Source organism: Nocardia rosealba (genome assembly GCF_020216065.1).
In the GTDB taxonomy this organism is placed as follows: domain Bacteria; phylum Actinomycetota; class Actinomycetes; order Mycobacteriales; family Mycobacteriaceae; genus Nocardia; species Nocardia rosealba.
The window spans coordinates 170,495-285,234 of sequence record NZ_JAIWNA010000002.1 but is presented as its reverse complement, the minus strand read 5'-3'; the positions used below and the strand labels follow the sequence as shown (position 1 = coordinate 285,234).

Genomic DNA, 114,740 nt, shown 5'->3' with positions numbered 1-114,740 from the left:
CCTCGGATCTGCTGGCACTCACCAGACCATCATCCCCCACGCACAGTCGCGCGGTGGCGTCAGCGCGCTGCCGGTACCGCGGCCGCGAGCTGGTTGCCGACGTCCAAAGCCAGGCCGAAGATATCGGCCGGAAGTGTGCGGCCCTGACACATGGCGATGGTGCAGCCGGCGTAGGCGCCGGTGCCGAGCAGGATCGCCGACAGGTTCTGCGCGTCGAGCAGCAGCGCGCGTTCCTCCGGTGTCGCGCCGGTCCGATGGATCGGGTCGGGCGCGATGTTCGGGTCGTCGAGGGGTTCCGGCTGGTTCTCGATGGCGGCGACGATCCGGTGGAACAGCATTCGGTTGTCGGGATTGCTTGTGCCGGTGAGGAATCCGGTGAGATTGTTCGGGTCGATGGTCGCGGGCACGCCGAGCCGGACGATCACCAGGTCACGACTGGGAATCACCACGGCCAACTGGCCGAGGGCACCGGAGAAGGCGATCGCGTCGTGCGGGAGACCGGGAAACAGGCGATGGTTGTAGTGGGCGGGCACCGGCACGTTCACCCCGCGGAAGGTCTCCCCCGCGTTCAGCCACAGCAGGAAGCCGTACCCGCCGTTGGCCTCGGTCGGCGTGGCGGCCTGGCGCAGGTAGTCGGCGTCGATCAGCCGGTTGCCCGCCCATTCACCCTGTTGCAGAACGAGCCGGGCGATTCGGGCCAGGTCGGCGGGGCGCATGGCCAGACCACCGGCGACAGCGGTCGTGGCGTCGCGATCACGCAGCCACACCCAGTGATCGCGGGGAATGCTCAACGGGCCCATCAGTTCTCGCTGCACGAAGTCCTGATAGTCCAGGCCGGTGGTGATCTCGATGATGCGTGGGAGCAGGCCGAGCACCGCCTGCGCGTACTGGAAGGTGGTGCCCGGTTCGTAGTCGATCGGGGCGGCCAGGATTCGGTCGACGGTGCTGGTGGCGATCGACGCGACGTCGGCGGGCCAGGAGAAGTGCAGGCCGGTGGTCTGGGTGAGGACCTGGCGCACCGTGATCCGCGCGTGCGCGGGGTCGGCCATGGGGAAGAACCTGCCGATGGGGTCGTCGAGCCCGAAGTGACCGAGGGTCACCGCCCGGCCGACCGCGACGGCGGTGACCCCTTTGCTCGCACTGAACAGCGGCATCGGCAGGTCACCGGTCGGCGCGTGGTCGGCCACCAGGCAGCCGTGCCGGTAGACCTGGATGGCGTGGGCCTTCGCACCGATGCCGAAATCGATCGCGGCGGCCAGCGCGGCCTCGTCCATGCCGACCTCGGCGGCCGCGCGCCGTTCGGGTGCGGCACCGGGCGCGGCCTCGACGCACCGGGTCTGCGCGTGCGCGGCCGGTGGCTGGATCACCGCGGGACTCAGCGCGAGCGCGGTGGTGAGCACGACCGTGCCCAATCGGGACGACATGAACAAGACCTCCAGGGGTGGCGCGGGCCTGCGGGCCTGCCGTCGATCGATGGGTCAGACCCGGGCGGCGACGAAGGCCGCGGCCTCGCCGGCGTACCGCTTGTACTGCAGGTGGACGTTCCAGTCCGTGCCCTGTGGGTCGCACACCGGGTCGTTGTCGTTGCACACGTCGTAGGTGCGGTCGGCGTACACGCCGGTGACCGCACGGCCCACCCCGCGAATAGGGTTGCCGAACAACAGGATCGCCGCGATCCTCGGCGCCAGTTCGGCGGGCAGCGTGGCCACGATCGGCCCGCCGACCCGGGCGCCCTCGCTGCTGATCCCGATCGAGTTGTCCACCACGTTGGCGCCCTGGGAGTAGCCGACGAGCACGAACTTCTGATCCGGGCAGGCCGCCGCCCGTTCGACCACATGATCGACCAGGTCGCGGTTGCCCGCCTGCACGGACGCGGGCTGTTCGTGGCTCGCCGGGTACTGCACCCGATAGGCGTTCGTCGATCGCGCCAGGGCGTCGTCGATGGCCGCGTACACGGGGTTGCCGACCACGGTGCCCAGTTTGTACCGGCTCCACACCCCACCGGGTTCGTTGGTTCCGCGGGCTGCGACGACGTGGACGTCGACACAGCCCGCCGCCTGGGCGGCGGCGGGCGCGGCCACGCCGGTGACGGTGCCCGCCAGTACGGCGGCGGAAAGTGCCAGGCCCAGGCGGGCGCGGATTTCGATCACGGTTCGTCCTTCGCATCGGTCGTCGATGGCCGAGAGCGTATGCGGGCGGACCGGCGCCGATCGGCGCACGGCACGCGCTTTTGGCACGGTTCACACCGAACGCGACGATAGAGCCGCCGTTCGCCCACCGATTCCCAGGGCCGCCGGTTCAGCTGCAGCAGTTGGGGTCGAGCACCGTGCACAGCGCCGACAGCGCCTCGCGGCGCGCCCGATGGAAGGTGTTCATCCCGCGCCGCTCGGATTCGACGAGGCCGGCCTTGCGCAACTGCCCGAGGTGATGCGAGACGGTCGACTCACTGAGCTCGACGGCAGCGGCCAGGTCACCACCATTGCTCTCCCCTGCCGGAGTGGTGAGCAGCAATGACAGCAGTTTCACCCGGACCGGGTCGGCGATGGCTTTGAGCCGCAACGCCACCTCCAGCGCGGCGGCATCGTCGACCGGTGCCGCCGCCACGGGTGCGCAGCAGACGGGAGCGGACATATCGATCACGGGTAGCGCCTTGGGCATGTCGACGACTCTACGCTCGGTATTGACATATGTCGAAAAGGTGAGCACACTCGAGCTCGCAAGTTCTTCGACATATGTCTCACAAGTGGAGGTTCGATCATGTCCCGAATTCAGCTGGCCCTCAATGTCGACGATCTCGACCAGGCCGTGCGTTTCTACTCGACCCTGTTCGCCACCGAGCCGGCCAAGCGCAAGCCCGGCTACGCCAATTTCGCCGTCACCGACCCGCCGCTCAAGCTGGTGCTGATCGAGAACGCAGGCAAGGGCGGCAGCCTCAACCACCTCGGCGTGGAGGTCGAGTCGTCCGAGCAGGTTCACGGCGAGATCGCGCGCCTGTCGCAGGCGGGGTTGTTCACCGAGGAGCAGATCGCGACGACCTGTTGCTTCGCCACCCAGGACAAGGTGTGGGTGAGCGCGCCCGACGCCGAGCGGTGGGAGGTCTACACCGTGCTGGCCGACAGCGAAACCTTCGGCAGCGCACCGCAACTCGTCGAAGTGGAGCAGGGCGACGCATGCTGCGGCACCGCAGCGGAGGCCGAGACGGAAGGCGCCTGCTGCGGCACCGAGGCCAAGCAGAAGGCGGTGGCGTCGGGCGCGAGTTGCTGCAGCTGACAAGTCGGCCCGGCGCGGGAATCGCTGCGCCGGGCCAGAACTCGACATTTCTCCGAGTTGACGCTCCCGAAAGAGTGAGTGTACAGTCACTCACATGAGCAAGAGCGGAGCAACACTCTCCCGATCCGACATCCGCCGCGATGCCGTGGTCGATGCCGCGATCGTCGAGTTCGCCCGCACCGGCTACCACGGCACCCCGATCAGCACGGTCGCGGCGACGGCACAGATCTCACCGGCCTACGTATTCAAGCTGTTCCCCGGCAAGGTCGCCCTGTTCGTCGCCGCGCTCGAGCGATGCTTCGACCGGATCGCTGCGGCCATGTCGACCGGTGCGGCACAGTCCGCCGGCGACAGCCCCGAGCAGATCCTCTACGACATGGGCGGCGCGTATGCGCAGCTGATCAGCGACCGGAGCCTGCTCATGCTGCAGGTCCACGCCCAATCGGTGGCCGATGTGCCCGAGATCGGCGCGGCGATGCGCGCCGGGCTCGCCCGGATCACCGAACTCGCCAAACACCGCTCCGGCGCCGCGGACGAACACGTCCAGCGATTCATCGCCTTCGGCCAACTCTGCCACCTCATCACCACTCTCGGCCTCGACGGCGACGACAGCCCGTGGGCGAGGATCGTCACCGCGGGCATCCGGCACCCGGACGCCGGCTGACCAACCGATGCCCCCTTGCGGGGCATTTTTTCGACCCATCGAGTGATTGACCAGTCACACACTAGGAGAATCATGTCTGTCATCGCCACCGAAATCGTCCTGCCCGACCGGGTGGAGCCCGAAGGACTGCTCGTGACCCGGCGTCCGTTGCCCGCCCCCGGTCCCGGCCAGGCCGTGGTCGCCGTCGCGGCGAGCGGTGTCTCGTTCGCCGAGCAGCAGATGCGGCGCGGCAAGTACTACGACCAGCCGTCCTTCCCCTTCGTTCCCGGCTACGACCTGGTCGGTACCGTCCTCGCGGTCGGTGCCGGCGTCGACGCGGACATGGTCGGCAAGCGGGTGGCCGCGCTGACCAAGATCGGCGGGTGGAGCAGTCACGCCCTGCTCGACGCCGCAGATCTCGTCGCGGTGCCCGACGGGCTCGCTGCCGAGGCTGCGGAAACCTTTGTCGTCAACGGCATCACGGCCTGGCAGATGTTGTTCCGCATCACGAAAGCGCACACCGGACAGACTGTGCTGGTGCACGGCGCCAACGGGGGCGTCGGCTCGACGCTGGTGCAGCTGGCCCGCGCCGAGGGCATTCAGGTCATCGGCACGTCTTCGGCGCGTCATGCCGAGGCGTTGCGTGCGCTCGGCGCCACCTGGGTGGACTATCGCGGCGATGTGGGTCAGCAGGTCCGGGCGCTGGCACCCGGCGGCGTGGACGCGGTGTTCGACCACATCGGCGGCCCGGGGATCGCGGATTCGTTCGCGCTGCTCGCGCCCGGTGGCACCCTGGTGTCCTATGGCACCGCGTCGACCAAGGACGACGCGGGCAATTCGCGGCTTCCGGTTCTGCGGTTGCTGGTCCGGTTGCTGGTGTGGAACGCGTTACCCAACAAGCGCAATGCGCATTTCTTCAATCTGTGGGCGGGTAAGCGCGATCTGCCGCGTTTCCGTGCCCGCATCGCCGAGGATCTGACGGCCGTTTTCGATCTCGCCGCGCGCGGTGTGCTGCGCGCACAGGTCGGTGCGCGCGTGCCGCTGTCGGAGGCGGGGCGAGCGATGCGGCTCGCCGAATCTCGCACCGTCGTCGGCAAAGTCGTGCTGGTCGCCGACACCGAGTCCTGAATCCCCCAACTGATCCTGGAGAAATCGCGATGTCCGCTCTGCGTGTTCTGCTCGACAACCGTCCGTCCTACCTCAGTTTCGGTGCCGCGTGGCTGCTCGGGCACGGCGCTTACGCCGTGTCCCACGGTGATTCGCCGCTTGTTCGACTGCCCGCCGTTGTGCCGGGCGCACTGCTGGTCGGTGGCCTGCTGATCGCGATGGTGGTGACCAGTGTAGTCACGATGCGCGCCAAGCGGGGTGCCACCGGGGCCGAGGCGGTGGTCGGCAATCTGCTGGCCGCGTCGTGGCTGGTGGGTTTCGGAGCACTGTTCTTCGTCATCACGGCACTGAGTTCGGCTCTGGCCGACGAGAACTTGCGAATGCTGTTGTGGCCCACGGGGTCTGGTCTGGTGGTCGGCCTGCTGTACCTCGCCGGTGGTGCCGCTTACCGTGACGTGCTGCAGTACGCCCTCGGTGCGTGGCTGGCGTTGACGTCCTCGGCGGCGCTGTTCCTGACGGGTGCGAGCCCGTACTGGGTGCTGGCGCTGGCCGGTGGTGGCAGTTATCTGGTCGCGGCCGCGCTCGAACCTCGTCGCCGCGCAGTCGCCGCCTGAATCAGCGTCCGCCGTCGTCGAGCCCGGCTCGGCGGCGGTTCGCTGTGTTTCCCTTCCCCTTCTCACTGTATACACAATCGCGGCCGTTCATGAGACATCGGAAAGTAGTCCATAATCGCTCGCGTACTGCTGAAATCGCAGGTGAGGAGCGGGTTTATGGGTGTTGTTCTCGAGTTCGGGCAGATCGACCGGTCACAGGTGGGAATCGTCGGGGGCAAGGGTGCGAACCTGGGTGAGCTGGCGCGCATCGAGGGGGTGCGGGTGCCCGACGGGTTCTGTGTGACGACCGAGGCATTCGATCGGGCGCTCGCAGGCGCGTCGGCAGTCCGGGAACGGATCGGCGAACTGGCGGCCCTTTCCCCGGACGACCGGGCGGGGATCGCCGCGGCAAGTGCGGCGATCCGCGGGGATATCGAGGAATTGCCGGTGCCCGAGGACGTGGCGGCCGAGATCGTCGCCGCGCATGCCCGGCTCGGCACCGACGCCGCGTACGCGGTGCGTTCCAGCGCCACGGCCGAGGATCTGCCGACCGCGTCGTTCGCCGGCCAGCAGGACACATACCTGAATGTGATCGGCGCGGCGGAGGTGCTCGATCATGTCCGCCGGTGCTGGGCGTCGCTGTTCACCGACCGGGCGGTGACCTACCGCCTGCGAAACGGGTTCGACAGCAGCATGATCCGGATGGCTGTCGTGGTGCAGCGGATGGTCTTTCCGCGTGCGTCGGGCATTCTGATGACGGCCGACCCGGTGACGTCGGATCGGACCGTTGTCTCCATCGACGCCGGTTTCGGTCTCGGTGAAGCACTGGTATCCGGTCTGGTGAACGCCGACGTGTACAAGGTGCGCGACGGGGAGATCAGCAAGACCATCGCCACCAAGAAGATCGCCGTCGAACCGGTGGGCTCGGGCGGCACCGAGGTGCGCGACATCGACGAGGATCGCCGCAACGAACCCGTCCTCTCGGATTCCGAGGTGCTGCGACTGGCCGAATTGGGTCGGCGCATCGAGGCGCATTTCGGCTCGCCGCAGGACATCGAGTGGTGTCTCGACGACGAGATCCGGCTCGTGCAGAGCAGGCCGATCACCACCCTGTTCCCGATTCCCGAGGCGGCCGACGACGCCCACCGCGTGTATGTGTCGGTGGGTCATCAGCAGATGATGACCGACGCCATGAAACCACTCGGGATTTCACTGTGGCAGCTCACCAGTCACGCGGCGATGCGGGACGCGGGCGGGCGATTGTTCGTCGATGTCACCGAGCGATTGGCCTCGCCGACGGGCGGTCCCGCGCTGGCCGAGGCGCTCGGGAAGTCCGATCCGCTGATGGGCGACGCACTGCGCACTGTCCTCGAGCGCGGCTTCGTTCCGGTTGTGCCGCAGACTGATTCGGTGGCGATGCCACCCGCACCCGCCCCGATCGACACCGACTCGGCGATGGTCGACGAACTGGTCGCCGACTGCGAGGCCTCGCTCGCCGTGCTGAAACGCGAGATCGCTCCCCTGTCCGGGTCGGCCCTGCTCGATTTCATCCACGCCGACATCGCGGAATTGCGGCGAGTGTTGTTCTCCCCGCGTGGGTTGCAGATCATCACGGCCGCCATGGAGGCGACCGAATGGCTCAACGACCGCCTGGGCGAATGGCTCGGCGAGAAGAACGCCGCCGATGCGCTCACCCAGTCGGTGCCGGGCAATGTGACCTCGGAAATGGGGTTGGCGTTGCTCGATGTCGCCGATGCCATCCGCCCGCATCCGCAGGTGATCGAGTATCTGCGGGCGGTCGAGGAGAACGGCACGAACGATTTCCTCGGTGAACTCGAGCAGCGTTCGGGCGGGCCTGCGGCGCGGGTCGCGATCACCGAATTCCTCGACAGATACGGCATGCGGTGCGTCGGCGAAATCGACATCACCCGGACACGGTGGAGCGAGGACCCGACCACTCTCGTGCCGACCATCCTCGGCAATGTCCGCAACTTCGGAACCGGCGCGGGCACAGAGCGTTTCGAGGACGGGTTGCGTGACGCCGAAGCGCAGCGGGCACGGATCCTGCGGGAGTTGCGTGCGCTGCCGGACGGGGAGAGCAAGGCCGCCGAAACCGAGCGGATGATCGACCGGGTCCGCACCTTCGCCGGTTACCGGGAGTACCCGAAGTACGGCATGGTCAGCCGCTATTTCGTCTACAAGCAGGCTCTGCTGCGTGAGGCCGAGCGACTCGTGGCGGCCGGTGTACTCCAGGAACCCGACGACATCTACTTCCTGCGATTCGACGAATTGCGTGAGGTGGTGCGCGTCCAGCATGCGGACCAGGACCTCGTCGCCCAGCGCAGAGACGCGTTCGATACCTTCCGGACACTCAGTGCGCCAAGGGTTCTCACGTCCGACGGTGAGGCGGTGACCGGCGCCTATCGACGCGAAGACCTGCCCGAGGGCGCCCTGCCGGGCATGGCGGTCTCGGCGGGAACGATCGAAGGTCGGGCCCGGGTGGTCCTCGACATCGGTCAGGCCGATCTGGAAGCGGGCGACATTCTCGTCACCGCCTACACCGACCCCAGCTGGACACCGCTGTTCGTCGGCATCGCCGGTCTGGTCACCGAAGTGGGCGGCCTGATGACCCACGGCGCGGTCATCGCCCGCGAGTACGGGCTGCCCGCCGTCGTCGGTGTGGAACACGCGACCGACCTGATCCGCGACGGGCAGCGCATCCGGGTGAACGGCGCCGACGGCTATGTCGAGATCCTGACCTAGCCGTCGGCGAGACGCACATTCTCGGCCGCCGCGGTGACGTGCAGACCGTCGGCGGCCGGGGTGATCGCGGTGATGCGTGCCCCGAGCGGCAGGCTGTGCAAGGGAACGACGAAGGTCAGGCTCCGCTGGATCAGCCCGAGGGAAATCGTCGGACCCCCTGCCGCGTGGCGCACGGACACGGGCGTCACCTCGATGCCGTCGGTGGTCGGTGCGACGGTGACGATGACCGTGGCGGGCACCATGATCCCGGCCACCGGGAACCGGCCCGCCGCGCTCAAACCGTCCGATCCGAATTCGATGGAGTCCACATCGTCGGGAGCGAACCCTCGCACGACGTCGTAGGGAACGACAGCCGTCGCCGTCGCCGTGGACGCCACCAGGTTCGAGGTCCGGTTGCCGAGCACATCACCCAGCGGTGCGGACACATCGCGCAGGGAGACATCGAGATCGCGCACGGTGATGTCGTTGCCCGTCCAGTCGCCTACCCCGATGTCGATGATCGGGTACCGGCCGTCGAGCGCCTGGGTGAGGAACGGGAAACCGGGGATGTCGACATCGGGCTGTCGCGTGAGCTGGTATTCGGCGGCGATCTGGCGTCCGATCGCGTTCTGTGCCAACGCGAGCGCGACCCGGTCGCCGACGACCAGCGCGATGGCCGCCACGATCAGCAAGGTCAGCATCGTGCGCACGCTCAATCCCTTCGCCGCACCCGTGTGGGCAGTGGTCGCCCATGCTACGGCGCGGGCGCCGGTTCGTCCGGCCCGATTGGACCGCGACACAGTGGGTATTGCCGTCCACACGCAGTCCATCGGAGGGAAGGATCGACCATGGCGTACCCCGCCCACCAACGTTCCCCCATGTCGCGCCGCACCGGGCGCGAATTCCCCGACCACGCCCGAACCACCCGCAGCCACGCCGGTGAAGGCCTGGAGGACGGGTACAACTTCCCCGGCATCATCCTGTGCGCGATGGCCGTTATCGCTCTCGGCCTGTGCCTGACGGCCGCCGGCTACGGCTTCGCGGGCTGGGGTGCCATCGCCGCCGTGGCCGCCGCGACGCTGGCCGTCGCCGGTGTCGCCTGGTTGCTGCTGGAACACCGACGCGTGAAGTCCAAGGAAGGCCTGAATCTCACCGATCAACGCGGTCACTAGCCGAGCCGCGCTCGACGCCTCCGGCCTGGGTCAGGTCGGGGGCGTTTTCCTGTGCGGCCCGCGCGACGCTCGGGGGTAGCGTCGGCGTCATGGCCGACGACCACCAGATGGGCAGCGGTTCGGACACGATCCACGACGAGCACCACGACATGTCTTCGGGGCATCATCACGGCGACCACGTGGCCATGTTCCGGCGGTTGTTCTGGGTGATGCTGGCCTTGGCCGTGCCGGTGGTCGCCGCCGACATGATGTTCGCCGAACTCGTCGGTTACACCGTGCCGAGGGGGTTGCGGTGGGTGTCGCCGGTGCTCGGCACCGTCATGTATTTCTGGGGCGGTCGGCCGTTCCTCACCGGCGCCGTCGACGAGATCCGGGCGCGCAAACCCGCCATGATGCTGCTGATCTCGCTGGCCATCACCGTGGCCTTCCTCGCGTCCTGGGGCTCGACGCTCGGCGTGCTGCACCACGAGCTCGACTACTGGTGGGAACTGGCGCTGCTGATCGTGATCATGCTGCTCGGTCACTGGATCGAGATGCGCTCGCTCGGTCAGGCCTCGAGCGCGCTGGAATCGCTGGCGGCACTGCTGCCCGACGAGGCCGAACGCGTCGCCGACGACGGGTCGACCGACACCGTCCGGGTCGATGAACTGCGCACCGGTGACCGCGTCGTCGTGCGACCGGGCAGTCGGGTGCCCGCCGACGGGCTCGTCGAGTCGGGCAGCGCCGATGTCGACGAGTCCATGATCACCGGCGAATCCCGGCCCGTGCGCCGTGCACCGGGCGACAAGGTCGTCGCGGGTACGGTCACCACCGATTCGGCACTGCGGGTCCGTGTCACCGCCGTCGGTGCCGATACCGCCCTCGCCGGCATCCAGCGGCTGGTCGCCGAAGCCCAGAATTCCTCCTCACGCGCCCAGGTACTCGCCGACCGGGCGGCGGGCTGGCTGTTCTGGTTCGCCGCCGGGTCTGCCGCGATCACGGCCGTCGTCTGGCTCGCCCTCGGCCGGCCCGAGGATGCCGTCACCCGGACCATCACCGTGCTGGTCATCGCGTGCCCGCACGCCCTCGGCCTGGCGATTCCGCTCGTGGTGTCGATCGCCACCGAACGCGCCGCGAAAGCCGGCGTGCTCATCACCGATCGCCGTGCGCTCGAAGCGATGCGCACCGTCGATGCGATCCTGTTCGACAAGACCGGCACCCTCACGCGTGGCGCGCCTGCCGTCGTCGGTACCACCGCCACCCGGTCGGGTCTCGCGGACGACGAAGTTCTCGCCCTGGCCGCGGCCGCCGAATCCGAGAGTGAGCATCCACTCGGACGCGCCATCGTCGACACCGCGACCGAACGCGGCATCCACGTGCCAACCGCTACGGAGTTCACCGCCCACAACGGTGTGGGTGTGCGTGCGACGGTCGACGGTTCGACGATCGAGGTCGGCGGTCCCGCCCTGCTGCACCGCCACCACCTCGAGCCCGCCGAGACCGCCGCCCGCTGGTCCGCGCAGGGGTCAACGGTGCTGCACGTACTGCGCGACGGCGAGCTGATCGGTGCGCTCGCCCTGGCCGACGAGGTGCGCCCCGAATCCGCGCAGGCGATCCAGGCGCTGCATCGCCGGGGCATCCACGTCGCCATGATCACCGGTGATGCCGAACCGGTGGCGCGCGCTGTCGCCGAGCAGCTCGATATCGACCAGGTCTTCGCCGGGGTCCTGCCGAAGGACAAGGGCGACAAAGTGCGTTCGCTGCAGGAAGCCGGCCACACCGTGGCCATGGTCGGTGACGGTGTCAACGACGCGCCCGCCCTCGCGCAGGCAGATGTCGGTATCGCGATCGGCGCGGGCACCGACGTGGCCATCGCCTCCGCGGGTGTGGTCCTGGCCTCCGACGACCCGCGCGCGGTGGTCTCGGTGATCGAGCTGTCGCAGGCCACCTACCGCAAGATGATCCAGAATCTGGTGTGGGCGGCGGGGTACAACATCATCGCCGTGCCGCTGGCCGCCGGTGTGCTCGCGCCGTGGGGCATCACCATGCCGATGGAGGTCGGGGCGCTGCTCATGTCGGCCTCCACGATCGTGGTCGCGCTGAACGCTCAGCTGTTGCGGCGCATCGACCTCGACCCGGCCACCGTGGTGCGGGAGTGAGCACTCATCCGATGGCGAAGGCGACGAAGAATCCGGCCGCTGTCGCCATTCCGACCCACCAGCCGCCCTCCCGATAGGCCTCCGGCACAAGGGAATCGGCGAGCATCGCGATCGTCGCACCGCCCGCGAACGCCTGCACCGCGCTGATGGCGGTGCCGGAGATGGTGTCGGCCAGCGCGTTGCCGAGCACGGTGACCCCGACGAGGACGGCCGAGGTGACCGCCCACAGGCCGAACGTGCGGCCCGGTGAGAATCCGTGCTGGTCACGCAGGAACGCGACCGCGCTCACCGCTTCGGGCACGTTGCCCACCGCGATGGCGACCAGCAGCACCAGTCCCCCGCCCCCGACCAACGACACACCGAGCGCCATGTTCTCGGGAATTCCGTCGAGCACCGTGCCGAGCAACAGCGCCCACCCGATCGCGGCCCCGCCCAGCTTGTTCTCGATCAGATGGTCGGCGACCACATACATCCCGGCGCCCGCGAACAGCGCGATTCCCGCGATCACCGCCCCGTCGCGCCGGAACGCGGGCGCGAACAACTCCTCCGATACCGCCGCGATCATCGTTCCCGCCCCGAACGCCATCAGGGTCGCCAGCACCGGCCGGGGCAGCGTCCACCGCACCCCGATCGCCACCCCGATCATCAGCGGAACCACGGTCCCCAGCCCGTAGAGCAGCGCAGTCAGCATGCGCAGAGCCTATCGAGACAGTGGCCGCCGACGGGGTTCATGGCGCGTGGCGCGTTAGGCGAGGACACTTGGGACAAACGCGCCGATGCTGTCGAGGAGGACTGGTTATGGCGGATGACAGACCATTCGATGCCGATGATTTCGAACGGGTGCTGCGTGGGGCGAGCGATGAGATCCGCGGATTGATCGGGAAGGCAGGAGGATTTCTGGATCAGTCGGTGCTGAATTCGCTGTTCGGGCAGTTCACCGGGCCCCAGCAGGCATCCGAGCCCGAGACCACCGGGGATACCGGAGGCGGGGTGTGGGCGATCTACACCATCGACGAGGACGGGCAGGCACGGGTGGATCAGGTGTTCCCGAGTGAGCTCGAGGCTTTGCGGGCGCATCGCGACAACACCGATGAGCATCGTCGCGTGCGATTTCTGCCCTACGGGGTTCCGGTCAGCGTGCTCGACGCGCCCTGACGTTACTCGGTTCCCTTGCCGCCCTTACCTTTTCCCTTGCCTTTGCCTTTGCCTTTACCTTTCCCCTTGCTCTCACCTTTACCGCCGGTGTCCTTCTCCTCCTCGACGACGGTCCCCTCGCCCTGGGCGGACACGACCGGGGGCTGAACGGGTTGGACAGGATCGGCGCCGGCCGCACCGCCTGTCAGCAGGACGGTGAGAACTCCGACCGCCGCGGCGGTGGCGAAAGTGTGAGTCGACAACGTGAGCCCCTTCTCGTGGTGGAAAGTGCTACCTGGTGCACCAGGTCAGGAATGGTTGCGCAGGATCTCGACGATGGCGGTCTGGCCGAGCCGCTCCGCGTTCTCGAGCACCGTGCGGCCCTCGGCGTCGCGGATGTTCGGGTCGGCCCCCGCATCGAGGAGAGCGGTGACCGTGTCCTGGTATTTCTGGGAGCCGTCGCCGTAGATCACGGCTTCCTGCAGGGCCGTCCAGCGGGGCGTGTTCACGTGGTCGACGTCGACCCCCGCCTCGATCAGGATCCGCACGGTCGAGACGAATCCGTGCTCGGCGGCCGGGATCAGCGCGGTGCCGCCGTATCGGTTCAGGCTGCGCACGTCGGCGCCGTGGGCGAGCGTCATCGTCAGGATCTCGTCGTAGCCTTCGGCACCCGCGTACAGGTAGGCCGAATCCTGCATGTCGTCCTTGGCGTCGACGTCGGCACCCGCGTCGATCAGGACTCGTGCCGCGGCGGTGGCCTGGTTCTTCACGGCCGTCACCAGCGGCGTGCGGCCTTGGTCGTCGCGCGCTTCCAGGGGTGCGCCGCGATCGAGCAGTTCGCGCACGCGAACCCCGTCGTCGGCGGCCGCGGCCTCGTGCAGCGGTCCGGCGAGCGCGGGATCCGACGGTGCCGACGTCGGCGCGCCGGGCGTGCCCGAAGCAGCCGGTGTGGTGGTCGTCTGTGTGGTCGACGGCGCCCCGGACTCGGTGGGCGAGTCGGTCGAGCACGCGGCGGTGGACAGCACCGCCGTACCGGCGAGCGCCAGCACAGCCATGCGGATCGAGGTGATCACGTGGCGCCTCCTTTGCCGAGCATCCGATACATCGGCGAGCCGACCTGCTCCGGCCCCGGTGGACAGGCTCGCCGGTCGAGTTCACGCCCCTGACCACCCACGATGGCTACGCTCGACGCTACGTCGACCGACGCGATATGAGCCATCAGCGGAAAGGTTACCCTCACGCCCACCGACCACCCCGAACCGCAGCGGTAGTCCAGACAATCTGGACACATGCTTGTACCCCGGTGGCCCCGGCTGCCACAATTGCTCAGCGGTTGCCGAGGTTTCTCCCTGATACCGAAGGGGTAGTTCATGTGGCCGAATGCGAGATTTGCCGATCTGCCGAAGAAGCGTGGTCGGCATCGGAAGCATTCGGCGGCGCGGGTCGGTGCTTCCGCGGCATTCGTGACGGCGCTCGGCGTCGGCTGGCTCGAGGTGCAGAGTCTGTGTGCGGTGGCTTTGGCGGCGACGTCGGCGCTGATCGTGCCGGGCACGGGGACCAGCGACCCGTCTGTGGCACACGATTTCGAGAGCAACGCCTACCAGAACTTCATCGACGCCGGGGCGCAGGGCTGCACCGACAACGCCTGCCCGGGTGTCGATTTCGTTCCGGTCCCCTACGACGCCTCGCTGTGGCCGGTGATCTCGTCCAAGGGGCCGAGGGCGTCGTCCGCGAAATGGGACACCTCGGTCGCGGGTGGGGTCGCCACGCTCGATCAGCTCACCCGCCGGCAGCTCGGCGCGCCGGGTACCGTGACCGTGTTCGGCTACTCGCAGGGTTCCACGGTCGCCGGCGCGGAAAAGGCAGCGTTGGCCGGGCTCTCGCCCGAGGACAAAGCGCGGTTGTCGTTCGTGCTGATCGCGAATCCGAACCGGCCCAACGGCGGAATCATCGAACGCCCGGTCCTGTTCGGTGGGATACCGGTCGCCGACATCACCTTCGGGCCACCCACACCCACCGACACCGGCATCACGACCACCGACATCGCCATGCAGTACGACGGCATCTCCGATTTCCCGGCCTACCCGCTCAATGTGCTCGCCGACGCCAACGCGCTGCTCGGCACACTGCTCATCCACCCGTCCTACCTGCAGCCCAAGGGCAACGGCGCGGGAGGTGAGCCGAAGGCGGGCGCCGCGATCTACGGGTACCCGGACCGGTCCGAGTTCATCGCGCAACAGAACTGCGACGAGCTTCCACAGCACTGCCAAAACCACGGCGACACAACATATGTCACCATTCCGAACCCTCAGGGCGCACTGCCGCTGCTGTATCCGCTGCGCGCCATCGGCAAGCACACGAACCGCACCGATCTCGCCGAACCGGCCGCCGCACTGGCCGAGCCCGTCCTGCGCGTACTCGTCGAAACCGGTTACGACCGCACCGACTACTCCGCGCCGACCCCGTTGCGGTTCGAACAGCCGCTGAACCCGCAGAAGACCGCGACGCTTGCCACCGATCTCCCCGCCGCCATCGACCAGGGCATCGCCGACGCCACCGCCGAAATCGAGAACCCCACCCACAACACCGACCGCACCCTGCCGGCGGAGACGGTCCTCGCCAACATCGAAGATCTGCTCCCACCCGATCCGGTCGTGTCGCTCATCCGCGAATTTCTTCCAGCCGCGCCCTGACCAGGCGCTATTCGCCCACCAATACACTGGACGAATGAAGCATCGGCACGGTGATGGCAGTCTCGACCTGGTTCAGTTGCGAACCTTCCTGGCCGTCTACCGTTCCGGCTCGCTCACCGCGGGCGCCGCCCAGGTCGGCCTGTCCCAGCCCACCGTCACCAGCCAGCTGCAAATCCTCGAAAAGGCCGTGGGCCGGCCACTTTTCGACCGACTTCCCCGTGGCGTCTCACCCACGGCCGCCGCCCACGAACTGGCCGCCCGGATCGCGGACCCGCTCGATGCCCTCGCCGAGGTCACCGGCGCAACCACCGGTCACCCGCTGCCCGAACCACCCGTGCTGCTCGGCGGGCCCGCCGAGATCCTGGCCACCCTCGCCTTGCCTGCCCTGGCACCGCTGGTCACCGAGGGCGTGCGATTGCAGGTGGTCACCGGCCTGGCCGACGACCTGCTCGCCGAATTACGAACGGGCGCTCTGGATCTGGTCATCTCCGCCATCCGTCCGCGCGGCCGGGCCGTCCTCGCCGAACCCCTGGCGGATGAGGAATTCGTTCTCGTCGCGAACCCGGCGACCGCCGCTCGTATCGACACCGGACGTCTCGAACGCGGCGACGCCACCGCACTGGCCCATGTTCCCCTGGTGAGCTATGCCGCCGATCTGCCTATCCTGCGCCGCTATTGGCGCCACGTCTTCGGGCGCCGCCTCGAACGCCGGCCCGCCGTCGTCGTCCCCGACCTGCGCGCGGTCCTCGCCGTGGTGACAGCAGGCGGCGGCGTCAGCGTGTTGCCCCGATATCTGTGTGCGTCCGCCTTGGCCGCTGGAACCGTTGTCGCGCTTCTCGATCCGGAAGACCCGCCGATCAACACCGCCTACCTGGTCGGCCGTTCCACCCGCACCGAACGCCCCCACGTCTCCCTCGTCCGCACCCGCCTTCGCGAGGCGGCGCCGACCTGGTGATTCACCGAGCGGCCGGGCACCCCGAATCAGGTGGGCGTCGAGCGGTCCGGTGATCGGATAAGATCGCAGAGCTCTTTCGGTCCAGCCAGCGGCTGAAGGAGCCAGTTTGCGCTGCGGGCGCTCGGGATCGGAGACATTCGTGCACACCGCTGGATTTCGGCTGTCCACCTGCGGGAGAAGACCCACTCGCCGAAACCGTGCGAGTGTCAGGACCGGCATTCCCACGGGTCGTCGTGCCGCGCAGTGACACAACCGCCGCCGATCTCCTGGTCACCGAGGCCGCAGCCCTGCCGGGCCCGGCAGCCCGCATCCTGCTCGTCGAGGACGACCCGGGTGACGCGCTGCTGGTAGAGGAGCTGGTGGCCGATCTCGGCGCCGGACCGCGCCTGGAGTGGGTGCGCACCCTGGCCGAGGCGGGCGAACGGCTGCGCACCGACACCCCCGATTGCGTCCTGCTCGATCTGCACCTGCCCGACGCCAACGGGCTCGAGGCACTGGCGCGACTGCACCAGATCGACGACCAGATCGCCGTCGTGGTGATGACCGGGCTCGACGAGGAGCAGACCGGGCTCAACGCCCTGGCCGCAGGAGCGCAGGACTACCTCGTGAAGGGCCGGGTGGAGCCCGAATTGTTCGGTCGCGCGGTGCGTTACGCCATCCAGCGTAAGCACGCCGAGCGCACGACCGCCGCCCTGCGGGCCAGCCAGATGCGGGCGCAGGAGAACGCTCGTCTGGAACGCGGTCTGCTGCCCACTCCCCTGCTCGGTGCCGACCGCGCCGTCGAGGTGCTCGCCCGGTACCGACCCGGCGCCGACCACTCCCTGCTCGGCGGTGACTTCTACGACGCGGTGCAGGACGCCGACGGCGTGGTGCACGTGGTGATCGGTGATGTCGCGGGTCACGGCCCCGACGCCGCCGCAACGGGTGTCGCACTCCGACTGGCCTGGCGCACACTGGTTCTCAGCGGCGTCACCGGCGCCCGTCAGCTCTCTTTGCTCGAGGAACTGCTCGTGGCCGAACGCCGCGACGAGCAGACCTTCGCGACGGCGACCGTGTTACGGCTCGACCCGGTGACCAGGCTGGTTCAGGTCCGCCGAGCGGGCCATCCGGGAATGCTGCGGCGCGCGGCCGGCGTCTCGAGCTGGTTGGAGGTCGACGGTGGCCCGGCGCTCGGATTCGTCCCCGGCCACGGGCAGTGGCCCGTGCACGAACTGAGTCTTGCCGAGAACGCCGGGCTGATGTTGTTCACCGACGGACTGTTCGAAGGCCACGTCGGCGACGGCAGCAGGCGACTGGGCGAGGACGGCCTGCTCGCGCTCGCCAACACCCTGCCCACCGCACACCCGGACGAATTCGTCGACGCGCTGATCGAACGAGTAGAAGACCAGGCCGCCACAGCGGGCGGCCTGGACGACGACGTGGCCATCCTCTATGTGCGATGGCGCGACAACGAAAGGCTTACGCAGTGACGACCACAGCCCCCGACCGGAAACGGTTGATCAGCCGGATGACGGCTCAGGGCTGGTTCCAGCTCGTCTTCGCCTCGATGATCGTCGCCGTGATCGTCGGTGCCGTGGCAGGCGCCCAGGTCATCGCCCACACGAACCGGGTCACCGACCGGCTGGTGGCCCAAACGCTTCCGGCCGCCGCCGAGGCCGCGCGACTGCAGGGGGCGCTGGTGAACGAAGAGGCGGGCATCCGGGGTTACGTGCTCACCCGTGATCCCCTGTTCGTCTCGCAATACACCAGCGCCAGACAGGACGAGGCGAAAGCCGTCGAACGGCTCGAGCAATTGATCGAGGGCCGTCCCGAACTCCAGGCGGACCTGTCCGCACTGCTGACCGCCGCCGACCTGTGGCGCACCGAGTATGCCGAGCCGGTGATCGCCCAGGGCGGTGCACCGAACCGAACAGACATGGGCATCACCTATTTCGGCGAGTTGCAATCACGGTTCGCCACCCAGAACGACAATCTCACCGCCGCCGTCGACCGCGACAACAGCAGGCTCGACTCCGCCCGCACCACTCGTAACCTGGTGCTGTCAGGCATCGTGGTCGCCTTCCTGGTGACGGGAGCGGCGCTCACCGTCCTGGTGCGTCGCCTCGTCGTCCGGCCGCTCGGCTATCTCACGGAGTCCTCCCGGCGCGTCGCGGCAGGCGAATTCGACTCCCGCATCGATCCCGTCGGCCCCTCCGACATCGCGCTCGTCTGCGCCGCCGTGGAGAACATGCGCGACCATATCGTCGCCGAGCTCGCCTCCTCGCGGGTGCAGGAATCGGTGCTGCACCAGCAGAAACAGGAACTCGCCGATCAGGCGGAGGAACTGCGGCGTTCCAATACCGAACTCGAGCAGTTCGCCTACGTCGCCTCCCACGACCTGCAGGAGCCGCTGCGCAAGGTCGCCTCGTTCTGCCAGCTGCTCGACAAACGCTACGGCGACCAGCTCGACGAACGCGGCAAGCAGTACATCGACTTCGCCGTCGACGGCGCCAAGCGCATGCAGGTGCTCATCAACGATCTGCTCACCTTCTCGCGAGTCGGGCGCGTATCCGACGGCACCGAGCCCGTCGAGCTCGACCACAGTCTCGACGCCGGCCTCACGGCGCTGTCGTCGAGCATCGAGGAGACCGGCGCGGTGATCGAGCGACCGGAGCAACTGCCACGAGTCGAGGGCGAACCGACGCTACTGGTCATGCTGTGGCAGAACATCATCGGCAACGCGATCAAGTTCCGCACCCCGGGATCCACGCCGCTGATCCGGATCACCTGCACACCGGAGGACACCGGCTCGGGTTGGCAGTTCAGCGTCTCCGACAACGGCATCGGCGTCGACGCCGAATTCGCGGACAAGGTGTTCGTCATCTTCCAGCGCCTGCACTCCCGCGACGCCTACAGCGGAACCGGTATCGGGCTGGCCGTGTGCAAGAAGATCGTGGAATTCCACGGCGGCCGGATCTGGATCGACACCGACTATCACGACGGCACCCGCCTGTGTTTCACCCTGCCCGCTCTCGACGAATCCACCACCGCATCCGACGCCCGGAAAGAGGCTATCGCGTGACCGATCCCGGCCAGCCCATCGATATTCTGCTCGTCGAAGACGACCCCGGCGACGAATTGATGACGAGAGAGGCGTTCGAGGACAACAAAATCGGCAATACCCTGCATGTGGTAAGAGACGGTGAGGAGGCCCTCGACTTTCTCTACCGTAACGGCGACTATGCCGATGCGCCGACACCCGACCTGATCCTGCTCGATCTGAATCTCCCGAGATACGACGGCAGACAGGTATTGGAGAAGATCAAGGCCGACCCCGAGTTGTCACCGATTCCGGTGGTCGTGCTGACCACATCCGCCGCCGAGGAGGACATTCTGCGCAGTTACAAGTTGCATGCCAATGCCTATGTGACCAAACCGGTCGACCTCGACCAGTTCATCGCCGCCATCCGGCAGATCGACGAATTCTTCGTGCAGGTCGTCCGGCTGCCGAGGGTGCGCTGACGGACTTCACGAGCAGGCGATGAGCATGGTGACGATAGTGCCGGATTCGGTTGTCTCGACGTCGAATTCGCTGCTCACCGCGCGCATGATGGTCAGCCCCCGGCCGCGCGATTCGTCGGCGACCGAGGCACTCGGCTGCCAGCTGCCGTGGTCGCTGACGACCACGCGAATGTGACCGTCGGTGACCGATGCGCCGATTTCGACCGGTCCACCATCACCGCGATGACCGTGCTCCACAGCATTGGTACACGCCTCACCCGCGGCCAGGATCACATCGTCGACCAGTGTTTGCCGCACCGGAATGTCGCTCAGCCAGGTACGCAGCGCACGACGGACCTCGACCAAACGATCAGCCGTCGCAGAAAATTCCAGATAGAAAGGTTTCAGGGTGTTCTCCTGACCAGACGGGCGCCTCGGCACCGAGCGGTGTGCTGTCGGTCTCGCTTCTGGCATTTACCCCATCCGATCCACTGCTAAGCAGGGCGCAAGTGTGATGCATACGTCCCGCGAGGGTAGCGCGGAGACGTGAGACCTCTTCTGTAAGGTCCTATTTCATCGGGTAAGTTGAGTAAGATGTGTTCGCCGACCCGGCGGCACCGAGGCAAGAGGTGGAAAGTGGCGAATCGCGACCAGAACGGAATCCCCGACCTCGATGTGCAGGTACGCGCCGAAGACGGATTCGAAATCCTCACCGTTCGCGGCGAAGTCGACATGGCATCGGCGCCCCAGTTGCAGGCCGCGCTGGAAAAGGCACAGCAGGGTGGAAACACGCTCGTCGTCGACATGACCCAGGTGGGTTTCCTCGGGTCGGCCGGACTCAGCGCACTGCTCGTCGTGTCGAAAGCGGCACCGGGCCAGCTGCGGGTGGTCGCGTCCCGTGAGGTCGCCCGCCCCATCGAACTGACCGGCCTGGACAAGCTCCTCGCCGTGTACAGCACCCTCGAAGCGGCCGTCGCCGCCACCGACGGGGCACCCTCCGCGCTGTAAGCGCACGCCGAGCGGTGCCCGGATCGGTCGTATGAGATCCGGGCACCGCGGCACTCACATCGGATACACCGAGTGCTTGCGCGGGTTGAACTCCCGTGCCACCGGCGGTTTGTCGCGCAACAGGCGGAGTGCGTGGCGGATCTCGAGCCGGGTACGCGCCGGTTCGATGACGGCATCGATATAGCCGCGTTCGGCCGCGATCCAGGGCGTGGCGACCGTCTCGTTGTACTGGTTGATCATGAATTCCCGTGCGGCGGCCCGATGTTCCTCGGGGACCGCCGCCAGCTGCCGCTTACCGATCAGGTCGACCGCGCTCTCGGCGCCGATCACCGCGATCCGCGCCGTCGGCCACGCGAAACTCACGTCGGCGCCCACCTGACGCGCCGCCATCATCCCGTAGGCACCGCCGTAGGACTTGCGCACCACGAGATTGATGATCGGCACGGTGGCCTCGATGATCGCCCTCGGCACCCGCCCACCACGGATGATCACGCCCGCCGCTTCCTGATCGAGCCCCGGCAGCACACCGGGTGTGTCGACGACGAACACCAGCGGGATATTGAACGCGTCGCAGAGCCGGATGAAGTAGGTCGATTTGTCCGAGCACGCCGCGTCGATCGAACCACCGAGCACGAGCGGCTGATTGGCGATCACGCCGACCGGATACCCGTCCACCCGCGCGAAGCCGGTGATCAGGTTGGGGGCGAAAGCCGCACGGATCTCATGGAATTCGCCGTCGTCGAAAATCCGCAGCAGGATCTCGTGCATGTCGTAGCCGGTGCGATCGGAGTCGGGAATGATGGTGTCGAGCTCGCGGTCCGAGCCCGTGATCTCCGGCTCCAGACCGGGATTCACAATCGGTGGCTGCTCGAGACAACTCGACGGCATGTAGCTGAGGTAGGCCCGCGCCCAGGCGTAGGCATCCGCCTCGGTCTTCGCCACGTGATGCAGCGTGCCACGCTCGGCCTGCACCGCGGCCCCACCGAGGTCTTCGGCGCTGATGTCCTCACCGTTGACGGCTTTGATCACCTCCGGCCCGGTGACGAACATGTACGAATCCTCGGTCCCGATCAGCACATCGGTATTGATCGGCCCGTACACCGACCCCGCCGCGCACTTGCCGAGAATGATCGACACCTGCGGCACATACCCCGACAGCTTCTCCAGTACCCGGGAGATGTCACCGAACGACGCGATCGACCCCACCGCGTCCTGAATCCGCGCACCGCCGGAGTCGTTGATCGTCACCACGGGGCAGCCGGAATCGAACGCCAGCTTCAGCGCCCGCATGAACTTGCGCGCCGACACCACACCCACCGATCCGCCGTACACCGTCTGGTCGTGCGCGATCACCACCACCGGCCTCCCGTCGATCAGGCCCCGCCCGGTGACCAGGCCGTCGCCGTAGAGCGCGTCGGGCTGGTCGGGCTGGCGCGCCAAGGCGCCCACCTCGATGAACGTCCCGGGATCGAGCAGCATGTTCAGCCGCTCCCGCACGCTCGGCACGCCCTTCTTCGCCCGCTTCGCGACGCCGGCCGCACCCGCGGGTTCCGCGGCGATCGCCAGGATCTTGACCAACTCGTCGAGCTTCGCCTGCGTAGTCGCCACGCTCGCTGCCACCTTCCAACCACCTGTAGTACTCCGGGCGAACCTAGGCCCAATCGCGCGCGCACACGACGCCTGTGTGCGGTATGTGGACAGGTCACAGTGATCGGTGGCGATCCCCCGTGGTTCCGACAACCTCGTTGTGGTCCGCGCCGAACCTCCGGGTCCATACCTGATCGCGCGGCGCAAGGCGATATGACGACCGCGTCGAATTGTTGTGGATTTCTCCGAGAATGGCGCGGCGAACCAAATGGAAACGTCAAAAGCCGCCTCAGGCACACGAATTCGGGATTGCCGTCGTGATCTGATCGAGATGTCCCGAGCATGGGATGTTCACCGAACGCGAGGAAGTACGTATGAACTCCAGAATTGCCCGCCCGATTGCCGTTGCCGCCCTTGCCCTCTCGGCTGCCGCGCTCAGCACCGGCACCGCGGCCGCGGCCGCACCCGTCGCCGGGTCGGTCGAGGTGTGCGCGCCCCTCCCGCTGGGCCCGCTCGAGCTGAGCCTGTGCCTCTGACCGGCTAGATCGGTGCGGTGAGCTGGTGTGGGCGGGCGTCGGGGCCGCCCACACCGGCGTGTATCCGGTACTCGTCGTAACCCTAATCATCCCTCTATTCTCTTGACCTTTGTCACAAGCGAAGCCCGGACGTGACAATGGCCTACGCGGTAGTTTGGTCACTTGCCCAGCGATCTGGGTGGGAAGGATTCATCATGGCTGTCACAACTTCCATCGAACCGTTCTTGACCGCTTCGGGCCGCCCGGTGTCAACCCCGTTGAAAGACGTGCGCACAATCTCGCGCCAGATGGTGGTGCATTTCATCGAAAACGTCGTCCCCTGCGCGACGCTGCCGGGCGAAGCGCTCGACGGCGACGTCACCACCGTCACCAGGGTCTGTCTGGAGCTCACCCGAAGCATGCTCGACGGTCGCGACCTCCCCGGCCGGGTGGAGCGCGTGCAGGCCGCCGCCGCCGACTGGGCGCGCGAGGGCATCCCGATCGACACCATCCACCACGCCGTCCACGAAGGCTTCAAACTCGGCTTCGACCTGGTGATCACCAATGTCACCAACCACGACTACGACACCGTGGTCGGCGTGGCCCGGCGCCTGATGGACGCCCAGGACATGATCACCTCCGCCGTCTCCGCGGCCTACGTGCGCGAGCTTCGCGCCGTGGTCAGCGAGCACCACACCGCCGTACACACCCTCACCTCCGCGCTGCTCGGCGGCCAGAACACCTCGACGATGGCCCGCGAATGCGGCATCGAGGTCGCCGCCGAATACCACGTGATGGCCCTGGAGCTGCCGCCACACCCGGAGGAATCCGAACCCGGCCTGAACGCGAAAGTCGTTGCGCGGCGCAAGTTGCGGCGCGTGCAGGCCGAACTCGCCAACCGCTGCGACGGCAAGGTGCTGTCGCTGCTCAGCGTCGACGGCGGCACCCTGCTGCTGCCCGCCACCGAGTTCACCGAGCCCGAACTCGACGAGCTGATCGTGCACCTGTCCACCGCCGCCCAGGTGCCGGTGCGCGCCGTGGTGATGTCGGCCGCGCCGAGTGAGATCCCGCGCGCCGCGGAACAAGTCCACGAACTCGTCGAAATCGTGCACCGCCTCGGCGGCCCGAGCAAGGTCTACCGCCCGCACGAACTGGCCTTCGAATACCAGCTCACCCGACCGGGGCCCGCCCGCGACTACCTGAGTTCGGTCGTCGATTCCCTCGAAGCGCATCCGGAACTCATGCAGACCCTCGAGGTCTACATGTCCACCAATATGCAGCGCTCACGCACGGCCCGGAAGATGTTCATCCACACCAATACGGTCGACTACCGGCTCAAGCGGATCAGCCAGATGACCGGATTCGACCTCAACGACGTCACCGGATTGTGTTACCTGCGGGCGGCCCTGCTCATCCGCGCGCATCGCGGAACGGCGTCGAGCGATATCTCCCCGGATCGGGGCTCACGCGCCGGCTGAGGACCGTAGCGAACGCGGGGTGCCCCCATTTCTGGGGTCTGGCCGGGCTTTCCTACGAACGGGATCGTTCTTCGATAAGGGTGCACTGTCGCGGCGCGGAGCCTCACCGGGCGGACAGCGAGCGTGGGCACCTGTCCGAGCACCCGTGATCGCTCTCGATCACCGGTTCGGCGATCGAGAGGAACCCCCGTTGTCCAGACTCCGGCTCGTGATCCTGACCCTTGTCACCGTTCTTGTCGCCCTGACACCCTCGTTCATCCCTGCTCCCGCACAGGCTGCGGCCACGGTGCGGTGGGAGGCGCGGGTCAGCGACCGCATCCTCGATATCGGGATCTCCTCGCCGAACCTCGAGGGTCCCGACTGGGCGGTGAAGGTGGTGCGGTTGCTGCTGCCACCCGGCTGGTCGAAGGACGCCGCCCGCACCTGGCCCACGATCTGGGTTCTGCACGGTGGGTTCGACGATCACAAGTCCTGGACCGACAAGGGCAATCTCGAGGCACTCACCGCGAACACCGACGCCATCTACGTGCTCCCCGAAACCAGTTGGTGCAGTGCGTATTCCGACTGGTGGAACTACGGTTCCTACGGCGCGCCCGCCTGGGAGAAGTACCTGATGGGCGACGTGCGGACCCTACTGGAATCGACCTACCGCGCGAACACCACCCGCGCCATCGCGGGCAACTCGATGGGCGGTCTCGGCGCGATGAAATTCGCTGCGGAGTACCAGGGCTGGTTCCGTTCGGCGGCCAGTTTCAGCGGCAACGTCGACCCGCTGCACGACTCGGGCGCTCCTGGCGAACCGGACAAGCCGGGTCAGGGATGCGCAGCGGACTGGAAACGCGTCTGGGGTGACTACACGGCCCAGCGCCACATCTGGGAGCAGAACAACCCCTACACCCAGGCAGGCAAGCTGACCGGTATCCCCCTGTTCGTCAGCTATGGCAAGAACGGGCTCGTGGAATCCGCTGTCTACGAGCAGAACTCGCGTTTTGTCGCCAAACTGGAGAACACGCCCGGCGTGGACGTCGGGGAACGCTATGACGCAGGGGCCGGACATGACTGGCCGGCCTGGTCGTCGGCGATGTCCTGGGCGCTGCCGGATCTGTTGCGATCTGTGGGCGTCGGCTGATCGGTGCCGGACCGGCGGCTGAGGGAGAAACATCATGCACTTCGTCCCGGCGCTGTTGCTGGCGATCATCGGCGCGTCCACGGTCGGGTCGGCGCCGATGGCGGGTGTTCCACTGCTCGCCCTCGCGGCGGTGATCGCGATTCACGAGCTTCGCGAATACCTGTGGACGCTCCGAGAGATCGGTCGGATTTCGCCTTCGTTGTCCCGGCGCGAGCGTCTCTGGCGCGCGGCGCGAGTGTCGGGAAAATCGGGCGGAACCGGCGGGTCGGGCGGTTCCGGCGGGCGGGGCGGAACGAGCTGCAGTGGTGGCGGTGGTGGCGGCTGCGGTGGTGGCGGGGGCGGTTGTGGGTGACGGAGCGTGCGCATGAATGTCGTGGGGAGGGAAACCTGTGTCGACGGAATGGTTGTTCGCGCTGATCCCGGGTTGCGTGGGGTCGGTCTTCTTCGTCATCGGCCTGGTCTTGATTCGCCGTACTCGAAAATTGAAGCGCTCCGGCGCGAAAGCGGTTGGCACAGTAGTCCGATTGGCGACGAGTTCGGGACAGAACGGCACCCTGTATCACCCGGTGGTCCGGTGGGTGACGGCCGATGGGCGCACCGTGGAGGAACGCGCCGTCATGGGTAAGTCGTGGATTGTGAATTTCCGGCCCGGTACCCCGGTGCTCGTTCATTACGATCCGGATCGCCCGGCGAAGATGGTCATAGAGGGCTACAGCGGCGGTTCGGAATGGTTGTTCTGCCTGCTGGGCGCGGGTGTGCTCGGTGTGACTCTCGCGGTGTGCCTGGTGGCGGCTTTTTGAGTCCGGCGACCCTTTCGATCATGGTGATCGGATAGCGGTATTTCGGAACAAAGCCGCCTGAGGGCCCGGTTGGACCGGGCATGACTCTCGGAATCGCGCTCGCCGTCGAAAACGCCACCAATTACGTCGACGACATCGTCGAGCAGGCACGCTATGTCGCCGAACAGGGTGTGCCCGCGGTGTGGTTCGGGCAGCGGATGGACTACGACTCTCCCACCCTCGCCGCGATCGTCGGGCGTGAGATACCCGCATTGCAGGTCGGTACGTCCGCTATTCCGGTGACGGGGCGGCATCCGCTGCTGATCTCCTCGCAGGCACAGACCGCCCAGGCCGCCACGCACGGCCGCTACCATCTCGGTCTCGCGGTCGGTTCCACCTTGTCGGCGAGTGCCTTCGGTCAGCCGTTCGATCGGCCCATCGCCCGGTTGCGCGAGTTCCTCACCGCGTTGCGGCAGCTTCTCGACACCGGCACCGCCGACATCCACGGAGAGCTGTTCACCACCACCCCGGCGCTACCGACCTCGGTTCCCGGCGCCGAGCGGCTTCCGGTGCTGGTGGCCGCTATGGGCCCGCAGGCGCTGCGAGTCACCGGCGAACTCGCCGACGGCACCCTGCCCTACCTTGCCGGACCCAGGACCCTGAGCGAACACATCGTTCCCGAAATCACCAGGGCGGCAACCACTCCCCCGCGTGTCGTCGCCTTCGTGCCTGCCGTCGTCACCGCCGATGTCGAGAGTGCCCGTTCCGAAGCGTTGCGGCACTTGGCCTTCTACGAGCAGATCCCGTCCTACCGCCGCGTCCTCGACCTAGAAGGTGTCGCCAGGGCGGCAGATCTCGCACTGATCGGTGATGAGGAAACCGTCGCCGCGGGCATCCGCCGCTACTTCGACGCGGGCGCCACCGAAGTCGTCCTCACCGCGACCGACCTCACCGGACAGCCCGACCACCGCCGCACCATTGCCCTACTGGGCGAACTGGCCCGGCGGTGATTCGCTGCCATCAGAACGTCATGTCTGAGGCCGCGAGTCCCGGGTAAGCGACCGGCTGAGGCGAGTCGAGAACGAGAGGAGTTCGATCTCGTGGAAGACCTGTTGCGGCCGATGCTCGTGGTGTTCGGCACGATCGCGATCACCGTGGCCGCCGGCCTGGCGATCGACCGGCTGCTGCGCTACAGCGCCCGCCGCCGTCCCGGTGTCCACCTGAATTCGGTACGCCGGGTACGGGTGCCCCTCCAATTACTGCTCGGCACACTACTTTTGCGTGCCCTCTACCCCCTGGCCGACGTGGATCCACGCCGCGACACGGTAGTCCAGAATTTCCTCGCCACCGCCGCACTGATCGCGGCGGCGTGGTTGGTGATTCGCGCCACCGACGCCGTCGCCGAGAACCTGCTGCGCCGCTATGCCCAACGCACAACCGAGGTTTCGCGGGTGCGGCAGTTGCGCACCCAGCTCGGACTGGTGCGCCGCATTATCACCTCGGTTCTTGTCGTCACGACCGCGGCGGTCGTCATCCTGCTGCTGTTCCCCAGCCTGCGCACCCTCGGCACCTCGATGCTGGCCTCTGCGGGCGTCATCGGCATCATCGCGGGCGTGGCCGCCCAATCCACCCTGAGCAACCTGATGGCCGGGTTGCAGATCGCCTTCGGCGACTCGGTCAAGATCGGCGACACGGTGGTCGTCGAAGGCGAATGGGGCGTGGTCGAGGACATCACCCTCGCCTTCCTCACCGTCCGCATCTGGGACGACCGCCGCCTGACCATGCCCGTCTCCTACTTCAACAGCAAGCCCTACGAGAACTGGTCACGCGGCGGCTCCGAAGTCACCGGCACCGTCGCCCTCCACCTCGACCACTCCACCCCCATCCCCGCCCTCCGCGAACACCTACACACCTACCTGCGCCAACGCCCCGACTGGGACGGCCGCACCTGGAGCCTGCTCGTCACCGACAGCACCCCAACCAACATCGTCGTCCGCGCCGCCATGTCCGCCGCCGACGCCGACGACGCCTGGACCCTGCGCTGCGCCGTCCGCGAAGAACTCCTCACCTGGCTCTCCGACCACCACCCCCACGCCCTCCCCAAAATCCCCACCCTCATCACCAACCCCACCGACACACCTCCCGAACCAGTCTCGACCGCATCCCGAAACGGCCATCTACCAGCCGATTAGTACTCACACGGACTGTTGCGGTAATCTTTCCGAGCACCCGGCGACGGGGGCAAGGAACGGGCTGTGGCGCAGCTTGGTAGCGCACCTGACTGGGGGTCAGGTGGTCGCAGGTTCAAATCCTGTCAGCCCGACAGGCATAAGGCCAGGTAGGAGCATGTTTCCTGCCTGGCTTTTTTGCTGTTCAGCCTGCCTCGTTGTCACGATCTGTCACAAGCGCGCCGTCGGTCGCTGCCGCATCATCCAGCGCCGCGCATTGCGAGTGTGCGTAAGTCTTCAGGGTGAATGCCGCGTCGGTATGCCCGAGCCAAGCACTGATCACCGCCAACGGCACGCGATTGAGGTGCATCAGGGTTCCGCATGTATGACGAGCGTCATGCAGTCGGATTCGCGACACCCCCGCCTTGGTGACTGCGCGATTCCAAGCGCGAGTGAGTTTGTCCGGGGACACAGCACGTCCGAGTTTGGTCAACGACGACATAGTCCGACCCCTCCCACACCTTCCCGAGTGCCAAGCGTTCGGCGGTGGTGCGCGCCTTCGCGGCTTTCAACTCGATAGCCAGCTGATCGGTCAACGGCAGAGTGCGTCGAGACGATCGCGTCTTCGGCTCGTTGTCCACCACCACACCCGTCCCGGCCATCACACGATTGTTCGAGATGGTGAGTGTCTTGGCGTTCAAGTCGATGTCCGACCAGCGCAACCCGTGATCGGTTCGGCACAGCCGACCATGTCAAGCTGGGGGAACGATGAGGTTGCAACCGGGCGCGGTAGTGGGTGGGTATCGGCTCACTGGAGTGCTCGGCGCCGGTGGCTATGGCGCCGTATATCTGGCAAAGCATCCACGCCTGGAACGTAGTGTCGCGCTAAAGGTATTGTATCCGGGATACGCAGCGGATCCGAAGGTTCGCATTGCGTTCGACCGTGAAGCCACCCTGGTCGCAGGCCTGGATCATCCCAATATCGTTTCCGTTTATGACCGTAACGATCCCGACGACGAGCACTTGTGGTTGTCGATGCGTCCCGTCATCGGCGGTGATCTCAACGTGTCGATCAATGCCGAGCCGCAGGGTCTAGATCTACCCTGAGGGGGAGCGGGCGATTCTCACTGACTTTGGGCAGCCTGCGACCTGAACTGCCTCCCTACATAGATTCGGTCATCGGCACTGCGTTAGCCAAAGACCCCTCAGAGCGTTACTCATCATGTGGTGAGTTGGCCGAAAACCTGCTCCACGCCGTCACCGCCACGACCTTCGCGCATGGGGTAGCCGTCCCACGCAATTCAGCCGAGGAGTTCTCACCCCCAGCCGCTGAATCAGGCACGGCCTACACAATGGTCAAGCGCGGCAATCTATTCAAGGATGTTGGCGAGTTCGGCAAAGCGGAGTATTGGTACCGCCGCGCAGCAGATACCGGCGATGCCAACGCGATGCGCCATCTTGGCGACGTTCCCGAGAGGCGAGGGGACATAGGCGAAGCTGAATCCTGGTACCGCCGTGCTGCTGCGTTAGAGGATATCGGCGCAATGACCAGCCTCGGTGTTGTGCTTGAATTGCTGGGCGAGTGGGACGAAGCTGAAACGTGGTACCGCAGCGCTGCGGACGTCGGCAATGCCAAAGCCATGCACTCTCTCGGAAACCTTCTCAAAAGGCGCGGTGAGCTAAGCCAAGGGGAGACTTGGTCTCGCCGTGCGATTGCTGCCGAGCACAAGGCATAGCCTCGACCGTAGCAGGCAGCATCGCACGGCAGACCAGCATCCGATTCCACATACACAGCCGGAAGCAGCGAAATACGATGGGATGCAACCAAGATGCTGCGCGCGCCAAAGTCCTGGTCTACCAGCAGTTTTGGGCAGCCCTCGCGGTCAGCCCCGACGGGGGCCGACGATGCCTGACATGCGAAAATGCCCCATGGCCCCTCCACATGCCGCACCCGTGCTCGTCATCGTTTCGGGACCGTCGGGGGCGGGGAAGTCCACGCTAGCCCACGCGCTGGCCAATCTGATCGGTGTCCCGGCGATCATCCGCGACGAGATCAAGCAGGGCATGGTCTTGGCCGCCGGGCCCCGCGACGCCGACTTTGAAGACCTCAACATCCCGGTCCTGCATGCCTTCTTCGACACCCTCACCGTGCTCGCCCGCGCCGAGGTCAGCGTTGTCGCCGAAGCGGCCTTCCAGGACCGACTCTGGCGCCCGAACTTGCTCAGGCTGAGCAAGTTCGCCGAAATCCGCATCATCCACTGCACCGCGCCACAACACGTCCTGCACGACCGCATCACCCACCGCGCCGAGTACGACCCTCACCGCCGCGCCCACAACGACGCCGACCTTATCGCCGAGATCGCCGCCGGAACCCGCACTGCCGACTCCTTCGTACCAGTAAAGATGGACGTGGCGGAAATGACCGTCGACACCACCAACGGATACCGACCAGGCCTGGACGCCATCGCGCGATTCATCACGAACAGGCTTCACGATGCCCCGACCCCGGTCGACTTGGACACAAGCACATAGCCGACCAAATGACGAACATTTGAAGAGGCGAAGCCGATGAACGAACCGCAAATTCCGCCAACCGCACGCGATGCCGACGAACAAGTACGGGAAGCTGTCGCTGCGGAGATGCGGCTACTCGACCCGGCCGTTCGACGATCACGCGAACTTGCCGAAGTGTTGCTGCATCCAGAGTTCGTGGAGGTTGGCGCATCTGGTCGGCGATGGGATCGGCACCAAATGCTCGCGGAGTTGCCCACGATGTCGGGCTCGGCGGACGACCAGCGGATCGAGGTCTCCGATGTTCGCGGTGTTCTACTGGCACCAGGTTTGGTACATCTGACCTATCAGACCAACCACGATGGGCGGCGAGTACTTCGATCTTCGTTGTGGCGCAAGGGTTTTGCCGACACAAGCTGGAGGATGTACTACCACCAGGGAACCCCTGTACCCGGTTCGACCTTTGAACAGGTGAACTTGACAGGGAAACCTGCTCGTGCCCGCACTGCCAACGCCTCAGCGGCGGACTGATCATGGCCTGGGTCGGGTTCCCCGCTGACGGGTTCGCCTGGACGGGCCCGTTGGCGAACCTCAGTGGTACGCGACCTTTCCCACCACCAAACGCGGGCTTCCGTCCCACCCGCGGTTCCACGATCCTGCACTCGACGACGGCAGCGACGACATCGGCATCACCGGAATTCGTCAGCGGGGATTCGAGTTGGTCTACCTGTCGTTCGACTAGTCTCGCTGCCTGGGGCCGACCGCGAGTCGGCCCCTTCCGACGCGCCTGCCTTGTCGGGCGACCGAAACGCTCCCGCCCCGCTGCCGATCAACGCGAATTTCCCCGCCGCAAGGTCGACAGCGGTAGTGATGGTGGTCAGAGCGCCGAGGAACACGGCTCCAAGGCCGGGAACCCGGTCGCGGCGGTGGTGGTCGCGAGGGCTGCGGGGAGCACCACCAGCCCTTGGCTTGTCGGGCGTCGAAGGGTCCGCTCGCGGGGAACAAGTCAAGAACTACGGGCCGCACAAGGCCCTCAAGGCTCATCCCCGCTCGCGCGGGGAGCACGCGCTCCCCTACCTGCTCGCACCGGCGATCCTGGGCTCATCCCCGCTCGCGCGGGGAGCACACTAATTGACCTGCGCGTTTGCAGACCAACCAGCCAAATTTCATTCACTTTCGACCGCTCCGAGGCCGAAATCACCAACACGGCAGACCAGCATCCGGTTCCACATACACACCACCTCGTCACGCGCCCTCAGCAGCCACCGTCATACCGCAGCGTCACAGCACCCTAGCCGTCCATCGAGCGGCCTGCAGGTCCACCGTCACGACACCGACCGAGCACGGGCGCAGTTGACGACTTCTCGAAAGCGCAGCCAAGCCGCGTCCGCGGTACTCGACCCAACACACATTAATCGCACAGAAATAGCTGGAAACAGCGGGAAGCAACCAGGATGCGGCGCGCCAAAGTTCTATTCTACCAGTAGTTTTGGGTACTTTCCGGTAGCTTCGAGTCTACGTGAACCGGCGCCAAGTGTTCGCAGGTTAAATTCCTGTCAGCCCAACTGCGATAAACCCCTCTGACCTCGGTTGGAGAGGTTTCGCTTTTAGGAGATTCGACGTCGGTCAAAATCCAAAGAATGCCACGTTTTTGAACTCCGTCGCCTGCCGAAGGCGCGAGACGGCGCCGAGGCGTAGCGCTCGGTGACTGCGTGATCGCCGTGATAAGGCGGCCGAGGGCATCCATTGTCGTTTGTTGGCGAACCGACCGGGTTGGTGCGGCCGGTTCGCGGGTGTGAGCACGTGGTCAGGAAATCGCTTGGCTTACGGCATTGGGCCCGTCGAACGTGCGGTCGGGCAGGTCCTGCAAAGCGTCGAGGATGTCGGAGTCCGCACCGTTGCTGCGGGCGGTGTTCACGATGCCGTCGCGATCGCAGGGGTAGTCGATGCCGGACAGGTACTTCTGGACCTGGATCGGGTTGATCTGGCTCATGCTGTGCTCCCTTCGGTTGGATAGCGGACAACGTGGGGGGCTTACCACTGCGCTCGGTTTCTAAGCAGGTGCGAAGAGGTCGATGGTTCGTAAGGCACATCGACTAGCCGACGTAGCGGCGGGCGGTCGAGTTGCGTTGGGAGGCTTCCAACAGGACGAGGCCCGCCTCGACATGGGCGGGCAGTACCTGTCGTTCGCGCAATACCCATGGCAGCCCGCGTAGGGCCGCGAATACGGCGGCGGCCGTCGTTCGGTCGGCGGGGGCCGATCTGAGGATGTCGGCGGTACGGCGGGCCGCGCTGCGGGCCGGTCGGCGCAACCACAGGGTCCACAGCGTGTTGCGGATTCCGAGCCCGCGACGGTGGGTGGCGTCGCGGGTGCGGGAGGGCTCGTGGTGGATGATCATGTCTTCCACCCAGCACATCCACCATCCGCGTGCCGCGAGATCCAACGCGAGCAGCTCTTCCTCGCCCGCGAACCACAGGCGCCGGGAAAAGCCACCCACCTCCTCGAACGCGCGTACGCGGAAGGCGGACAGGCCGGCCATCACTCCCAGGAGCGCGGGCCCGGGCAGCCAGTCGGGGCCGGAGATCGGCGAATCGCGGAATTCGGGAGTGATCGGGTCTTCGCGCAGGTCGGGTGCTACGAGACAGCGTCCTGTCACCGATCCCAGGCCGGGATACTCGTCGAGCAGATCCGCCGCGCGAGTCAGCGCACCGGGCTGCCAGCGGGTGTCGTCATCGCAGAACGCCACGTAGGGCGTTCGCACCCGTTCGACGGCGAGGTTTCGACCGAGAGCGCCCAGGTTTTCGACGGAGCGGATCAAGTGCACCTGCGGGTAGTTCGCCGCGACCGCGTCGGCCGTGCCGTCGGCGGAACCGTTGTCGACGAGGATGATCGGGGCCGCGTCGGGCAGCGCGGTCATATGCGCGAGGGTCTGCAGCAGCTGGTCACGCCGGTCACGGGTGATGATGACAACCGTCATCCGGTGTGTCGACATCGGTCAGCTCCTTGTGTGGGCGAGTTCGAGTGTCCTGGCTCGGGTTTCGATCTCCGGGGGCAGACGATGCCGCTGTGCCAACGCTTTCGGCAGCCGTTGGACGATCTCGGCGACGGTCAAGAGCGTCTGCGGCTCGCGCACGATCCGGCGAACCAGGTCGAGCGACTCCGCGGCGCACTGCCGTAGTGGTCGCCGCATCCAGGTGATCAAGGCGTTGTTGCGCTGTTCGGCCCGCCGCCGCCACGCCTGCGGGGGTCGGTGGGTGGAGGGGTGATGGTGGGCCCGCACCCTCGGCACGTAACACAGATGCCAACCGCGGGCGGCCAGATCGAGGGAGAGCAATCGTTCCTCGGCACCGAAATGCAGCAGCGGGCTGAATCCGGCGGCCTGCGCATACGCCTCTTTCCGCACGATCGCCGCACACGCCAGGAAGCCGAGGACCGACGGACCGGGAAGGTCCGGATCGTGTCCGAGCGGGCTGTCGGCCATCAGTTCGTTGACGGGATCGTCTCGATGTTCCGAGCCGACGAGGGTGCGGCCGGCGATCAGGCCAACCTGTGGATAGGAGTCCAATATCCGTTCGGCTTCGGCGAGCGCGTCGCTTGCCCACCAGGAGTCGTCGTCGCTGAAGGCGACGTACGGTGTTCGGGCGATCGCCACGCCGAGATTGCGGGCGGCCGCTCCACGATTGTCGGCCAACCGGACAACGTGTACGCCCGGGAATGTTTCGGCCGTGTCGGCGGTGTTGTCGTCGGATGCGTTGTCGAGTACGACGATCGCCGGGCGTGGACGCAGCGCGCACAACTCGGTGAGCGTTCTCGCTAATTCCGTCGCGCGATTTCGGGTGGCGATGACAACCGTGATCTTGCTCGTACTCATGACGTCCGCCCCGGCAGCAGCTCCTCGAGCGACTCCGAAATCAATGCGTCCATCGTGCAGAAATTTGCCCATCCGATGACGAATACGCACATGCCTCGACACATACCCGGTGTCCGCCTCGCCAATCAGCGAGGCACCGTGCGGTTTGATCACGCGGCGAACGGCAAGAACCACGACATGATCAGCCCGCGCAGAATTCTTCTGTGGCATGTGCACGGCTCGTGGACTACCGCCTTCGTCCAAGGGCCGCATCGCTATCTGTTACCGGTGACCGACGAGCGCGGGCCCTGGGGCCTTGGCCGTTGCGGACGCGATTGGCCGAATGCCGAAGAGGTCACCGTCGGCGCATTGCGCGACACCGAAGTGGATGTGATCGTGCTGCAGCGTCCCGAGGAGATCGACCTCGCGCACCGATGGCTCGGGCGCCGACCCGGCGTCGACATCCCTGCCGTCTATGTAGAGCACAACACTCCGCGTCCCAGCGCGGCGCTCACCGCGCATCCGGTGGCGGATCGAACCGATATACCGGTCGTGCACGTCACCCATTTCAACGAGGTGATGTGGGACAACGGCACCGCGCCCACCCGTGTCATCCCCCACGGCATCGTGGATCCCGGCGAGCTCTACACCGGCGAACTGCCCCACGGTGTCGCGCTGATCAACGAGCCGACGCGGCGCGGGCGGATCACCGGCAGCGATCTGCTGACCCGCTTCGCGCGCGAAGGTCCGGTCGATCTCTACGGGATCGGCGTGCAGGACTTCCGGCCGCAAGAGCCGACCAAGCATCCGATCAACGGGATCGCGGATCTGCGGCAGTCGGCATTGCACCCCGAGATGGCCAAGAGGCGCGTGTACCTGCACACCGCGCGGTGGACTTCGCTCGGGCTGTCGCTGCTGGAAGCCATGCACCTCGGGATGCCGGTGGTGGCGCTGGCGACCACCGAGGCGGTCAGCGCGGTACCGCCCGAGGCAGGTGCTCTCTCCACAGACGTCAGCACCCTCACCGCGAGATTTCGCGAATTGCTCCACGAACCCGATCTGGCGGTGCTCGCGGGTAAATCGGGACGGCAGTTCGCGCTGGAGCACTACGGCCTCGAGAGCTTCCTGCATCGCTGGGATCGCCTACTGGCCGAGATCACCGAATAAAGGCGGCATCCAGGTCAGGAAAGGCGGAGACATGAAGATCGCGATGGTGTCCGAACACGCCCGCCCGCTCGCCACCTTGGGTGGCGTCGATGCCGGCGGGCAGAACGTGCACGTCGCGGAGTTGTCCGCAGCCCTGTGCAGGCAGGGTCACGACGTCACGGTGTACACACGGCGCGAGAGCGCGCGGGTGCCCGACACTGTCACCACCGCACCGGGCTATCGCGTGGTGCACGTTCCGGCGGGACCCGCCCATCCCGTGCCGAAGGACGAACTTCTGCCCTATATGCCGGAATTCGGAAATTTCCTGCACGCGCGGTGGAGCGACGACTGTCCCGATGTGGTGCACGCCCATTTCTGGATGTCGGGTCTGGCCGCTCTGGCCGCGGTTCGCGACACCGATATCCCGGTGGTACAGACTTTTCACGCACTGGGTGTCGTGAAACGTCGGTATCAGGGCAACGCCGACACCAGCCCGCCCGAGCGGCTGCGTCTGGAACAGCAGGTGGCCGAGCAGGCAGACCGGATCATCGCCACCTGCACTGACGAAGTATTCGAACTCGCGCGAATGGGCGTTCCGCGCCAACGGACATCGGTGGTTCCCTGCGGCGTCGACCTCGACCAGTTCTCCCCCGAGGGGCCCAAAGCCGCGAGGACAGCTGAACACCGCCTCATCAGTGTGGGGAGACTCGTGCCGCGAAAGGGTTTCGACATCGCCGTCACCGCCCTCGCGGAGCTGGCCGAGACCGAACTGGTACTGGTCGGCGGACCGGACGGTCGACTGGCCGACGACCCGGAAGCGCAGCGACTGCTGAGGTTGGCCGACGACCTCGGCGTCGGCGACCGGCTGCACATGCTGGGCCAGGTGCCCCGAACACAGATGGCTCCCCTGTGGCGTTCAGCCGACGTCGCGGTGTGCACACCGTGGTACGAGCCGTTCGGCATCACCCCACTCGAGGCCATGGCGTGCGGTCTTCCTGTCGTGGCCGCCGCGGTCGGCGGTCTCGTCGACACTGTCGTCGAGGGCGGCACCGGCACATTGGTTCCCCCGCGTGATCCCTCCGGATCGGCAGCGGCGATCCGCGAATTGATCGACGCGCCCGTGCTCCGGCGCCGGTACGGTGCGGCCGGACACGAGCGCGTCCAGACGCGCTATTCGTGGGATCGGGTCGCGGTGGAGACGCTGCGTGCCTATCGCCGGACCGCCGGCGGACGCGTCGCCGACGAGCGAAAGCAAGCACAGTGAGTACCGCCGTGAAGCGCGCGTTGGTCACCGGCGGTTGTGGTTTCGTCGGATCCCATCTGTGCGAGCAACTACTCGCGGCGGGCACCGACGTCGTCGCCGTCGACAACTTCGCCACCTCCACTCCCGAGAATGTGGCGGGGCTACTGAATCGGCCGGGCTTCGAACTGCTCCAGCACGACGTCACCGAGCCGTTTCCCGACATCGGCTCCTTCGACGTCGTCTACCATCTCGCGTCGGCCGCCTCGCCGCCGGACTATCTGCGGCTACCGATCGAGACGCTGCGAGCCGGCTCGCTGGGCACGACCAACGCCCTGGAACTGGCCGAGCGGGATCACGCGCGTTTCGTCCTCGCGTCCACGAGCGAGGTCTACGGCGATCCCGCGGTGCATCCTCAGCCCGAGAGTTATTGGGGCAACGTCAATTCCATCGGGCTGCGCAGCGTGTACGACGAAGCCAAGCGGTACGCCGAAGCGTTGACGATGGCGTACCGACGCGAACGCGGAGTCGACACCGGCATCGCCCGGATCTTCAACACCTACGGGCCACGCATGCGCGCCGACGACGGCCGCGTGGTGCCGACGTTCATCGCGCGGGCGTTGGCGAACGCACCGCTGACCGTCGCGGGCACCGGTGAGCAGACCCGTTCGCTCTGTTACGTCGAGGACACCGTGCTCGGATTGCGCGCATTGGCCAGGTCACGTCATCCCGGCCCGATCAACATCGGTAATCCGCACGAGTTGTCGGTGCGGGCGCTCGCCGAAGAGATCCGCCTCGCCACCGACAGTACGTCGACGTTGGAATACATCGAGGAGGCGGTCGATGATCCGAAGCGGCGTTGCCCCGACATCTCGCTGGCACAAAGCGAATTGGGCTGGCAGCCGATGATCACCCGGACCGAGGGGCTGCGCCGCACGATCGAGTGGTTCGCCCGGCAGCGATGCGGCGTGGCACGGACGGGTTTAGCCCCGACTCAGCCGGGTAGCGCGTACGCAGGTAGCGGCGGGAGGCGCAACCTCCCGTCGCCTCGATGAGAAAAGGCGAGCCGTTGCGCATTCTCGGAATCAACGCAGTGTTCCACGATCCCGCCGCGGCGCTGATCGTGGACGGCGAAATCGTCTCGGCGGCGGAAGAGGAACGATTCAGCCGCCGCAAGCACGGTAAGCGACCGGTGCCGTTCTCGGCGTGGGAGCTGCCCGAGCAGTCGGCCGCGTGGTGCTTGGCGCAGGCAGGCATACGCCCCGATCAGCTCGACGCGGTGGGCTACTCCTACGATCCGGGCCTGGTCGATCATTCGCTCGGCGGTCTCGACCAGCAGAGCGAACAGACTCGAACGGATTACGCCCGCCGCGCGCCCGCCTTTCTGCGCGCCGCATTGCCCGGTCTGGATCCAGCGATCGTCCGCTTCGTCCGCCATCACGTCGCGCACGCGGCGTCGACGGCGCTGGCGGCGCCGCTGGGTGATTCGGGGGTGTTGGTCGCCGACGGACGCGGCGAGAGCACGTCCTATCTGGCCGGGGAATACCGGGACGGCAAATTCGTGGAACTGGCGTCTCAGCGACTGCCGCATTCGCTGGGGTTGATGTACGAGGATCTCACCCAGCACCTCGGATTCGAGCGTTCCAGCGACGAGTACAAGGTCATGGCCCTGGCCTCCTATGGCAAGCCGCGATTTCTCGACCAGTTCCGGGAACTGCTGTACACCACCGGCGACGGTGGATTTCGCACCGAGCCGGTGCCGTGGGAGAGTTTCGCGCCGGCCGGGCACGGCGGTGAATTCGGCAGCGAGCACGCCGACCTGACCGCGACCGTTCAGCGCCGGTTGGAGGACGTGCTGCTCGAGCTGATCACGTGGCTGCATCGGCAAACGGGTCAACGCAACCTCACGCTGGCAGGCGGTATCGCCTTGAACTGTGTGGCCAATACGCGCCTGCACGACGAAGGACCGTTCGACAACGTCTGGGTCCAGCCGGCCGCGGGCGACGCAGGCACCGCACTCGGCGCGGCATTGCAATTGGCCGCGGAGTTCGGTGAACCCGTCGCCCCGATGCGGGGTGCCGACCTGGGCCGTGAATGGAGCGACTCCGAACTCGAATCCATTCTCCGTGCGGCGAAGGTTCGATACACTCGCTCGGACGATGTGGCGGCCGATGTGGCGCAAGCCCTGGCCGACGACGGCATCGTCGCCTGGTTCCAGGGCCGTGCCGAATTCGGCCCGCGTGCGCTCGGACACCGATCGCTGCTGGCCCACCCCGGTCGGGCAGCGAACCTCGAGCGTCTCAACGATGTGAAGGGCCGCGAGCAGTTCCGGCCGGTGGCCCCGATGGTGCTCGCGGACCGGGCGCCGGAGGTCTTCTCGCGCGGGCCGCTGCCCAGTCCCTACATGTTGTTCGTCCACGATGTCGCCGCCGACTGGCGCGACCGGATTCCGGCGGTCACCCACGTCGACGGCACCGCGCGGGTGCAGACGGTCGACCCTGCCGACAATGCGCTGCTGGCCCGGATGCTCTCGGAATTCGACAGGCGCACCGGTCTGCCCGTCGTGGTCAATACGAGCCTCAATACCGCGGGCAGACCGATGGTCGATTCCCCCCGCGACGCACTCGAATGCTTCGGTTCCGCGCCGATCGACCTGCTCGCCATGGGCCCGTTCCTGGTGTGGCGCCGATGAATCCGCCCATCGACTACAGCATCGTCATACCGACGACAGGCCGCGAGAGCCTGCGGGTATTGCTGCGCGCGCTCGCTGCCGCCACCGGCCCGCGGCCCAGGGAGATCATCGTCGTCGACGATCGTCCCGACGGCGGCGAACTTCCGCTGGTGGACACCTCGCCGCAGGTGCGGGTGCTGCACTCCGGTGGTCGCGGACCGGCCGCCGCGAGAAATGTCGGCTGGCGGCACGCATCGGGAACCTGGGTGGCCTTCCTCGACGACGATGTCGTCACCACGCCGGATTGGCCCCACCGTTTGGCCGAGGACCTCGCGGGTCTCGATGAGACGACAGCCGCTTCCACCGCGCACATCGAGGTGCCGCTGCCGACCGATCGCAAACCGACCGATGAGGAACGGGGAACGGCGGGCTTGGCCGTCGCGCGCTGGATCACCGCCGACATGGCCTACCGGAGAGCAGCGCTACTCGCGGTTGACGGTTTCGACGAACGCTTTCCCCGTGCCTTTCGCGAAGACGCCGATCTGGCGATGCGGGTATGCCTGGCCGGCTACCGGATCGCCGAGGGTGAGCGGGTCACCACCCATCCGACGCGTAGGTCGGGGCCGATGGCCAGTGTTCGAGCCCAACGGGGCAACTACGACAACGCGCTGCTGCGGCGAAAGTTCGGCCCTCGGTGGCGGCAGCGGATCGGCGAAAGACCCGGCATGCTCGGCCGCCACGCGTTCACCACCGCACTGGGCGCTGCCGCCGTGAGTTCAGGCGTGGCGGGTCGTCAGCGCTCGGCGCTCGGTTTCGCGGTGGCATGGGCGGCGCTGACGACCGAATTCGCCGCGCGCCGAATCGTGCAGGGCCCTCGAACCGCAGGTGAGATCTGGCGAATGGTGGTGACCAGTGCGCTGATCCCGCCTGCCGCATGCTGGTATCGGTTCCGCGGCGAGATACGGCATCGCCACGCGACGCCCAGCTCACCGCCGACCCTGCTGTTCGACCGGGACGACACCGTCATCAGGGACGTTCCCGACCTCGCCGATCCGTCGATGGTTTCGGCGGCGGAAGAATTCACCACCGGAAGCGAGTCCGCGAACAGGAGGTAGGTCTTGAACGAGGATCATTTCGCCGTCTTGTCCAGTGCGCTGGAGCGGAACCGTTCCTTGGCACCGGGACTTCGCAGGTGGGGCCGTGAACTGGCCACGGTATTCGACAACGGTGGCAGATTGCTGGCCTGCGGCAACGGCGGCAGCGCCGCCGAAGCCCAGCATCTGACCGCGGAACTGGTCGGGCGCTTCCGCAACGAACGACGGCCGCTCTCGGCGATCGCGCTGCACGCCGACACCTCCGCGGGCACCGCGATCGTGAACGATTACGGCGAGTCCGAACTGTTCGCGCGTCAGGTCCGGGCACACGGCAGGACCGGAGACGTGCTCGTGCTGTTGTCCACCAGCGGAACCAGCCAGAACGTGGTCGCGGCGGCCAAGGCCGCGCAGGAGATAGGTGTCACCACCTGGGCGATGACCGGGCCCGCGACCAATCCCCTCGCCGCGCTCTGCGATGACGCGCTGCCGGTCGACGCGCCCAGCACGGCCACCGTGCAGGAAGTTCATCTGGTCATGGTGCACGCGTTGTGCGAGTCGCTCGACGAGGCGCTGGGAATCCCGACATGAGGACCGTGGTCGGCGCGAGCTCGCAGTCGCACCCACGGCGCACGACCGAAGCGAGGTCGTTGCCTTGACCAGCACGATTCTCGTGCTCCGCGCGCTCGGTCTCGGCGACCTGCTGACGATCGTGCCCGCCCTGCGGGGGCTGCGGACCGCGTACCCCGATGATCGCCTGGTGCTCGCCGCGCCGGAGCCGCTGCGCCCCTTGGTGAACCTGATCGACGCGGTCGACGAGTTGCTGCCGACTCCAGGCTTGGGCGCCCTGCGGTGGAGCGGCGCATCGCCCAGGATGGCGGTGAACCTGCACGGCAGTGGGCCGCAGAGCATTCGGGACCTGGCGGCGGTGCGCCCCGCCACGATGCTGACTCATCGGCACCCGGATTTTCCCGAGATCCCCGGGCCCCAGTGGTCTGCGGAACTGCACGAGGTGCAGCGGTGGTGCCGGCTGCTGGCGTACGCGCGTATCGACACCGATCCGCGCGCGCTCGCGCTGCCCACGCCGGATATCGCCGCCGCGGAGTCGAACGTGATCGTGATCCATCCCGGCGCGGCGTCGAACGCGCGACGGTGGCCTGCTGAACATTTCGCGACGGTGGCCCGGGAGCTCAGCGCCGATGGTCATCGGGTAGTGGTCACCGGTTCGGCGGCTGAGATTCCGTTGGCAACCGCGGTCGCACGCGACGCGGGACTACCGCCCTCCGCGGTGTATGCCGGCCGTACCGACTTGGCCGAACTCGCCGCGATCGTCGCCGACGCGGCTCTGGTGGTCTGCGGCGACACCGGTGTCGGTCATCTCGCCACCGCCTTCGGCACACCGTCGGTCCTGCTGTTCGGGCCGACGCCACCGCGTGTGTGGGGGCCACCCCCCAACGCGCGCAGCCACGTCACGCTCTGGGCTGGTGTAGTCGGCGATCCACATGCCGACCGACCTGATCCCGGACTGCTCTCCATCACACCGCAACGAGTGCTTTCGACCGCGGCGACACTGATCGGACAGGAGGCGCGCCATGGGTAACCGCGTGGGTGTGGTCGGTGCGGGCTATGTCGGCCTCACCAGTGCCGCGTGCCTGGCACATCTGGGCCATCACGTGACCTGTCTGGACAACGACGAATCCAAGGTCGAAGCCCTACGCGCGGGCACCGTCACGATAGTCGAGCCGGGCCTACCGGAGCTGGTCCGCGAAGGACTCGCCGAGGACCGCTTGACCTTCACTTCCGACCCGCAGTCGCTGGCCGAGTCCGAAGTAGTACTGCTGTGCCTTCCCACCCCCATGGGCCCGGACGGCACAGCGGATCTCAGCATCCTCGAGGACGCGCTGGCGACTCTGGGTCCGATCCTGTCTCCGGGTTGCGTGCTCGTCACCAAGTCCACCGTGCCCGTCGGCACCGCGACGCGTATCTCCGCGCTGACCGGTCACCGGCATCCGGTCGTCAGCAATCCGGAATTCCTGCGCGAGGGTTACGCGGTGCACGACTTCCTGCACCCCGACCGCGTGGTCGTCGGTGCGGATGAGCCGGATCACGAGGCGGCCGAGCACGTCGCAGGCCTCTACGAGGGAACGGATGCGCCGGTCCTGCGATCCGACACGGCAAGCGCCGAACTCGCCAAGTACGCCAGCAATGCGTTTCTCGCGGTCAAACTCTCCTTCGTCAACACGGTGGCCGAACTGTGCGAACACGTGGACGCCGACATTTCGAAGGTCACCGACGCGATGGGCAAGGACGCGCGTATCGGGCCGTCGTTCCTTGCACCGGGGCCCGGTTGGGGCGGTTCGTGCCTGCCCAAGGACACCCGCGCCCTCTTGTCGGTAGCAGAGGCCTCCGGTGTTGACTTCGCCATCGTCCGCGACGCTGTGCGTGCCAACGATCACCAGCGCGCGCTGGTCTTGCGCAAGGTCCGTCGCGCGGTCACCGGCAGGGTCGACGGCTCCCTCGCGGGTATGCGGATCGGGGTATTCGGACTCGCGTTCAAAGCCGGGACGGGCGACCTACGCGACTCCCCCGCCGTCGCCATCGCTCGTCAGCTCTCCCACCACGACGCCGTCGTGACGGCATACGATCCCTGCGTGCCGCAATCCGGCGCACACGACCTCGCGGCGGGCCCCGATGGAATCCAGGTCGTCGACGACCCCTACCTCGCCGCGAAGGACGCCAACGCGATCCTCATCCTCACCGAGTGGCCCGAGTTCCGAACCCTCGACTGGAAGAAGATCGCCGGCGCCGTCGAACACCCCGTCATCGTGGACACCCGCAACCTGCTCGATGAACAACCACTGAACGGCACAGGGTTCGCGGTGTCGGGCATCGGGTCATCCGACCCTGCCGGATTGAGGGATCGGTCGAAGTAGCCGGGGTAGTGGCTGTTCGGCGCCCCTTACGGCTTGCGCACTGAGCGCGATGGAAGAACTGCTGGGCCCGCCGACCGGGTCGTGGCGAGCGGCCGCTGGTCACAGCGCACCCGGATATCGGGGCCGTCAGGCGGTGACCGGCGTTCTTGTTCACGACGAAAGTCCGGTTCACCCACCCCATGTCACACTTTCCTGCCTTACATCGTCAACCAGGCAGCAACCCGAAACACAGCAACAACAGCGAGCGAGGACATGGCAATGGGTATCGAGGAATTGCGTAGTGCGGTCCGTGGACGTGTGCTGCTGCCCGGTGACGCGGGATTCGACCAGGCGGTGCAGCCGTGGAATCTTGCTGTGGCGCAGCCGGTTTCGGGCGTCGTGGCGGTCGCCGACGCCCAGGACGCCGCCGACGTGGTGAAATTCGCGCGCAGCACGAACCGGCAAGTGGTCACGCAGACAACCGGCCACGGCGCGACCGGCGGCATCGAGGACGCGATCCTTCTCCGCACCGCCGCCCTTGACCGTCTAGAGATCGACGCCGAGCGCCGCACGGCCCGGGTCGGTACCGGCGTGCAATGGGGTGCCGTCCAAGCCGCCGCGGCTACGCACGGGCTGACCGGGCTAGCCGGTAGCAATCCGGTCGTCGGCGTCACCGGCTACACCCTCGGCGGCGGATTCGGCTGGTTCGCACGCAAATACGGCTGGGCCGCGGACGCGGTGCGCGCCTTCGAGATCGTCGACGCCGACGGCCGATGCGCTCGGATCACCGCCGACTCCGACCCGCAGCTGTTCTGGGCGCTGCGCGGCGGCGGTGGCGATTTCGCGATCGTCACCGAGATCGAGTTCGACCTGTTCCCGCTGCCGCGCCTCTACGGCGGCCGCGTGATGTGGCCCGCCGACCGCACCCGCGCGGTGTTCGACCTCTTCACCGAACTCACCACCGACGCACCACCCGAACTGTCGGTCTGGTTGCAGCGCTACCAGATCCCCGGCGCCGCACCGACCGTCGCCATCGACTTCGCCTACCTCGGCGAACCGGACGAAGGCCGCGCGCTGACCACTCGGCTCGACAGCATCGAAGGAATCCTCACCGACACCCGAGGCGCGTTGACCCCCGCCCAGATCGGCCGGATCACCGCCGAACCGACCGACCCCAGCCCCTCGCTGTCGCGCGGCGAACTGCTCACCGACCTCGACGACGCGGTCGTCAAAACCCTCATCGAGGCGCCGGTCGCGCCGCTGCTCAACATCCAGCTCCGCGGCCTCGGTGGTGTCCTCGCCGAAACCCGGCCCGAAGGTGGCGCACGCGGGCCCGTCACCGAGCCGTATGCGCTCTACCTGCTCGGCCTCGGCCTTCCGCACCTGCTCGACGACATCCAGACCAGGTTCACCGATATCCTCGACGCCCTCGGCCCCCACATCACCGGCTCCAAGCCCTACACCTTCCTCGCCCCCGGCGAGACGGCTTCAGCAGCCTTCGAGCCGGAAACCCTTGCGCGCCTACGACAGATCAAAACCACCCGCGATCCCCACAACACCATCCGAGCCAACTTCCCACTCCACCACTGAAACCCACGATTCGCGTCATCAGTCGGTGTCGGAGCTGGGGGCGCTGCCCTTGCGGAGTCGCGCCCAGTGGCGGAGTCGTTCGGTGATCTCGGCCTCGTATCCGCCGGTGGTCGGCTCGTAGAAGGTCTGCCGTGGCATGCCGTCGGGGAAGTAGTTCGCCCCGGAGAAGCCGGTCTCGGTATCGGGGTCGTACTGGTAGTTCGCCCCGTAACCCAGCTCCTTCATGAGCCGGGTCGGGGCGTTGAGAATGTGCGCCGGTGGCATCAGGGAGCCGGTGCGTTTCGCCGCGGCGCGGGCTTTGCCGAAGCCGCGGTACACCCCGATCGACTTCGGCGCCGTCGCCAGATAGAGCACCGCCTGCGCGATCGCGAGTTCGCCTTCGGGTGAACCGAGCCGTTCGTACACATCCCATGCGGCGAGGGCCTGCCGCACCGCGGCGGGATCGGCAAGGCCGATGTCTTCGGTGGCGAATCGGGTGATGCGGCGGGCGATGAACAACGGGTCCTCGCCACCGTCGAGCATCCGCGCCAACCAGTACAGAGCCGCATCGGGGTCGGAGCCGCGCATCGATTTGTGGAGCGCGGAGATGAGGTTGTAGTGGCCTTCCTGCGACTTGTCGTAGAGCGGTGCCCGTTTCTGCACCGCGGCGGCCAGGGCGAGCGGGTCGACGGGTGCGGGCAACGCCTGCACCTGCTCGATCATGTTCAGCAAGTACCGGCCGTCCCCGTCTGCCATCGCGACGAGCGCCTGCCGGGCGTCCTCGTCGAGTGGCAGCGGGCCGAGAAGGGTTTCGGCCCGACCGATGAGCGCGCGCAGGGCGGTGGCGTCGAGGCGTCTCAGGACGAACACCTGACAGCGCGACAGCAATGCGCCGTTGAGTTCGAAGCTGGGGTTCTCCGTGGTCGCGCCGACGAGGACAATCGTCCCGTCTTCGACATAGGGCAGAAACGAGTCCTGCTGCGCACGGTTGAAGCGGTGGATCTCGTCGACGAACAGCAGCGTGCCCTGTCCGATCTCTTTGCGTCGCTGTGCCGCGTGGAACACCTTCCGCAGGTCCGCGACACCGGAGAACGTCGCCGACAACGGTTCGAAGGTGAGGTCGGTCCGTTCGGCGAGCAGCCGGGCGATGGTGGTCTTCCCACAGCCGGGCGGGCCCCACAGGATCATCGACGCCAACCGGTGCGCGGCGACCATCCGGCCGATCGGGGCGTCCTCGGCCAGCAGATGGTCCTGACCGACGACATCGGTCAGGGTCCGGGGCCGCAACCGGTCCGCCAGCGGCCGGGAAGCGTCGTCGGCCTCGAACAGCGACGGCGGCTCTTCGCTCACGATTTCTTCCCGTGCTCGGCGACCAGGTCGTAGGAGTGGTGCACCAGATCCTCGACGAGCCGTTTCGTCACGCCCCGGCCCGGCCCGAGATGCGGGGTGAATGGCCGCCCGTGGTCAACGTCAGCGAGCGCCGCCGCGGTCTCGCGGGCGACCCGCTGAAGCTGCTCCCCCGAGAGGGTTGCGTGGCTGGGCATAGGTCCTTCCAATCATCGACGTGTCGAAACCTCGACTACCCGCGATCGTAGGCCTGAACAGGGCACGCTCGGGACCACGCCGAACGAGTCGGATCCCGGTTCGCGGCACCGCTGTGGACGCTGCCCGCTCCCGACGCCGAACTCTACCGAGCCCCGGCTGATGTGCGCCCATCCGATTCACAATAACTACTGTGGCGGGTGTAGACATTGTTTGCGCTGGGGTATACAGTCGCTGTCGTTCCGGTTGAGAGATCAGATGGCCGGGCAGGTGAACTGCCCGGAAGAAGTTCGACCGTTCCCTCTGGCGGAGAAGAGAATCCGGTGCAATCGGCCGGACCGCCGGAGGGAACGATGAAGAGCAGGACAAGTGCAGTACCGCAGGAAGAACCGACGATCCAGGAGGTGGTGGCCACTGAGTAGTCCCTTACCAGTTCCGCGTCCCGGGAAGTGTCGGATGCGGTGTCTCAGACCGGGCCTCCACGGCCGGTGAATGCAGTTGAAATCAATCCCTCAGTCCAAAATCAAGGCCCCGGCGCCCAGCGCGCCGGGGCCTTCCGGCATTGAACCGAGAGGCCTCGTGCAACACCCGAACACCCGATCCGCCGACAACACCAGCGCCGCGGACAAACTCGACGACGACACCTACCCCGCCTACAGCATGGGCCGCGCCGCGGAGATCCTCGGCGTCACGCCGGCGTTCCTGCGCGGCCTCGACGCGGCCCGGCTGCTCACCCCGCAACGCTCCGAGGGCGGACACCGCCGCTACTCGCGCTACCAGCTGCGCATCGCCGCGCGGGTGCGCGAACTCGTCGACGCGGGTAATGCGCTCGAGGCGTCGTGCCGGATCGTGATCCTCGAAGATCAGCTCGCCGAAGCCCAGCGCATCAACACCGACCTCCAACGCCGACTCGACCACCACGGCGCCCACCCTGCAGACTGAACGGCTGCGCCGAGCGATGGGCGCCCTGATGCCGGGCTACCCGCGCGGGTGGGCAACGAAGTCGGCGACGACCTGGTCGAACCTTTCCGGTTCGTCCAAGAAGAGTGCGTGGCTGCTGTTGTCGAAGAACACCGTTCGCGCGTGGGGTACGTGCTCGCCGACCCAGGCCGGGCCGCGCCAGTCGAACACCTTGTCCTGGCGGGCGACCAGGACGAGGGTAGGCAGGTCGAGGGTGGGCAGCAGGTCGCGCCAGTCGGCGCGGGTGTGGTCGGCCATGACGGCGTTACGGACCGGTGGTGGGCACTTGGCCATCTCCCCCAGGAACGTCACGCGTTCTTCGGCGGTGGGTTCGGTGAGCATGATGGTGGCCAGCTGCTGACGATCTTGGCCGGCCGGGTCGGCGCTGACCTGTGCTTGCAACGCGGCCAGGGCGGCGTCGTCGAAGCAAGCGTTGTGGGCGTATTTCCAGTCGACCGCGTAGTACTGACGTGGGGTCTGTTCGACGAACACCGCACCCGCCAGCCGGTCGGTACCGAACAATTCCAGGTAGCTCCAGATCACCGGGCAGCCCAGCGACCAGCCGAGCACCGTCGGCCGCTCCAGCTGCAGAGCGGTCAGCAGGTCGTGCAGGTCCTTGGCCAGGCGGGCGATGCGGTACCCGTGTCCGGGTTTGTCCGAGTCGCCATGCCCGCGCAGATCCAGGGTGATCACCCGCGCGTGTTCGGACAGTGTGGGGATGTTGCGGTCGAAGAACCGGCCGCTGAAGGTCCACCCGTGGATCATGACCAGCGGTGGGCCCGAACCGGATTCCTCGTAGTGCAACCGGGTTCCGTCACTGGCTCGCACGTATCCCATCGCGGCTCTCAATCGTTTGCCAGCTCTTGTCCAGAGCGGCGCGGTTGGTGTGGAGGAGTTCGTCGAGGTCGGTGTCGTAGACGGAGTCGGGCACACCCTGGGACAGGATCTCGAGCACACAGGGTCCCCGGTAGCCGATGTCGTAGACCGCGTGCAGCAGTTGCCCGGTCGGGATGGCGCCGGTACCGACACTGCGGCGGTCGGCGCCCGAGCGGGGCGTGCGCCAATCACTGACCTGCAACAAAAAGATCCGGTCGCCCGCGGCACGCAGGCTGTCGAGTACGTTGCCGTCCTGCCAGAGATTCCAGGTGTCGAAACAGATTCCGACGTTGTCGCGGTCGATCTCGTCGACGATGTCGAGGCCCTGTCGCAGTGTCCAGATCGCGCTCTCCTGGTTCAGCGAGATCGGATTGAGCGGCTCCAGCGCAATCCGCACCCCGTGATCGGCGGCGATGGCAGCCAGTTCGCGATGCCCGGACACGGTCTGGGCAATGGCTTCGACCATGTCACCGCCCGGCGCGGGCCCGGTATTGGTGACGAACACCGCGCCCGGGGCGAAGGGAGCCACCAGTTCCACGCAGCTCCGAAACGCCGCAAGCCGTTGCGGCAGCTGTTTCGGTTCCGGTTGTCCCGCACTGGGAATCATGGTGCGCACCGAGGGCTGCACCGACTGGATCGCCAGCCCCGCAGCCACGGCCGCCGCCAATTGTTCCTTGCTACGGTCGGCGTCCAATTTGTCCTGGCAAATCTCTATCACCCCGATCCCGGCCTCGGTGTAGTGCGCGACGTCTTGTTCGAAAGACCATGGGGTGGTGGTGAATTGGTTCACCGAATAGTCGAACGGCATCGAACTCATACCTGCCTCCACTCATGGGGTTCGGGGCGGCCCGCACCGAGGGAGGTAATGAGGGCCTGCGAATAGCCCGCGTGGCGCAACGGGGTGTCGACGTCGCGTTCGAGATCGGGCAGGTAGCCGAACAGGACGTCGGCGGGCCCGACGATCTCGACCTGTTCGCATATCGCGGGCAGCAACAGTGATTGCGCACTCGCGAGTTCTTCGTCGAAATCTCCGACGCGCACCCTCACCGGTGCACCGACATTGGTCAGGATCTGCGCGGTGGCGAAGGTGCGCCGCGCCGGTCGCACAGTGCCGACCTGCCACCGTTCGAGCGCGAAATACGGTCCAGCACAGAGGAATACCCGCTGGACCCCGTCGTCGACGGCGATCTTCAAGCCGGGTTCGAAATCAGGCCGGTGATCGAGGCGGACTTCTTGCATGAGCAGATCGATATTGGTGTCGAACTGCTCGTCGCTCACCGGTGATCCGTCCTCCATGTTCCAGTGCATGGCGTGCTGCTGGATATCGGAGGTCTGCTCGATTTCATAGATCAAGGTGCCCGGCCCGAAACTGTGCGGGGTGCCGCCGGGCACGTAGATCGTCTGCCCGGCGATCACCGGTAGCCGCCGCAGGACCGCGTCGAAGTCCTGATCGCGCAGGGCGGCGCGCAATTGCTCGTGGCTGATGCCGTCCTTGACGCCACAGAGTGCCGTGGCACCCGGGGCGGCGGCCAGAATGTGCCAGGCCTCCGTTTTGCCATTGCGCTGACCTTCCACCCGTTGGGCGGTCTCGTCGTCGGCATGTAGGTGGACCGGCAGGGTGCCTGCCGCATCGATGAACTTGGTCAGCACCGGAAAGTAGTCGCCTGTCCAACTGGCACCCATCAACTCTTCGGGATACTCGCTGACCAAGCGGCGCAGCGACCGGCCGGCCAAGGGCCCATTGGTCACCTGCGCGCCTTCGCCGTCGACGTCGCTGCATTCCCACGTCTCGGCGATGCTCCAGTCCGGGATGCCGGTTTTGCCGAGGCGATGGCTGATCGCGTGTCCACCGAACACCAATGGTTTGGCGGTGACACTGAGCCGCAGCGGATACAGCGCTGGCCCGCCGCCGGTCATAGGATCGGCTGGCCGCCGGTCACCGCGACCCGGGCACCGGAAATATAGCTGCCCTCATCGGAGGCGAGCAGGACATAGACCGGCGCCAGTTCGGCGGGCTGCCCCGGTCGCCCGAGCGGCACCTGAGAACCGAAGCTCTCCACCTGCTCGGTCGGCATCGTCGCCGGAATCAGCGGCGTCCAGATCGGGCCGGGCGCCACACTATTGGCGCGGATGCCTCTTTCGCCGAGCATCTGCGCCAGCGAGGCGACCATATTGGCGATGCCCGCCTTGGTGGCGTTGTAGGGCAACAACGTCGGCGGTGGCACATCGGAATTCACCGACGAGGACCCGATGATCGACGAACCGGACCGCATATGCGGCACCGCCGCCTTCGTCAGATGGAAGAAGGCGCTCAGGTTCACCGCCAAGGTGTGGTCCCATTCCGCATCGGGAATGTCGGTGATCGAATCGCGAGTCATCTGGAAGGCGGCATTGCTCACCAGCACGTCGATCCGGCCGAATTCCCGCACGGCCTTGTCGACGACCTCCCGGCAATGCTCCGGATCCGCCAGATCGCCCGACACCAGCACACACTTGCGGCGGGCGGCGACCACCCACCGCTCGGTCTCGGCCGCGTCTTCGTGTTCGTCGAGATAGGCGATCAGAACGTCGGCCCCTTCGCGCGCGTAGGCGATGGCCACCGCCCGCCCGATGCCGCTGTCGCCGCCGGTGACGACCGCGACCTTTCCGTTCAACCGGCCGGAGCCGCGATAGGAGTGTTCGCCGTGATCGGGTTTCGGGTTCATCTCGCCGGTGACACCGGGAGGGGTTTGCTGCTGGGCAGGAAGGGACATGATCGTGCCTCCAAGTCGGTCGCGCTCGGAATCTCTCGTGTCGCCGCGACGCGGTTACCCCAGGTGGTGCGGTTCAATCTGACTTGCGAGGGCTACAGGGCGATGGACGAACGCCACGCCACCGAAGTCCACCGGTCGTCACCGACATCTCGCGCTGACGCACAATAGCCGCGTCACGACGAAACCGCGTCCCGCCCCCGGGGCGCCTTGTGAAGAACGGGATTTCGTGAGCTCCGCTGTCTTACTGGTACTGATCGTGTTGATTCCGGCGGTAATGCTCGCTGTGCCGTGGTGGGCGCTGATCGCCGCCCCCACCGAACGCAGTGGTCCGCTCTACCGGGTCGGCACCGCGGCGTTCGTCGCCGGGTACATCTGCCTGCCGGCCGCGCTGATCCTCGGGCACGGGCCCCCGCGGATCGACTCGGCAGCGATCGTCGGGGACGTCCTGCTGGGGGTGGTGTGGGTGCTGTTCAGCTGGTCGGTGATCGGGCTGGTGGTCCGTGCTGGGCTGCGGATGGTCGGCGCACGGGGAGTTCGTACCAGTCGAGTTGTCGCGCTCGCCGTGGTGGTGATGTCGGTCGCGCTGACCGGGTACGGCGTCTACGAGGCACGGCGGGTGCCGCAGGTGCGCACCGTCGACGTCGCGATACCGGGGCTGGCGCCGGGCCTCGACGGATTGCGGGTGGTGGTGCTCACCGACACCCACTTCGCGGCGCTGGATCGGGAGGACTGGTCGCAACGGGTGGTCGAGGAAGTCAACGCGCAGCGACCCGACATCGTTGGACTGGCGGGCGACCTCGTCGACGGCTCGGTGGACGAAAGACGCGATCAGGTTGCTCCGCTCGCCGGGGTGCGGGCGCCGCTGGGTCGGTTCTACATCACCGGCAATCACGAGTACCTCGACGATGCCCAGTCGTGGCTGGACTACATGACCTCGATCGGGTGGCAGCCGCTGCACAACGCGCACCGGACCATCGAACGCGACGGGGACAGGTTGACCGTTGCCGGGATCGACGACCCTACGGGCGCCGATGTGCCGGGCCACGGCCCTGATCTCGCGGGCGCGCTCGCGGGTACCGACCCGGGCTTGCCGGTGGTTCTGTTCGCACATCAGCCCAGTCAGGTCACCGACAGTTCGGCGGCGGGAGTGGAACTGCAGATCTCCGGACACACCCACGGCGGTCAGATCTGGCCGTTCCACTACCTGGTCCGACTCGACCAGCCGGTCGTCTCCGGATTGAGCAGCCACGCGAACGGCACCCAGCTCTACACCAGCCGCGGTACCGGATACTGGGGGCCGCCGATGCGAGTGTTCGCGCCCAGCGAGATCACCGTGCTGGTCCTGCATCCGCAGAGGTGAGGGGGCGGCAGCTCCCGAGCCTCCGCTGATCTCACGGCACCCGATGCTCACCGAGGACGATTACACAGGTTTCGTCGGACACCGCGGCGAGCAGAGCAGGCTTGGTCTGCCGTTTCAGTAGCGGCGCAGTGGAGTCGCACCGGGAACACCGTCGTCGAGGTATACAGGTTCGCCGAGCGCGGCAGCGATCGCCTCCCGACGGCCGCCGTAGCGATGCGCGACACCGAGGCGCGTCAGCAGGGTGTGGACCCGGTCCGCGTCCCACTGCACCTTCTGGTCGTCCAACCGGTGCAGGTAATACCGGAACACGTCGAAGTCTTCGACGATGATGTCGATCTTCTCCGGATGGGCGTCGACCTGCAGCGACGGAACATCCTGGCCGGGGAGCAGCATCACCACGACCAGGCCCCAGACGAAGCACGGCCGCCGGGTCGCGCTGGTGGCCCAGTTCTTCACCGCCGAGGAGTTCGTGCGGACCTGGCTGACGGGGTCGTGGTCGTAGCCGTTGCCGTAGATGTCGGCGACCTCACCGTCGTCCATCACCCACGGCCCGCTCGGCGGAATGATCAACGTCCCGTGCTGAACGCTGCGGAATCCCTTGATCTCGACCGCGATACACCGCTGACGGGTGAAGATCAGCGCGTCGAGCCGACGGCTGTGACCGCGGTACGGAACGTTGACGTCGAGCAACACCACACCGGCCTGGGCCGGACTCCACGCGACCCAGTCGGCGAAACGCTCCTCGGCGGACGACAACTCCGAATCCGGGTCGACCAACAGCAGCACAACGACCTCCCCGATCGACCGGCCTCGCGGGTTCGTCAGGCCGGTCTCGCGCACCGATCTCTACCTCCGTGCCAGTGTCGCACGCCGCACCGATGCGCCGAAGTCGTTCGCACACAAAGGTTTACAGCTGAGGACACCGACCTGGAATCAACGCAATGAACAGTGGCACCGAGGCGATGACCCGGCGTGCTTGCGCCAGTTGTCCGAAAGACCAAACCGCGGACGGGGGCAGCGCGAACTTCCGCCAGGGCCGTTTCGCGTAGCCGATCCGTCCCTGGCACACCCTGTGATGTCCTCATCCGGAGGACGCGACCGGCACGAGAGGTTCTCGACAGTGCGACAACATCGTCCCACCCGCACAGCAACCCTGCGATCGACCCTTGTGGGCCTCCTGATCGCCGGCGCACTCGGCGGCTCGGTCACCTCCGCGACCGCGGCACCAGAGCCGGCCAGGGTGTTGTCCGCCGACGCGGTCGACGACCGGCAGCTGAACGTGACGGTGTACTCCCCCGCCATGAACAGGCCGATTCCGCTGCAGGTCATCCGTGCTGCCGACACCTCGAATCCGCGGCCCACGATGTACCTTCTCAACGGCTCACAAGGCGGCCCCGGTGGCAGCGGCTGGGACGCGCAAACCGATGCCGTCAGCTTCCTGCGCGACAAGGACGTCAACGTCGTCACCCCGGTCGACGGCGCGAGCTCCTACTACACCGACTGGGTGCGCGACGATGCGGCGCTGGGGCGCAACAAGTGGCAGACCTTCCTCAACGAGGAGCTGCCACCGGTGATCGAGGACTTCCTGCGCGCCGACGGCAACCGAACCCTGGTCGGGGTTTCGATGAGCGGAACCTCGGTGCTGAATCTGGCGATCGCCAAACCAGGGTTCTGGCGCAGCGTGGCCTCCTACAGCGGCTGCGCGCAGACCTCGGACCCCATCGGGCAGGAATTCGTGCGGATCACGGTGGAGAACTGGGGCGGCGCGCAGAGCGTCGAGAACATGTGGGGCCCGCGTACCGGGCCGTTGTGGCGCGCCAACGATCCGCTGGTCAACGCGGAGGGGCTGCGCGGCACCGCGATCTACCTGAGCACCGGGAGCGGAATCCCCGCCGCACCCCACGACACGCCGACCGATCCGCGCGTGCGGGACGGCAGAATTCCGCTGCCGATCCAGATCGCCTTCGGCGGGCCGATCGAGGCCGCAGTGCACTTCTGCACGATGAACCTCGCACATCGATTGCGCGAGTTGGACATCCCGGTGACTCTGGACGAGCGGCCGGTGGGTACGCATTCGTGGGGCTACTGGGAAGACGATCTGCGTACTTCCTGGCCGTTCCTGGCGCAATCGATCGGGAGCCGGACACCTTGAGCCGCTTTCACCGTGTCGCGGAAATCCGGAGCAGCACAGTCGCTGAACCTCCGCCCCGATACGGATCTGTCCGGGCAGCGGTCCGGCCATGGCATCGCCGTCCACACGCGGAGTCATTCCGTATTCAGGAGGATCAGTGAACAACGAACGGGGCGAAGTGATCGTCGTGACTGCCGTCAGGGACGGCGAACGGGAGGTGCGCATAGAGATCGGCGAGCCACGACACGACGCATCGACGCACGACTGGATGTGCACATATCGGGTCGGCGGTAGCCGTGAACACAAGGTCCGGGGCCCGAACAGGTTGGCCGCCGTCTACGCCGCACTTGTGGAGGTCGAAAACACCGCGACCCGAGTCGACTTGCCCAACAGAGCAGCGGCCGGTCAGCCGAGAACACCTGCGCTACCTCGGCTACTGCCCAACGCTTCAGGCGCGGGTGCGGCCGACCCCCGCGCTTTCGGTCCGCCGCTGGGAGCCCGCGCAGTCCAAACTCCCTCGGGCCCGGTAGTCGTCACCATCGCGCGGCCGCGCCGGGATCCGAATCGCCCGCACACCTACCTGTGCCCCTTCCGCATCGATGACCGCACCGAGGCTTTCGGGCAAGGACCCGACGATATTCGGGCGGTGATGTCGGCGATCCGCAGCGTCGGCGCCATTCTGGGAATACCGCGCAAGTGGCCGACGTCGACCACCTGAACCGGTTCAGGAACCCGACCGGACGACCTCTTCACCCATGAGGTGTTCGCGCCCCCATGCCTCCAAGGGGAGCAGTGCGTTGTTGAGGAGTTCGCCGAGTGGGGTCAGGGAGTACTCGACGCGGGGTGGTACCTCGTTGTACACCGTGCGATGGACGATCCCGTCGGCCTCCAGCTCGCGCAGTTGCGTGGTGAGGACCTTCTCGGTGACGCCGTTCACCTCACGGCGCAACTCACCGAAGCGGTGGGGGCGTTCGCTCAGCGGCCAGAGGATCATCATCTTCCACTTGCCGTTGAGTACCGACATGGTGGCGTCGAGTCCGCATCGGTACGCGCCCGGCCTGCGTGTGATCGGCACGATGGTTCCTTCCCTCTACCTGTTCGCTATCCCGGAAGTGCGCACCCACTTCGGTGTGCGTACTTGTTCGGCCCGGATGCCACGCCAACACTAAACCGCATGTCCGACAACAAAAATAAAGCGCTCACCGTCCTCGGGCTCGGCGACATGGGCTCGGCCCTCACCCGTTCGTGGCTCGCGGCGGGATACACCGTCACCGTGTGGAACCGCAGTCCCAGGCGGGCGCCGGTGGGGGCGGCGGTCGCCGCGACCGTTGCCGAAGCCGTCAGCGCGAACACGCTCGTGGTGGTGTGTCTCCTCGACGACGCGTCGGTGCGCGCGACCCTCGACGGCGTCGATCTGACCGGCCGCGACATCGTCAACCTGACCACGAGCACACCCGCCGAGGCCCGTGCGCTCGCCGAGTGGATCACCGGGCGCGGCGGGAATTTCCTGGACGGCGGGATCATGGCCGTCCCCTCCATGATCGGCGCAGCCGACTCGGGTGCGTACGTCTTCTACAGCGGTTCGGCGCGGCTGCACGAGACTCACGCCGAGGCCTTGGCGGTGCCTGCCGGTGTCACCTACGTCGGCACCGACGCCGGTTTCGCAGCGCTGTACGACATCGCGCTGCTCAGCGCGATGTGGGGCATGTTCGCGGGCGCCGCACACGCGTTCGCACTCATCGGTGGCGAGGACATCTCACCGGTCGAATTCGCGCCGCTCATGGTGGCCTACCAGCAGGCGATGGCCGGCTACGCCTTCGGCACCGCCGCGCAGCTGGCGAGCGGGGACTACACGCAGGACGTGGAGTCGAACCTGGCGATGATGGCCACGACGAACGACACGCTGCGACGTACCGCCCGGGAACAGGGCGTCAGCCCGGAACTTCTCGAGCCCTTCATGACACTGATGGAACGTCGGGTCGCCGAGGGCGGCGGGAACGAGTCGACCACCGGCGTCGTCGACCTCCTACGCCGCTGATCGAGCGGCTCCTGTCGGTGAGCGGCGGCGACTGTTTCCCGTGGGGGCTATGGTGGGTGTCGATGACTACCGGGACGGCCTTGCGCCACACACGGATCGGTGACCCGGTGCTCTTCTGAGCACTGCACGGGCCGAGGGCCCGACGTCCGATCGAAGATCCAGCGCCGCTGCGCGGGCTCCGCCTCCTTTCGTGTTGATCACAAGCTCCACACATCAACCACGACAGGAGAATCCATGCATACCGAGTCGCTGCAGATCCCCACCCTCGACGGCCACGCGGACGCGTTCGCCGCCTTCCCCGACTCCGGCGAGCAATTCCCGGGGGTACTGATGTACCCGGACGGTTTCGGTGTGCGGCCCGTGCTGCGGGAGATGGCCGAGGAACTGGCCGGGCACGGGTATTACGTGCTCGTCCCCAACGTCTTCTACCGGCACGGCCCGGCACCGGTGATCGAACTGCCCGAACACATCGGAGCAGACGCCCGCCCTGCTTTGTTCGCCCAGCTGATGCCCTTGATCGAGGCACACACCGCCGAACTCGTCCTCCGCGACGCCGACGCCTACCTCGAGTTCCTCACCACCCGACCCGAGGTCAGCGCCGGACCCGTTGCAGTGACGGGTTATTGCATAGGTGGGCTCCTGGCGGTGCGCACCGCTGTAACCGACCCCGGCCGGGTGACTGCCCTCGCCGCATTCCACGCCCCGGTAGGTGCCGACGGACTCGACAATCTCTCCGAACTCGCCGCCGAAGTCCATTTCGGCCACGCCGAAACCGATCTGACGCCCGAGGGTCTGCGCCTGCTCGACCAGGCATTGGCTGCCGCAGGCGTCGAATACACCTCCGAGATCTACCCCGGCACCGTGCACGGCTTCACCATGTCCGACACCGACGACTTCGATCCCGCCGCGCTGCGACGTCATTGGGACCGGCTGCTCCCCCTCCTCGGCCGCGCACTGGGCAACGGTGGCGGCTCCCGGTAGCCGCCGACCAACTCGTCGCTCAGGCCGGGGTGACGGCTACAGGTAGCGATTCCAGGCCGCGGATGACGACATTCGGCTTGAACGGCGGATTCTCGCTGCGCAGTTCCAGCGAGCCGACCTTGCGCAACAGTACGTCGAGCAGGATCTCCATCTCGAGCAGTGCCAGCGGGGCGCCGAGGCAGTAGTGGATGCCGAGGCTGAAGCCCAGGTGCTTCTTGGCCGGGTTCTTCGGGTCGGAGTATCGGGTCACGTCCAGCCGCTCCGGGTCGGGGAAGGCGGCGGGGTCGTGGTTGCTCGAATTGATCAGCACCACAACACCTTCGCCTTGCTCGAACCGGTGCCCGGCGACGGTGATCGGCCGGGTCGCGGCGCGCGTGGTGATCTGCACCGACGGGTCGAGGCGCAGCAGTTCGTCGGGTGCGTGGGCGAGCATCTCGGGACGTTCACGCAGCACCTGGATCTGGTCGGGGTTGCGCAGCAGGCGCAGCATGCCGGTGCCGATGAGATTGGCGGTGGTCTCGTGCCCGGCGACGAAGGTGGTGATGCAGGTGGCGAGCAGTTCCTGTTCGGAGAGCACGTCACCGCGATCCTCGACCTGGGACAGCGCGCTGAGCAGATCGTCGCGTGGGCTGACGCGGCGTTCGTTGAGCAGCTCACGGAAGTAGCCCATGAATCCGCGCGAGGCCGCACTGCGCGCCCGCAGGCATTCCTCGGGCAGCGTGTAGTCGTGATCGAAGCCGCGGGCCAGGTCCTGCGACCAGCGGTGCACCTGGTCGTAGGCCTCCTTCGGCACACCGATCAGCTCGCAGGCGATGATCAACGGCAGCGGGTAGGCGATCAGTTCGACGAGGTCGAATTCGCCCGCGGCCACGGCGTCGTCGACGAGCTGTTCGCACAACTGCTCGATCCGGGGCCGCAATCGGGTCACCATGCGCGGGGTGAATCCCTTGGTCACGAGGTTGCGCAGGCGGGTGTGGTCCGGCGGCTCCATCCACAGGAACGACGTGGGCAGTTCCTCGGGGGCGTTCTCCGGCGACACCGTCGGGTGCATCATCGCCGCCTCCTCGGCGTGGCTCCACGCGGTGGTCGACAGCACCGCCGCGCAGTCCTCGTAGCGGGTGAGCACGTGATGGCCGAGTGGAGTCTGGTGGATCGGGCCCGCTTCGCGCAGTACGCGGGCGGGGCGGTAAGGGTCGGCGCGGCCGTCGGGGCCGAACAGCTGGATCAGAGCGGTCTGGACGGCGTCGGTGTCGATCGTGGAGGTCATGGGTGGGTCTCCTCGTGGGTGGTGGTCAGGGCAGGAGGATGCGGCGCAGCATGCCCGGCGCGGTGAGCGCGGCGGGTGGGTCGACCAGGTGGGCGACTCGCAAGAAGGTCCTGGCCACGCGCGGATCGTTGTGGGCCACGCGCTGCACTCTGGTCACGAAGACGGCGGTGAGGCGGGTGCGCAGGGTGCGCCTGCCCTCGACGCCCGGATGGCGCAGATCCGAGCCGGCGGCCAGTTGCCAGGCCACCGCGACGGCGTCGGCGGCGGCCGCGTAGAAGCGGGCGGGCAGGTCGTCGGCGTCGAGGCAGTCCCGCAGAGCGGCGGCTTGCAGCGCGGCCACTGTCATGCCCTGGGCGTAGAGCGGGTTGAACGCGCACTGGGCGTCCCCGAGCACGAGCAGCCCTGCGGGCGCGGCACTCTGGCGGTCGAAGCGTCGGCGCACGGCGGTGCGGAAGCGGTACGGGACCGGCTCGCCGAGCGCGTCGGAGCCGACCACGATGGTGTGGATATCGGGCGCCGACAGCGACGCGGCGTACGCGCGGAACCCCTGGTCGTCGGTCGGTGGATGATCGCCGAGCATCCCGGCAAGGGTGACGTGCCAGCGGTCACCCTCCACCCGCACCGCGCCGCCACCGCGCCCGTCGGCACCGGTCGACACGATCACCGAGGCCTGGCCGTCGAGCTGGCCCGGCCGGTGCCGGAAGAACCGCGACGCGTAGCCGAGGTCGACCTCCAGGCGTTCCTCGTCGGGCACGTTCGCACCGATCGCGGTGAGCCACAGGGTGATTCGTGAGCCGCGGCCGCTGGCGTCGACGATCAGATCGGCCGCCAGGGTCTGCTCCCCCGCCGGGCCGGTCACCCGGACGGCGCGCACTCGCTGGGCGTCGCCGACCAGGCCCTGCACGGTCGTCCTGGTCAGCAGTTCGATACCCGGCATCCGCAGGGTGCGCCTGCGCAGGACGGTTTCGAGCAGCGACCGGGTCGCGATCAGCGAGGTGAGTCCGGTCGCGCCCGCCGCCAGCCGGGAACCGCCGACATACCAGCGGGTGCCGACGAGCACTTCGGCCACGGTCGCTCCGTCGGAGACGGCCTCCTCGGTGAAGCCCGGATACAGCTCCTCCATGATCCGGCGGCCCCGGTCGAGCAGGCCGTGCAGATGCCAGGCCTGCGGAACACCGCGGCGCACAGTCTCTTTCGCGTCCAGCTCGTCGCGTTCCACCACGGTGACCCGGTCGAAACGCTCGGCGAGCACCCGCGCCGCCAGCAGCCCGGCGACCCCGGCGCCGATGACGAGCGCGTGCTGCCGCGGCGCGGTCACAGGGTCACCGGGAGGTGGCGGACGCCGCGGTGGATCAGGCTGGGCCGGTACTCGATCGACTGCTCGGCCAGGGCCAGATCGGGCGCCCGGTCGAGCAGGGTGCGGATCGCGGCCTCTGCTTCGATGCGGGCCAGCGGCGCGCCGACGCAGTAGTGGATTCCCAGGCTGAAGCCGAGATGCTTACGCGGCGGGCGGTTTCCGGTGAAGCGGGTGATGTCGAAGGTGTCGGGGTCGTGGTAGACCCGTTCGTCGCGATTGGCCGAGCCGGTGAGCACGACGACGCCGTCGCCGCGGCGGAAGCTGTGCTCGCCGACCCGGGTGTCGGCCAGCGCGACCCGGATCGTGAACTGGGTGGGCGCGTCGTAGCGCAGCATCTCGTCGATGGCGGGGCCGATCAGCTCGGGATGCGCGCGCAGCAGCGCGAGCTGATCGGGATGCCGCAGCAGGGCGAGCATCCCGTTGCCGATCAGGTTGATCGAGGTCTCCATGCCCGCCACGAGCAGCAGCAGTGACATCCCGATCACCTCGGGCTCGGTGAGGAAGTCGCCGTCCACGCTGGCCGCTACCAGTTCGCTGAGCAGGTCGGTGCCCGGCCGCTGCTTCTTCTCGGCGATCAGCCTGGCGAAATGGCCCATGCAGGCGATGGCCGCGTCGGTGCGGGCGCTGATGTCGTCGGGACCGAGCAGCGAGTCGGGGTCGCTGCCGCGGGCGATGGCCAACTGCCAGGCGCGGAAGCTGAGGCCGTCGGCGACGTCTGCGCCGAGCAGCCGGACCGCGACCATGGCGACGGCCAGCGGAACCGCCAGATCCTCGAGTACGTCGAGTTCGCCGCGCTCGAGGGCCGCATCGACCAACCCGTCGACCACCGTGCCGGCCACCGGCACCATCTCGCCGATCATCTTCGGGGTGAACGCCTTGGCCACCAGCTTGCGGTAGCGGCCGTGCTCGGGCGGGTCCATGCGGACGAACGAGCCGGGGATGGCGGCGCTGGTGTCGCGGAAGGGACTGATGCCCGCCGCGTAACCGTGACCCCAGTCGGCGCCGGTGAGCACCGCCGCGCACTCCTCGTAGCGGGTCACCAGGCGCACCGGCACCTCGCCGAGCTCGTACGGGAACAGCGGGGTGGCGGTGCGGACCCGCGCGTAGGCGGGGTACGGGTCGGCGCGATGGTCGGGGGCGAAGGCATCGAAGGTGAGGTCGGCGGGGACAGCGGTACTCATCGGCCCTCCAGGCTGATTCGCAGTTCGGACATGCCGCGCACGACCACATTCGGGCGATACGGCGGTTCGGCGAGCAGATGCATCCGCTCGACCCGGGTGGCGACGGCGCGCAGCACGGCCTGCATCTCGAGGCGGGCCAGTGGTGCGCCCAGGCAGTAGTGCAGGCCGAGACCGAACGACAGGTGCCGTTCGGGTCGCCTGCCCGGCAGGTAGCGGCCGATATCGAAGCGGTCGGCCTCGGGGAAGGCCTCCGGATCACGAGCGGCCGAGCCGATCAGCACGATCACCGCGTCGCCGGGGACGAAAGTTTTTCCGGCGAGCTCGATCTCGTGCCGCGCTGTGCGGGTGGTCAGATGCACGGGTGGGTCGTAGCGCAGCACCTCGTCGACGGCGGGCGCGCACAGCGCGGGGTCCTCGCGCAGCCGCTGGAACTGGTCGGGATGGCGGATCAGGGCGAGCAGGCCGTTGCCGATGAGGTTGACCGTGGTCTCGTGCCCGGCCACCACCAGGATGAGCAGGGTGCCGATCAGTTCGGTCCTGGTCAACCGGACCCCGGCCTCTTCGGCGTGCACCAGCGCGGTGATCAGATCGTCGCGCGGGTCGGCGCGGCGCTGGGCGATCAGGTCGCCGAAGAACGCGTCGAACGCGTGCACCGCCTCGGTGCGCGCGGCCAGCTCGGCGGGGCTCAGCAGGGTGTCGGGGTCGAGGCCACGAGCGATGTGGGCGGAGATCTCCCGCACGTGGGCGTGGGCTTCGGCGGGAACACCGAGCAGTTCGCAGATCAGGGTCAGCGGCACGGGGTAGGCCAGCGCCTCGAGCACATCGGTCTCGGCATCGGCCAGCATCGCCGTGAGCAGCCCGTCGACGAGCCGGTCGGCGCGCTCGTGCAGCCCCGCGACGGTTCGGGCGGTGAACGCCTTGCCGACCAGGCCGCGCAGGCGGGTGTGGTCCGGCGGTTCCATCCACAGGAAGGAGCCGGGCAACTCCACGTCACTGTCGCCGTGCAGCAGGTCCGGCTCCTCGGCATGACTCCAGCGCGGATCGCTCAGGATCGCCTGGGCCTGCGCGTGCCGCGGCACCAGGTGGGTCTCGCGCGGGCCCGGCACGAACGGCCCTGCGGCGCGCAGGGTTTCGTAGCTGGGATAGGGGTCGTGGCGGCAGTGCGGCGCGACGCTCTCCAGCACCGCGATCTGCACCGGGGTCGGGTCCTCGACCGCGACATGATCGGAAGTCACCGGCAGCTCCTAGAGGCGATTTCGGTGCGGGGATTTCGCCGCTCATCGTCGCCGCGCGGTGGCCGTGAATTCGTGCAGTATTGTCTGCTCCGATCGGGCGATAGTCGAATATCTTTATCAGGCAGAGCAATTGGACGATCGACGGTGATTATCGGCGCGCGTATTTCGTTATTCGTTCAACGCGATGTCATATGGCACTGTTGTCGTTTCCGGCATGAATTCCTCGCGTTCGAGCGACACGCTCACCACCCTGCTGGCCGGGGTCGCCGCCGAACGACCGCGCGTCACGGCGACGTTCTGGTCGGTGTCGGAGCAGCTGGACAACGCCGAGATACAGGCACGCGCCCGGACGACGGCGACCGCCTTGGTGCGACGCGGGATCGGCCGTGGCGAACCCGTCGGCGTGCTCAGCCCCAACGCGCCGGAATTCCTGACCTCCCTGTTCGGCATCGCCGCGGCGGGCGCTGCCGCCACTCCCCTGCCGCTGCCCGCGGGCGCGAGGGCGACGGCCGCCTACCCGACGAAGCTGGCGGCGATCACCGCCGCCGCGGGCATGCGGACGGTTCTGGTCTCACCCCGATTCGCCTCGATGGTTCCGCTGATCGGGGACATCGGCGTCGAATTCGTCGACACCGGCGCGCTCGTCGAGGATGTCACCGCCGACGAAGACATCCTGCCGACGCCGGACCCCGATGATTTGGCCATCGTGCAATTCACCTCCGGCAGCACCGCGCTGCCCAAGGGTGTGCGGCTCACCCACGCGAATGTGGTGAGCGGACTGGCCGCCATCCGCACCGGTATCGATCTCGGGCTCGATGATCAGGGCGGGTTCTGGTTACCGCTGTTCCACGACATGGGCCTCTTCGGCACCCTGTCGGCGGTGCTGCGCGGCATCCCGGCGCACGTGTGGTCGCCGCTCGCGTTCGTGAAGGATCCGGCGCGCTGGCTCGCCGAGTTCGCCGCGACCGAGACCACGATCACCGCGATGCCGAACTTCGGCTACGAGACGCTGCTGGCGGCGATCCCACCGGAGCGGGTCACCGACTACGACCTGGGGCACTGGCGGATCGCGTTCAACGGTGCCGAACCGATCGCCGAATCGGTGGTCAGCGCGTTCCGCGAGCGGTTCGCGCCCGCCGGTTTCGCGCCGTCGACGATGTTCGGCGTGTACGGCATGGCCGAGGCCACCCTCGCCGTCGCGTTTCCACCGCTGCTGCGCGAGCCGGTGTTCGAGTGGGTCGACCGTGCCCTGCTCGCGGACGCCGCGGTCGCCGACGTGGTCGCGCGGGACGCCGACGGGGCGCGGGCGGTCGCCTCGGTCGGCGCGCCCGTCGACGGGATCGCCGTGCGGATCGTGCACCCCGACACCGGCGCCGACCTACCCGACGGCCGGGTCGGCGAGATCCTGATCCAAGGCGCCCCGGTCACCGACGGGTATCTCACCGCCGACCCGGAGGCCGTGGCCGACCGGTTCGTCGACGGCTGGCTGCGCACCGGCGACCTCGGCTACCGGCGCGGCGGCGAACTGTTCGTCACCGGCCGCTGCAAGGACATGATCACCGTGCGCGGCGTGAACTACTACGCCCAGGACGTCGAGGCCGCCGTCCGTGACCTCGACGGCGTCCACAAGGGCCGCTGCACCGCCGCCGTCGATCCCGCCGGTGACGACGTGATCGCTCTCATCGCCGAAACCGAACGCACCGGCGCCGCGGCCGACGCGCTCGCCGACGCCATCCGCGCCGCCGTCACCGCCCAGCTCGGGCTCGGCGCGGTCCAGGTGCACCTGGTCGCACCGCGCAGCATCCCCCGCACCAGCAGCGGCAAGCTCCAACGCCTCGCCGCCCGCGATCTGATCGGCCGGCGATGACGCCGCGCCCGGCTCCCCCTCGATCGAACGGAGTGCCTCGTGCACAGCTTTGACGTGTTCCGCCATTACGAACGCCTGCACTGGAAACTGAGCGATCTCGACCTGCCCGCCGTCGACCCGACGCTGGTCCGCCCCGAATACATCACCCTCGCCAAGAGCGCGGCCATGGGTGAGTCCAATGTGATCGCCGCGGTACACGGCTTCCTCAACGAATTCGTCGACGACTACGACTTCTCCACCTTCGCGGTGGTGTGGGGCTATCAGGAAGTGCAGCACCACTACGCGTTCCGCTCCTGGCTCGGCGCGATCGGTGAGGACGTCGAGGACCGTGCCGTCGACGCCATGCGCGAGCCCTACGCACCGGGCAGCACGCCCTCGGCGACCCTGGCCACCAACATCATCTCCGAGCTCACCGTCAACCACGTGTACCGCGCGGTGTCGAGCTGGGTGGCCGAACCGGTGCTGAAGCAGTTGCTGCTCAACGCCAGTCGCGACGAAGCCGGGCACGCGCGCGAATTCATCCACTACACCAACGAGCGATTGAAGAAGCGCCCCGAGGAACTGCCCTCGGTGCTCGAAACCTTGTACGTCTACAGCTCCGAGGCCAAGATCAAGCACCCGGTGAGCACCTTCAAGGCAGGCATCGCCGAACTCGGCGACCACGAGACCATCGACACGGGCTTCGAGTTGTTCCTCGAGCAGGTCGCCGCCGAAGGCGAGCTGGAGGTGCTGCACGACAAGGTGCGCCGCACCTTCGCCTCCATCACCGGGCTCGACCTGTCCAGTAACGCGAAGGTGCGTCGCGCGCTGGCCGACGCCATCGCCTGATGACCGCCGCCGACGCCGTCGTGGTGCCGTGGTCGGTGATCCCCGACTACCACTGCTTCGGCTGCTCCCCGCACAATGCCGCCGGGCTGCGCCTGAGTTTCACCCCGCGCCCCGACGGCGCGCTGGAGGCCGCGTTCCGGCTCGGTCGGGCCTTCGAGTCCTATCCCGGTGTCGTACACGGTGGTCTGATCGGCGTGGTGTGCGACGAGGTGATGGGCAACCTCATCGTGCTCGCGCGCAACGTACCCGCCTTCACCGTCTCCCAGCGCACCCGTTTCCTCACACCCCTGTTGATCGATCGCGAATACCGCTGCGTGGCAATGCTTCCGCCCGAGCGCGGGCCGGGACCGATCGCCGCGCACGCGGAGATCCTCGACGCGGACGGCGCGGTGTGCGCGTCGTCGACGGCCACCTATCAGCCCTTCGATCTGCACGCGGTCCGCGACCAGCTCACCCTCGACGACGACGAAGTCGCCCTGCTCGACCACGCCCTGTCCACGGCGAAAACCTTCTCCCCGAACGGAGCCCGGCCATGACAACCACTTCCGCCGACACCATCCTGCGCACGGTCACCGAGATCGCGATCTCCGAAACCGGCCTACCCGCCGCCGAGCTGACCCCCGACGCCGACCTGCGCGCCATGGCCGGTGTCGATTCGGTGCGGGTGCTGCGGATGATCGCCCGCATCGAGCGCACCTTCGACATCGAGCTCGAGGACTCCGACGTCTTCGGCATGTCCACCCTGGCCGAGGTCACCGCCGTGGTGGAGCGCTCTGTCCGCGAGGGGCGGTCGGCATGACGGTCGTCGCCGATACCAATCAGCACTACGATCTCGATCCTGACATCTTCGGCGATTTCCTCGACCCGCTGCGCAAATACAGTGCGGCACTGTATGAATCCGCCGACGACACCCTGGCGACCGCACAGCGCAACAAGCTGCGTTTCGTCGCCGAGCGGCTCGGGCTGCGCGGCGGGGAACAGCTGCTCGACGTGGGCTGCGGCTGGGGTTCGCTGATCCTCTACATGGCGAGCGAATTAGGTTGCCGCGCACTGGGAATCAGCCCAGCGCCGCGGCAGCACGACTACATCGCCGCGCAGGCCGCCGCCCGTGGGGTGAGCGAGCTGGTGCGCACCCGCGTCGGGCATTTCGAGCAGCTCGATCTGCCCGCGCGCGGCTTCGACGCCGTCACCCTGCTCGGCTCGATCGTGCACATGCCCGAGCCCGACGAGGTGTTCCGCCGCGCCAAGGCGGTGCTGCGCCGCGGCGGCACCCTCTACGTGTCGGAGAGCTGCTTCCGCAACGCGGCCACCCGTACCGCGTTCGACGATCGCGTCGGCACCGGGTTCGTCCGCGAGGACATCTTCGGTTTCGGTGAACTGCGCCCACTCTCGGAACTGGTCGCGGCCGCCGAGAACGCGGGCTTCTCGGTGATCTCGGTGGACGACCTCACCGAGAACTACCGGCGCACGATCGAGGACTGGATCGCCAATGTCGACGCCGCCGCCGACCGCATCGACGCGCACGGCGCCGGCCTGGCGGCCAAGCTGCGCCACTATCTCGAGATCGCCAACGCGGGCTGGGGTTACACCACCAAGCACTACGCGCTGGTCTGCCGGAATGCCAGGTAGGACATGATCAGCACACCGGGGCTGCTGCCCGTGACCGAGCTGACCGCCGCGGTCGACGGCTTCCTCGCCGCCTCCCCCGCGGCCCGCGCCTGGGACGTGGAGACCGCCTTCGACTGGACGGCCGCCGACGCGGGCAGGCTCACCGAGGGACAACGATCCGCGGTCCAGTTCGTCACCCTCATCGAAGACCACCTGCCCGGCTATTTCGATGTCTACCACCGGCATTTCCCGGTCGACGACAGCGTGGATCTGCCGACCTTCGAACACAATCGGGAGCTCTACCACTTCACCGTGCGGTGGGCGCTCGAGGAGGACACCCACGCCAGGGCACTGGCCCGCTACCAGGAGGCAGCGGGCATGGCCGAACGGTCGACGCTGCGTACGGAATTGGCGATCGAAGGGCACAAACCGTTCGACCTGCCCTACAACCATCCCGTGCAGTTCTTCGCCTACGCGCTGGTGCAGGAGAAGGCGACGCAGATGTACTACCAGCAGCTGCGCGACGTCGTCGCCGATCCGGTGCTCGCCGCGGTCCTCACCCGGCTGTCCCGTGACGAGGCACGACATTTCAGCTTCATGGCCGAGGTGGTGACCCGGTACCTGCGCCACGACGGTGACGCGGTGGTGGCGCCCATCCGCGACGTGATCGCCCATTTCCGGATGCCGCTGTCGGACACGCTGCGCGGCTACTGGCGGTGGGCGCTGCGCATCGCCGAGGTCGCCGACTACGACCACACCGCCGCTTACGAACACCTCGTGAAGGTGATCGACCGCGCGGTCGACACGCGAACCGAGCCGATCGACGAGCTCGTCGCGTTCGTCGAGAGCTGCCGTTCGCTGGCCTGAGCCGACGGCACCGGCCCCGCCCCCGATCGGCTCGGGCGCGGGGCCGGTGCCGTGCGGTCAGTTGCCCTGTGCCAGTACGAGAATCGTCGTGGAGCCGTGGGCGATGAGCTTGCCCGCCGCATCGGTGATGCGCCCCTCCGCGGTAGCGGTGCGCCGCCCGACGTGCACGGCGGTGGCGTCGCAGGTGAGCCTGCTGCCGTCCAGGGTCACGGCCCGGATGAAGTTCACCTTCAGCTCCAGCGTGGTGTAGGCGATGCCGTCGCCGAGCTCGGTGAACACCGCGCTGCCCATGGCGGTGTCCAGGAGGGTCGCCAGGACACCACCGTGCACCGTGAACATCGCGTTGATGGTCGCCGGATTCGGGTCGAGAAAGTAGCGTGCGCGCCCTTTCGACGCGCTTTCCAAGCGAATTCCGAGCGAATCACCGACACCCAGTTTTTCTCGCAGTCCGCGTTCGAATACCGCGGTCAATTCGTCGACCCGCCGCTGCGCGATCACGTCGACGTCCATGTCGGTACTTGTCATGATTTTCCTCCCTGCGGACGATTTGCCTCCCATTCGAGCAGCCTCGAGTGAATTGCGGTTTGCCGCAGCCCATTCCATGCCGAACTCCGATTGCCTGATCGGGATCGCGCGCACCCGCCGAATCGTTCGCCGGACGCCGGTACCGTCGGTCAGATGGCCGACACCACCGCTGCTCCCCGCGTCGAGTCCATCGGCGCCGACTTCTTCGACGATCCGCACACCCACTACCGGCGCTGGCGCGCCGCGGGCCCGGTCCATCGGGTCCGCTTTCCCGACGACGTGGTCCGCTGGGTGATCATCGGCTACGCCGAAGCCCGTGCGGCACTGGCCGATCCGCGCCTGGCCAAGGATGTCGGACAGGTCGAGGCGATCCTGCACGAGAAGCGCCGCGTTACGCGGTCGGACCCGAATGTGAGCGCGCTGCTGAGCCACATGCTCGGCACCGACCCGCCGGCGCACACGCGCCTGCGCAAGCTGGTGAACAAGGCGTTCACCGCCAAGCAGGTCGCCGGGCTGCGTCCCCGTATCGAGGAGATCACCGAGGACCTGCTGGACGCGACCACCGACCGCGACGAGTTCGATCTGATGGAAGAGTTCGCCAATCCCCTACCGGTGACCGTGATCTGCGAGCTGCTCGGGGTGCCGTTCGCCGACCGTGACGATTTCCAGGCGTGGACCCGCGCACTGGTCACCGTCGTCGGCGAGGGCGAGGACGAAGAGCGCCCGGCCGCAGGCGCCGCCATGGTCGGCTATCTGGCCGATCTGGTGCGGGCCAAGCAGGCCGATCCGGCCGACGATCTGCTCTCGGAACTGGTGCTGGCCGACGACGACGGCGACCGGCTCACGGACAAGGAGCTGGTGTCGATGGCGTTCCTGCTGCTGGTCGCCGGGCACGAGACCACCGTCAATCTGATCGGCAACGGCATGAACGCGCTGCTGCGCGACCGGGCACAGTGGCAGGCGCTGTGCGCCGACCCGGCGGCGGTGCCCCGCGCGATCGAGGAGTTCCTGCGGTTCGACGGGCCGGTCGACATGGCCACGGTGCGCTACACCGCCGAGCCGGTCACCCTCGGCGGCACCGAGATACCGCAGGGTGAACTCGTCTACGTGTCGGTGGCAGCCGCCAATCGCGATCCGGCACGGTTCGCCGATCCGGACACTCTCGCCACCGATGGGCATACCACCGGGCACCTGGCGTTCGGCCACGGCATCCATTTCTGTGTCGGCGCTCCGCTGGCCCGGCTCGAGGCCACGATCGCCGTCACCGCCCTCCAGCGCCGTTACCCCGACCTGCGGCTGGCCCCGGCCGCCCTGACGCCACGCTGGCAGACCAGCACGCTCATCCGCGGTCTGCTCGCATTGCCTGTGCTGACACGCTGACCGCATCGAAGCCGGACGGCGAAAGACCCCGCCCGATCGCAGGATCGGGCGGGGTCGGGTGTCCCCCGGTCGCTCTATACCGGGTCTTCGACCACCGTTACTTCGCCGGTGCGTTGAACGGCTGGTTGATGGTGGTGAAGTACTGGATCGCGGCGCCGATGGCCACGGGCGCGGTGATGAAGATCTGCCCGGCCAGGGTGCCGAGCGCGCCGACGGCGAGGATGCCGCCGATGCAGCCGACCGCGGCGGCGGGCAGGAACGGGCCGAACAGGCCGACGATGGTGGCCGCGGCGACGGTGGCGCCGACGATGCCGCCGAGCACGCAACCCACCGCGGCGCCGCCGATCCCACCGACCAGGGTGCCGATGGCGGCGCCGGTGGAGATGGTCGTGGTCAGCCTGGTCCAGGCCGCAACCTCACGCTCGTATTCGCTCTTCCACGGTGCCTTGTCCTCGAAGGGCAGGGCGACCGGCTTGTAGACGGCCTGCGAGGCATCCAGCTGCGGGCTCAGGGTCGCCGTGTTGCCCGCGATCTCGGCCACGATGGGCAACTCGAACTCGTCCAGCCGGAAGGTCAGCGGGGTGGCGGCGACGGTGGTGCCGTCGGGCGCCTTCACCTTGAACGCGCCGTCCTCGACGACCATGGAGCCGGCACCTGTGGTGATGACGGACTTACCGGCCACTTCCTGCGCAGTGAACTCGATCGGGGCGGGGGCCTGGGCCGACGCCGAGCCGGTGATACCGGCCGTGACGCCGATCGCGGCGGCGAGCAGCGCCGCGGCCGCAGCAGATTTCCTCATCGTATATTTCTTCCTCTCACATTCCCGGACGGGAATCGGGCGCGTCCGTTACGCGCACGTTCTGGGGGACAATCGATTCCGCGCGCGCTCACAGGTCGAGCACCAGGACGCCGGAGCGGGCCCGCGAGACGCAGAGCATCATCGTGGCGCCGCTGGCGCGTTCCGCAGGGGTGAGCAGGGAGTCGCGATGATCCACCTCGCCGTCGAGCACCGGGGTCTCGCAACTGCCGCAGGTGCCTTCGCGACACGAGGTGAGTACCGCGATGCCCGCCGATTCGAGGACGTCGACGATGGACCGGTCGGCCGCCACCCGCAGCGTGCGGCCGGTCTGCGCCAAGCGGATCTCGAACGCCGTGTCGGCCCCCGCGGGCACGACCGGCCGTGGCACGAAACGTTCGGTGCGCACGGTGACACCGCCCAGCGCGCCCGCTGCCTCGACCGCCGCCAGCAGCGGTTCCGGACCGCAGCAGTACACGGTCGCGCCCGGCCGGTCGGCCAGGATCTCCGCGATCGGCAGTAGCCCGGCCTCGTCCTGCGGCACCAGGCGCACCCGGGGGTCCGCGGCGAGGACGTCGGCGAAGGCCATGTGCGCGCGGCTCCGGGCGCCGTAGTGCAGCGTCCAGTCCGCACCCGCCCGGTCGGCGGCGGCGATCATCGGCAGGATCGGGGTGATCCCGATCCCACCTGCCACGAAGGTGTATCGCGCGGCAGGAGTCAGCTCGAAGTTGTTGCGTGGCAACGAGACCGACAGTGTGGTGCCGGGCAACGCTGTCCGGAACAGCGCGGCCGAACCGCCCCGGCCACGAGGTTCGTGCAGCACCGCGATCCGCCAGTGGTCCCGGTCGGCGGGGTCACCGCACAGCGAGTACTGGCGCACCCCGGCGGCACCCACCGCCACGTCGATGTGCGCGCCCGGCGTCCAGGCGGGCAGTTGCCCGCCGTCGACCGCGGCGAGCACCAGGGCGAACACCGCGTCGGCTTCCTCGGTGCGGTCGATCACCCGCACCCTCACTTCGGTCATGCCCATCCCCTCGGCGGAATCGTTGTCGAGATCACCGTGGTGCAGCGGCGCCCGGTTCGCCGCCATGGCATGGCGAGACGATTGGACCGATCGACGTTCACTATCGCCCCGGCCGCCGACCTGCCCGCCGCCCGAAACTGGCGGCATGACTCCCGTGTCGGAACTGGTCGACAGGACCAGGCAGTTCGTTCGAGATCACGTCATTCCGGTGGAACGCGAGGTCGTGGTCGGTGGCCGGGTCACCGACGACGCCTTACGCCTCGATTTGCAGAAGAAGGCCAAGGAAGCCGGTGTCTTCGGCCCCCTGTCCGATCCCGCCTACGGCGGCCTCGGTCTCGACACCAGGGCGCAGGCCGAGGTGCTCGAGGCGGCGGGCGCCAGCCTGCTCGGCCCACTGGCGGTCAACGCCTGGGCTCCCGACGACGGCAACATCCACCTGCTGGCCGCGGTGGCGAACCCCGAACAGCAGCAGCGGTATCTGGCCCCGCTGGCCTCCGGCGAGGCGCGCTCGGCCATCGCCATGACCGAGCCTGCCCCGGGTGCGGGCTCGGATCCGCGGATGCTGGCGACCGTGGCCGAGGAGACCGACACCGGCTGGGTCATCAACGGCCGCAAACACTTCACCACCGGCGCGCAGGGCGCCGCGTTCACCATCTGTGTCGCCGCGACCACGGACGGTCCGACGATGTTCCTGGTGGACCAGGACAATCCCGGTCTGCGGGTGGGGCGTCGGATGCCGACGCTGGATCACACCAGTGCCCCGGGCGGACACTGCGAGGTCGAGTTCGTGGACTGCGAAGTCGACGAGTCCGCGATCCTCGGCACCGTCGGCGGCGGCCTCGACCTGGCGCAGGCGCGGCTGGCACCGTCGCGGCTGGTGTTCTGCATGAACTGGCTGGGACTGGCGGTGCGCGCCCAGCAGCTGGCCGCCGAGCACATCACCGGCAGGCAGTCGTTCGGGGTCCCGATCGCCGACCACGGTATGGCACAGGGCTTGATCGCCGACAACGAGATCGACATCGCCGCCGCGCGCAGCCTGGTCCGGGCCACCGCCGCCACGATCGACGAGCACGGCGCCACCTCCGGGCAGGCCAGGCACGAGGCATCGATCACCAAGACCTTCGTCTCCGAGGCGGTGTGGCGGGTGCTCGACCGCGCGGTGCAACTGCACGGCGGGCTCGGCGTCTGCGAGGACTACCTGGTGGCCCGATTCCTGGTGGAGGCCAGGGCTTTCCGCATCTACGAGGGTCCGTCGGAGGTGTTGCGCTGGTCGATCGCGCGGCGCGTCCTGCGCGGGCCGCGCTGAGAGGACGACGAGATGACCCGCAGCATCGCCGGATTCGGCGCCGCTTACCCCGCCCTCGATCCCGACGCCGTCGACTTCGGCTATCTGCGCGACGCCTCGCAGGCGCTTGTACCGTTCGGCGCGCACGTCGGCACTCTGATCACCGAGATCTCGGCCACGCGTTCGGTGGTGGAGATCCCCGCCGAACCGGTGATGTGCAACCACATGGGCACCGTCCACGCGGGCGCGCTGTTCACCGCCGCCGACATCGCGGGCGCCGCGGCGTTCGTCGGCGCGGCCGCGCACCGCCTGCACACCATCGACCGGCTGATCCTGCGCGGCGGCACCGCCGCCTACCGGAAGCCGGCGCGTGGCCGCATCCGTGCGGTCGCCACCGTCGAAGCCGCGGAGCTGGCCATGATCCTGGCCGCCACCGCGAACGCCCGTTACGGCCTGTCCGGCCGCGCCGAACTGCTCGACGACAACGACGTGCTCACCGCCGAATTCACCTTCGACTACGTGTGCGATGTCCGCATCGCCGGAACGGACGACCAATGAATTCCGCAACGCCCAGCGATTCCGCGACCGGGGGCGGACGGGTGGCGGACGGGCCCGCGACCACGCCTGACACCAGCACAGTCGAGACCGTCGACGGAGTGCGGTTCACCCTGCGCCGGCTGGCCGCCGCCGACCCCACTGCCCCCGTGGTGCTGATCCTGCCCGCGATGGCGATGAAGGCCCGCAACTACCAGGCGCTGGCCAAGGCGCTGCACGCCACCGGGCTGTCGGTGGCCACCGTCGATCTGCGCGCGCACGGCGAGGCGGAGCCCGCGCTGGGCGAGCACACCGACTTCGGGTACCGCGAGATGCTCGAAATCGACCTGCCCGCCATCGTTTCCGCGATCGAGGAGCGCTTCCCGCAGGCACCGCTGCACCTGTTCGGGCACAGCCTGGGTGGCCAGCTGGCCCTGCTGTTCGCTGCCGCCGAACCCGAGCGGGTCGCCGGGGTGACCGTGATCGGCACCGGCACCGTGTTCTGGTGGGCGTTCGGTCCGCGCCGCTGGTTCGAGGCGCTGAGCCAGATCCAGTGGATCGGTCTGGTCGCCCGCGTCAAGGGGCACTGGCCGGGTGGGGTGCTGATCCCGGCGCCGATGCCGGGCGGGGTGATGGTCGACTGGTCGATCCACTCGCTGACCAGCTACTACCGTCCGCGCGGTACCAACCGTCGCTACAACTCGCTGCTGGCGGAGATGACGCTGCCGGTGCTCGCGATCTCGCTGTCCGATGACGTGCTCGGCCCGAAGTCCAATGTCGACTTCCTGGTGTCGCGCATGCCCGCCGCACAGGTCACCCAGTGGCACATCGACGCGGACTCCGCCGTCGAGCACCGCGATCACTTCGCCTGGTTGAAGGATTCGCCCGCGATCGCGACCCAGGTGTCGCGCTGGATCACCACCGGCTCCGCGCCGGCCTGAGGAGAGACGTGGCACGACTGCAGATCCAGGCGGTGTCGAAGAAGTTCGACACCGACTACGCGGTGCGCGAGGTGAGCCTCGACATCGCCGACGGCGAATTCATGGTATTGCTCGGCCCCAGCGGCTGCGGCAAATCGACCCTGCTGCGGATGATCGCCGGACTGGAGGAACCGAGCGAGGGCCGGATCCTGGTGGGCGGCACCGACGTCACCGACGCCGCGCCGCAACGACGCGACCTGGCGATGGTGTTCCAGAGCTATGCGCTCTACCCGCACCTGTCTGTGGCCAAGAACATCGGCTTCCCGCTGCGGGCCCGGCGCAGGCCGCGCGCGGAGATCGACAAGCGGGTGGCGGAGGTGTCGGCCACCTTGGAGCTGTCGGCGCTGCTGGACCGTCGGCCGGTGGCGCTCTCGGGTGGACAGCGGCAGCGAGTCGCGTTGGCGCGGGCCATGGTTCGCGATCCCGGCGCGTTCCTGATGGACGAGCCGCTGTCCAACCTCGACGCCAAACTGCGCAGTGCGACGCGCGCGGAACTGATCGCCCTGCACCAGCGGTTGGGGGCGACGTTCCTCTACGTGACCCACGACCAGGTCGAAGCGATGACGATGGCCTCGCGCATCGCGCTGCTCAACGAGGGCCGGGTCGAACAGTGCGGCACACCCGCCGAGCTCTACGACCAGCCCCGCTCGACCTTCGTCGCCGGATTCCTCGGCGCGCCACCGATGAATCTGTTCCCCGCCGTCGTCACCGCGGCCGAGTGCACGCTGCGGGTGACCGCCGACGGGGTCGACGCCGCCCTCGCCATCACCGACGAGCTCGACGCCGCCACCCCGGTGATCGCGGGCATTCGCCCCGAGCGCCTGCGCATCGATCCCGCGGCCAACGACGTCCGCGGGACGGTGCGCATGGTCGAGAACCTGGGCAGCGAGGAACTGGTGCATCTCGACGCGGGCGCGACCAGCCTGTGCGTGCGTGCCGCGCGACCGGCCGGGGTCGCCGCGGGCGAGAACATCACCCTGCGCGTGGATCCCGCCGATATCCACCTGTTCGACCCCGACACGGGCTTGCGGCTGGCCTGGCGTGCGCCGCAACCGGATTCGCCGAAGGCCGTGGACGCGGCGGCCGTGCCCGTCCCCTGATTTCCCGCACCACTCGATGAGGAGAACCACCATGAAACGCACCTTGCCCGTCCTGGGCGTGGTGTTCACCACCGCCGTCGCCCTGAGCGGCTGCGGTCTGGGCGGCACCGTGTCCTCGGACACTACTTCCACCGCGCAGATTCCGGAGCTGAAGCCCGACCAGCAGGTCTCGATCACCTTCGAGTCCTACAACTACGGTCTCGCCGGTGCCTGGACCGATACGTTCAACGCGCTGATCGCCGACTTCGGCAAGAAGTACCCCAATATCAAGGTGACTGCGCAGAAGCCGCAGGGCAACAGCCCGAACCCGGCCACCGACACCATCTCCAGCATCCAGAACCAGATGGTCGCGGGCACCCCGCCCGATGTCGCGCAGCTCGGTTTCTCCGATCTGGACTTCACCATCAACCAGCTACAGGCCAAGCCGATCGACACGCTCGTCGGCACGCAGGAGGTGGCCCGCAATTTCGACGGTCGCCACGCCTACGCACCGCGCGCCCGCGTCCTCGACGACTGGAACGGCCACACCTACGGCGTGCCGTTCGTGTTCTCCACCCCGGTGCTGTACTTCAACGCCTCGCTGTTCACCGAGGCCGGGCTCGATCCGGCCGAGCCGCCGGCCACCTGGGCCGAGGTCGCCACCACCGCCCGGCAGATCGCCGACCGCACCGGCAAGGGCGGTGTGTACATCGACTGCCTGACCAAGACCGCCAAGGACTGGTGCTTCCAGTCGCTGGTGCGTTCCAACGGCGGCCGGGTCATCTCGGAGGACCGGCGCACCCTCACCTATGCCGACGCGCCCGTCGTCGAGGTGACGCAGATGGCGCAGAACCTGGTGAACTCGGGCAGCATGCCCAAGCTCAACCAGAAGCAGGGCTACGAGGCGTTCGCGCGCGGCGAGATCGGCATGATCCTCGAGACCAGCGCGATCCAGGGCACCTTCGTCACCGGTGCCAAGGACAAGTGGGATCTGCGTTCGGCGGCGATGCCCGCGTTCGGTGACAAGCCGACCGTGCCGACCAATTCCGGTGCGGGCCTGCACATCCTGTCCAACGATCCGGCCGAGCAGCGGGCCTCGTGGGAGCTGATCAAGTTCCTCACCAGCGAGGAGTCCTACATCAAGATCGCGCAGAACATCGGCTACCTGCCGCTGCGCACCGGCCTGCTCGACCAGCCCGACGGCCTGCAGGACTGGGCCGCGAAGAACCCGCTGCTGAAGCCGAACGTCGCCCAGCTCGCCACCATGGAGCCGTGGGTCTCCATGCCAGGCAACAACTATCTGCAGATGCGTGACGGCATGATGGACGCGGTCGAGGCGATCGTCTTCCAGGGCAAGGATGCGCAAGCGACCCTGACCGCGGCGCAGGCCGAGGGCGCCAAGCTCATCCCGGCGGCATGATGAGTGATCTGACCATCGTCCAGCTCACCGACACCCACCTGCGTCCGGCCGGTGAGCTCGTCCACGGTGTCGTCGACACCGACGCCAACCTCGCGCGGGTGCTCACCCAGCTGCGCGCGGCCGGGCAGCATGTCGATGCCCTGGTGCTCTCGGGTGACCTGTCCGACAACGGGTCACCCGAGGCGTACCGGCGGCTGCGGGCGGCCGTGGAGCCGGTCGCGGCCGAGCTCGGCGCCGAGATCGTCTACGTGATGGGCAATCACGACGAGCGGGTGGCCTTCGGCGAGGAGCTGCTCGATCGCGCCCCCGGTTCGGTTGATGCGGCCCTGCCGCACGATTCGTGCGTCGAGATCGCGGGCCTGCGAGTCATCGTGCTCGACAGCACGACACCACTGCGGCACGAGGGCAGGCTCGAACTCGAGCAGCTGGCCTGGCTGACCGAGCGGCTGCGCGTGCCCGCCCCGCGCGGCACCCTGCTCGTGCTGCACCATCCGCCGATTCCCTCGCCGGTGGCCACCGCCGACTTCCTCAAGCTCGAGGACGCCGAACGGCTGGCCGACGTGCTCGCGGGCTCCGATGTGCGGATGATCCTGTGCGGGCACAATCATCTGACCGCCGCGGCGGCGGTGGCGGGGATCCCGGTGTGGATCGGTCCGGCGCTGTCGTATCGGATCGATCCGATGGCTCCGGTGGGCAGGCACCGTGGGCTGGCCGGATTCGGCTACAGCCGCATCGATCTCATCGGCGAGACGATGCTCGCGACGGCTGTCGAGGCGACTCCGGCGGTCTCGGTCTACGACCGTCCCGAGGCCGAGGTGCTCGAGCAACTCGCGGCGATCGCCACGCGGACGCGGTGATGTTCGTCATCGACGATCGGCAGGACCCGGCGCAGGCGGTGCCGAGCACCGCCGCGGCGGGTCCGCGCCGGTTCACCCGCCGCGCGCTGACCCGTCTCGTCGCGCCCTACCTGTATCTGGCGCCCGCGCTCGTCCTGTTGGTCGTGTGGACCTATCAGCCACTGGCCCAGGCGGTCGAGCTGTCCACGTATTCGTGGAACCTGCTGCCTACGGCCCCGATGAAACCGGTCGGCACCGCCAATTACGAACGGCTGCTGGACCTTCCGGCATTCTGGGGATCCCTCGGCCGCACCGCGACCCTGATCCTCGGGTTGCTGCCGTTCACGGTGCTGTTGCCGGTGCTCATCGCCCTGGCGAGCCGGCGCGTGCACGGCCGGGCCAGGACCGTCTATCAGGCGCTGGTGTTCGCGCCGTTCCTCGTCGCGCCGGTCGCCGCGGCGGCGGTGTGGCGGTGGCTGCTGCATCCTGGCACCGGATTCGTCGACCAGCTGCTCGGCACCGGCCACAACTGGGTCTACGACGCCTCGACCGCGCAGGCGGTGATCATCGCGATCACCGGTTGGCAGCTGCTCGGTTTCGCGACGCTGGTGGTCTGGGCCGGACTGGCCGGGATCAGCGGCGACTACAGCGAAGCCGCGCGGGTCGACGGGGCGACACCGGGGCAGATCCGGCGCTGGATCACGCTGCCCCTGCTCTCCCCCACCCTGTTGTTCCTGGTGCTCACCACCGTGCTGCTCAGTCCCACCCTGTCCTTCCCGCTGATCGACTCGATGACCCAGGGCGGTCCGTCGCAGGCCACGACCAACATCTACTACCTGCTCTGGGACTACGCGTTCCACAGCTTCGACGCCGGGCTCAGCGCCGCGGCGGGTGTGCTGTTGTTCGTCGGCTTCGGCGCGCTGGCCGCGGTGCTGGTCTGGATATCGGAAAAGGTTGCCGTCCATGATGATTGACCGTCTGCGCGCGGCGGGCAGCCACCTGCTGCTCGCCGGCACGGCGCTGCTTTGTGTATTCCCCATCTACTGGCTGTTCGCCACGGCACTGCGCCGGCCCGAGGACGTCACCTCGCTCGCGCCGTTGCCGTGGCCGCTGTCGATCGACAACTACCTCGACGCGGCGCAGAAGGTGGATGTCGCGGGCCTGATCGCCAACACGTTCTTCGTGGCGATCCTGTCCGCGGCCGGGCAGCTGCTCATCGCGCTGCTCGCCTCGTACGCGTTCGCCATGTACACCTTTCCGCTCCAGCGGCTGATGTACCTCGCGTTCGTCGGCGTCTGGCTGGTGCCGTTCCAGGTGACCATGCTGCCCAACTACATCCTGCTCAACGAGCTGGGCCTGATCAACACGCTCATCGGCTGCGTGCTGCCGACCCTGTGCTCGGCGCTGGGCGTGCTGCTGTTGCGCCAGCACATGTCGGCATTCCCGAAGGAGCTCATCGCGGCCGCGAAAATGGACGGCCGCTCCTCCTGGGCCATCCTGTGGACCGTGGTCGTCCCCAACCTGCGCCCCGCGCTGGCCGCCCTCGGCATCCTGCTGTTCATCAACGCCTGGAACGAATACTTCTGGCCCGCCGTGGTGCTGCGCCAGTCCAACGACGTCCTTCAGCTGGGCCTGCGCAGCTTCATGGGCACCGAAGGCGACCAGTGGGGTCCCATGATGGCCCTGGCCAGCCTCGCCTGCCTACCGGTCCTGTTGCTCTACCTGGTGTTACAGCGCCACATCGTGAACGCCTTCGTCCGCTCGGGTCTCAAGTGAGCACCCGGATGTTCCTCGCCGTCTACGACGTCACTGCGGCCGGGGTGTTCAGGTCGCCGATGAGGGCGGTGTCATGGGTGGCGGCCCGGAAGCGCGGGTGATCGAGGATGTCGTGCAGGAAATCGGTGGTGGTAGCCACGCCCGGTCCGGCGATGGTGGTTTCGGCGAGGGCGCGACGCATCCGGGCAATCGCTGTCGGCCGGTCCGGCCCCCACACGATGACCTTGGCCAGCAGCGAATCGTAGTGTGGCGGAACCGCATAGCCCGGTGCGATATGGGTGTCCACACGAACGAAAAGGGCCGGCAGGGAGCTCACACCGGGTGAGGGAGCCCGGGGCGGGGGCGAACCCGCGTTCGGGGTCTTCGGCATTGAGGCGGCATTCGATGGCGACACCCTCGGGCCTGCGATCGGCGCCGAGGGTCAGTGGTTCGCCCGCGGCGATGCGCAGTTGTTCGGCGACCAGGTCGACGCCGGTGACCATCTCGGTAACCGGATGCTCGACCTGCAGGCGGCAGTTGACCTCCATGAAGTAGAACCGGCCGTCCGGGGCCAGCAGGAACTCCACGGTGCCCGCCCCGACGTAACCCGCTGCCGCACAGCCGCGGACGGCCGCGGCGCCGATGCGGTCGGCGAGGTCCGGCGCCAGGCCGGGGGCAGGCGATTCCTCGACCAGCTTCTGATGCCTGCGCTGCAGCGAACAGTCACGCAGACCCAGGTGCCGGACGGTGCCATGGGTGTCGGCGAGGACCTGCACTTCCACGTGCCTGGCCGATTCCAGGTAGCGCTCGACATAGAGCCTGCCGTCACCGAAAACGGCGGCGGCCGCGGCCCTGGTGTGCTGCCAAGCCGTGGCGAACTCGTCGCCGTCGCGCACGACCCGCATCCCTCGGCCACCACCGCCGGCGACGGCTTTGATGATCACCGGGTAGCCGATCTCGTCGGCCAGGGCCCGTGCCGCGTCGGGGTCGTCGACGGCGTCGCGGCTGCCCGGCAGCAGGGGCAGGCCCGCGTCGGCCATCAGCGCACGGGCGGTCGACTTGTCACCGAGCCGGGCCATGACCGCCGACGGTGCGCCGACGAACACGAAGCCCTCCGCCTGGCACACCTCGGCGAAATCCGGATCTTCCGAAAGGAATCCGTAGCCGGGGTGGATCGCGTCGGCGCCGGTGGCGCGGGCCGCCTCGATGATCGCAGGGATCGACAGGTAGCTGCGTTTTGCCGGGGCCGGACCGATCTGGACGTGTTCGTCGGCCAGGCGCACCGCCGCGGAGTCACGGTCCGCGGCGGAGTGCACCGCCACGGTGGCGATGCCCAGTTCGCGGCACGTACGGATGACCCGTACCGCGATCTCCCCGCGGTTGGCGATCAGGACCTTGCCGAAGGGGCGCGTCATCGCAGCGCCTCGAACACGATCAGGGCCTGGCCGTGCTCCACGGCGTCACCGTTGTCGACGAGGATCTCCGCCACCACGCCCTCTCGCGCCGCGGTGACCGGGATCATCAGCTTCATCGCCTCGATGATGCCCACCTGTTGGCCGGCGCGCACGGGGTCGCCCACCGCCACGAACGGTGCGGCACCGGGTTCCGGCGCTCGATAGAACACGCCGACGGTCTCGGCGGTGAGCGGGAAGGTCGATGCGGCGCCGTTGTCGGCGGGCCTGTCCGCCCTGGCTGCGCCCCCGTCGGTGGGTTCGGTCGGGACGAGAACCAGATGTCCCGCCGGCTCACCCTCGCCGGCGGCCGCCGCGGGGCGCTCGCCCCAGGTGATGCGCAGCGACACCGGGCCGTTGGCGACCGTCACCGAGGTCGGGGCGGACCCGGTGGCGCCCACCGTCATGGCGTGGCGGCTGAGCACCGAGAGGCTGTGGTCCGCTTCGGTCGGGCTCACGGCCCGCACGGGAGGGTCGTTGGTCACGGACTCGGTCATCGGTTCTGCTCCTGAATCTTGGTGTGCGGGTTGGTCGGTACTACACAAGCTCTGTCGCAAAGCGGTCAACGGATGGCGGATCAGGAAGCCGACCACGAGGTCTCCGGGAGGTCGCGGGCCAGGCCGTAGCCGCGGAAACGGTTGTGCCGCTGGGCGATCAAATCGGCACTCGGGCACGCCGCCAGCTCATTGACGGCTCGGCGCACCGCCCGCCGCAGCAGGGCCGCCGCGCCGACGGGATCGCGGTCGGCGCCACCGGCCGGTTCGGGGACGACGGCGTCGGCGATGCCGAGCTCGAGCAGTGCGGCCGCGTCCACCCGCAGGGCGGCGGCAGCACGGGGCGCGGCGGCGGGGTCCTTCCACAGGATGGCCGCGCAGCCCTCGGGGCTGATCACCGAGTAGATCGCGTTCTCGCACACCAGGACCCGATCGGCCAGTGCCAGCGCGAGCGCGCCGCCGCTGCCGCCTTCCCCGGTGATCACGGTGACCACCGGCACGGGCAGTCCGGCCAGCAGCTTCAGCGATTCGGCGATGGCCACCGCCTGGCCCTGTTCCTCGGCCTCGATGCCGGGATAGGCGCCCGCCGTGTCCACCAGCGTGACGACGGGCCTGCCGAGCTTGGCGGCCAGGCGCAGCACCCGGACCGCCTTGCGATAACCCGCGGGGGTGGGCATCCCGTAGTTGCGTTCGGTGAGTTCGGGTCCGGTGTGGCCCTTCTGGGTGCCGAGCACCACGACCGGCAGGCCGTCGAGGCGGGCCAGGCCCGCGATCATGGCGGGGCAGTCGGCCGACATGCGGTCGCCGTGCAGTTCGACGAAGTCGTCGAAGGCGCCGGCGAGATAGTCCAGGGTGGTGGGCCTGCCGAGCCTGCGGGCCGCGCGCACGCGATCCCAGGATTCGCCGACGGTGAGGGCGGCGGGGTCGGTGATCACGGCGTCGGCCTCGCCGGGCTCGGTGCGGTGCGGTGGTGGGGTGGTCATCGCGACCAGGCGGGCGAGGCGGGTGCGCAGCGCCCAGCGATGGCAGATCATGTCGACGATGCCGTGCTCGAGCAGGAATTCCGCGGTCTGGAAGCCCTCGGGCAGGGTCTGGCCGATGGTCTGCTGGATCACCCGCGGGCCCGCGAAGCCCAGTCGCGCACCGGGTTCGGCGACGATGATGTCGGTGGCGGTGGCGAACGACGCCGCGACACCGCCGTAGGTGGGGTCGGTGATGATCGAGACGGTCAGCACGCCCGCGTCGTCGAGGCGGCGCAGCGCCCGGCTGGTCTTGGCCATCTGCATGAGCGCGACGATGCCCTCCTGCATCCGCGCCCCACCGGATGCGGTCACGAGCACCAGCGGCGCCCGGTCGGCCAGCGCCGCTTCCGCCGCCGCGGTCACCGCCTCGCCGACGGCACTGCCGAGACTGCCGCCGAGGAAGCGGAAGTCCATGACCGCCAGCACGATCGGTGTGCCGTCGACGGTGCCGCGCACGCAGCGGATCGCGTCGGGCAGCTCGGTGCTCTCGCGCGCCTGGCTGATCCGTTCGGGGTAGGCGCGGGTGTCGGTGAAGCCGAGCGGGTCGGTGACGGTGGCCGCGGTGGCGATCGGCTCGGCCGAGTCCGCGTCGAGAAGCTGGTCGACGCGCTGGTCGGCGGTGAGCATGCCGTGGCCGTCGCATTCGGGGCACACGCGGCTCGCCCGCTCGTAGCGTTTGCGGTAGATCATCGTGTCGCAGGCCGGGCACAGCATCCAGGCCGTTCCGGTGGTCGCGGTGGTGTCGACGACGGTCATCGGTCCTCCAGCGGACGTGGGACGTAACGAGCGCAGGCGGCGGGCAGCCGCACACCCGCGGTGCGCAACTGGGCGACCCGGGTGAGATAGGCGGCGCCGAACAGGAGCTGGTCGGCGATCTCGGCGACGGCGCGGTTCTCCGGGGCGGCGAGATGGGTTCCGGCCGTCCAGGTGTTGAAGGCGCCCATCGCGGGGCCGCACCAGATCTGGTAGTCGGTGACCCGGTCGGCGTCGCCGCGGATGCTCCAGCCCGAGGACAGGCCGAGGTACCAGCGGAACACCAAAGCCATCCTGGCTTTCGGGTCCCGCTCCGCGCCGGTCAGTTGGGCCGGGTCGCGCTCGGTGAAGTACCGGACGCACTCCTGCCACACCTCGTCGAGCGGCCTGCGGAACAGGGTGGCTTCCAGCTCGGCGCGCAGCGCGGTCGGCAGCGCGTCGAGCCCCGGGTAGGCGCGGTAGATGTCGTAGAGCTTCTGCGCGCGGGCCGCGAACATCGTGCCCCGGCGCAGCACCTGCACCTGCACTCCGAGTTCGAACATGTCCGAGGAGGGCGACATGGCACAGTCGGCGAACTCGGCGCGCGCCAGCAGAGTCTTGGTGGCACCGCACTGCGCCGCCTCGACGGCCGACTGGTTGACCGACCCGGTCACCACGTAGGCCGCGCCGAGTCCGAAGGCGGCCGCGACGGCGTCGGGTGTGCCGAGCCCACCGGCGGCGCCGATCCGGACGCGGTCGGCGCCGGGCACCGTGGCGGCCAGGCGATCCCGGGCCGCGACCAGTTCCGGCAGCAGCACCGTCAGCGGCCTGCGGTCGGTGTGGCCGCCGGAGTCGGCTTCGGCAGTGATGTCGTCGGCCATCGGCACCTGTGCGGCGAGGCGGGCCTGCGCGGCAGTGATCCGGCCCGCCGCCACGAGCTCGCGCAGCAGCCGGGCCGGTGCCGGACGCAGGAACAGTTCGGCGACTTCGACCCGCGAGACCTTGGCGATCACCCGGTGCCCGATCTCGATGTCGCCCCGCTGGTCGACGCCGAGGCCGAGGGCTCGATAGCGCACGACCTCGGCGGTCAGGTCCATGAACGCCGACGCCTCCACGCAGCGGACACCGTGCCGCAGACACGAGTCGACGATCGCACGTTCCAAGGCGGGTTCGCTCGGACTGTGGATGAGGTTGCAGGCGAACGGCTTTGCGCTCAGGTCGGCGGCGAGCTCGCCCAGTGCCGCGTCGACCCTGGCCGGCGCGACGCCCGCGGCGCCGTAGGCGGCCAGGTAGCCGTGCCGCGCCATGGCTTTCACCAGAGCGGGTGAGGCGATGCCGTTGGCCATCGCGCCCGCGGCGTAGGCCGCGCGGACACCGTGGGCTGTGCGGAACGCGCTGTCGCCGAGCCGTTCCGGCGGAAGCGGCCCGACCGCGGCGAGCACCTCGGCACGCGCGGCGACGGTCTGGTCCGCGGTGGCACCGACCTGTCCGTCGGCGCGGACGATCCAGACCGGCGAGTCCAGATCGAGCAGCAGGGCCGTGATGCCCTCGGTGGTGGTGGCGACCGCCACGGTGCGCATCGTGGTCATCACGCTCTCCGATCGACGAGTTCGACGGCCAGGTCGGTCACTTCGTAGATGCGCAGGCCCGGCTTCCACAGCGAGCCGTCCACCACCGCTGTCACCCCGTGTGGTCCGCGATGCAGCGCCTTGACGTGGGCTTCGAGTTCCACGGTGCCGTCGGTGGGCAGGAACTGACCGCGGTAGCGCCAGCTGAAGGGAATGTCGGCCGGGATGCGGAACACCGGGTCGGCCATGCTCGCGGCGTGACCCGCGTCCAGCAGCCATTCCTGGACGGCGTGGATCACCGATTCGACGCCGAGTGAGCCGGGTATGACCGGGTCGAGGTGGAAGTGGCGGTCGAAGAACCAGTCGGCGGGGTCGATGGGCCGCAGCGAATGCAGGTATCCCGCACCGTGTTTGCCGCCGCCGTCGACCACGTCGACCTGGTCGATGAGGGCCAGTGTGCGGCGCGCGCACAGGGGTGCGTGCGGGTCGGCGCGGCGGGCGGCCACGTCGATCGTCCGGACTTCGGCCGTCGGGTTCTCGGCCAGCCAGGACGGTGCGGGGCGCCCGGCGTCGAGCCCGGTCTGGTTGGCGAGGGCCTCGTCGCTGAAGTAGCCGAACATGGTCTCGCCGGTGTAGAAAGGCAAGCCGTCGACGCTGAGCGTGTAGTCGAAGGTCTGCAGGGAGGAGCCGGGCAGGATCGTCGTCGACAGCAGCCGCGAGGACTGTTCGATGGTGCGGTCGCGCAGGTCGACCTGGCGCAGGACCGTCGCCGTGCCGCCGAGATTGCGCAGGCTGAGAGTTGTACCTGGCTGGGTCAGCGTAGGTCCCGCGTAGTAGCCCATGAGCAGGGCCGCCTGCAGCGAGGTCTCCATGTACACGAAATGCGGCATGGATTCGTTGGCGGTGTCGGCGTAATACCAGGAGTCGGCGGGCGAGTCGTATTCGGTGGTGTACGCGGCGTGGTCGAGAGTGCCGCGCGCACCGTCGAATTCGCGTACCCGGTCGACCAGGAGCAGGCCGCCGGTGGGCAGTCGGGTCGCGCGGACGCCGGTGTACTCCGCGAACTCGGGGCCCATGGCGGTCGCCTGGTCGCCGCGAGCGAGGTGGGTCATGTGGAATTCGTTGAGCAGCAGGTTCGGTACGGCCTGGCCGGGTCCGACGCCCGCGCCCGGCGCCTCGGTGACGGTGACCTCGACGGACAGATCGGGCTCCCCTGCGGAGAAGCTCGCCGTGCCCGTGACGTGCGGACGGGGGACGAGATCCAAGGCGCTCACGACGAGCTCCAAGGTGCGGTGGGCCGCGACGCGTCCGGCGACAGCAGAACCGGTCGAATAACCCTGGCCCACGGGAGGCGCAGGGAAGCTCGGCGGTCGAAGTGGCACGGTCGCCGTGGTCGATGTGCTCCCCGACAGGCACAGGTGCATGCCGGTGAACAGCGCGAACACCTCGGCGGCCTGACGGGCGGCGACGTCGGGCGCGCCGTCGTACCGGGCGACGACCCGGCCGTCACCGGTACCGCCGTACAGCTCGATCGCTTCGATCGCGTCGAGTACCAACGGTTCTCCAGCGGCCAGGCGCGCCGCGACCTCGACTCCGTCGCGCCGGTAGCCCGGCCCGAACACCTCCGCGATCGCGCCCGCGGCCAGCGCCTCGAGGGCCGCGCGGTCCAACTCGGTGCGCGTGGTGCGAGCCAGTGGCTTGAACGCGCCCTCCCTGGCGGCGACGGACGCACGGGATGCTCGATCGCCGACCGGTGCTGTGACGCCGAGCGGTGCCGTGCCACGGTGGCCGGGCACTGCCGCGCCGGGACCTGCCACGGCCCGTTGTGCGCCCGCGCGCGGGGCCGCGAGCCCGGTGTCGGGTAGTTCGGCGCTGGTTTCGCCTGCGGATACCTCGCGGTTCGCGGGTGGCTCGACAGCGGCACCGAATGCCCGAGCCTGATGCCCGCCGAGAACGGCGGTGGCAATTCTTGCGTCGTCGGCTACGCCACCGGGCACATCGTGGAGCGCGAACGATGCCCCCTCGCCGGCGGAAACCACAGCGGAATCCGCCGCACACGATTCCCCGGTCACGGCAGCGGAATCCGCCGCACGCTGTCCACCCCGAACGGCGATGGCGGCCGTCGCGCGGACTCGAACGCCATTGCTGGACAGAGGCGTTCCCACAGCCCGCGTCCACAGCGCACGCTGTAGGGCGACTTGTGCGGCGAGGGCTGCGCGGTGGGCGGTGACGACGCCGGTGCGGAGCTCGGCGATGGCGTCGCGCGGTGCGGTGGCGCTCCCCTCACTCGTCTCAGCGATCGCGGGCGCTCCCGCGCGTGTGGCACGTTCCCCTGCGGACTGGGCGCCGTCTCGCGTCTGTCGAGTGAATTCCACTGCGCGCCCATCGGGTACCCCCGCGTGTCCGGCGTGCTCCACTGCCGAGGCGGGGTCAGGCGTCCGGCTCGCGGAGTCGGGCGCCGGCCGGGCGGGTGCGGAGTAGGGCGCTGGTCGGGCGGGTGGCACGGTGTGCGGCGGCGCGCTCAGGGCGGGCTGCGTGGGAGGCGCGCCGATCGGGTCGAAGGCGATGCCGTCGAAGTCGAGGGCTGTCATCGGGTCCACTTCCTCACCGAGGTCTGGAACTTGTCCGTCAGGTCGGGCGTCGTGAGGACGGTGACGTCCGAGAAGCGTTGCAGCACTGTGCCGTCGGTGGACAGTGCGGTGGCGTCGATGCGGGCTTCGAGCCTGCCGACACGTGGGTTGTCGACCACCAGGACGAACGGTTCGGCGGTCGGGAGCGGGTGGTGGTAGTCGATGCGGCCGACGCCCAGGGGCAGGCAGGCCGTGCCGAGCAGCCGGTGGCCGAGGACGGGCGGGCCCTGCAGGATCAGGTCGGCGGCGACCGGGTCGTGCAGGTGGCCCGCGTAGGCGCCGACGGCGACGGGATCGGTGGGCAGGTGGCAGTCCAGGACGATCGCGCGGTCACTCTCGGCCCGGATCGCGCGTAGGCCCTGGAGCGCCGGACCGTGGAACTGGATGGCGTCCCGGTAGATCCGGTCTGCGGGGATGCCCGGTCCGGCGGGAATCGTTTGCCTGGCACCGCCGTCCGGGTTCGCGGCCAGCAGTAGGGTCGCCCGGAAGTGGGCGAGCTCGCCGTCGAAGACGGTGGCGCGCACCGCCGTACGGCCGTCGAGGTCGTCGATCGGGACGAGCTCGATCTCCAGCGCCGTGACCGGATGATCGAAGACGAGTCCCTTGAGCACCTGGTAGTCACGGACGCCGACCACGGTGCGGCCCGGCCTGGTTCGCTCCGCGAGATGGATCATCGCGCCGAGGCCGAAGGTGGCGGGCAGCACGATGTGGTCACCGATGCGGTGTGCCTCGATCACGGGTTCGTCGATCAAGCCCGCGATGTCGCGACGGGCCCGCACCGTGGCGGCCACGTTTTCGCCGGTCGACAAGGCGGTGGCGGCGCCGACCAGCAGGATCGGCTCGGGCCGGCGGTCCTCGGTGAACTGGGTGGTGAAGGCGGCCGCACCCGCGGCCGGGGCCAGCAGCGGGATGCCGCGCGCCCGGAAGTGCTCGCGCAGGTCGGCGGTAACCATGCCGCCGTCCCAGGCGCCCCAGTCGATCGCGGTGACGCGGTGCCCGGGGTGCCTGCGCCGCCAGCTCACCGCGAACCGGCACAGTGCCTCGTTGGCAGCGGCGTAATCCGCTTGGCCCGCATTGCCGAACAGACCGGCCACCGAGGTGAACAGGACCAGGTCCTTCGGCTCTCCCACTGCGGCGAGAACGGCGGCCAGACCACCGAGCTTCGGACGCAACACGCGAGCGATCGAGTCGACGGTCTTGTCGGGGATCATCGAATCCGCCAGGATCCCGGCGCCGTGGACGACACCGGTGATCCGGTCACGCCACGGCGCGACGGCCTCGGCGAGTGCCGTCGCGTCGGTGGCGTCGACGGCGAGGTAGTCGGCGCGGTCGCCGAGCGTCGCCAGGGTCGAGCGGATCTCGCGGACGGCGCGGAGGTCGCCGCACGCCCGCTCGATGCCCTTGGGCCGCACACCGGTTCCCGCCAGCGCGCGCACCGCGGCGGGCTTGAGGTCGGTGTCGGGGACACCGACCGCCCAGGCGGGCTCCTCACCGAGCGTGGTGCGGCCGAGCAGCAGGAAGCGCGCCGCGCTGTGCCGGGCGAGCGCGAGGACGCAGGTGGCCGTCACTCCCCTGGCTCCGCCGGTCACCAGCAGCAGATCGTCCTCGGTGAGCAGCGTCGGCCCGAATCCCGTTGCGGTGCTGACGGTCTCGATGACGACGGCGCGCTTGTGTCTGCTCGGCACCGGCGTGCGGCGCAGGCCCGAGGCGTCGACCCCGACCTCGATGGTGTCGATCGCGGCGTCGCACAGCTCCTCGAGCACGATCTGCGCCACCCGCGCCGGAGTCGCCGCCGGTGCGATGTCGAGCGCGCGGCAGAACAGTGTGGGTTCCTCGGCGGCAAGGGTTTTCACGACGCCGCCGAGCCCACCGAGCAGGGCGTGGACCGGGTCGGCGTCCCCGCGCATGCCTAGATGGCCGTCGAGCCGGGTGACCGTGACGAACCCGGCGCGTCCGGTCGCGCCGCGCAGGGCGGGCACCACGCGGCCGGTGACCAGGATCGTGTCGGTCAGGATCCGCTCCGCCTGCGCCCACTCCGTGGCGACACCCGCGACGACCACGCACAGGTCGGCAGCGCCGGTGTCGGCGCCGGGCTCGACCCGCCGCACCGTCCAACTGAGCGCGCGCAGCGCTTCCTCGATCGCCTCCCCGTCGGTTTCGGCGGACTCGTCCAGGCACACCACCAGCGCCCGGCCCGCGGGCCGATACGGCTCGACCGCGAGGTCGACCGGGGCGAGCTCGACGAGTTCGACGACATGCCGCGGCGTTTCGGCCGCGGCCTCAGCTTTTGGGTGGACATCACCCCCGGCCAGCTCGGCCACGATCTGATCCAGCGAGCGCAACGTGCCGAGTTGTTCGGGCCCGAGACTGGGCAGGGTCGGGAACCGTTCCTGCAATGCGCCGATCACCTGCACCCGCTTGATCGAATCGACACCGAGATCCGCCTCCAGATCCATTGCCGGATCGACCATCTCGACCGGGTACCCGGTTTTGTCGGCAACCACTTCCCGCAGCACCTGCCGCAGGGTCTCGGCTGTGGGCGCGAGATCCGCGTCCACCGAGGCGACCTCGTCGGCGTCCGAGGCGGCGGCCGGGGCGGCGGAACCGCTCGCAGCGCCCGCCGCGGTCGGGCCTTCGTCGGCGAGCAGATCGGCGATCTGGTCGAGGGTGCGCAAGGTGCCCAACTGCTCGGGGCCCAGGCTCGGCAGCGACGGGAATCGTTCCTGCAGGGCGCCGATCACCTGCACCCGCTTGATCGAATCGACACCGAGATCCGCCTCCAGATCCATTGCCGGATCGACCATCTCGACCGGGTACCCGGTTTTGTCGGCGACCACTTCCCGCAGCGCCTGCCGCAGGGTCTCGGCGGAGTGCGTGGGATCCGCGTCGGACGAGGCGACCTCGTCGGTGGCCACAGCCGAACCACCGGTCGGCGCGGCCGGGTCACCCGTCGCGGCGGAAGTGTCGGTCGCCGTGGTCGCCGAGTCGGTGGCGAGCAGATCGGCGATCTGGTCGAGGGTGCGTAACGTACCGAGCTGCTCGGGGCCGAGGCTCGGCAGCGACGGGAACCGCTCCTGGAGCGCGCCGATCACCTGCACCCGCTTGATCGAATCGACACCGAGATCCGCCTCCAGATCCATTGCCGGATCGACCATCTCGACCGGATAGCCGGTCTTGTCCGCGACAACTTCCCGCAGTGCCGCGCGGATCGCTTCGCCATCGAGCGCCTCCGCCCCCGCACCCTGCTCAGGACCGACGGCGGAGTTCTGAGCGTCGGAACCCGCTGTGCGAGCGGCTGTCTGCGCGGTTACCGATGGCGTCGCCGCGTGCTCCTCCGGGGCCACCGGTGCTGTTCCGGCTGCCTGCGGTGCGGTGTTGCTCGCACCGGTGACGCCCTGACCGGCCCGAGGACCCGTCGGGTAGGCGGTGCCGCTTTCGGCGGGAGTCACCGACCCGGGCACGGTATCCGTGGTGGCGGTACCGCTGGACAGCAGGGCCGGCTCGGGCAGGTGGTCGTTCGCCGGGGCCTGAGCGGACGCAGCGGTCAAGGCCTGAGTAGGCGCGGGGACGTTCACCGCGTGCGGGGTGGTCCGGTAACTGGTCACCGAGTGCGAGCCTGCGGCTCCCCCTTCGATCTCGGCCAGCTGGGCGAGCACATCGCTTGCCCGCGAGTGACTTTCGCTGATAGCGACGCCGTGATCCTTCACGGCCTCGATGGCGCGCAGCAGGCGGTCGTCGATGGCACCGGCGCTCAGCACGCCCGCCAGCCCGCGGGCCAGGTCGAGCTGGCCGTCGAGGTACTGCCGGTGCGTATCCAGATGCTGGACGAGTGCGGTATCGAGCGGGTCGACGGGGATGGTCACGAGCTGTTCCTCCACAAGCGGGGGCACCGAGGGACGGCGCGAAAGTTCGGATACGGCAGGTGATTCGGAGATCGGGTACGACGGCGCGCCGGTCCGGGCGCCGACCACGGCGTGCGAATCCGCCACGACCGAAGCGGGAACAGTCGCCGGAAGATCGGACAGGGTCGGGCCGCGACGCGGGGACACGGTGGGTGAATCAACGAGTGCGGACACCGGTTCAGGGTCGGCGTGGGAATGTGCTGCCGTATCGGCCGCGAGCTGGACGCGGTAGTCGCCCGACAACGCTTCGGCGTAGGCGGCGCGGCGGGCGGCCGGAACGTATTCGGGGGCTGAAAGGGTCACCGTCATCCGGTCGGCCGCCGGGGTGGTCGGCTCGGTGGCGGGGGCGGCGTAGCGGTTGATGCCCGACAGCTCGACACCGAGGACGGCCAGGCGGACGGCCGCCCGCTTGAGTGCAACGTCTCCGTTGCCGATGGGTCCGGAATCGGTGGCGAAGGCGATCACGTCCTCGCCGAGGGTGCGCCGGACCAGCGAGGTCAGCACCTGTTTCGGACCGCACTCGACGAAGATCGTGCAGCCGTCGGCGTGCATGGCCCGCAGCGCGTCGACGAACTCGACCGGCCGGCTCAGCTGCGCGGTCAGGGTCGCCCGGTTGGCGGCGACATCGGCACCGTAGGACGCGCCCGCGGTGTCGGCGTACACCCGCGCGTCGGGCTCGACGATGTCGACTTCCTCCACGGCGGCACCGAATTCGGTGACCGCGTGCGCCACATACGGGGTATGGAAGGCAGCCGCCACCGGCAGATCCCGGGTCGCCCAGCCCTTCTCGGTGCTGCGCGCGGTGAAGGCGGCGATGCCGTCGGGTCCACCACCGACCACGATCTGGTCGGGCGCGTTGTGATTGCAGATCCACACGTCGTCCAGATCGGCGATCACCTCGGCGACCTCGTCACGGGCCGCGTTGACGGCCACCATCGTGCCTGCCTCCGCGTCGTCGGCGACCGTCATCGCCGCGCCACGCGCCCTGGCCAGACCGAAGAAGTCCTCGGTGCTCAGCGCGCCGGAGGCCCACAGCGCGGTCAGCTCACCGAAGCTGTGGCCGAGGTAACCGTGAGCCCTGAGCCCGAATTCGGTGAGCACCCGGAACTGCCCGGCCGCGAGCGCGCCGATGGCGGGCTGCGCGAATTCGGTACGGCGCAGGGCGGATTCCTGCTCGGCCCGGGTCTGCTCGGTGAACGCGGGCGGCGGGAACACCACCGCACCCAGCCGCTGCTCGGCGCCGACGAACGCGGCGTTGGCCTCGTCGAACGCCGCCCCGACGGGCGGGTTGTTCAGCACGGTGTCCAGGCCCATGTCCACGTACTGGCTGCCCTGCCCCGCGAACAGCACGCCGACCTTCGGGTCCGGTACGGCGGCTGCGCGGAAGTACACGCCTTCGGGGTGGTCCCAGTGCGCGGCATCGGGATTGCGCACCATTTCATCGACCGCCAGCGTCCGAAGATCGGCGGCGGTGTCGTCGTCGACCGAGACGAAGCCGATCCTGGCGTGCCCGGCCGGAATGTCACCGCCGTCGGTGCCGGGGGTACTGCGCACGACGTCGATCAGCGCGGCGACATCGGGGGCGTGCCACAGGTGCGCGCGCGGCACCCGGTGCAGGACCTGGCCGCGCGTCTGGTCGGCTTCCTCGAGGACGATGTGGAAGTTGGTGCCGCCGAAGCCCATCGCCGAGGCGGCCGCCCGGCGCACCGGGCGCTGCGGGTCGCGCACCCAGGGGCGGGTCCTGGTGTTGACGTAGAAGGGCGTCCGGGCGGCGTCGATCTCGCTGTTGGGCGCGTCGACATTGATCGTCGAGGGCAGCACCTTCTGGTGCAGGGCCAGTGCCAGCTTCATCACCCCGGCCGTGCCCGCGGCGCCCTTGGTGTGCCCGATCTGGGACTTCACGCTGCCGAGCGCCGCGAAACCGGTCTCCGAACTGGCCTCGGCGAGCAGCCCTTTCAAGGCGGTCAGCTCGGTCTTGTCGCCGACGGCGGTGCCGGTCGCGTGCGCCTCGATCAGCTCGACATCGGCGGGTGAGCATTCCGCGTCGGCGTAGGCGCGGTCCAGCGCGACCCGCTGCCCCTCCGCACGCGGCGCGTAGATGCTCTTGGAGCGGCCGTCGCTGGAGGAGCCGAGGCCGCGGATCACCGCGTAGATCCGGTTGCCGTCGCGGCGCGCATCGGCGAGGCGGCGCAGGGCGAGCATCGTGATGCCCTCGCCGAGCAGGGTGCCGTCGGCCTCGGCGGAGAACGGGCTGATCCGGCCGGTCGGCGAGAGCGCGCCGACCTTGCTGAAGCACAGGTAGATGAAGATCGAGTTCTCGGTGTCGACGCCGCCGGTGATCATCATGTCGGCACGACCGTCCTGCAGTTCGGCGATCGCGGTCCGGATAGCGGCCAGCGAGGCCGCGCAGGCCGCGTCGACGGTGCAGTTAATGCCACCGAGCCCGAGCCGGTTGGCCACCCGGCCCGCCACCACATTGGCGAGCAGGCCGGGGAAGGAGTTCTCCTCCCAGGGCGCGAACGCGGCGACGAACCGGCGTGAGATCTCGCCGACGTCGCTCTCGGACAGTCCCATCGACCGCCCCGCCTCCGCAAGCACGGGCGTCGACAGGCGCGCGGCGAGCGGGTGCATCAGCGGCACCGGGCCGGTGGTGCCGAGCACCACGCCGGTGCGCGCGGGGTCGTACCACTGCGAACCGGTCGCGCCGGCATCGGCCAGCAGGTCACGGGCCACCCCGAGGCTCAGGGTCTGCATGGTGCTGGTGACCTCGAGCTGGTTCGGCGGCAGCCCGAACTCGAGCGGATCGAACGCGACATCGGGCAGGAAAGCGCCACGGCGCGAATAGGTCTTGTCCGGCGCCGAACGGTCGGCGTCGTAGTAGTCGTCCAAGCTCCAGCGCGACGCGGGCACCTCGGAGGTGCAGTCGACGCCGTCGATGATGTTCTGCCAGTACTCGCGGTGGGTGTGTGCCTTGGGCAGCAGACCCGACATCCCGACAATGGCGATCGGGTCGCGTGCCAGGCGTCGTTCGACGGTCACGAAAGGGTTCCTCTCAGGCGGCGACGGTGGTGGCGGTGGCCGAGGCGATCAGTTCGGCCGCGGCGGCGGCGAACAGGCGGTGGCCCACCGGACTCGGGTGCAGACCGTCGGCGGTCCACACCTCGGGCCGGGCCCATTCGGGCCTGGCGGCGATATCGAGAAGCAGGGTGCCGGTGTCGTCGGTGACCCGGGCGAGGACATCGTTGGCGGCGGTGAAACGCTCGCGCAGCAGGGCGCGGAAACCGGCCGGCACGGGCAGGCGGGCGGGGATGTCGGGGTAACTCGCGGTGAACACGGTGGCATCTTCGGCCCGCAAGGTGGTGAAGATGGTGTGCAGGTTGTCGGCGAAACGAGCCTCGTCGTATGCGCTGACCAGGTCGTTCACGCCGACAACCACGCCGTAGAGGCCGGCCCGCGCCGCCGAGATCGCCGGTGCGAGCTGGCTCGCGACGACATCGCCGGTGGTGGCGCCGTGCGTGCCGAAGTTGCGAATCGTGGTTGGCCGCAATCCGAGCTGACCGCCGAGGCGCGAGACCCAGCCGCGGTAGCCGCCCGCCGCGGCGGGGTCGCCACGGCCCTCCACGAAGCTGTCTCCGAGCGCCGTCAGGCCGGCCGCGATCACGCCGACACCCCGGTATTCACCACGTGCCGGTCGGCGACCGGGAAGTCCACTTCCTCGTAGAGTGCGGTGAGCTCGGCCTCACCGAAGAACTTGTCCGGCGGGTACAGCCCGGCGATCAGCCCGAAGAACTTCTTGGAGTAGTGCTCGCTGCGGCTGGCCGCGCGGAACACCGAGTCGTAGTAGGGGGTGAGGGTGAGCTCGGAGATCGACTGGGTGAGCTCGTAGGTGCTGGCGCTCTGGGCGTCGCGCTCACGCTGGTACTCCGGCAGTGTCTCCTCGAACGAGCGTGCGCCCGAGAGGCTTTCGTGGACCAGGTCGGCCAGCAGCTGGCCGTACTTGAAGGCGTCGGTGATGCCCCAGCCGGTGAACGGGTCCTTGTGGTATCCGGCGTCGCCGACCAGCGCCCAGCCGGGACCGAACGACTGGCGACGATAGTTGTCGGGGTAGAGCATCGGCCGGAACGGCTCGACGCGCTTGCCGGTCTCGCGCAACCGCGCGCCGATCTCCGGGTCGATCTGCTCGACGATCTCCTGCACCCCGGCATCGGGATCGGTACGGAAGTCACGGAAGCGGTCGCGCTTACGCATGACCGCCACCAGGGCCAGGCCGTCGTTGGTCGGCCAGGATGCGAACTGCTGCTCACCGAACCCGGTGCGATGGTGCATGCCCCAGTCCACGCCCTCGTAGTACGAGTAGTAGACGAAGCAGGCCGCGGGCGAACCCTCGTAGGTGGCCGCACCGACCTCTTTGGCGACAAGGGAGTTCGAACCATCCGCGCCGACGACCAGTTTCGCGCGGAACTCCTGCTCGGGACCCTCGCCGACGCGGCCGCGGATACCGGCGACCCGGTCACCGTCGCGCAGCAGCCCGGTGACGGTGAAGCCCTCGATCACCTCGGCGCCGGACTCCCCCGCCGCGTCGACCAGGATCTTGTCGAGCACGGTGCGGCGCGGGCAGTACACGGCGTCGATGCCGTCGGCCGACGGATCGGCCATGCCCGGGATCTCGATGTCGGTGTAGGTGAAGTTCAGGTGCCGGATCGGCGGGCAGCCGGTGGCCACCACGGCGTCGAGCAGACCCCAGGACTTCAGAAAGCCGAGACCGGCCTGGTGGATGTAGTGCGTGGACGGGGTGTCGCTGGGAAAACTCGCGCGATCCACGGCGAGCACGCGGTGGCCCTGACGGGCCAGCAACATGGCCAGGGGCGAACCCGCGACCCGGGTTCCGACGACGATGACGTCATACATGATGTGATCACTTTCGGTGGTCGAATTCCGATTTCGAGTCTGTCGCCGGTGGAATACGGAAACCACTGGGGGCACCGCAATTCATCGGCCGATCGGTCCCGGCTATCGTCGGCGGGACAGGTGGGAGAATTTCGTGTCGCGTTACCCGCGTGACACGTAGAGCTGATCTATTTCGGCGGAACAGGTTTCGGCGATCGCGGCCCGGCGCAATTTCAACGACGAGGTGAGCAGGCCGGCGTCGACGGTGAAATCGCCGTCGACGATGCGGAATGCGCGAATGGATTCCGGCCGCGACACCAGGGAATTCGCCTCGTCCACGGCGGCCTGGATCGTCTCGGCGGGATCGCCGTCGGGATGCTCGGCACGCCACTTCGCGTACCGCTCGGCGTCGAGGGTGATCAGCGCCGTCACGAACGGGCGCCCGTCACCGACGACCATGCAGTTGCTCACCAGCGGGTGCAGCCGCACCCGGTCCTCGAGCGGGGTCGGCGCCACGTTCTTGCCGCCGGAGGTCACCAGGATCTCCTTCTTGCGCCCGGTGATCCGCAGGTGCCCGTCGTCGAGTTCGCCGATGTCGCCGGTGTGCAGCCAGCCGTCGGCGTCGACGGGCCGCTGGTCGGCGGCCGCGCCCCAGTAGCCGGGCGAGACGTGCGGGCCGCGGACGAGGACTTCGCCGTCGGCACCGATGCCGACTTCGGTGCCCGGGATGGGACGGCCAACGGTGCCGAGCCGGTTGGTGGACGGTGCGCTCACGGTGACCGCGGTGGCCGCCTCGGTGAGGCCGTAGCAGTTCAGGATCACCACACCGAACCCGGCGTAGAAGCCGACGGTGGTGTCGTCGAGGGAGGCGCCGCCGGAGATCACGTAGCGAAGGCGTCCACCGAACGCGGTCGCGACGGCGTCGTCGGTGGCGGCGGGTGCGGCGCCCTCGGCCAGCAGCGTAAGGCCGCGCTCGACGGCCGCGTCCTCCTGCCCTTCGGTGAGCAGCGCGCGGACGTGTTTGCGAATCTTCTCCAGCGCGTAAGGAATCAGTGCGAGGAAGGTCGGGCGCAGCGTGGCCAGCGCCGGGACCAGGTCGGGCACGCCGGGCAGCAGATGGGTCCGGCTGCCGCCGTACAGGCAGGCGAACAGGATCGTCTGGCCGAAGACGTGGGAGAGCGGCAGCGCGAGCACCGTCGTGCCGTCGAAGATGCCCTCGGTCTGGCGCGCGGTGTTCGCGGCGGTGACATACATGTTGCGGTGGCTGATCATGCAGCCCTTGGCCAGGCCGGTAGTGCCGCTGGTGTAAACGATCATCGCGAGATCGGCGGCGCCCACCGCGGCGATCCGCGAGTCGAGGTCGGCGTGCTCGGCGGACTCGGCCCATGACCCGATCTCGGCGAACGACCACACCGCGCCGCCCGCGCCGGCGTCGGTCAGACGGGTTGCGTCGTCAGCGGTCTCGGCCGCGTGGAACCGGCTTCCGCTGTCGCTCAGGATGTGTGCGATCTGCGCCGGCGAAGAGGTCGGATACACCGGCACGATCACCGCGCCGACAGCCATGGCCGCGCAGTCGAGCAGCGCCCATTCCAGGCTCGTGCGGCCGAGCACGGCCACCCGGTCCCCCGCCACGACCCCCCGGTCGAGCAGGGCCGAGGCGAGCCCGCGGACCCGGGTGTCGAGTTCGCCGGTGGTCAGCTGGGTGCCGTCGGCGGCACCCAGCGAAAGACGGGCCGGATCACGCCGTGCCGCGTCGGAAACAATCGCGTACAGACTGGACGAATCGGCCGGAACGAATCCGTTCGCGGTGGCAGACACTGTATTCACGAATCGAATTCTTCACGGCGCCGACCATTCCCGTCGCTGCCGCACTCGCTGTTCCTACCGCGCGAAAGTCATGTCCTATCGACGGGTTCAGGCCGACAATGCGCGGACATCATCGAGTTGTGCCGATTCGACGCATTCCAGGAACAACGCGACCGCGGGATTCGGTTCGTCGGCCCGCCAGACGGCGTGCAAATCCAGGGTCGGTACCGGATCGAACAATTTCACCGCCACCGAACTACTGCCCGGCACACCCATTCCCATCGAAATCGCGCGCGGCAGCGAGGCGAACCCGACGAGTGGTCGCACCGAGACCATATGCGCCGTCGCGCCGGGGTCGTCGGCCGAATGCGTGACATTGAGCGAGATCCTGGTTTCGGCCGCCGACCGCAGGATGGTGTCGTACATCGCCGGACACTGTTCGCGGGCGAACAGCACGCAATCCTGACTCTGTAGTTCCGCGAACGGGACACCGGGCCGGTCGGCCCACCTATGTCGGCGGCCGACTACCGCGACGAGCGGAACCCGGTGCAGCAGACGACGATAGCGGAAATCGGCGGTACTGGGATGCCCGTAGACCAGGGCCACATCGAGCGAACCGTCGGCGAGGGCGGCCAGCTGGGGGCCGGTCCGCTTCTCCCACAGCGACACCACGATGTCGGGGTGCCGTTCGGTCATCCTGGTGAGTGCCTCCGGCAGCACATGCCTGCTGGCGGGCAGGTTGTAGCCGATGCTGAGGCTGCCCGCCCTGCCCTCGGCGGTGGCCTTGGCCGCCTGGGCGGCGCGGTCGAGCTGAGCGACGATCAGGCGGGCCTGGCTTTCGAACTCGCGCCCAGCGGGGGTCAGCCGGACCTCGTGGGAGTTCCGGGCGACGAGCTGGACGCCGAGGGATTTCTCCAGCTTCTGCAGCTGGGCACTGAGACTTGGTTGGGTCAGATGGAGGCGCTGCGCTGCGCGACCGAAATGCAACTCTTCGGCGATGGTGATAAACGAAACGAGATGTCGGAATTCCATGACGCCGGCTCCTTCCGAGTACCACCACGCTATCGAGGCCGGATAACCCGTGATGAATAGCGGTCGCCGCGCGCATTGCCGGTCGGTGAACCTGGCCGCGCCTCTTCCTATGGCACCGCGTTCGCGGCGTTCATCACCGCCTCGAGCGACGCTGCGACGGGCGAGGCGCCGAGGCCGAATGCCCATCCGGTCCTGCCCCCGGCTCGATATTCGACGTAGCTCACAGCGGTGCCGTCAGCCGCGGCGTGCTGGGTGAGGCCGAGGATCTCGATGGAGTCGGCGGTCTCGCCGAGAGCAGTGGCCAGGGCATCGACCGGGCTCGCCTCGTGGGTCGAGTGGTGCTCGGTGCCGTGTGCGCCCAGGACGATTTCGGTGGTTCCGTCGACGAACTCCCACTGTACCAACGTGATTCGACGCTCGACGGCGGTGTAGCTCTGCTCGAACAGGGCGCGGAGTTCTTCGGCGCTGATCTCCGCGCCGGTGTCGTCGGTGTATTCCTGCACCCGCTGCGCGAAGTCGATCTGCAGGCGGCGCGGCAGCTCGAGACCGTATTCGGTGTGCAACAGGTAGGCGATACCGCCCTTGCCCGACTGTGAGTTGACCCGAATCACGGCATCGTAGGAGCGGCCCAGGTCGGTGGGGTCGATCGGCAGATACGCCACCCGCCATTCCGCTTCGCGCTCGTGCACGCCGAGGGACGCTGCCCGCTCACGATGCTCGGCCATGCCTTTGCCGATCGCATCCTGATGGGTACCGGAAAACGCCGTGTGTACAAGATCGCCCACGTACGGGTGCCGTTCGTGGACGGGCAGACGCGTGCAGTACTCGACGGTGCGGCGGATCTCATCGATATCGGAGAAGTCGATCATCGGGTCGACCCCTTGGGCGTGCAGGTTCAGCGCCAGGGTGGCGATATCGACATTCCCGGTGCGCTCACCATTGCCGAAGACGCAGCCCTCCACCCGTTGGGCACCGGCCAGTACGGCCAGTTCGGCGCAGGCGACGCCGGTCCCCCGATCGTTGTGCGGGTGCACCGACAGGATCACCGCGTCCCGCCGGGCGAGATTGCGGTGCATGTATTCGATCTGGTCGGCGTAGACGTTCGGCGTGGCCACCTCCACGGTCGCAGGCAGATTCAGCGTGACGGGGCGCTGTGGGGTCGCCTCCCACAACTCGGTGACGGCGTCGCAGATCTCGAGTGCGAAATCCGGTTCGGTCAGGTTGAACACTTCCGGCGAGAACTGAAACCGGACATTCGGCAGCTCGCCGGCCAGTTCCAGAACATCGCGGGCGCCGGTGACGATCAATTCGCGCAGCTGCTTCCTGTCCTTGCCGAGAACCACCTCGCGCCAGACCGGCGCCGTGGCCGTGTACAGGTGGATGATCACGTCGTTGGTGATGCCGCGGACCGACTCCACGGTCCGTGCGATCAGGTCGCGACGCGCCGGGGTGAACACGACCAAGGCCACATCCAGCGGCGCGATGGGGCACTCGGCCAGCAGGCGAACGAAGTCGAAGTCGGTTTGCGACGCGGACGGATAGCCGACCTCGATCTCCTTGTAGCCCATGGTGACCAGGAGTTCGAAGAACCGGCGTTTGCGCGCCGGATCCATCGGTTCGGCCAGTGCCTGGTTGCCGTCGCGCAGGTCGACCGGGACCCAGAGTGGCGCGGTGGTGATCCGTGCGCTCGGCCAGTCACGGTGTCCGGCAGGCACCTTCACGCGACGGTGGACATCTCGATATCGATACGACGGCATCGCCGAGTGACGTTGCCGGTTCCAGGCGGGCGCACCATCGGCGAGAGATCCCGAAGGGGTTGTCAGGGTGGGGAATTCGGTCATGACTTGCTCTACTTCCCGGCCATCACGGGCCGAAGACGACGGAGACCGGCCACGACGGAGCCCCACGGCGGGGCGGCCGGTCGTCAGGCCCCGCCGTGGCGGCCGAGGAGGAGCGCGGTGTAGGTCATGATGGGTACACTTCTACCACAACTCCTCAGACAAGTAGAGAGGTCCTCGGGTGATACCGCAGGTAAGGCGCCAGCCACTGGCGGCGCAAGCGGCCGAACTGCTGCTCGCGCGGATCCGGGCGGGCGAGTGGCCCTTGGGGCATCGATTACCGGGCGAGACCTTGCTCGCCGCGCAATTGGGGGTGGGGCGGTCGACCGTGCGTGAGGCGATCCGGGAACTCGCGGGCAAAGGGGTGCTCGACAGCAGGCAGGGCGCCGGTGTGTTCGTCACCGCGCTCGACGTCACCGAGGACTGGGATGTGGTGCTGCGTAGCGCCACCATCGTCGCGGTGATCGAGGCCCGCATCGCCATCGAGGCGGAGGCCGCGGCCCTCGCCGCCCAACGACGGACACCCGCCGACCTGCGAGCAATCCGGCGAGCCCTGGCGCAACGCCGCGTCGAAGGTCGGCCCGTCGCCGATCACGTCGATGCCGACATGGCCTTCCACCGTGCGGTCGTCGTCGCCGCGCACAACGATGTCCTCACACAGCTTTTCGACAGCCTTCTTCCGCGTCTACGTCTGGCCATGATCGACATGCTCGAGCTTCGCCCGGTCCGCTCCGAGCAGGACGACCAGCACGCACACGAGCAACTCGCGCAGGCGATCGCGGATCGAACACCGACTGCCGCAGCGGAATTCAGCCGCACGCACCTTTCCGCCCTGAAGGAGGCCTTCACATGACCGCCAGCCCCGTGATCGAACTGGACGATGTGACCTTCCGCCGGGACGGCAAGAAGATCATCAACGGGATCTCGCTGACGGTGCGCGCCGGACAGCACTGGGCGCTTCTGGGGCCCAACGGGGCGGGCAAGAGCACGCTGCTGGGATTCTGCGGGGCTGTCACCTTTCCGACGACGGGGATCGTGCGGGTGCTCGGGGAGCAGTTCGGGCGGGTCGAGCTGGCTCGGCTGCGGCGCTCGATCGGGCATGTGAACCCGCGGCATCGGCTGCCGCACGCCCTCTCGGTGCGTGAGGTTGTACTCACCGGCATCACGGGCACGATCGACACACCGATGCGCTGGTCACCGAGTTCCGACGACCTGGCCCGAGCTGAGCAGATCATCGACACTCTCGGCCTGTCCGGCAAGGCCGACGACCTCTGGCCCACCCTTTCCCAGGGTGAGCGCGGCCGCACTCTCATCGCCCGGGCCCTGATCAGCGACCCCCGGGTCCTGCTCCTGGACGAACCGTCCACCGGCCTCGACCTGGCCGCCCGTGAACAACTGCTCACCACCCTGGACAGCCTCGATCGAACCCACCCCGAAGTCGCCTCGATCCTGGTCACCCATCACCTAGAGGAACTGCCGAGCACCACCACCCACGCCCTGCTCATCGCCGACGGCCACACCGTCGCCGCAGGGCCGGCCACCGATGTCATCACCACCGACCACGTCTCGACGGCCTTCGCCCACCCGATCGAAGTCCGCTACGACGGACGCTGGAGCGCCCGCGCCCGCTGAGCGCCGATGACGGTCTTTCCGTGATCGGATACCGCGCCGGCATCGGCAGGCCAATCGCAGTATTGTCCTTTGTGATTCCAGTTCAGGCCATTCGGACAGGTCTGCACGGTCGGCACGTTGTTCGAGCATTCGACGTACTTCGTGACGTCTCCGGGATAAGGGAAGAGTCCGTCGGGTTCGGGGCAGCTGAAGGCGGCGATCTCGAATCCGGTGTCCTCCGCGAGAGCAGGCGACGCGGCAACGAGTGTGAGGGCGGTACCGAGAACAAGTCCGGCTGTGGGCACAGCGAGAACACGGGCGAATCGCACGGTCGTCTCCTTCAGGTTCTTTTCGAGGCGATCAGGACGTCGTCGGCTACCTGTGGCTGTGCTATCGCATCCCGCTGCCGACAGGATCAATGCGCATTCGAGACACGCGAGCAGGGCGAACCTAACCGAGTGACCGTGAAACCAGAACACGACACGCGACGCCGAGCCGGGCCCGGAATCCGCCATGCCCGTTGGGTTTCTGCCAGGCAGCGCTGATCAACGCCCGTGGCCCGGCTCGCGGCTCGCGGACCCGAACGAGCATAAGGACCGACCCGGCGGCCGGTCATAGACTGATCGCATAACTCTCGTCGAAGTGCGATCCCCACCTACACCACCCCTCGTATCGACAGGAGCAGCCCATGATGTCTGTCCGGAGAATCCTCGCCGCCCTCACAGTCGCCGCGGCGGCCGCCACCACCGGTACGGTTCTTTACGCGGCACCGGCCGCCGCTCAACCTTGTCCGGAGGGCAAGCTCTGCCTGTGGGTCGATCCTGACGCCGGAGGCCGAGCGCTGACTCTGGGTGCGGGGCAGAACATCGCCGGGCTGGAGCAGCCGTACTTCCAGAACGTCAACAGCCTGTTCAACAACACCGATGAGAACGTCTGCTTCTACACCGACCCAGACTTCACCGGGGACTCCGTAGGCGTAGCCGGACACCAATTCATCGGCGACACGGAGACCGAGCTCCCCATCGGCAGCAACATCTCGTCGGTGCGCTGGGAAACCTGCTAGGACACCGCGCTGTCGAGGATCGAGCGGGCGAGGGAGTCGGGGGCCTCGAGCATCGCGAGATGCCCGACTCCGCGAAGGTATTTCAGCTCGGCACCCGGCACTGCTTCGTAGTGGTGCGCCGACGCCGGGTCCCAGCGAGGATCGGAATCCCCGAAGATCACGAGGAGGGGCTTTCCGGCGTCGATCAGGCGCTGGGGCACGGGCCGCGCCGCGAGGTAGTCGACGTTGGCGGAGAGAATCGCACGGAAGGTTCGATACGACATCGCGCGCAAGTCGGCCACGGCCCCGTCGGGCACCGTGATCGTCGTCGCCGCAGTCGCTTCCAGTCCGCGACGGATCATCGAATCGGTGCGCACCGCCCATACGAACGGACCGAACGGCGGCGAGGTGAGTGCCCGGATGATCGCGGGCTCGGGGAGCAGCGCTGCCGGATTCGGCCCCGTGCTGACCAGGACCAGCTCGCCGACCAGATCGGGACGACTCTCGACGAGGGCAGTCGCGACATACCCGCCACTGGAGTGACCGACCACCCTCAGATTTCGGACGCCGAGCTCGTCCAAGACCTTCGCCACCCGATCCGCTTGTTGCGCAACGGCGTACGTCAACGCCGCTTCGGACCGGCCACATCCCGGCAGGTCGATCGTGATCACCCGATACTTCGTGGCGAGCGACGGCACCACCGGTGCCCACAGCGAACCGGTTGCGCCCGAGCCGTGAACGAGCAGCAGGGGCGGTGCGGCCGGGCTCCCGTCGACGACGACGTGCAACCCGCGGATTGTCGTGTCCTCGCGTGGCCTGGTGGGACTCGATTCGCTCATCGCACCAACTTTGCCGTCGACCCGTCACGCCGTATTGGACAAATGTCAGAGCATTTCACTCCGGTTAGCCTGGGATGCATGAGCGCAGCGAGCCGATGGGACTGGAATCGGGTCGATGTCGCTGTGCCGGGCCGAGTGCCCATGCCGGGAATCCAGATGGCGGGATTCCGGTACCACGGGGACGCCGCCGTGGAAATCACCATGATCCCGCATCCCTCGATCACGCTCCTGCTCGACCTCAGCGAACACGGAGTCGTGTACGACGTTCTCGGACGCCGGGTCGTCGGGAACGTGATCATCGGCCTCCACGCAGGCCCGCTACGCATCACCAGCGCAGGCGTCGGTGACGTCCTGCAGATCCGCATGTCCCCCGTCGTCGCCGCAGCGATTCTCCAAGACACCGGCATCATCGGCGGCACTGTGACACCGCTGCCGGACCTGTGGGGCAGCGGAACTGCCCTTTTGACCGAGCGGCTCCGTGCGACGCCGTCGTGGAACGAGCGGTTCGCGATCGTGGCCGCATTCCTGCGAAGCCGGGTGCGTCGCGGATTCGGTGTAGCACCCGAGATCACGTATGCCTGGGACCGGACCGTCCGCAGCCGAGGCCGGATCCGCGTCGAGACCCTTGCCGCGGAGACCGGCTGGACCCGCCAGCGACTCTGGTCCCGCTTCCGGACCTGTATCGGGGTCTCACCCAAGCATGCGTCCGACCTGGTCCGCTTCGACCATGCCGCTCATCTCCTGGTGGCAGGGTGCTCGCCCGCGGTCGCCGCCGCCGAGGCAGGCTATGTCGACCAATCGCATTTTCATCGTCGCACCAAGGCGATCACCGACATGACCCCGACCGTCGTCGCGAAGGCTCCGTGGCTCGCGATCGACGAAGTGGCCTGGCCGACAACCTGATTCCTGTCCCGGCCAGGGCAGCCTGCGGTCTCCGTTCGGGCGCGACACGATCCCGTCTGCCGTGGGGCGGTGTCGAGGAATACCGGTATCGACGGCAGCTACCGCGCGCACATGACTCGCGAATCGCGCTGCTGCGTGGGTCTGGGTCAGCGCAGGGTCAAGGCAGTCTCCGATTCGATCCAGGTCAGTTTGCGTGGGTTGCGGACGAAATAGAGGCCGGTGATGCGGTCTTGTCGACCCGGAACGCCATGACTCCATCGATCTCGCCGTCCAATCGGAAGACCAGGGCCGGGCTGCCGTTGAGCAGAGTGGGATCGATGACGATCGAGGCCTGGGTCCTGCCGATTCCGCCGAGGATGTAGCGGACCACGTTCTCCGCGCCTGCGACGGGCCGCCATGCCGCGCGCTCGACCCCACCGCCGTCGCTGACGAGGACGACCTCGGGGGCGAGAACGTCCAGCATGGCTTGCGGGTCACCGGAGTTGAGGGCACGGCGGAACGACTCGAGTGCGGCCCGGGTTTCGGCGGCCGAGACCGTCATTCGGGGGCGGCGGGCATCGACGTGTCTGCGGGCGCGGTGCGCGATCTGGCGGACGGCGGTGGGCGTTTTGCCCACGAAGCCCGCCTGAGACACGCGCCGACCGACCCGAGCAATAGTTCGGGTCGGCGTCGTGCGCTCGATCAGCCCGGCGCCATTCGGCTCAGATGTTCCCACTCCTGGTACAAACCGGCCCGGGTTCGGTCCAGTTCTCGGACCTGGTCGAAGGAGCGGCTGCCGACGATCAGACGCCGGGGCGGGTCCGGCAGTGCTGCCAATTCCAGGATCACCGGTGCGGCGGTGCTCGGATCCGGACCTGATTCCTCGCCCCACATCTCTTCGAGTTCGGTACGCAGGTCACCATAGTGCGGCAGAGGTTCGGTCAGAGTCATGCCTGTGGTGAACAAATCGGTTGCGTAACCACCCATTTCGACGATGGTGACCTTGATGCCGTGCCGGTCGACCTCCATGGCCAGCGCTTCGCTCAGCGAGTCCAATGCCACCTTGCCCGCACCGTAGAAGCCGACCGTTGCCATGCCACCGGCGCTACCCATCGACGTGACCTGCAAGATGCGGCCGCCGCCCTGCGCGCGCAGATAAGGAACAAACGCCTGGGACACCCAGACGGCGCCGAAGAAATTCACGTCGAGATGAGCCCTGATCTGCTCCTCTGTCGCTTCCTCGACCATGCCGTAAAGCATCCCGCCCGCGTTGTTGACCACCACGTCTAGCCTTCCGAAGGCATCGAACGCCTGGCGCGCGCCGTCGAATACCGCCGCACGGTCGGCGACATCGAGTGGAAATCGCACCAGCGTTTGCGGATAGCCGGCAGCCAGATCGTCGAGGGGGTCGATGTTGCGGGCGACGGCAACCACACGATCCCCCGCACTCAGTGCCGCCTCAGCGAATGCGCGGCCCAGACCCCGGGATGCACCAGTGATGAACCAAACTTTGCCGGTGGTCATGTCGACCCCTTCCTCATATGAGACGGACCGTCTCGGTTCGATTATCTTGACCCGGGTCGCCTTCCTTGTCAACCGAACCGTCTCGTCTCGGTTGATTGATAAGCTGCCCCCCATGACCGATGCTCAGAGAAGTTCGCGGCGCAGCGAGCGTTCGCGCCAAGCCATCCTCGCGGCCACCCGCGCATTGATCTCCGAGGTCGGCTACACGAAGGTCTCCATCGAAGCGATCGCGGCACGCGCCGCGGTGGGCAAGCAGACGATCTACCGGTGGTGGCCGTCCAAGGGAGCTGTCATCTTCGACTCGTTCCTGGCTCTGAGCACAACAGGGGACGGGCCACAGATGGAGCTACCCGACACCGGAGACATCGAGGCCGACCTGAAGCTGGTCATGCGTGCCACCGCCGCGGAGTTCGCAGACCCGGATTTCGAGCGTCCGATTCGTGCCCTCGAGGTCGAGATCGTCAACGACCCCGAGCTCGCTGCCCAGTTCCGCGAGAAGCTCGCGCGTCCGGTGGACGAAGCGAAGAAGGCCCGCTTGCGCAGCGCACAGCGAGCCGGCCAACTCGACCCCGGCGCTGACCTCGACCTGGTCCTGGAGGTGCTCTACGCCCCGTTGTTCCAACGGTGGCTCCACCGGTCCGGGCCGCTCACCGCCGAATACGCCGATTCCCTTGTCGATGTCACGCTGCGCGCATTTCGGGCTCCAGCAGCGTGACCGCCGCCCGCTGCACCTGCCCGACGATCTAACGAGCAGGCAGCTGCACCGACACCCGCAACCCACCGCCCGGGCGCGGGGTGAGAGTGAGAGTGCCCGCGTGGGCTCGGGTGATGCTGTCGACGATGGCCAGTCCCAGGCCGACGCCGGAATCGTGGGTGCGAATGCGTTCGGACCCACGCTGGAACGGTTCGACGAGTGTGGAAACCGTTCGTGGAGTGAGGTTTTCGCCCGTGTTCTCGACGGTGAGGAGCACCGAATCAGGCTGGTGCCGAGTGGTTGTCCACGCGGTGCCGCCGGGCAGGTTGTGGACTATCGCGTTGTGAACGAGGTTCGTCGTCAGCTGCAGGAGCAGGGCGTGTGAGCCGACGGTGGGGGTCGGCTCGCCTGCGGTTTCGAGGGTGACGCCGTGCTTTTCGGCGAAAGGGATCAGCGTCTCGGTGGCTTCTTCGGCGAGCAGGGACAGGTCGACGGGCTCGGGTGTGAACGACCGCTGGTCGGCTCGACTGAGCACGAGCAGGGCTTCGGTGAGATCGATGGCCCGGCTGTTGACGGTGTGGAGGCGTTCGATCAGATCACCCGGGTCGTCGGGGGGATCGTCACGAGCCACCTCGAGCATGGTTCGGGTGATCGCCAAGGGGGTGCGTAGTTCGTGGGATGCGTTGGCGGCGAACCGCTGGTTCTCGGTGACGTGGGCTTCCAGCCGGGCGAGCATGGCGTCGAAAGTGTCGGCCAGTTCACGGAATTCGTCGGCGGTGCCGGCGAGCTGGATGCGGTGCGACAGGGAGCCGTTGGCGGCCAGGCGGGCAGCGGCGGTGATCCGGGTGAGTGGGGCGAGCATTCGTCCGGCCAGGAACCAGCCGCCGACGAGGCCGAAGACCATCAGGAAAAGCAGGACGGCGGCCATGAACGGCGCGAACGAGCGGAGCAGCAGCCCCCGGTTGATCCAGAAGTTGCCGGAGGTGTCGATCCATCCGGCAGGCAGGTAGTACAGATAGAAGACCAGGACGGCGACGAGTAACAAAGTGCCCGCGAGCATGACGAAACCCGCGTAACTGAGGGTGAGCTTGAGGCGGACACTCAGCCCGGGTGCCCTATCCACCGTCACCTCCCGTACTGATGCGGTAGCCGACGCCGGGAACGGTCGCGATGATCCATGGTTCGCCGAGACGTTTGCGCAGAGCCGAGACGGTGATGCGGACGGCATTGGTGAACGGGTCCGCGTTCTCGTCCCAGGCGCGCTCCAGGAGCTCCTCGGCGCTCACGACACCGCCGTCGGCCGCGACGAGCACCTCGAGCACCGCGAACTGTTTTCGCGTCAGCGCGACGTAGCGGCCGTCGCGATAGACCTCGCGACGGAACGGGTCGAGACGCAGACCGGCGATTTCGCGGACGGGTGGCCGGCTGTGGGCGCGCCGGCGGTCGAGGGCGCGCAGGCGCAGGATCAGTTCGCGCAGATCGAATGGTTTGGTGAGGTAGTCGTCGGCGCCGAGCTCGAAACCGGATGCCTTGTCGTCGAGGCGATCGGCGGCGGTGAGCATCAGGATCGGCAGCCCGCTGCCGGCGGCGACGATGTGTTCGGCGACCTCGTCGCCGGACGGGCCGGGGATGTCACGGTCGAGGACGGCGATGTCGTAGGTGTTGAGATCGAGCAGCATCAGTGCCGTGTCGCCGTCGCCCGCGATGTCGGCGGCGATGGCTTCCAGGCGCAGGCCGTCGCGGATGGCCTCGGCCAGATAGGGTTCGTCCTCGACGATCAGTACACGCATCGCTCTCGATTCTTCCAGCGGGAACATATCGTCGGCGTATCGAAAATCGCATACGTGCGCGCAACGCCGCATTGTCTTGACTGACTGCATGAATCAGAGAAATATGCGGGGAATTCTAGCGACTGCTGTCGCCGCTCTTGTCGCGGCAGGCGCGGTGGCGTTCTTTGTCCACCAATCGCCGGAGCGGTTCTCCGCCGTCGCGTTGTCGATCGATATTCCACGTGGCGACCCTGGTTCGCCCGGCGCCGGGGTCTTCGACGACCAGTCCCCCTCGGTGGCCAATCTCGACCCCGAATTGCTCGATGCGCTCCGTCGCGCCGCCGTCGACGCGGGGAGCGAGGGGGTGGAATTCGTGGTCACCAGCGGCTGGCGGTCCGCGCAACACCAGACGCGGCTGCTGCACGAGGCGGTCGGCAAGTACGGGTCCGAGGCCGAGGCCGCCCGATGGGTGGCTACCGCGGAAACCTCCGCGCACGTGTCGGGTGACGCGGTCGACATCGGACACAGTGCGGCGACGGCGTGGTTGTCCGCCCACGGCGCCGCCTATGGGCTGTGCCAGATCTACGACAACGAGCCCTGGCACTACGAACTGCGCCTCGACGCCGCGGAAAACGGGTGCCCGGCACGGTTTGCCGATCCCACCGAGGACGCGAGGATGCAGCGGTGACCCGCGCCGCCACGCTCGTGGCGTTTCGGTTCTGCGTGGTCTATTTCGTTCTGTTCTGCTTACTGAACACCTATATCCCGTTCGCGTTGCTCGGCCTACTCGGGCGATGGGTGCGCCGTTATGTGAGCCCGTGGGATATGTCGTTGACCGACCCCGTCACCGGGTGGGTGGGCCGGACGTTCTTCGGCGTCGATGCAGTGCAGCACAAGGATTCCGGTGCCGGTGATCAGGCGGCGGTGTGGGTGCTGGTGCTGTGTCTTCTGGTCCTCGCGGTGGTTGTCGCCGCAGTGTGGACGGCATTCGATCGCCGCATGGCCTACCCCCGGCTCACCGCCTGGTTTTCCCTGTTCCTGAGGTTGTGCCTCGGTGCGCAGATGGTGGGGTTCGGGTTCGCGAAGCTGATCCCGACCCAGATGCCCGGGCCGTCGTTGGCGCAGCTGCTGCAGCCGTACGGCGATCTCAGTCCGGCCTCGGTGCTGTGGTTGCAGGTGGGCAGTTCCCCCGCATACGAGATGTCGCTCGGTGCTGTGGAAGTGGTGGCGGGTCTGCTGCTGTTCTTCTCCCGAACGATGGTGCTCGGTGCCCTGTTGTGCTTGCTCAGCACGGCTCAAATCCTGCTGCTGAACATGACGTTCGACATCCCGGAGAAGTTGCTCGCCGCGCATTTGCTGTTGATCAGCGTGGTGCTGCTCGCACCCTATCTGCGGCGGCTGTTCGATGTCTTCGTAATGCAGGGTGGTTGCGCGCCGCTGTCGCTACCGTCGCTCTTCGCCGAAGAACGGAAGAACCGCATCGCGAAGTGGGTGGTTGCGGGCCTGGGGCTCTGGGTCGCGCTGGCCGGCGGGTACGACCGGTGGGTGGTGTGGCAGGAACAGCACGGGGCGGGTAGCCCCAAGTCCGAGCTGTACGGGATCTGGGACGTGCGGGAATTCACCGTCGACGGCCAGGTCGCGCTGCCGCTCACCACCGACGGAACCCGTTGGCAACGACTGATTTTCGAACGTCCCGGGTCGGCAACCATTCAGCGGATGGATGCTGAATTCGTTCCGGTGGAGGCCGAGCTCTCCCCCGGCGGCCAGCTCGAACTCGCCCGACCGACAGGACCATTCGCGACTGTGTCCACCCAGAGACCCACCCCCGACCTGCTGATATTGCGCGGGGAACTGCACGATCGCCCGCTCGTCGTCACCTTGGAACGCCTGGACCTCGACAGCTTCACCTTGCGCAGTCGCGGGTTCCACTGGGTGCAGAACTATCCGTACTTCCGCTAGCTGACGTGTCCATTCAAAACCGGCCCCAGCCGACGTTGGCCCAACCCGACCGACTGAAGATGCGGTAGTTGTTCGCCCTGGCCCACTGCTCGGCTGCGTCGTGCAGGAATCGCGAACCGCAGTTGAGATAGTCCTCGGCCATGTGCTTGTCGCCGAAGGCTTGCAGCGCTTGGGCCAGCTTCGCCTCGGAGCCCGTCCGGCCGAGCTTGATAGCCAGGATCAGCAGTTCCCTGCGCTGTTCGCACCGCAATACCTGACGCACGACTGCCGGGTTGTAGATCCGTTCCGGAAACTGGCCGAGCCGGGTGTACACCCGAAACCCCCGCTCACTATCGCGCCAGCTGCCGTCGCGGTTGAGATACCAGACGCCTTCGCGCAGCAGGTTCTCTACCTGAGCCAGTGAGCTCATCTCGGCAGGAGTGAGTCCCTCGTTATTGCGCAGATTCGCGTCGGCGCCGTAGGCCCGCAGATTCTCGATCGCTTCCTGCTGGCCGGTGTAGTACGCCAGATGCCGCGCGCTGTTTCCCTGCGCTGCAACCGTATTGATGGAAGCACCGGTTTCGACTATTTCGCGCAGCCGCGCGGTATCCCCCGATGCCGCCACCGACAGCAGCTGATCGACCACGCGCTGACGGCGCCGCTCTCGGCTGCTGCGGACAATCAGCCAGGCCAGCCACACCACCAGCGCCAGGCAGAGGAGCCCGATCACCAACACTACGGGGCTGCTCACGCCACACCAGGGTTCCAGCGAATCCCGGTTTCCCGGCCCCACCGCTCGACGCGCGCGTGCAGCGGCTGCAGGCGGCCGGTGTAGATGGTGTGCAGATGCTCGCGGGCGGCGGGGCGGGACAGGTCGACATCCCGCACGGTCGCGGCGATCAGCTGCAGCTCACCGAGGAAGAGGTCGCGCTCCGTGGGCAGCTTCGACTTCTCCGCCGACGCCAGACGTGGATCGTTCAGCAGGGTGTCGTACTTGCGGCGGATCAGTTGATCGGCTGTCTCGATCTCACCCGTCAGCCAGGCGCGGTATTCCGTCGGCGACGCACCGACGGCCAAAATTTCCCGGATCAGCGGGGTCCGCACGACCTCGCGGACCAGATCGTCGAGCTTCTCGTTCGCCCTGCGCCACGCGGTGAAATCACCGGCCTCGTAGGCGGCCCGTGCCTCGGCCGCCACCCCGTCCTGACGGTACCGGAACGGCTGCGCCTCGCCGGGAAGGTCACGTTCGAGCCAGACCACCAGATTGGTGAGCGTGCCCATTCTGTCCTCGAAATCGGCCAGCGGCGGCTCCAGATACGCCTCGGGGCCCTCGCTCTCCTGCAAGGTCTGCAAGATCGTCTCGGCTTCGAGCAGCATGTGGTGCGCTTTCGCCTGGTCCTTCGCGCCGACGATCAGCCCTTCCACAGCGACCAACCGCTGTTCGAGATCCGGTCCCGCCTTCGCCGACTCGGCCTGATGCACCTCGGGACGCACCTGGCGCCACGCGGCGTGCGCCCGTGCGGTCCTCGACCGGATCTCTGTCCACGACGCGACCTGACGGACCGGGATGTCGATGACGGCGGTGGCCGCCCGGTCCAGCTGCGGCAGCCGCACCGACGCGTGAATGGTCCACCCGACCGCGAATTCCAGGGACAGTTCGACAGCGGTTCCCGGAGCTACATCCTCGGGCAGGTCGTGGATCTGCACCGAACCGATCGGTATGCGGCCCTCGTAGAGCCGTACCCGCAAAGCGGTTCCCGCTCGCGCGGTCTCCAGATGCTGGCTGACGCGGTGTGGGATCTTGGTGCCCGCCTTCACGATTCGCGCCAGCCGACCGTCCACCAGCTCCACTGAGAAGTCGTGTGCGAGCACATCTCCCGCCAGGTCGAGTGCCGGCGTCTCGTCGTGTGCTGTCACGGTGAGGTGTCCAGTGTCGACTTGTTGCCCGGCGGCAAGCACTCGCACGGTGAAGGAGCTTTCGCCCTCGGCGACCAGCGGAACGTCGATGAACAGGAAAGCACCGTCACCGTTGACCCGCTGTTCGAGCGGTGCGCCGTCGGCAGTCTCCACCAGCACGAGCACCGGTTGACCCAGCTCGTCGGGACACCGCACCCGGCCGGCGATATCCACCGAATCGCCTTGCGGCACCAGCGGTTCCAATTCTAGAACCGAGCTACGGGTAGCGCGGCTCGCCGCCTTGAGAGCCGCGCCGACCGCGACGACCAGTTCCGGATGGAACAGGCGCGGTGGGATACCGAAGCGTTGTTCCAGCAACGTCGCGACCAGCGGGATTCTCGACGAGCCGCCGACGAGCACGATTTCGTCGAGCGCGGCGTCACTCAACCGGGCCTTGGCCAATGCTTCGGCGCAATGGTCGAGGGTCGCGCGGAGATGATCTTCGATCATCCGATCGAATTCTGGCCTGCTGATGGGCAGGTTGATGGTCATCGGATTTCCGGACCGATCTTCCAGGTCCTGGCTGATGATTTCGGTCTCCGTCTCGCGGCTCAGTTCGTGCTTCGCCGCCTCGGCCAGACTCAGCAATCGCGCGAGCAATTCGGCGTCGCGTGGTTGGTCTGGCCGGAAACCGAGGTCGTAGCCGGGCAGTTGGGCGATCATCCAGTCGACGATGGCCTGATCGAAATCGTACCCACCGAGGTAACGGTTGCCGTCGAAGGAACGACTGCTGAATCCGCCGTCCGGGTCCCAGCTCACCACCGAGGTGTCGAAGGTGCCACCGCCGAGGTCGTAGATGAGAAACCGGCGTCCCTCGGAGTCCTTCATGCGGTACTCGTGCATGTGCGCCAACGCTGCCGCGACCGGTTCCATCAGCGTCTCGACCACCTCCAGCCCGGCCTCGGCACCCGCCAGTCCGGTCTGTGTTTTCGCGCTGGTCTCGAAGTATGCGGGCACCGTGATCACGGCACGGTCGATCGGCACACCGAGCACGTCCTGCGCCATTGTTTTGAGATGACGCAGCAGGTGCACCGAGGCCTGCAGCGGTGTGATGGTCGCATGCCCCGCGGTGACCG

109 protein-coding genes, 1 tRNA gene and 1 pseudogene (2 of these 111 running past the window's edge) are annotated in these 114,740 nt (G+C 68.0%); 62 read left to right on the top strand and 49 right to left on the bottom strand.

Translation table 11 applies throughout. From position 1 onward, the window contains the following. From LDL21_RS08130 to LDL21_RS08115, 4 genes are all read right to left on the bottom strand, one after another. On the bottom strand, positions 1-22 hold the 5' portion of the coding sequence (locus LDL21_RS08130; protein ID WP_225279467.1) for a TetR/AcrR family transcriptional regulator. The gene continues 635 nt to the left of window position 1, outside the view; only the first 22 of its 657 coding nucleotides appear in the window; it begins with the start codon at positions 20-22; its stop codon lies off the left edge, out of view. A 37-nt stretch (positions 23-59) separates the two neighbouring features. Beyond that, positions 60-1,424, bottom strand: coding sequence for a serine hydrolase domain-containing protein (locus LDL21_RS08125; protein ID WP_225279466.1), 1,365 nt, complete (start codon positions 1,422-1,424; stop codon positions 60-62). A 54-nt stretch (positions 1,425-1,478) separates the two neighbouring features. Further along, complete coding sequence (locus LDL21_RS08120) at positions 1,479-2,150, bottom strand: cutinase family protein (RefSeq protein WP_225279465.1); 672 nt, start codon at positions 2,148-2,150, stop codon at positions 1,479-1,481. 148 nt (positions 2,151-2,298) lie between these two features. Continuing rightward, on the bottom strand, positions 2,299-2,658 hold the full coding sequence (locus tag LDL21_RS08115; RefSeq protein WP_181697306.1) for an Rv2640c family ArsR-like transcriptional regulator: 360 nt from the start codon (positions 2,656-2,658) through the stop codon (positions 2,299-2,301). A gap of 99 nt (positions 2,659-2,757) precedes the next feature. Between LDL21_RS08115 and LDL21_RS08110 the strand changes: the two genes are divergently transcribed. From LDL21_RS08110 to rph, 5 genes are all read left to right on the top strand, one after another. Then, positions 2,758-3,270 carry an ArsI/CadI family heavy metal resistance metalloenzyme gene (locus LDL21_RS08110; RefSeq protein ID WP_225279464.1) on the top strand — a complete coding sequence of 171 codons (513 nt, stop codon included), beginning with the start codon at positions 2,758-2,760 and terminating at the stop codon, positions 3,268-3,270. A 94-nt stretch (positions 3,271-3,364) separates the two neighbouring features. Continuing rightward, positions 3,365-3,934 (top strand): TetR/AcrR family transcriptional regulator, encoded by a 570-nt coding sequence (locus LDL21_RS08105; protein ID WP_225279463.1) that lies wholly within the window; start codon positions 3,365-3,367, stop codon positions 3,932-3,934. A 72-nt stretch (positions 3,935-4,006) separates the two neighbouring features. After that, the gene (locus LDL21_RS08100) at positions 4,007-5,041 is read left to right on the top strand and encodes a medium chain dehydrogenase/reductase family protein (protein ID WP_225279462.1); all 1,035 of its coding nucleotides are present in this window, start codon (positions 4,007-4,009) and stop codon (positions 5,039-5,041) included. A gap of 29 nt (positions 5,042-5,070) precedes the next feature. Further along, on the top strand, positions 5,071-5,634 hold the full coding sequence (locus LDL21_RS08095; RefSeq protein WP_181697302.1) for an ABC transporter permease: 564 nt from the start codon (positions 5,071-5,073) through the stop codon (positions 5,632-5,634). A gap of 156 nt (positions 5,635-5,790) precedes the next feature. Then, complete coding sequence (rph, locus tag LDL21_RS08090; protein ID WP_225279461.1) at positions 5,791-8,376, top strand: rifamycin-inactivating phosphotransferase; 2,586 nt, start codon at positions 5,791-5,793, stop codon at positions 8,374-8,376. Here rph and LDL21_RS08085 read toward each other — a convergent pair. Next, positions 8,373-9,056, bottom strand: a complete 684-nt coding sequence (locus tag LDL21_RS08085) for an LmeA family phospholipid-binding protein (protein WP_225280318.1) — start codon at positions 9,054-9,056, stop codon at positions 8,373-8,375. The genes rph and LDL21_RS08085 overlap by 4 nt on opposite strands. A 147-nt stretch (positions 9,057-9,203) precedes the next feature. On the opposite strand from LDL21_RS08085, the gene LDL21_RS08080 reads away from it, so the two are divergent. Beyond that, positions 9,204-9,527 carry a hypothetical protein gene (locus LDL21_RS08080; RefSeq protein WP_225279460.1) on the top strand — a complete coding sequence of 108 codons (324 nt, stop codon included), beginning with the start codon at positions 9,204-9,206 and terminating at the stop codon, positions 9,525-9,527. A gap of 89 nt (positions 9,528-9,616) precedes the next feature. After that, complete coding sequence (locus LDL21_RS08075) at positions 9,617-11,665, top strand: heavy metal translocating P-type ATPase (RefSeq protein WP_372462156.1); 2,049 nt, start codon at positions 9,617-9,619, stop codon at positions 11,663-11,665. Between the two features lie 4 nt (positions 11,666-11,669). Here the strand turns inward: LDL21_RS08075 and LDL21_RS08070 are convergent, their stop codons facing one another. Then, the gene (locus LDL21_RS08070; protein ID WP_181697298.1) at positions 11,670-12,356 is read right to left on the bottom strand and encodes a ZIP family metal transporter; all 687 of its coding nucleotides are present in this window, start codon (positions 12,354-12,356) and stop codon (positions 11,670-11,672) included. Positions 12,357-12,463: 107 nt separating this feature from the next. On the opposite strand from LDL21_RS08070, the gene LDL21_RS08065 reads away from it, so the two are divergent. Next, positions 12,464-12,820: an Rv0313 family protein gene (locus LDL21_RS08065; RefSeq protein ID WP_225279459.1), complete on the top strand. Its 357-nt coding sequence runs from the start codon at positions 12,464-12,466 to the stop codon at positions 12,818-12,820. 2 nt (positions 12,821-12,822) lie between these two features. On the opposite strand, the gene LDL21_RS08060 is transcribed toward LDL21_RS08065, so the two are convergent. Next, positions 12,823-13,062 (bottom strand): hypothetical protein, encoded by a 240-nt coding sequence (locus LDL21_RS08060; RefSeq protein ID WP_225279458.1) that lies wholly within the window; start codon positions 13,060-13,062, stop codon positions 12,823-12,825. 45 nt (positions 13,063-13,107) lie between these two features. Further along, complete coding sequence (locus tag LDL21_RS08055; RefSeq protein WP_225279457.1) at positions 13,108-13,872, bottom strand: ankyrin repeat domain-containing protein; 765 nt, start codon at positions 13,870-13,872, stop codon at positions 13,108-13,110. A gap of 297 nt (positions 13,873-14,169) precedes the next feature. On the opposite strand from LDL21_RS08055, the gene LDL21_RS08050 reads away from it, so the two are divergent. The 5 genes from LDL21_RS08050 to LDL21_RS08030 all read left to right on the top strand — a co-directional run bounded on the left by LDL21_RS08050 (position 14,170) and on the right by LDL21_RS08030 (position 19,948). Then, positions 14,170-15,492 carry a PE-PPE domain-containing protein gene (locus tag LDL21_RS08050; protein ID WP_225279456.1) on the top strand — a complete coding sequence of 441 codons (1,323 nt, stop codon included), beginning with the start codon at positions 14,170-14,172 and terminating at the stop codon, positions 15,490-15,492. 34 nt (positions 15,493-15,526) lie between these two features. Continuing rightward, positions 15,527-16,447, top strand: a complete 921-nt coding sequence (locus tag LDL21_RS08045) for a LysR family transcriptional regulator (protein WP_225279455.1) — start codon at positions 15,527-15,529, stop codon at positions 16,445-16,447. A 233-nt stretch (positions 16,448-16,680) separates the two neighbouring features. Continuing rightward, a complete protein-coding gene (locus tag LDL21_RS08040) occupies positions 16,681-17,916 on the top strand; it encodes a PP2C family protein-serine/threonine phosphatase (RefSeq protein ID WP_372462155.1) in 1,236 nt (411 codons plus the stop codon). Then, positions 17,913-19,508, top strand: coding sequence for a sensor histidine kinase (locus tag LDL21_RS08035; protein WP_308017118.1), 1,596 nt, complete (start codon positions 17,913-17,915; stop codon positions 19,506-19,508). Before LDL21_RS08040 ends, LDL21_RS08035 begins: the two co-directional genes overlap by 4 nt. Further along, positions 19,505-19,948, top strand: a complete 444-nt coding sequence (locus LDL21_RS08030; protein WP_181697291.1) for a response regulator — start codon at positions 19,505-19,507, stop codon at positions 19,946-19,948. The genes LDL21_RS08035 and LDL21_RS08030 overlap by 4 nt, the downstream gene beginning before the upstream one ends. Positions 19,949-19,954: 6 nt before the next feature. Here the strand turns inward: LDL21_RS08030 and LDL21_RS08025 are convergent, their stop codons facing one another. Beyond that, positions 19,955-20,368 carry an ATP-binding protein gene (locus tag LDL21_RS08025; RefSeq protein WP_225280314.1) on the bottom strand — a complete coding sequence of 138 codons (414 nt, stop codon included), beginning with the start codon at positions 20,366-20,368 and terminating at the stop codon, positions 19,955-19,957. Between the two features lie 195 nt (positions 20,369-20,563). Here LDL21_RS08025 and LDL21_RS08020 point away from each other — a divergent pair, with 195 nt between their 5' ends. After that, on the top strand, positions 20,564-20,935 hold the full coding sequence (locus LDL21_RS08020) for an STAS domain-containing protein (RefSeq protein WP_067488991.1): 372 nt from the start codon (positions 20,564-20,566) through the stop codon (positions 20,933-20,935). A gap of 54 nt (positions 20,936-20,989) precedes the next feature. Here the strand turns inward: LDL21_RS08020 and LDL21_RS08015 are convergent, their stop codons facing one another. Beyond that, positions 20,990-22,543: an acyl-CoA carboxylase subunit beta gene (locus tag LDL21_RS08015; protein WP_181697288.1), complete on the bottom strand. Its 1,554-nt coding sequence runs from the start codon at positions 22,541-22,543 to the stop codon at positions 20,990-20,992. 353 nt (positions 22,544-22,896) lie between these two features. Here LDL21_RS08015 and LDL21_RS08010 point away from each other — a divergent pair, with 353 nt between their 5' ends. From LDL21_RS08010 to LDL21_RS07980, 7 genes are all read left to right on the top strand, one after another. Further along, positions 22,897-23,058, top strand: coding sequence for a hypothetical protein (locus LDL21_RS08010; RefSeq protein WP_181697287.1), 162 nt, complete (start codon positions 22,897-22,899; stop codon positions 23,056-23,058). A gap of 194 nt (positions 23,059-23,252) precedes the next feature. Further along, positions 23,253-24,515, top strand: coding sequence for a PucR family transcriptional regulator (locus tag LDL21_RS08005; protein ID WP_181697286.1), 1,263 nt, complete (start codon positions 23,253-23,255; stop codon positions 24,513-24,515). A 190-nt stretch (positions 24,516-24,705) separates the two neighbouring features. Next, positions 24,706-25,644: an alpha/beta hydrolase gene (locus LDL21_RS08000; protein ID WP_225279454.1), complete on the top strand. Its 939-nt coding sequence runs from the start codon at positions 24,706-24,708 to the stop codon at positions 25,642-25,644. A gap of 404 nt (positions 25,645-26,048) precedes the next feature. After that, positions 26,049-26,444: a DUF3592 domain-containing protein gene (locus LDL21_RS07995; RefSeq protein WP_225279453.1), complete on the top strand. Its 396-nt coding sequence runs from the start codon at positions 26,049-26,051 to the stop codon at positions 26,442-26,444. Between the two features lie 80 nt (positions 26,445-26,524). Then, positions 26,525-27,433 (top strand): TIGR03564 family F420-dependent LLM class oxidoreductase, encoded by a 909-nt coding sequence (locus LDL21_RS07990; RefSeq protein ID WP_225279452.1) that lies wholly within the window; start codon positions 26,525-26,527, stop codon positions 27,431-27,433. Between the two features lie 90 nt (positions 27,434-27,523). After that, positions 27,524-28,615: a mechanosensitive ion channel family protein gene (locus LDL21_RS07985; RefSeq protein ID WP_225279451.1), complete on the top strand. Its 1,092-nt coding sequence runs from the start codon at positions 27,524-27,526 to the stop codon at positions 28,613-28,615. Positions 28,616-28,672: 57 nt separating this feature from the next. Next, positions 28,673-28,746, top strand: a tRNA-Pro gene (locus LDL21_RS07980). Between the two features lie 50 nt (positions 28,747-28,796). Here the strand turns inward: LDL21_RS07980 and LDL21_RS07975 are convergent. Continuing rightward, complete coding sequence (locus LDL21_RS07975) at positions 28,797-29,093, bottom strand: tyrosine-type recombinase/integrase (protein ID WP_225279450.1); 297 nt, start codon at positions 29,091-29,093, stop codon at positions 28,797-28,799. Between the two features lie 266 nt (positions 29,094-29,359). Here LDL21_RS07975 and LDL21_RS07970 point away from each other — a divergent pair, with 266 nt between their 5' ends. The 4 genes from LDL21_RS07970 to LDL21_RS07955 all read left to right on the top strand — a co-directional run bounded on the left by LDL21_RS07970 (position 29,360) and on the right by LDL21_RS07955 (position 31,633). After that, entirely contained in the window at positions 29,360-29,698 is a 339-nt protein-coding gene (locus LDL21_RS07970; protein ID WP_181697280.1) for a protein kinase domain-containing protein, read from the top strand. Positions 29,699-29,823: 125 nt separating this feature from the next. Next, on the top strand, positions 29,824-30,327 hold the full coding sequence (locus tag LDL21_RS07965) for a tetratricopeptide repeat protein (RefSeq protein WP_225279449.1): 504 nt from the start codon (positions 29,824-29,826) through the stop codon (positions 30,325-30,327). Positions 30,328-30,520: 193 nt separating this feature from the next. Continuing rightward, positions 30,521-31,123, top strand: a complete 603-nt coding sequence (locus LDL21_RS07960; protein WP_225279448.1) for a P-loop nucleotide/nucleoside kinase family protein — start codon at positions 30,521-30,523, stop codon at positions 31,121-31,123. Between the two features lie 36 nt (positions 31,124-31,159). Then, positions 31,160-31,633, top strand: coding sequence for a nuclear transport factor 2 family protein (locus LDL21_RS07955; protein WP_225279447.1), 474 nt, complete (start codon positions 31,160-31,162; stop codon positions 31,631-31,633). 1,276 nt (positions 31,634-32,909) lie between these two features. On the opposite strand, the gene LDL21_RS07950 is transcribed toward LDL21_RS07955, so the two are convergent. The 3 genes from LDL21_RS07950 to LDL21_RS07940 form a co-directional block, all read right to left on the bottom strand. Continuing rightward, positions 32,910-33,095, bottom strand: coding sequence for a DUF2795 domain-containing protein (locus LDL21_RS07950; protein WP_067489007.1), 186 nt, complete (start codon positions 33,093-33,095; stop codon positions 32,910-32,912). A 103-nt stretch (positions 33,096-33,198) separates the two neighbouring features. Beyond that, positions 33,199-34,095 (bottom strand): glycosyltransferase family 2 protein, encoded by an 897-nt coding sequence (locus LDL21_RS07945; RefSeq protein ID WP_225279446.1) that lies wholly within the window; start codon positions 34,093-34,095, stop codon positions 33,199-33,201. A gap of 3 nt (positions 34,096-34,098) precedes the next feature. Next, positions 34,099-34,974, bottom strand: coding sequence for a glycosyltransferase family 2 protein (locus LDL21_RS07940; protein ID WP_225279445.1), 876 nt, complete (start codon positions 34,972-34,974; stop codon positions 34,099-34,101). Positions 34,975-35,175: 201 nt separating this feature from the next. On the opposite strand from LDL21_RS07940, the gene LDL21_RS07935 reads away from it, so the two are divergent. The 9 genes from LDL21_RS07935 to LDL21_RS07895 all read left to right on the top strand — a co-directional run bounded on the left by LDL21_RS07935 (position 35,176) and on the right by LDL21_RS07895 (position 45,603). Then, positions 35,176-36,120: a glycosyltransferase gene (locus tag LDL21_RS07935; protein ID WP_372462170.1), complete on the top strand. Its 945-nt coding sequence runs from the start codon at positions 35,176-35,178 to the stop codon at positions 36,118-36,120. 31 nt (positions 36,121-36,151) lie between these two features. Continuing rightward, positions 36,152-37,363, top strand: a complete 1,212-nt coding sequence (locus LDL21_RS07930; RefSeq protein WP_225279444.1) for a glycosyltransferase — start codon at positions 36,152-36,154, stop codon at positions 37,361-37,363. Further along, complete coding sequence (locus LDL21_RS07925) at positions 37,360-38,394, top strand: UDP-glucuronic acid decarboxylase family protein (RefSeq protein ID WP_225279443.1); 1,035 nt, start codon at positions 37,360-37,362, stop codon at positions 38,392-38,394. Before LDL21_RS07930 ends, LDL21_RS07925 begins: the two co-directional genes overlap by 4 nt. Before the next feature lie 14 nt (positions 38,395-38,408). Continuing rightward, positions 38,409-40,031 (top strand): carbamoyltransferase family protein, encoded by a 1,623-nt coding sequence (locus tag LDL21_RS07920; protein WP_225280312.1) that lies wholly within the window; start codon positions 38,409-38,411, stop codon positions 40,029-40,031. Beyond that, positions 40,028-41,125, top strand: a complete 1,098-nt coding sequence (locus LDL21_RS07915) for a glycosyltransferase family 2 protein (protein WP_225279442.1) — start codon at positions 40,028-40,030, stop codon at positions 41,123-41,125. Before LDL21_RS07920 ends, LDL21_RS07915 begins: the two co-directional genes overlap by 4 nt. Before the next feature lie 3 nt (positions 41,126-41,128). Next, complete coding sequence (locus LDL21_RS07910; protein WP_225279441.1) at positions 41,129-41,692, top strand: D-sedoheptulose-7-phosphate isomerase; 564 nt, start codon at positions 41,129-41,131, stop codon at positions 41,690-41,692. 64 nt (positions 41,693-41,756) lie between these two features. Next, entirely contained in the window at positions 41,757-42,701 is a 945-nt protein-coding gene (locus LDL21_RS07905; protein WP_225279440.1) for a glycosyltransferase family 9 protein, read from the top strand. Then, positions 42,694-44,034: a UDP-glucose dehydrogenase family protein gene (locus LDL21_RS07900; RefSeq protein WP_225279439.1), complete on the top strand. Its 1,341-nt coding sequence runs from the start codon at positions 42,694-42,696 to the stop codon at positions 44,032-44,034. Before LDL21_RS07905 ends, LDL21_RS07900 begins: the two co-directional genes overlap by 8 nt. 258 nt (positions 44,035-44,292) lie before the next feature. After that, positions 44,293-45,603 carry an FAD-binding oxidoreductase gene (locus LDL21_RS07895; protein WP_225279438.1) on the top strand — a complete coding sequence of 437 codons (1,311 nt, stop codon included), beginning with the start codon at positions 44,293-44,295 and terminating at the stop codon, positions 45,601-45,603. 18 nt (positions 45,604-45,621) lie between these two features. On the opposite strand, the gene LDL21_RS07890 is transcribed toward LDL21_RS07895, so the two are convergent. Together LDL21_RS07890 and LDL21_RS07885 are read right to left on the bottom strand one after the other, a co-directional pair. After that, positions 45,622-46,932, bottom strand: a complete 1,311-nt coding sequence (locus tag LDL21_RS07890) for a replication-associated recombination protein A (protein ID WP_225279437.1) — start codon at positions 46,930-46,932, stop codon at positions 45,622-45,624. Beyond that, complete coding sequence (locus LDL21_RS07885) at positions 46,929-47,126, bottom strand: hypothetical protein (protein ID WP_225279436.1); 198 nt, start codon at positions 47,124-47,126, stop codon at positions 46,929-46,931. The genes LDL21_RS07890 and LDL21_RS07885 overlap by 4 nt, the downstream gene beginning before the upstream one ends. Positions 47,127-47,703: 577 nt before the next feature. On the opposite strand from LDL21_RS07885, the gene LDL21_RS07880 reads away from it, so the two are divergent. Beyond that, positions 47,704-48,066, top strand: a complete 363-nt coding sequence (locus LDL21_RS07880; protein WP_225279435.1) for a MerR family transcriptional regulator — start codon at positions 47,704-47,706, stop codon at positions 48,064-48,066. Positions 48,067-48,102: 36 nt separating this feature from the next. Here LDL21_RS07880 and LDL21_RS07875 read toward each other — a convergent pair whose 3' ends face one another. Genes LDL21_RS07875 through LDL21_RS07860 form a run of 4 tightly spaced genes read right to left on the bottom strand, consistent with a single transcriptional unit; the run spans position 48,103 to position 51,713 of the window. Beyond that, positions 48,103-48,921: an alpha/beta fold hydrolase gene (locus tag LDL21_RS07875; protein WP_225279434.1), complete on the bottom strand. Its 819-nt coding sequence runs from the start codon at positions 48,919-48,921 to the stop codon at positions 48,103-48,105. Beyond that, a complete protein-coding gene (locus tag LDL21_RS07870) occupies positions 48,899-49,768 on the bottom strand; it encodes a sugar phosphate isomerase/epimerase family protein (RefSeq protein ID WP_225279433.1) in 870 nt (289 codons plus the stop codon). Before LDL21_RS07870 ends, LDL21_RS07875 begins: the two co-directional genes overlap by 23 nt. A gap of 5 nt (positions 49,769-49,773) precedes the next feature. Further along, positions 49,774-50,877, bottom strand: coding sequence for a class I mannose-6-phosphate isomerase (locus tag LDL21_RS07865; protein WP_225279432.1), 1,104 nt, complete (start codon positions 50,875-50,877; stop codon positions 49,774-49,776). Beyond that, entirely contained in the window at positions 50,874-51,713 is an 840-nt protein-coding gene (locus LDL21_RS07860; RefSeq protein ID WP_225279431.1) for an SDR family oxidoreductase, read from the bottom strand. Before LDL21_RS07860 ends, LDL21_RS07865 begins: the two co-directional genes overlap by 4 nt. Before the next feature lie 226 nt (positions 51,714-51,939). On the opposite strand from LDL21_RS07860, the gene LDL21_RS07855 reads away from it, so the two are divergent. Continuing rightward, the gene (locus LDL21_RS07855) at positions 51,940-53,073 is read left to right on the top strand and encodes a metallophosphoesterase (protein WP_225279430.1); all 1,134 of its coding nucleotides are present in this window, start codon (positions 51,940-51,942) and stop codon (positions 53,071-53,073) included. Between the two features lie 114 nt (positions 53,074-53,187). On the opposite strand, the gene LDL21_RS07850 is transcribed toward LDL21_RS07855, so the two are convergent. After that, complete coding sequence (locus LDL21_RS07850; RefSeq protein ID WP_225279429.1) at positions 53,188-53,913, bottom strand: nuclease-related domain-containing protein; 726 nt, start codon at positions 53,911-53,913, stop codon at positions 53,188-53,190. Positions 53,914-54,193: 280 nt separating this feature from the next. Here LDL21_RS07850 and LDL21_RS07845 point away from each other — a divergent pair, with 280 nt between their 5' ends. Further along, entirely contained in the window at positions 54,194-55,225 is a 1,032-nt protein-coding gene (locus LDL21_RS07845) for an alpha/beta hydrolase (RefSeq protein WP_225279428.1), read from the top strand. A gap of 136 nt (positions 55,226-55,361) precedes the next feature. Further along, complete coding sequence (locus LDL21_RS07840; protein WP_225279427.1) at positions 55,362-55,922, top strand: DUF6968 family protein; 561 nt, start codon at positions 55,362-55,364, stop codon at positions 55,920-55,922. 6 nt (positions 55,923-55,928) lie between these two features. Here LDL21_RS07840 and LDL21_RS07835 read toward each other — a convergent pair whose 3' ends face one another. Continuing rightward, entirely contained in the window at positions 55,929-56,228 is a 300-nt protein-coding gene (locus LDL21_RS07835; protein ID WP_220139646.1) for a winged helix-turn-helix transcriptional regulator, read from the bottom strand. 150 nt (positions 56,229-56,378) lie between these two features. Here LDL21_RS07835 and LDL21_RS07830 point away from each other — a divergent pair, with 150 nt between their 5' ends. After that, a complete protein-coding gene (locus tag LDL21_RS07830) occupies positions 56,379-57,242 on the top strand; it encodes an NAD(P)-dependent oxidoreductase (RefSeq protein WP_225279426.1) in 864 nt (287 codons plus the stop codon). 234 nt (positions 57,243-57,476) lie between these two features. After that, positions 57,477-58,223: a dienelactone hydrolase family protein gene (locus LDL21_RS07825; RefSeq protein WP_225279425.1), complete on the top strand. Its 747-nt coding sequence runs from the start codon at positions 57,477-57,479 to the stop codon at positions 58,221-58,223. Positions 58,224-58,242: 19 nt separating this feature from the next. Here LDL21_RS07825 and LDL21_RS07820 read toward each other — a convergent pair whose 3' ends face one another. Genes LDL21_RS07820 through LDL21_RS07805 form a run of 4 tightly spaced genes read right to left on the bottom strand, consistent with a single transcriptional unit; the run spans position 58,243 to position 63,263 of the window. Next, on the bottom strand, positions 58,243-59,490 hold the full coding sequence (locus LDL21_RS07820) for a cytochrome P450 (RefSeq protein ID WP_225279424.1): 1,248 nt from the start codon (positions 59,488-59,490) through the stop codon (positions 58,243-58,245). Between the two features lie 25 nt (positions 59,491-59,515). Further along, positions 59,516-60,808: an NAD(P)/FAD-dependent oxidoreductase gene (locus LDL21_RS07815; protein ID WP_225279423.1), complete on the bottom strand. Its 1,293-nt coding sequence runs from the start codon at positions 60,806-60,808 to the stop codon at positions 59,516-59,518. Continuing rightward, a complete protein-coding gene (locus tag LDL21_RS07810) occupies positions 60,805-62,028 on the bottom strand; it encodes a cytochrome P450 (RefSeq protein WP_225279422.1) in 1,224 nt (407 codons plus the stop codon). The genes LDL21_RS07815 and LDL21_RS07810 overlap by 4 nt, the downstream gene beginning before the upstream one ends. Next, entirely contained in the window at positions 62,025-63,263 is a 1,239-nt protein-coding gene (locus LDL21_RS07805) for a cytochrome P450 (protein WP_225279421.1), read from the bottom strand. Before LDL21_RS07805 ends, LDL21_RS07810 begins: the two co-directional genes overlap by 4 nt. 214 nt (positions 63,264-63,477) lie before the next feature. Here LDL21_RS07805 and LDL21_RS07800 point away from each other — a divergent pair, with 214 nt between their 5' ends. Genes LDL21_RS07800 through LDL21_RS07775 form a run of 6 tightly spaced genes read left to right on the top strand, consistent with a single transcriptional unit; the run spans position 63,478 to position 68,433 of the window. Beyond that, entirely contained in the window at positions 63,478-65,130 is a 1,653-nt protein-coding gene (locus LDL21_RS07800; RefSeq protein WP_225279420.1) for an AMP-binding protein, read from the top strand. Between the two features lie 39 nt (positions 65,131-65,169). After that, positions 65,170-65,958, top strand: a complete 789-nt coding sequence (locus LDL21_RS07795) for a ferritin-like domain-containing protein (RefSeq protein WP_225279419.1) — start codon at positions 65,170-65,172, stop codon at positions 65,956-65,958. After that, a complete protein-coding gene (locus tag LDL21_RS07790) occupies positions 65,958-66,494 on the top strand; it encodes a PaaI family thioesterase (protein ID WP_225279418.1) in 537 nt (178 codons plus the stop codon). Before LDL21_RS07795 ends, LDL21_RS07790 begins: the two co-directional genes overlap by 1 nt. Beyond that, entirely contained in the window at positions 66,491-66,757 is a 267-nt protein-coding gene (locus LDL21_RS07785; protein ID WP_181700033.1) for an acyl carrier protein, read from the top strand. Before LDL21_RS07790 ends, LDL21_RS07785 begins: the two co-directional genes overlap by 4 nt. Next, positions 66,754-67,587, top strand: coding sequence for an SAM-dependent methyltransferase (locus LDL21_RS07780; RefSeq protein ID WP_225279417.1), 834 nt, complete (start codon positions 66,754-66,756; stop codon positions 67,585-67,587). Before LDL21_RS07785 ends, LDL21_RS07780 begins: the two co-directional genes overlap by 4 nt. A gap of 3 nt (positions 67,588-67,590) precedes the next feature. Further along, positions 67,591-68,433 carry an acyl-ACP desaturase gene (locus LDL21_RS07775; protein WP_225279416.1) on the top strand — a complete coding sequence of 281 codons (843 nt, stop codon included), beginning with the start codon at positions 67,591-67,593 and terminating at the stop codon, positions 68,431-68,433. Positions 68,434-68,490: 57 nt separating this feature from the next. On the opposite strand, the gene LDL21_RS07770 is transcribed toward LDL21_RS07775, so the two are convergent. Further along, positions 68,491-68,958, bottom strand: a complete 468-nt coding sequence (locus LDL21_RS07770; RefSeq protein WP_225279415.1) for a PaaI family thioesterase — start codon at positions 68,956-68,958, stop codon at positions 68,491-68,493. Positions 68,959-69,111: 153 nt separating this feature from the next. Here LDL21_RS07770 and LDL21_RS07765 point away from each other — a divergent pair, with 153 nt between their 5' ends. After that, positions 69,112-70,338: a cytochrome P450 family protein gene (locus LDL21_RS07765; RefSeq protein ID WP_225279414.1), complete on the top strand. Its 1,227-nt coding sequence runs from the start codon at positions 69,112-69,114 to the stop codon at positions 70,336-70,338. Positions 70,339-70,435: 97 nt separating this feature from the next. Here the strand turns inward: LDL21_RS07765 and LDL21_RS07760 are convergent, their stop codons facing one another. Together LDL21_RS07760 and LDL21_RS07755 are read right to left on the bottom strand one after the other, a co-directional pair. Further along, positions 70,436-71,137 (bottom strand): DUF8020 domain-containing protein, encoded by a 702-nt coding sequence (locus tag LDL21_RS07760; RefSeq protein WP_067639477.1) that lies wholly within the window; start codon positions 71,135-71,137, stop codon positions 70,436-70,438. Between the two features lie 88 nt (positions 71,138-71,225). Then, positions 71,226-72,158 carry a PDR/VanB family oxidoreductase gene (locus LDL21_RS07755; RefSeq protein WP_372462154.1) on the bottom strand — a complete coding sequence of 311 codons (933 nt, stop codon included), beginning with the start codon at positions 72,156-72,158 and terminating at the stop codon, positions 71,226-71,228. 145 nt (positions 72,159-72,303) lie between these two features. Here LDL21_RS07755 and LDL21_RS07750 point away from each other — a divergent pair, with 145 nt between their 5' ends. The 8 genes from LDL21_RS07750 to LDL21_RS07715 are packed head-to-tail and all read left to right on the top strand — an operon-like array spanning position 72,304 to position 80,068. Beyond that, entirely contained in the window at positions 72,304-73,464 is a 1,161-nt protein-coding gene (locus LDL21_RS07750) for an acyl-CoA dehydrogenase family protein (protein ID WP_225279413.1), read from the top strand. A 12-nt stretch (positions 73,465-73,476) separates the two neighbouring features. Continuing rightward, the gene (locus LDL21_RS07745) at positions 73,477-74,001 is read left to right on the top strand and encodes a YiiD C-terminal domain-containing protein (protein WP_225279412.1); all 525 of its coding nucleotides are present in this window, start codon (positions 73,477-73,479) and stop codon (positions 73,999-74,001) included. Further along, positions 73,998-74,918, top strand: coding sequence for an alpha/beta hydrolase family protein (locus LDL21_RS07740; protein WP_225279411.1), 921 nt, complete (start codon positions 73,998-74,000; stop codon positions 74,916-74,918). Before LDL21_RS07745 ends, LDL21_RS07740 begins: the two co-directional genes overlap by 4 nt. Before the next feature lie 8 nt (positions 74,919-74,926). Continuing rightward, positions 74,927-76,057 (top strand): ABC transporter ATP-binding protein, encoded by a 1,131-nt coding sequence (locus tag LDL21_RS07735; protein WP_225279410.1) that lies wholly within the window; start codon positions 74,927-74,929, stop codon positions 76,055-76,057. Between the two features lie 31 nt (positions 76,058-76,088). Continuing rightward, a complete protein-coding gene (locus LDL21_RS07730) occupies positions 76,089-77,456 on the top strand; it encodes an ABC transporter substrate-binding protein (protein WP_225279409.1) in 1,368 nt (455 codons plus the stop codon). Beyond that, positions 77,456-78,313, top strand: a complete 858-nt coding sequence (locus LDL21_RS07725; protein WP_225280310.1) for a metallophosphoesterase — start codon at positions 77,456-77,458, stop codon at positions 78,311-78,313. Before LDL21_RS07730 ends, LDL21_RS07725 begins: the two co-directional genes overlap by 1 nt. Beyond that, positions 78,313-79,266, top strand: a complete 954-nt coding sequence (locus LDL21_RS07720) for a carbohydrate ABC transporter permease (RefSeq protein WP_225279408.1) — start codon at positions 78,313-78,315, stop codon at positions 79,264-79,266. The genes LDL21_RS07725 and LDL21_RS07720 overlap by 1 nt, the downstream gene beginning before the upstream one ends. Beyond that, positions 79,256-80,068: a carbohydrate ABC transporter permease gene (locus LDL21_RS07715; RefSeq protein WP_181700054.1), complete on the top strand. Its 813-nt coding sequence runs from the start codon at positions 79,256-79,258 to the stop codon at positions 80,066-80,068. Before LDL21_RS07720 ends, LDL21_RS07715 begins: the two co-directional genes overlap by 11 nt. A gap of 22 nt (positions 80,069-80,090) precedes the next feature. Here the strand turns inward: LDL21_RS07715 and LDL21_RS07710 are convergent, their stop codons facing one another. The 12 genes and pseudogenes from LDL21_RS07710 to LDL21_RS07655 form a co-directional block, all read right to left on the bottom strand. Beyond that, positions 80,091-80,438, bottom strand: a complete 348-nt coding sequence (locus LDL21_RS07710) for a hypothetical protein (protein ID WP_225280309.1) — start codon at positions 80,436-80,438, stop codon at positions 80,091-80,093. Positions 80,439-80,547: 109 nt separating this feature from the next. Beyond that, positions 80,548-81,462: pseudogene (locus LDL21_RS07705) on the bottom strand (ATP-binding protein); the annotation flags it as partial. After that, the gene (locus LDL21_RS07700) at positions 81,459-81,995 is read right to left on the bottom strand and encodes an acetyl-CoA carboxylase biotin carboxyl carrier protein (protein WP_225279407.1); all 537 of its coding nucleotides are present in this window, start codon (positions 81,993-81,995) and stop codon (positions 81,459-81,461) included. The gene LDL21_RS07700 and the pseudogene LDL21_RS07705, both read right to left, overlap by 4 nt. 80 nt (positions 81,996-82,075) lie before the next feature. Then, a complete protein-coding gene (accD, locus tag LDL21_RS07695; RefSeq protein ID WP_181700057.1) occupies positions 82,076-83,770 on the bottom strand; it encodes an acetyl-CoA carboxylase, carboxyltransferase subunit beta in 1,695 nt (564 codons plus the stop codon). Beyond that, a complete protein-coding gene (locus LDL21_RS07690) occupies positions 83,767-85,335 on the bottom strand; it encodes a PfaD family polyunsaturated fatty acid/polyketide biosynthesis protein (RefSeq protein WP_225279406.1) in 1,569 nt (522 codons plus the stop codon). Before LDL21_RS07690 ends, accD begins: the two co-directional genes overlap by 4 nt. Further along, on the bottom strand, positions 85,335-87,353 hold the full coding sequence (locus tag LDL21_RS30005) for a hotdog family protein (protein ID WP_225279405.1): 2,019 nt from the start codon (positions 87,351-87,353) through the stop codon (positions 85,335-85,337). Before LDL21_RS30005 ends, LDL21_RS07690 begins: the two co-directional genes overlap by 1 nt. 548 nt (positions 87,354-87,901) lie before the next feature. Next, a complete protein-coding gene (locus tag LDL21_RS07680; protein WP_225279404.1) occupies positions 87,902-94,885 on the bottom strand; it encodes a type I polyketide synthase in 6,984 nt (2,327 codons plus the stop codon). 13 nt (positions 94,886-94,898) lie between these two features. Next, positions 94,899-95,507 carry an SGNH/GDSL hydrolase family protein gene (locus LDL21_RS07675; protein WP_225279403.1) on the bottom strand — a complete coding sequence of 203 codons (609 nt, stop codon included), beginning with the start codon at positions 95,505-95,507 and terminating at the stop codon, positions 94,899-94,901. After that, complete coding sequence (locus LDL21_RS07670) at positions 95,504-96,754, bottom strand: NAD(P)/FAD-dependent oxidoreductase (protein ID WP_225279402.1); 1,251 nt, start codon at positions 96,752-96,754, stop codon at positions 95,504-95,506. Before LDL21_RS07670 ends, LDL21_RS07675 begins: the two co-directional genes overlap by 4 nt. 141 nt (positions 96,755-96,895) lie before the next feature. Next, complete coding sequence (locus LDL21_RS07665) at positions 96,896-98,560, bottom strand: AMP-dependent synthetase/ligase (RefSeq protein WP_225279401.1); 1,665 nt, start codon at positions 98,558-98,560, stop codon at positions 96,896-96,898. A gap of 87 nt (positions 98,561-98,647) precedes the next feature. Continuing rightward, a complete protein-coding gene (locus tag LDL21_RS07660; protein WP_067498605.1) occupies positions 98,648-99,571 on the bottom strand; it encodes a LysR family transcriptional regulator in 924 nt (307 codons plus the stop codon). Between the two features lie 107 nt (positions 99,572-99,678). After that, complete coding sequence (locus LDL21_RS07655) at positions 99,679-101,328, bottom strand: 2-isopropylmalate synthase (RefSeq protein WP_225280308.1); 1,650 nt, start codon at positions 101,326-101,328, stop codon at positions 99,679-99,681. A 262-nt stretch (positions 101,329-101,590) separates the two neighbouring features. Between LDL21_RS07655 and LDL21_RS07650 the strand changes: the two genes are divergently transcribed. Further along, the gene (locus LDL21_RS07650) at positions 101,591-102,262 is read left to right on the top strand and encodes a FadR/GntR family transcriptional regulator (RefSeq protein ID WP_225279400.1); all 672 of its coding nucleotides are present in this window, start codon (positions 101,591-101,593) and stop codon (positions 102,260-102,262) included. Next, the gene (locus LDL21_RS07645) at positions 102,259-103,041 is read left to right on the top strand and encodes an ABC transporter ATP-binding protein (protein WP_225279399.1); all 783 of its coding nucleotides are present in this window, start codon (positions 102,259-102,261) and stop codon (positions 103,039-103,041) included. Before LDL21_RS07650 ends, LDL21_RS07645 begins: the two co-directional genes overlap by 4 nt. Here the strand turns inward: LDL21_RS07645 and LDL21_RS07640 are convergent. Further along, the gene (locus tag LDL21_RS07640) at positions 103,008-103,535 is read right to left on the bottom strand and encodes a carbohydrate-binding module family 14 protein (RefSeq protein WP_225279398.1); all 528 of its coding nucleotides are present in this window, start codon (positions 103,533-103,535) and stop codon (positions 103,008-103,010) included. The genes LDL21_RS07645 and LDL21_RS07640 overlap by 34 nt on opposite strands. Before the next feature lie 173 nt (positions 103,536-103,708). On the opposite strand from LDL21_RS07640, the gene LDL21_RS07635 reads away from it, so the two are divergent. Continuing rightward, positions 103,709-104,083, top strand: coding sequence for a peptidase inhibitor family I36 protein (locus LDL21_RS07635; RefSeq protein WP_225279397.1), 375 nt, complete (start codon positions 103,709-103,711; stop codon positions 104,081-104,083). Here LDL21_RS07635 and LDL21_RS07630 read toward each other — a convergent pair. Continuing rightward, on the bottom strand, positions 104,080-104,901 hold the full coding sequence (locus tag LDL21_RS07630) for an alpha/beta fold hydrolase (RefSeq protein WP_225279396.1): 822 nt from the start codon (positions 104,899-104,901) through the stop codon (positions 104,080-104,082). The genes LDL21_RS07635 and LDL21_RS07630 overlap by 4 nt on opposite strands. A gap of 78 nt (positions 104,902-104,979) precedes the next feature. Here LDL21_RS07630 and LDL21_RS07625 point away from each other — a divergent pair, with 78 nt between their 5' ends. After that, on the top strand, positions 104,980-105,804 hold the full coding sequence (locus tag LDL21_RS07625; RefSeq protein WP_225279395.1) for a helix-turn-helix domain-containing protein: 825 nt from the start codon (positions 104,980-104,982) through the stop codon (positions 105,802-105,804). A 184-nt stretch (positions 105,805-105,988) separates the two neighbouring features. Here the strand turns inward: LDL21_RS07625 and LDL21_RS07620 are convergent, their stop codons facing one another. Continuing rightward, complete coding sequence (locus LDL21_RS07620) at positions 105,989-106,420, bottom strand: sigma-70 family RNA polymerase sigma factor family protein (RefSeq protein WP_225279394.1); 432 nt, start codon at positions 106,418-106,420, stop codon at positions 105,989-105,991. Positions 106,421-106,485: 65 nt separating this feature from the next. Beyond that, complete coding sequence (locus LDL21_RS07615) at positions 106,486-107,307, bottom strand: SDR family NAD(P)-dependent oxidoreductase (RefSeq protein ID WP_225279393.1); 822 nt, start codon at positions 107,305-107,307, stop codon at positions 106,486-106,488. 112 nt (positions 107,308-107,419) lie between these two features. Here LDL21_RS07615 and LDL21_RS07610 point away from each other — a divergent pair, with 112 nt between their 5' ends. Beyond that, positions 107,420-108,022, top strand: coding sequence for a TetR/AcrR family transcriptional regulator (locus LDL21_RS07610; RefSeq protein ID WP_225279392.1), 603 nt, complete (start codon positions 107,420-107,422; stop codon positions 108,020-108,022). A 28-nt stretch (positions 108,023-108,050) separates the two neighbouring features. On the opposite strand, the gene LDL21_RS07605 is transcribed toward LDL21_RS07610, so the two are convergent. Together LDL21_RS07605 and LDL21_RS07600 are read right to left on the bottom strand one after the other, a co-directional pair. After that, on the bottom strand, positions 108,051-109,124 hold the full coding sequence (locus LDL21_RS07605) for a sensor histidine kinase (RefSeq protein WP_181698302.1): 1,074 nt from the start codon (positions 109,122-109,124) through the stop codon (positions 108,051-108,053). Further along, positions 109,117-109,791, bottom strand: coding sequence for a response regulator transcription factor (locus LDL21_RS07600; RefSeq protein ID WP_225279391.1), 675 nt, complete (start codon positions 109,789-109,791; stop codon positions 109,117-109,119). The genes LDL21_RS07605 and LDL21_RS07600 overlap by 8 nt, the downstream gene beginning before the upstream one ends. Before the next feature lie 103 nt (positions 109,792-109,894). Here LDL21_RS07600 and LDL21_RS07595 point away from each other — a divergent pair, with 103 nt between their 5' ends. Together LDL21_RS07595 and LDL21_RS07590 are read left to right on the top strand one after the other, a co-directional pair. Further along, entirely contained in the window at positions 109,895-110,458 is a 564-nt protein-coding gene (locus LDL21_RS07595; protein ID WP_225279390.1) for a M15 family metallopeptidase, read from the top strand. Beyond that, positions 110,455-111,729: a DoxX family protein gene (locus LDL21_RS07590; protein ID WP_225279389.1), complete on the top strand. Its 1,275-nt coding sequence runs from the start codon at positions 110,455-110,457 to the stop codon at positions 111,727-111,729. Before LDL21_RS07595 ends, LDL21_RS07590 begins: the two co-directional genes overlap by 4 nt. A gap of 13 nt (positions 111,730-111,742) precedes the next feature. Here the strand turns inward: LDL21_RS07590 and LDL21_RS07585 are convergent, their stop codons facing one another. Together LDL21_RS07585 and LDL21_RS07580 are read right to left on the bottom strand one after the other, a co-directional pair. Then, positions 111,743-112,459: an ankyrin repeat domain-containing protein gene (locus LDL21_RS07585; protein WP_225279388.1), complete on the bottom strand. Its 717-nt coding sequence runs from the start codon at positions 112,457-112,459 to the stop codon at positions 111,743-111,745. After that, a protein-coding gene (locus LDL21_RS07580) for an Hsp70 family protein (protein WP_225279387.1) crosses the window boundary here: on the bottom strand, positions 112,456-114,740 show its 3' portion. Its footprint extends 286 nt past the window's final position; the window shows 2,285 of its 2,571 coding nt (coding positions 287-2,571); the start codon falls outside the window, past its right edge; the stop codon is at positions 112,456-112,458. Before LDL21_RS07580 ends, LDL21_RS07585 begins: the two co-directional genes overlap by 4 nt.

Bases quoted from the DNA above. Each gene is read 5' to 3' on its own strand.
- LDL21_RS08125 (WP_225279466.1), bottom strand. From the start codon at position 1,424: ATGTCGTCCCGATTGGGCACGGTCGTGCTCACCACCGCGCTCGCGCTG.
- LDL21_RS08115 (WP_181697306.1), bottom strand. From the start codon at position 2,658: ATGCCCAAGGCGCTACCCGTGATCGATATGTCCGCTCCCGTCTGCTGC.
- LDL21_RS08110 (WP_225279464.1), top strand. From the start codon at position 2,758: ATGTCCCGAATTCAGCTGGCCCTCAATGTCGACGATCTCGACCAGGCC.
- LDL21_RS08105 (WP_225279463.1), top strand. From the start codon at position 3,365: ATGAGCAAGAGCGGAGCAACACTCTCCCGATCCGACATCCGCCGCGAT.
- LDL21_RS08100 (WP_225279462.1), top strand. From the start codon at position 4,007: ATGTCTGTCATCGCCACCGAAATCGTCCTGCCCGACCGGGTGGAGCCC.
- LDL21_RS08095 (WP_181697302.1), top strand. From the start codon at position 5,071: ATGTCCGCTCTGCGTGTTCTGCTCGACAACCGTCCGTCCTACCTCAGT.
- rph (WP_225279461.1), top strand. From the start codon at position 5,791: ATGGGTGTTGTTCTCGAGTTCGGGCAGATCGACCGGTCACAGGTGGGA.
- LDL21_RS08085 (WP_225280318.1), bottom strand. From the start codon at position 9,056: ATGCTGACCTTGCTGATCGTGGCGGCCATCGCGCTGGTCGTCGGCGAC.
- LDL21_RS08080 (WP_225279460.1), top strand. From the start codon at position 9,204: ATGGCGTACCCCGCCCACCAACGTTCCCCCATGTCGCGCCGCACCGGG.
- LDL21_RS08075 (WP_372462156.1), top strand. From the start codon at position 9,617: ATGGCCGACGACCACCAGATGGGCAGCGGTTCGGACACGATCCACGAC.
- LDL21_RS08070 (WP_181697298.1), bottom strand. From the start codon at position 12,356: ATGCTGACTGCGCTGCTCTACGGGCTGGGGACCGTGGTTCCGCTGATG.
- LDL21_RS08065 (WP_225279459.1), top strand. From the start codon at position 12,464: ATGGCGGATGACAGACCATTCGATGCCGATGATTTCGAACGGGTGCTG.
- LDL21_RS08050 (WP_225279456.1), top strand. From the start codon at position 14,170: ATGTGGCCGAATGCGAGATTTGCCGATCTGCCGAAGAAGCGTGGTCGG.
- LDL21_RS08045 (WP_225279455.1), top strand. From the start codon at position 15,527: ATGAAGCATCGGCACGGTGATGGCAGTCTCGACCTGGTTCAGTTGCGA.
- LDL21_RS08010 (WP_181697287.1), top strand. From the start codon at position 22,897: ATGAACTCCAGAATTGCCCGCCCGATTGCCGTTGCCGCCCTTGCCCTC.
- LDL21_RS08005 (WP_181697286.1), top strand. From the start codon at position 23,253: ATGGCTGTCACAACTTCCATCGAACCGTTCTTGACCGCTTCGGGCCGC.
- LDL21_RS07990 (WP_225279452.1), top strand. From the start codon at position 26,525: ATGACTCTCGGAATCGCGCTCGCCGTCGAAAACGCCACCAATTACGTC.
- LDL21_RS07975 (WP_225279450.1), bottom strand. From the start codon at position 29,093: ATGTCGTCGTTGACCAAACTCGGACGTGCTGTGTCCCCGGACAAACTC.
- LDL21_RS07970 (WP_181697280.1), top strand. From the start codon at position 29,360: ATGAGGTTGCAACCGGGCGCGGTAGTGGGTGGGTATCGGCTCACTGGA.
- LDL21_RS07960 (WP_225279448.1), top strand. From the start codon at position 30,521: ATGGCCCCTCCACATGCCGCACCCGTGCTCGTCATCGTTTCGGGACCG.
- LDL21_RS07955 (WP_225279447.1), top strand. From the start codon at position 31,160: ATGAACGAACCGCAAATTCCGCCAACCGCACGCGATGCCGACGAACAA.
- LDL21_RS07950 (WP_067489007.1), bottom strand. From the start codon at position 33,095: ATGAGCCAGATCAACCCGATCCAGGTCCAGAAGTACCTGTCCGGCATC.
- LDL21_RS07945 (WP_225279446.1), bottom strand. From the start codon at position 34,095: ATGTCGACACACCGGATGACGGTTGTCATCATCACCCGTGACCGGCGT.
- LDL21_RS07940 (WP_225279445.1), bottom strand. From the start codon at position 34,974: ATGAGTACGAGCAAGATCACGGTTGTCATCGCCACCCGAAATCGCGCG.
- LDL21_RS07930 (WP_225279444.1), top strand. From the start codon at position 36,152: ATGAAGATCGCGATGGTGTCCGAACACGCCCGCCCGCTCGCCACCTTG.
- LDL21_RS07915 (WP_225279442.1), top strand. From the start codon at position 40,028: ATGAATCCGCCCATCGACTACAGCATCGTCATACCGACGACAGGCCGC.
- LDL21_RS07900 (WP_225279439.1), top strand. From the start codon at position 42,694: ATGGGTAACCGCGTGGGTGTGGTCGGTGCGGGCTATGTCGGCCTCACC.
- LDL21_RS07895 (WP_225279438.1), top strand. From the start codon at position 44,293: ATGGGTATCGAGGAATTGCGTAGTGCGGTCCGTGGACGTGTGCTGCTG.
- LDL21_RS07885 (WP_225279436.1), bottom strand. From the start codon at position 47,126: ATGCCCAGCCACGCAACCCTCTCGGGGGAGCAGCTTCAGCGGGTCGCC.
- LDL21_RS07875 (WP_225279434.1), bottom strand. From the start codon at position 48,921: ATGGGATACGTGCGAGCCAGTGACGGAACCCGGTTGCACTACGAGGAA.
- LDL21_RS07870 (WP_225279433.1), bottom strand. From the start codon at position 49,768: ATGCCGTTCGACTATTCGGTGAACCAATTCACCACCACCCCATGGTCT.
- LDL21_RS07865 (WP_225279432.1), bottom strand. From the start codon at position 50,877: ATGACCGGCGGCGGGCCAGCGCTGTATCCGCTGCGGCTCAGTGTCACC.
- LDL21_RS07860 (WP_225279431.1), bottom strand. From the start codon at position 51,713: ATGTCCCTTCCTGCCCAGCAGCAAACCCCTCCCGGTGTCACCGGCGAG.
- LDL21_RS07835 (WP_220139646.1), bottom strand. From the start codon at position 56,228: ATGTCGGTACTCAACGGCAAGTGGAAGATGATGATCCTCTGGCCGCTG.
- LDL21_RS07830 (WP_225279426.1), top strand. From the start codon at position 56,379: ATGTCCGACAACAAAAATAAAGCGCTCACCGTCCTCGGGCTCGGCGAC.
- LDL21_RS07825 (WP_225279425.1), top strand. From the start codon at position 57,477: ATGCATACCGAGTCGCTGCAGATCCCCACCCTCGACGGCCACGCGGAC.
- LDL21_RS07820 (WP_225279424.1), bottom strand. From the start codon at position 59,490: ATGACCTCCACGATCGACACCGACGCCGTCCAGACCGCTCTGATCCAG.
- LDL21_RS07810 (WP_225279422.1), bottom strand. From the start codon at position 62,028: ATGAGTACCGCTGTCCCCGCCGACCTCACCTTCGATGCCTTCGCCCCC.
- LDL21_RS07800 (WP_225279420.1), top strand. From the start codon at position 63,478: ATGAATTCCTCGCGTTCGAGCGACACGCTCACCACCCTGCTGGCCGGG.
- LDL21_RS07790 (WP_225279418.1), top strand. From the start codon at position 65,958: ATGACCGCCGCCGACGCCGTCGTGGTGCCGTGGTCGGTGATCCCCGAC.
- LDL21_RS07785 (WP_181700033.1), top strand. From the start codon at position 66,491: ATGACAACCACTTCCGCCGACACCATCCTGCGCACGGTCACCGAGATC.
- LDL21_RS07780 (WP_225279417.1), top strand. From the start codon at position 66,754: ATGACGGTCGTCGCCGATACCAATCAGCACTACGATCTCGATCCTGAC.
- LDL21_RS07775 (WP_225279416.1), top strand. From the start codon at position 67,591: ATGATCAGCACACCGGGGCTGCTGCCCGTGACCGAGCTGACCGCCGCG.
- LDL21_RS07770 (WP_225279415.1), bottom strand. From the start codon at position 68,958: ATGACAAGTACCGACATGGACGTCGACGTGATCGCGCAGCGGCGGGTC.
- LDL21_RS07765 (WP_225279414.1), top strand. From the start codon at position 69,112: ATGGCCGACACCACCGCTGCTCCCCGCGTCGAGTCCATCGGCGCCGAC.
- LDL21_RS07760 (WP_067639477.1), bottom strand. From the start codon at position 71,137: ATGAGGAAATCTGCTGCGGCCGCGGCGCTGCTCGCCGCCGCGATCGGC.
- LDL21_RS07755 (WP_372462154.1), bottom strand. From the start codon at position 72,158: ATGACCGAAGTGAGGGTGCGGGTGATCGACCGCACCGAGGAAGCCGAC.
- LDL21_RS07750 (WP_225279413.1), top strand. From the start codon at position 72,304: ATGACTCCCGTGTCGGAACTGGTCGACAGGACCAGGCAGTTCGTTCGA.
- LDL21_RS07745 (WP_225279412.1), top strand. From the start codon at position 73,477: ATGACCCGCAGCATCGCCGGATTCGGCGCCGCTTACCCCGCCCTCGAT.
- LDL21_RS07740 (WP_225279411.1), top strand. From the start codon at position 73,998: ATGAATTCCGCAACGCCCAGCGATTCCGCGACCGGGGGCGGACGGGTG.
- LDL21_RS07730 (WP_225279409.1), top strand. From the start codon at position 76,089: ATGAAACGCACCTTGCCCGTCCTGGGCGTGGTGTTCACCACCGCCGTC.
- LDL21_RS07725 (WP_225280310.1), top strand. From the start codon at position 77,456: ATGAGTGATCTGACCATCGTCCAGCTCACCGACACCCACCTGCGTCCG.
- LDL21_RS07720 (WP_225279408.1), top strand. From the start codon at position 78,313: ATGTTCGTCATCGACGATCGGCAGGACCCGGCGCAGGCGGTGCCGAGC.
- LDL21_RS07715 (WP_181700054.1), top strand. From the start codon at position 79,256: ATGATGATTGACCGTCTGCGCGCGGCGGGCAGCCACCTGCTGCTCGCC.
- LDL21_RS07710 (WP_225280309.1), bottom strand. From the start codon at position 80,438: ATGCCGAAGACCCCGAACGCGGGTTCGCCCCCGCCCCGGGCTCCCTCA.
- LDL21_RS07700 (WP_225279407.1), bottom strand. From the start codon at position 81,995: ATGACCGAGTCCGTGACCAACGACCCTCCCGTGCGGGCCGTGAGCCCG.
- accD (WP_181700057.1), bottom strand. From the start codon at position 83,770: ATGACCGTCGTCGACACCACCGCGACCACCGGAACGGCCTGGATGCTG.
- LDL21_RS07690 (WP_225279406.1), bottom strand. From the start codon at position 85,335: ATGACCACGATGCGCACCGTGGCGGTCGCCACCACCACCGAGGGCATC.
- LDL21_RS07670 (WP_225279402.1), bottom strand. From the start codon at position 96,754: ATGTATGACGTCATCGTCGTCGGAACCCGGGTCGCGGGTTCGCCCCTG.
- LDL21_RS07660 (WP_067498605.1), bottom strand. From the start codon at position 99,571: ATGGAATTCCGACATCTCGTTTCGTTTATCACCATCGCCGAAGAGTTG.
- LDL21_RS07655 (WP_225280308.1), bottom strand. From the start codon at position 101,328: ATGCCGTCGTATCGATATCGAGATGTCCACCGTCGCGTGAAGGTGCCT.
- LDL21_RS07645 (WP_225279399.1), top strand. From the start codon at position 102,259: ATGACCGCCAGCCCCGTGATCGAACTGGACGATGTGACCTTCCGCCGG.
- LDL21_RS07640 (WP_225279398.1), bottom strand. From the start codon at position 103,535: ATGGCGGATTCCGGGCCCGGCTCGGCGTCGCGTGTCGTGTTCTGGTTT.
- LDL21_RS07635 (WP_225279397.1), top strand. From the start codon at position 103,709: ATGATGTCTGTCCGGAGAATCCTCGCCGCCCTCACAGTCGCCGCGGCG.
- LDL21_RS07630 (WP_225279396.1), bottom strand. From the start codon at position 104,901: ATGAGCGAATCGAGTCCCACCAGGCCACGCGAGGACACGACAATCCGC.
- LDL21_RS07625 (WP_225279395.1), top strand. From the start codon at position 104,980: ATGAGCGCAGCGAGCCGATGGGACTGGAATCGGGTCGATGTCGCTGTG.
- LDL21_RS07615 (WP_225279393.1), bottom strand. From the start codon at position 107,307: ATGACCACCGGCAAAGTTTGGTTCATCACTGGTGCATCCCGGGGTCTG.
- LDL21_RS07610 (WP_225279392.1), top strand. From the start codon at position 107,420: ATGACCGATGCTCAGAGAAGTTCGCGGCGCAGCGAGCGTTCGCGCCAA.
- LDL21_RS07600 (WP_225279391.1), bottom strand. From the start codon at position 109,791: ATGCGTGTACTGATCGTCGAGGACGAACCCTATCTGGCCGAGGCCATC.
- LDL21_RS07595 (WP_225279390.1), top strand. From the start codon at position 109,895: ATGCGGGGAATTCTAGCGACTGCTGTCGCCGCTCTTGTCGCGGCAGGC.